Source organism: Paenibacillus pectinilyticus, from assembly GCF_001700435.1.
Lineage (GTDB): Bacteria > Bacillota > Bacilli > Paenibacillales > NBRC-103111 > Paenibacillus_E > Paenibacillus_E pectinilyticus.
The window spans coordinates 115,343-230,685 of sequence record NZ_LYPC01000014.1; the positions used below are offsets into that span (position 1 = coordinate 115,343).

Sequence of the window (115,343 nt, forward strand, 5' to 3'; positions counted from 1 at the left end):
TGTCAAGCGACTATGATAAAATAGTTTTACAGAAGTGTATGTAGCAAGTGCTCATGCAAGAACTCGGAGGAGATGATTAAGATGGAAGGCTATCAACTATGTCCCAAATTCGAGAATGCATTTGAACTTCTTGGAAAGCGTTGGACAGGTCTTATCATTCACGTGCTGTTAAGCGGACCTAAGCGGTTCAAAGATATTTCCGTACTTATCCCTAGTATGAGCGATCGCATGCTTTCGGAACGGTTCAAGGAACTGGAGGCAGCGGAGATCATTGTTAGACATGTCTACCCGGAGACGCCAGTCCGTATCGAGTACGATTTAACGCCGAAGGGCAAAGGACTGCAAGCGGTTATGGATGAAGTTCAGAAATGGGCCGACTCCCATTAATGAAATAGATTACCTGGATCGGCAAAAATGGAGGACTATCTCTTGACTTTGCCTCTTCCAATGTTTACAATAGCCATATTGTAATTGGATATGTTTGTGATCCATTGAAGGGACACAGTAATTCGCGCCCACATGTACAGAGAAGGAAGCCTAGGCTGCAAGCTTCCCATGATGAGCGAATGAACAGACCTCCCCGAGGACCGACTGGGAACCGTACATGCGAGGCATGTACCAAGTAGTAGTTGTGCGAATAGCGGGCGTTAACCGCAAAGAGATGAACGCTGTTAACTTGCTTCTGCAAGGTAGCGCGGTGTTCTTCTGAATGTGGGTGGTACCACGGGTGAATTTGTTGATCAAATCTCTCGTCCCTGACGGAAGTCGGGGGCGGGGGATTTTTTGCATTTTATAAAGACGAGATTAAGGGAGGTTACTTAGATGAGTATTCAGAAGCCAAAAGGGACACAGGACCTACTTCCTGGCGAGGTAGAGAAGTGGCAGTACCTCGAAAGCAAGGCAAGAGACTTGTGCCAACGCTTTAATTACAAAGAAATTCGTTCGCCAATTTTCGAGAGTACTGAGCTATTTTCTCGCGGAGTTGGGGAAACGACAGATATCGTCGAAAAAGAAATGTACACCTTTCTTGATAAAGGTGATCGCAGCATGACGCTGCGTCCGGAAGGAACAGCGGGTGTTGTTAGAGCCTATGTCGAAAATAAGCTGTACGGCATCCCCGATTTGACGAAGTTGTTCTATGTCGGTCCTATGTTTCGCTATGAACAGCCGCAAGCCGGGAGATATCGTCAATTTCATCAGTTCGGGATCGAAGCCTTTGGATCCGTAGATCCGAGTATTGATGCAGAAGTGATTGCGCTTGGCTACACCTTTTACAAAGAAATTGGCTTGAAAGAAGTCACTGTGGAAGTTAATTCCGTCGGTACCCCTTCGGTTAGAACGGCTTACCGCGAGCAGCTGCAGGTGTTTTTTGCCCCAGTGAAGGATCAGCTCTGTAAGGATTGCCAGTCCCGATATGATCGAAATCCGATGCGTATTCTCGATTGCAAAATCGACCATAAGCATGGTGCAGGCGCGCCTGATATCCTGGAATTCTTGGATGAAGAATGTCGTACGCATTTTGCGCAGGTACAAGAGCACTTGACGGCGATGGAGATTCCGTACCGTATCAATCCTCGTCTCGTACGCGGTTTGGATTACTACACGCACACTGCGTTTGAATATAAAGCTGCTGGCATTGGCGCGATCGATACGATCGGCGGAGGCGGGCGCTACAATGGTCTCGTCGAGCAAATTGGTGGACATGGGACAGATCAACCAGGTGTTGGTTTGGGTCTTGGCCTAGAGCGCATTCTGCTTGTTCTGCAAGCACAAGGCGTTGAGATTCCGAAGCCAGAGCCGCTGGATGTGTATTTGATCGGTCTTGGCGAAGCCGCAGAGAAGGAAGTAACGAAGCTTCTGCACCAGCTAAGAATCCAAGGCTTAAAGGCTGAGAAGGACTACCAGGGCCGTAAGATGAAGGCGCAGATGAAATCAGCAGATCGTTTTCAAGCAACCTATGTAGCGATTCTGGGTGATGATGAGTTAGCACGCGGCGAAATTACGCTGAAGAAGATGGAAACAGGCAATCAAATTACGCTAAGTTTAGTGGATCTAGCCTCAAACGCTGCAAAGACACTATTCGAATAGATAGCTACACCATTATGAACACTATGAGGAGGCAACAACAATTATGATGCTCAAGACACATCATTGCGGGCAGCTTACGAAAGCCCATGTAGGCGAAACAGTTATTCTTAACGGGTGGGTGCAAGTAAGACGCGACTTTGGCGGCCTTCTATTTATCGATCTGCGTGATCGCAGCGGCCTAATACAGACCGTATTTAATCCGGATTTCTCAGGGGATGCTTTAGCTATTGCTGACCGTGCTCGTAATGAGTATGTATTAGCGATTAAAGGAAAAGTTGTAGAACGTGATGCAGAGACAGTAAACAAAAACATCCCGACAGGTGAAATTGAAGTTCAAGTAACCGAAATCGAAATCATGAATGCGGCGAAAACACCTCCGTTCTTCATCGAAGACGGCGTTGAAGTAGATGAAGCGGTTCGTTTGAAATATCGTTACCTTGACTTGCGTCGTCCCGAAATGCAACGTACGTTGATGCTTCGTTCCAAAGCGTCCAACGTGTTCCGTAATTTCCTAGACTCACAAGGATTTATTGACGTAGAAACGCCGATCCTGACGAAAAGCACACCAGAAGGCGCACGTGATTACTTGGTACCAAGCCGCGTGCATCCAGGCGAGTTCTTTGCCCTTCCACAATCACCGCAAATCTTCAAGCAATTGTTGATGGTTAGTGGTCTTGAGCGTTACTACCAAATCGCTCGCTGTTTCCGCGACGAGGATCTTCGCGCAGATCGCCAGCCTGAATTTACACAAGTCGACATCGAAACTTCGTTCCTTTCGCAGGATCAGCTTCTTGATATCCTAGAAGAGCTTGTTGTTAAACTGATGCAAGAAACCGCAAACGTGGAAATTGCCCGTCCGTTCCAACGGATTACTCATGCGGATGCAATGGCGAGATACGGCTCCGATAAGCCGGACCTTCGTTTCGATCTTGAGCTAAAGGATGTTTCCGACATCGTGTCAACGTCCGGCGTTCAAGTATTCGCTAACGTGGTTAATGGCGGGGGCCAAGTTAAAGCTCTTAATGCCAAAGGCTGTGGCACTTGGAGCCGTAAAGAAATCGACGATCTTCTTCCATTTGCAGCACGTTATGGTGCCAAAGGTCTTGCTTGGATTCAAGTAAAAGACGGCGAGTTCAAAGGGCCAATCGTGAAATTCTTCAACGAAGCTGAAATCGCTTTGTTGACAGAGCGTCTGGGTGCTGAAGAGGGAGATCTACTTCTATTCTCTGCGGATAAAAAGAAAGTCGTTGCTGATGTACTCGGTAACCTCCGTTTGAAAATCGGTCGCCAACTTGGTCTTATTGATGACTCGGTATTCAAATATGCATGGGTTGTGGACTTCCCATTACTTGGGTATGACGAAGAAGCGAAACGTTATGTAGCGGAACACCATCCGTTCACACGTCCGAACGAAGATGATATTCATTTCTTCGATACAGACCCAGGTCAAATTCGCGCACAAGCGTATGATCTTGTCTTGAACGGTTACGAAGTTGGCGGCGGTTCGATGAGGATTTACCAACGTGAAGTGCAAGAGAAAATGTTCGCAGCACTTGGCTTCTCCAAAGAAGAAGCGAATGAGAAATTTGGCTTCTTGCTAGAAGCATTTGAATATGGTACGCCTCCACACGGTGGCTTTGCATTCGGCTTTGACCGTCTGGTGATGCTCATCACAGGTCGTACGAACCTGAGAGAAACGATTGCATTCCCGAAAACAGCTAGCGCAACAGACTTGTTGACGGACGCTCCGGGTACAGTGGATGATAAACAACTAGAACAACTATCGATTCGCTTAGCGCTTAAGCAGCCTGCTGCGAAAGCCTAAGAACTTTGAAGAGGAAGTGTTCCCATGCTTCACCAATTTTCACGGACAGAATTAGCCATTGGCCCTGAGGGTCTTGATATTCTCAAAAATAGTACCGTTGTCGTACTAGGCATCGGCGGCGTGGGTTCCATCGCCGCTGAAGCCCTAGCACGTTCAGGGGTCGGGCGTTTGATTCTGATCGACAAGGATGTTGTCGATATCACGAATATCAATCGTCAGATTCATGCACTTACCACCACAGTAGGTCAGCCTAAGGCTGACCTGATGCGGGATCGCATCCTTTTAATCAATCCAGAGTGTGATGTCATTTCCCTGCGGATGTTCTACACAGAAGAGACGTATGAGCAAGTATTCGCGTATCCAATTGACTATGTGTTGGATGCAAGCGATACGATTGAGTATAAGATCCATTTGATCAAACAATGTTTGGCACGTAAAATCCCGATGATTTCTTGTATGGGTGCTGCGAATAAAATGGATCCGACGCAATTTAGAATTACGGATATCTCCAAAACGAGCATGGACCCTATCGCACGTGTGATTCGTCAACGTTTGCGCAAGGAAGGAATCAAGAAGGGCGTGAAGGTCGTCTTCTCGATGGAAGAACCGATGAAGCCACGGGAAGATGTTACCGAGCAAATCGTGCCAGCGGATGCACCTGACAGACGTAAGGCGCAGCAGCCGCCTGCGAGTAACTCCTTTGTGCCTCCTGTAGCGGGACTTATCATGGTGAGTGCAGCCGTGAAGGATTTGCTGGAGATTGGCACCAACAAAAATTAAGCCATATGAATTAAGGGATGCCTATGAAAATGGGTGTCCCTTTTTTTACATAAAATTTATATGTATCAGTCAAGTATATGTTGACTCGATATATATGATCTGATAAATTGAAGTTAAGCAGAAAGCCAAATTTGTAATGGAGGATCTACAACATGACCAGTCAAGATGTTATTTTGGGCTTATTAATGCATCACAGCTTATCGGGGTATGACATGAAGCATAAGATGGAGACGATTTTGTCTTATTTTAATAACGCAAGCTTTGGCACGATTTATCCTACCCTAAGCAAAATGGAGAAGGAAGAATTGATCACCAAGCAAAGTGTTATTCAAGAAGGCAGGCCCAATAAGAATGTCTATTCCATCACGGAGAAAGGCCGGGAGCAATTTAAAACGTACATGTATAGTCCCGTGGAAGACAATGAGTTCAAGTCCGATGCAATGACACGTCTGTTCTTTGGCGAATTCGTGGAGAAGGATGTGATTGTGGGTGTCTTAGAAGAGTATCTTCAACGGACAAAAGGCCATATGGAGCGATTAAGTAAGCTGTATGTAGAATGCCAGCCAGAGATGTCGCATAGCCAGGAAATTTGCATTCAAATCGGGATTAACAATTCAGAAAGTCAGATTCGTACACTGACACAAGGGATTGTACGTTTAAAAAATTTAGCTGAGAAGTGAGGTAGAACAGAGAATGGCGAACAAAAAAACGGGTTTAATTATATTGGCGATGGCCCTCGGATTACTTATGTCCGCGCTAGATAACACAGTGACGTCTGCGGCGATTTCGCACATCATTAGTGATATTAATGGTTTTGATAAAATAAGCTGGGTATTCACCGCGTATATGCTTGCCTCAACAAGCACGATGCTCGTATTCGGGAAGTTGTCGGATATGTTTGGCAGAAAGTTGTTTTATATGATTGGGATTTCGATCTTTTTAATTGGGTCAGCGCTATGTGGCATGGCGCAAGACATGACGCAGCTCATCATATTCAGGGCGATACAGGGTATTGGGTCTGGAGCGATATTCCCCATCTCTTTCACAATTATCTATACGATCTTTGCTGATCCGAAGCAAGCGGCGAAGCTGTCAGGCGTGTTCGCAGGGATATTCGGTCTATCTTCTGTAGCCGGTCCGCAAATTGGGACACTACTGGCTGAAACATGGGGCTGGCGCTGGTGCTTCTATGTGAATTTGCCGCTTGGTGTGTTGTCTTTCATTGTGTTGTTTTTTGCACTGAAAGAGTCACGCTCGGATCGTCGCCCGAAAATCGACTATCTGGGAACGCTTTTTCTCATCGTCACTACAGTTTCACTGATGCTTGCGCTTGAATTTGGCGGTAAGGACTATGCTTGGGGTTCTTGGCAAATCATAGGCTTGCTAGCTGTTGCGGTCGTTGTTGGCTTCTTGTTTATCCAGGTTGAGCGAAGAGCAAGTGAACCCATTCTTCCCCTTCCTTTATTCAAAAATAGAATGGTGCTTGCGACAGTCTTAGCCTGTCTCTGTCAAGGGGCCATCATGTTCTCGGCTATTGCCTATTTACCTATTTTTTCGACAGCGGTACTTGGACGTGCGAATTCAAACGGGCTTCTGACCCCAATGATGTTCTCCTTAATGGTCGGCGCAGTGGGCTTTGGGTTCTTACAGCGCTTCTTTAGTTTCCGTGCGGTATTCGCATTCAGTATGACGGCGGGCATCGTCGTGAGCTATCTGCTAAGTATTGTCAGTCATGATGCAAGCAAGATCTACATGATTATGCTGATGGTTATTCTTGGCGTTGGGGCCATTGGCCCGCTGATGAGTGTAGCTCAAAATGCCGTTGCCCAAAGTGTAGACCGTAAGTATATCGGTGTCAGTTCTTCGATCGTTGGCTTCTGGCGGAATATTGGCGGCGTTCTCGGCGCGTCCATTATGGCGACAATCGTGAACAACAACTACAGCAGTCTTATACAAGATGGTGCGGCTGCACACAATATGCCGCTTGATAAGCTAGCTACTTTAGCTAATCCCGATCAATTGATTAGAGCTGGAGCAGCTCTTCCTCCCGAAACGGCGAGTTTCTTGCGTGAATCCTTAGGGACGGCGATTAATCATGGATTTATTTTGAGCATTGCCTTCGGTGTGGTTGGGTTAGGCGCCGCATTTATTGCTGGCCCTCTACGGTTCGCTGCGCCTGCTCCGCAACAGGATACGAAATTGGAGTCTAGCGTCCCTCATTCGGTCTAAAAATATTGATATCTGTTGAAACTCCTCCATGTGCGTTCTTAACGCGAGTGGGGGAGTTTTTGCATGGAGAGACATGACATGCCTATCAGAGCAAGGTATAATGGACATTACTACGCTCAACACCCAGCAAAGGAAACTAATCATGGATTTGTTTACATATGCAGCATCCCAGGATCCGGTAGGTAAGCTTCTGGCTGACCGGATGCGGCCAACAACGCTAGATGAATACATTGGTCAAGAGCAAATTGTGGGCAAAGGCAAGCTGCTTCGCCGCGCGATCGAAGCCGATCAAGTGACCTCAATTCTTCTGTATGGACCTCCAGGTACAGGGAAGACAACCCTTGCGAACATTATCGCGAATCGCACACAAGGCGAGTTCATGAAGCTCAACGCGGTAGATGCTTCGGTGAAGGACGTCCGCGAAATTATTGAGCTGGCCAAAAGCACCAAAGCGATGTACGGTCGCAAAACGACCCTGTTCCTAGATGAGGTCCATCGCTTCAACACGTCGCGGCAGGATGCCTTGCTGCCTGCGGTGGAGCAGGGCATCCTCATCTTCATCGGGGCGACCACGGAGAACCCCTTTCACCATGTGAACGGGGCCCTCTTGTCGCGCTCGACGCTGTTTCAGCTTGAGCCCCTCACGGCGGAGCATGCGCTCATCGCCATGCGCAGAGCTATTGCCGATCCCGTCAAGGGGCTCGGCTTCATGCGACTCAATGTGGACGAGGAGGCGTTGGTTCACATCGCGCAGATGGCCAATGGGGACATCCGCCGGTCTTTGAACGCGCTGGAACTCGCAGCGCTCACGACTTCACCTGAACCGGATGGCACGGTTCATATCACGCGTGAGGTGGCGGAAGAGTCCATCCGCCGCCCGATTGTGAAAGCGGACGAGTCGACGCAGTATGACGTATTGTCCGCCTTTCACAAGAGCGTGCGCGGCTCAAGCGACGCAGCGCTGTTCTGGTTCCTCTATGCCGTCGAAAAGCTTGGCATGGATCCTATGACCTTCCTGCGACGTCTAATCGTCGCTTGCAGCGAAGACATCGGCCTCGCCAATCCGCAGGCTATGGTGCAATCTGTGACGGCGATGGACGCCTATCATAAGATTGGCTGGCCGGAGTCCAAGTACATCATTTCCCAGGCAATTTTATTCGCTGTGGAGAGTCCGAAATCGAATTCCATTCCGCTTGCTATCATGCGTGCACAGGAGCTAATGGAGCGTGTGAAGTCCGCCGAAGTTCCCCTGCATTTGCGTGATACGCACTACAAGGGTGCGGAGAAGCTTGGCCATAAGGGATATATGTATCCACATAATTATCCGGGTCATTTCGTGCGTCAGCAGTATTTGCCGGATGAGATCCAGCATGAGGTGATATTTGCAGCCACTACGCAGGGGACTGAAGAGAAGATGAAGCTGAATCAGCATAAAAGAAGAGGGACGCCTACAGATTCATAGAATCCGTAGTGTCCCTCTATATGTTTCTGGTTCCATGAGGATCGTGAATACTTTCTCTGTCACAGGATCGTAGCGAATGGAGACGATGAGTGGAAACTCCGTACCATTCTTTTTGACCCAGAAGCGAAATTGTTGCTGCATAACACCTGATGCGACTTTGGAACGCCCCATATACTTATAATCCAGCAGGGTGTACACTTTACCAGCTTCATGGAAAGCAAGGCGACTCCACTTGGCATAGGAAGGGTCGGGTTCAGGAACTTTTGATGTAATACCGCCTTTGCTTGGTTGCACTGTCTCTGCGAAAGCTTCCGAAGATCCGACCCAACCCAGTCCGATCAGGAGTAAAACGGCTATGATTTTGCTCAGCATCACTCACACCTTTCGTGCTTAGCGTGTGCGACGGAGGGAGCGGGCATACGAATTAGGGAGCGGTAAATAAGTGCAAAAGCGAACTAAGAAGAAGACAGAGTCTAGATAGTGGGGGGATGCGGGTTTAGGCTCGGAGTTCAAACCTATCGCGAGAGGGGCCAGTGTTTAAGCTCGGAACCCGAGGTTACCGCGAGTGGGATGCGGGTTAAGCTCGGAACCCGAGCCTACCGCGAGTGGGATGCGGGTTTAGGCTCGGAGTTCGAGCCTACCGCGAGAGGTACCGGTGTTTATGCTCGGAACCCGAGCCAATCGCGAAAGGTACCCGCTCTTAAACTCGTAATCAGAGGATCACCCAGTCTCACCCCCAGCCCCAAGCCAACAAAAAAAGGAGCACCCCAGTGCTCCTTCCCACATCACAGCTTGAAAATCTTCGTCAAATATTTGCCAGCAGCCTCGCTGTATTTTTCCTTCAGCAGCGCACGTAGCTGAGCTTTCGCCTCCGGCGTGGGAAGCTCATTCTTAGCAATCCCATGAAGCTCCAACCAATGTGAAGCTGTCATATAGCAGGTGCCGTTCCAGCCATTCTTAGTGCCGTTGGCGTTCAGACGTTCCGTAATCCCGGCAATGACGATGTCGGCCTTGCTCTGCAAGTCGATCAAGGCGCGATCGAACTCGGCTTTCGACTCTTTGGATTTCAAATCTGTCGCTGAACGCAAGGCTTTCACATCAATGCCTTCATTCCCGGCAATAGCGTGATACACATCGACGGCTGCTTTCGATAATTCGCCATCCGAGTATCGCTCGTCCACGGTATAGGGATCTTCCAACAGGTTTTTAATAAGCGGAAATAACTCTGAATCTATCAGCAGCGGCTTTTTAGCAAAGAAACGTCCATAAGCAGCAAGCCCATCGCCTGGAAGGCGATCACGCCATAGCCAAGGATCTGTCTCCAGTCCTGTATGCCATTGCTCATGAACCGTCAAGGACTCAAGTGAAGGATGCTCAGGAATGAAGGAAGAGAGGGGGAGAATCCCGATCTCTATAACAAGCCTCTTCACATCTTCATACGTATCAGCTTTCATCGTTATCTCGTTCATCCCCAACATCAATTCCCTTCACCCTAGTATTTAGGAGCTTGTCCCGCAATCTTGGTTATCTCCACTTAAATCTTATGAACCTTATCAATCACGCCGCCACCCAAACAAATATCGCCATCATAAAAGACAACAGATTGGCCTGGTGTCACCGCTTTTTGCGGTTTGTCGAAGACAACTTCACATGTCCCATCGGGTTGGAATGTAAGATTAACCCCTTGATCCGCTTGGCGATACCGGAATTTAGCGGTACATGCATATGCACCATCTGGTTTTTTCGACGATATCCAGTTTACATCCGTTGCAGTCAATCCTTTGGAATACAGCCCCGGATGCTGCTCGCCTTGCACGACTAGCAATTCATTGGTCTCTAAGTTCTTATCTACGACGAACCATGGCTCTCCTGAACCAGAACCGCCAATGCCTAGTCCTTGCCGCTGACCTAACGTATAGTACATGAGTCCATCATGACGTCCTTTGATCTCACCATTGCGAATATCGACCATATTGCCTGGACGAGCAGGGAGGTATTGGCTGAGGAACGTTTTGAAATCGCGCTCACCGATAAAACAAATCCCTGTGCTGTCTTTTTTCTTCGCTGTAGCAAGTCCTGCGGCTTCCGCGATTTCACGTACTTGAGATTTCGGCAGGTGCCCGATCGGGAACATGGCCTTGGCTAACTGCCCCTGATTAAGAACGTTTAGGAAGTAAGTCTGATCCTTATTCGAATCATTTCCTCTTTTTAAAACGTACTCACCATCTTGCTCCAAAACTTGCGCATAGTGACCAGTGGCGATATAGTCGCCGCCTAAATCAATGACTTTCTGCAGCAACTCTCCGAACTTGATTTCGCGATTGCACATCACGTCCGGATTCGGCGTGCGTCCTTTGGTGTACTCGTCCAAGAAGTAAGCAAATACTTTGTCGTAATACTGCTTCTCGAAATTTACTGTATAGAAAGGAATATCGAGCTGGTCACAGACCCGTCTGACATCCTCTGCGTCTTCTTCTGCGGTACAATGACCGAATTCGTCGGTATCGTCCCAATTTTTCATGAAAATGCCAATAACCTCGTACCCCTGCTCCTTGAGCAAAAGTGCGGCAACCGAAGAATCGACGCCTCCGGACATCCCGAGGATGACACGTGTTTTTGTTTGCATAGCATAAACCTCTTTTCCATCAGGCACGACTTTTGACGTATAACGACACAGTCGTTTATTTAGATCACCTACCATTATACATGCGAATTGGTCAAAATTAAAATATTTCATGAGAATGTCATGGATTTTCCCACACGGGGCAAGGGTTTTGTGATAACATAGATACGATATACGGATGTTTTGGAATGTTTTTGCGAAAAATGGAAACGCTGTTTACCTAGATAGGGACGACCCTGATGCTAGAAACATGGGTAGCAAGTTTGGTAAGCATCTCAAGTTTTAGCGATATATACAGACTCCTTGATGGCAGATCATGTTGAATGAGGTGTTAATTTTGAAAATTTCCACAAAAGGTCGTTATGGTCTAACGATCATGATGGAACTGGCCAACCGAGTGGGTGAAGGTCCGACTTCACTGAAAAGTATTGCCGAAAGACATCAGCTTTCTGAACATTATTTGGAACAACTTGTAGCTCCATTACGTAATGCGGGTTTAGTCAAAAGTATTCGTGGAGCTTACGGTGGCTATATTCTTTCGAAATCTGCTGAACAGGTGACGGCAGGTGAGGTTATTCGTGTCCTTGAAGGACCGATTAGTCCTGTTGATTTTACAGAAGAAGATGATCCTGCCAAACGGGATCTATGGATTCGCATTCGCGACAGTATTGCAGATGTGCTTGATTCCACAACGTTGTCGAATTTGATTTCTTTCGAAGATAAAGGCAAAAACGATAATTACATGTTTTACATTTAAGGTGACTATGGAACCTATTTATCTGGATCATGCTGCAACAACGCCCGTACATGCTGAAGTCTGGGAGGCTATGCTGCCATTTTATACTACAAATTATGGTAATCCTTCCAGTACCCATAGCTTTGGTCGGGCATCACGAACGGCATTGAACCGCTTCCGCGATGGTATGGCGAGATCCTTAGGGTGCTTGCCTGCCGAGCTGATTTTTACCAGCGGCGGAACGGAAAGCAATAACATGGCGATCTTTGGAATCATGCAGGCAGAGCCGAATGGGAAGAAGCACATCGTGACAACCGCAATTGAACATCATGCTGTGTTGCATCCCTGTGAACGATTAGAGAGTCTTGGTTTCGAAGTGACTTATCTCCCAGTTGGTCCGGAGGGACTTATTCAAATAGAAGATGTAGAAGCTGCAATTCGTCCCGATACAGCCCTGATCTCTATGATGTATGTGAATAATGAAATAGGCTCGATCCAACCCATTGAGCAGGTAGGACAGCTAGCGCGCCAACACGGCATTCCTTTTCATGTCGATGCGGTGCAAGCCCTCGGTAAGTTACCTCTGAATTTAGCGGAGCTGCCAGTTGATCTGATGAGCTTGTCCGCCCACAAAATATATGGCCCCAAAGGTGCCGGTGCCCTCTATGTTTCGAAACATACCAAGCTGCTGCCGCACGTTTTTGGTGGTTCACAGGAACGCAAGCGACGTGCAGGAACTGAGAATGTACCCGCTATTGCTGGTTTCGCTAAAGCGATTGAACGCATTCTTCCTCTCCGAGAACAGAACTACACACAAGCTAGTGAGCTTAGAGAACTGATGATTGCCATATTGGAGCAGCAATTGGGCTGTGAGCGTTTTGTCATTAATGGGTCTAAGGAACAGAGTGTCCCCCATATTTTAAACATCTCCTTTCCCGGTATCTCAACAGAAACATTATTAATGAACCTGGATTTAGACCATGTGGCTGCTGCTAGCGGCTCTGCATGCACTTCTGGTTCGCTAGAAGTGTCTCATGTCTTGCAAGCGATGAAACTTCCAGAAAATGTGACACTCTCCGCGGTGCGATTTAGCTTTGGAATGGGGAATTCTAAAGAACAAATCGAAACGGCTGCCCAGAAAGTTGCAACCATTGTCAAACGGTTGCGTAATAAGTAGTACTGGGTGGTTCTAGGAGGCGTTACGCTTTGCGCAGAGCGCATGAACTAATAGGACTTCCCGTGTTGACCGTTGAGTCAGGTAAGCAAGTAGGCGAAGTGAAAGATGTATTGATCGACCCAACGTGGAACATAAGCGGCATTGTGCTCGAAGCGAAGTCATGGTTCTCATCCTTACGATACATATCGTGGGAAGGAATCGTCGCAGCTGGAGAAGATGCTATAACCATACCGAACGAAAGTGTCATTTGCGAATTTGGACAGAAGAATGAGTGCCATACTTTTCTTGATGGAAGCGACAAGATTAAAGGACTTCCTGTCATAACGGCGGGAGGGCATGAATTAGGCGTGGTAGAAGATGTTTATTTAGACCAGAATTGGGGAAAACAAATAGTAGGTTATGAATTGTCCGAAGGGTTTATTTCTGATTTAAAAGAAGGGCGAAAGTGGCTTCCTATGCCAGAAACGGCAACCATAGGGGAAGATGCGATCATCGTGCCTGGACATTGCGCTCAGGAAGTAGAAGAACTCTTCGTATCCAAAGAAGAATAGGGTGAGCATGATGCGTTGTCCAAACTGTAATTCCAAAGATATTGGAAAGATCGGTTCCCATCAATTTTACTGCTGGGGTTGCTTTATTGAACTCAGCGTAAACGGAGATAAAATGTCCGTCTACCAGGTTGAAGAAGATGGAACGTTAAGTTCTCTGGATGATTTGTTTTTTGAGGAAGAAGTTTCTCATATCCACGAGCACGTGAACTAATAATCCGACAGGATCGAACGTTACTTTCTGAGCGAAGCTTTCGCTTAGGAGGTAACGTTTTTTTGTTTATTGACGCCAGATAAGGGTTAATTTGGGCGCGTTGTACACATACTGAGTGAACACAAAGTCGAAACCGAACGATAGAGGTGAAGGCAGTATGGAACGTTTTTGGCGTAATAAATGGTTTATAGGACTTGTATATGCTTTGCTTATTCTGATCGGTTTGTATTTACTCTTACTGATCAAACCGATATTAGTTCATGTATTTACGTTCTTAGAAGCGATTGTGATGCCGTTTTTTATTGCGGTGATCATTTCCTATATTTTAAATCCAATCGTCACGATATTGAATAAACGGAAAGTGCCGAGAACGGTCGCGGTGCTTTTGATCTATAGTGTGTTTATTACCACCGTCACGGTTACGATTATGAATATGACGCCGATGTTTATTCAGCAAGCTGCTGAACTGAACGAGCATATGCCGGAGATGACGATGCGTGCGCAATCCTTGGTCGACGGCTTTAATCAAAATGAGCTGTTGCCGGACAGCGTCCGAATTGGATTTAATCACTCGTTAAGCAAGCTGGAATCGAAGATTTCCATGGCGGTTGCGAATTATATGAATCAAATCGGGGCAACGATCAATATGCTGTTTATCGCCTTCATCGTGCCATTTCTGGCGTTCTATATTTTGAAGGATTTTCAAATTATTGAGAAGACCGCATTGGCCATCGTGCCGCGGAAGCATCGCAAAAAAACCGTCTCTCTCCTTATGGACATCGACACGGCACTTGGAAATTATATACGAGGACAAATCCTCGTATGTGTGATTATTGGCGGGCTCGCTTATTTAGGCTATTGGCTCATTGGCATGCCTTATCCGCTGCTGCTAGCAAGCGTTGTTGCCATCTTCAACATCATCCCGTATATGGGGCCATTCTTCGGCGCGGCACCTGCCATTCTGATGGCGTCTACCGTTTCTATGAAAATGGTACTGTTCGTCGCAATCGTCAATTTGGCGGTACAAATATTGGAAGGCAACGTGATCTCTCCTCAAGTCGTGGGGAAGACCTTGCATATGCATCCATTGTTTATCATCTTCGCTTTGCTTGTCGGAGGGGAAGTGGCAGGGGTAGTCGGCTTAATATTGGCCGTTCCCTTCTTTGCGGTTATGAAAGTGATTATACAACATGTGTTCATCCACTTTGTTCATAAGGAGCCAACAACATAGGGGAGTGACTCAGAAGACGCACAAAACCCCTTGGACCATGACTTGCGGGATCATGGTTCAAGGGGTTTTGCACGAGGGTTGAGGAGGTTGACAAGGTGTGGCCCAAACGTAAACCATGGAATGGACTACGGAATTAGTGAGTAATCAACTTGCTGTTATGTGTGTTCGATAATGAAAATCATTATCAATAAACCTAGTATACTTGTATTGAGAATCATTGTCAACTGCGATTTTTAAGTTTTTTTTGAGAGTGGTCTAGCTGTTTATTTTAATTGTTTATCCTTATCATCGCCTTGGCTGTCGTCCTCTTCTTTTGTTTCTTTCTGTTCTTGAAATTCAACCCGTGTCTGTCCTGTCACATAGTCAAAGGGATTGTAGCGACTGTCTGGAATTTCCTTCTTAATCAATGTTTTCGCCATGATATAAATGATCAAGACGAAAATAGGGAAGATAAGACCCAGCAGTGTGAGTGTTGATAAATCCATGTGAAGCACCTCCAATAGGTATTTACTCTATTATAATGCCCTCATATTGACAGGCAACCCCCAGATAGTTATAATTTGCCTATCTATATTTGAAACAAAGCGTTGATGAAACCCAGTAAGCCATAGCCCATCGTCAGAGAGAAGGTTCCACTTGGCAGCGTAATGCTGCGAAGAACGGCTGGAAGAACCTTTCGGTGTTAGGATGGCCCAAAGCTCGTTTCGGAGCGTGGAAGAACTCCACCGGTTGGACCCGTTACAAATCCGCACAAGGAGATTGAATTCCCAGGCTTGCGTCTTGCAAGGATGGTGAAGGCAATAACCAGGGTGGTACCGCGATGATTCGTCCCTGTTAGCTAACAGGGGCGTTTTTTGTTTGTTTGTAAACCTAAATGAAATATGGAGGCTCACAGAGATGAAAGCAAGTGAAATTCGTTCGAAATGGTTGCAGTTTTTTGCAAGCAAAGGTCATAAAATTGAGCCGAGTTCCTCATTAGTCCCTCATAATGATCCATCCCTTTTGTGGATTAATGCAGGTATCGCGCCTTTGAAACCTTATTTGGATGGACGGGAAATTCCTGAGAACCCACGTATTACGAATGCGCAGAAATGTATCCGTACGAATGACATCGAGAACGTGGGTAAGACTCGTCGTCACCATACTTTCTTTGAAATGCTGGGTAACTTCTCCATCGGCGATTATTTCAAAAAAGAAGTTATTCCATGGGCGTGGGAGTTCCTGACGGATCCACAATGGATCGGCTTTGATCCGAATCGGATTTCAGTTACAGTTCATGAGGATGATGAGGAAGCTTTCGAGATTTGGAATAAGCAAATCGGCATCCCTGAGGAACGCATTTATAAGCTCAAAGAAGATAATTTCTGGGATATCGGCGAAGGTCCTTGTGGTCCTTGTACAGAGATCTTCTACGATCGCGGCGATAAATACGGCGACTTGTCGGATCCAGAGTGCTGGCCTGGCGGCGAGAATGAGCGCTTCCTTGAAGTGTGGAACTTGGTCTTCACGCAATTCAACCACAATTCAGATGGCAGCTATACACCGCTTCCGAATAAGAACATTGATACTGGCGCAGGTTTGGAGCGGTTTGCTTCCATTCTGCAAGATGTGGACTCTAACTTCGATACCGATTTATTCTTGCCGATTATTGATAAAACGTGTGAGCTGACGGGTGTTACCTATCATGCGAATGAAGAAACCGATGTCGCGCTTAAAGTAATCGCCGATCATATCCGTACGGTCGCTTTCTCTGTAGGTGATGGCGTACTTCCTTCCAATGAAGGACGTGGCTACGTGATCCGTCGTTTGCTTCGCCGTGCTGTGCGTTACGGGAAAGTGCTTGGTTTAGACAAACCGTTCCTGTTCAAGCTAGTGCCTACGGTTGGCGATATCATGGGTGTTTATTATCCTGAGGTTGTTGATAAGCGGGAGTTCATCGAAAAGGTGATCCGTACGGAAGAAGAGCGTTTCCACGAAACGCTAAGCGACGGCTTGGTTATTCTTGGGGAAATGGTTCAGAAAACGCAGCAAGCGGGCTCGAATCAGATTAGCGGACCTGACGCTTTCAAATTGTATGACACGTATGGTTTCCCATTTGATTTGACAGAGGATTTTGCGTCAGAGAAGGGGCTAACCGTTGATCGTGCTGGCTTTGATGCTTCCATGCAAGAACAGCGTGATCGTGCTCGTGCAGCGAGCCACAAAGAAGGCGGCATGAAGGTGCAAGGCGGGCCGCTGTCCGAATTAACGATTAAAAGCGAATTTGTTGGATATAATGAATTGGTAGTTACTGCTAATATCGAAGCCATTGTTCATGAGAATGAACTCGTTGATCTTGTCGGTGTTGGTGAGACATGTCAGGTCGTGCTGGATCGTACGCCTTTCTATGCAGAGAGCGGCGGTCAAGTGAGCGATCACGGGACTATTCGTAACGATCAAGTGACGCTGCAGGTTGTCGATGTGATGAAAGCGCCGCATGGTCAGCACGTTCACAAGGTCATTGTGGAGTCCGGTGTGCTTCGCAAAGGGGACACGGTAGAGGCGATTGTAGCTTCTGCACCACGCACGGATATCATTAAGAACCATACGGCGACACATTTGCTGCACAAAGCGCTCAAAGAAGTGCTAGGCACGCATGTGAATCAAGCGGGCTCCCTTGTCGAGCCGGATCGCCTCCGTTTTGACTTCTCTCATTTCGGAAGTATTACAAGCGAAGAGCTTGCAGATGTTGAGCAGCGTGTTAACCAACAAATTTGGAATAGCACGAACGTTGATATTTCCCTCAAAGCGATCGCAGATGCGAAAGCAATGGGCGCTATGGCTTTGTTCGGTGAGAAGTACGGTGATATCGTACGTGTTGTTAGGGTAGGAGATTACTCCTTAGAATTATGCGGCGGTTGTCACGTGCAAAATACCGGCCAAATTGGTTTATTTAAAATTGTCAGCGAATCAGGAATTGGCTCAGGTGTACGTCGTATTGAGGCTGTTTCAGGCCGCAGTGCGTATGAATATTTGGATGGTCAATTACAATTGTTGAAAGAAGCGGCTGGTCTGCTCAAATCAAATATCACGGATGTGCCGAAACGCGTAGATGCAACCTTGCAACAGTTGAAAGAGTTGTCACGTGAGAATGAATCCTTACGCGGCAAGCTAGGGCGCATTGAAGCAGGTTCATTGACAGATCAAGTGAAGCAAGTTTCGGGCGTTTCCGTGCTGGCTGCACAGGTGAATGCGGCGGATATGGATTCCCTGCGTAATATCGTCGATGAAATGAAAGGCAAGCTAGGCTCCGCTGTCATCGTTCTTGGCGCTGCTACAGAGGATAAAGTGAATCTGGTTGCCGCTGTGACGCCTGATCTTGTTTCTAAGGGTTTCCATGCGGGTAAAATTATTAAAGAAGTCGCACAGGCTGTTGGCGGCAGCGGCGGCGGTCGTCCAGATATGGCTCAAGCGGGCGGTAAGGATGCGTCCAAGCTGCAAGGGGCTTTAGCTAGTGTCGAAGGGCTTCTCTCCCAATTCGTATAATTATTTTTCTGTGGGACAGGAATTTTTAAAACCATAGAGAATATATCACAAGTATAGACGGAACATTTTTCAAATATTTTACAAAGGTCACAAGGAAGTGGGGTGCTCCTGATGAGTTCCATGGACAAAACGATGAAGTTCAATGTGAAGGCGGAAGAAATCGAAACATCGCCTAAGGATGTATTGCTGGCGGTATATGATGCTCTTCAGGAAAAAGGGTATAATCCGATTAACCAGATTGTTGGCTACTTGCTATCTGGAGATCCTGCCTACATTCCGCGTCACAATAATGCGCGAAGCCTCATTCGTAAACGGGAACGGGATGAACTGATTGAAGAATTAGTTCGTGCTTATCTGGGTCAACACAAATAGCAGAAAAGAGAACCAGCATGAGATGGATGGGCTTAGATTATGGGGATAAAACAATCGGCGTCGCTTTAAGCGATGAGCTAGGATGGACCGCTCAAGGGCTTGAAGTGATTCGCCGTAATAAGCCGGGAGAAGACATTGAACGGCTTATCCAGATTGTGAATGAATATGGCGTATCGCAAGTAGTCGTCGGCTTGCCTAAGAATATGAACAATACGATTGGGCCACGCGGTGAGATTGCGATTGCTTTTTCAGAAGAATTGAAACAAAAACTAAGTGTACCAGTAAACCTATGGGATGAGCGCTTAACAACCGTGGCTGCCACGCGAACGCTTCTAGAAGCTGATGTGAGTCGGAAGAAACGGAAGCTGGTTATTGATAAAATGGCCGCTCAGCTAATCCTGCAAGGGTACATGGATGCTAATATGAAGAGGTGAATGAACGTGTCCAAAGAAGAATTGCGTGAAGAAGAACCAGAAATCATTTACATTCCGGACGATGAAGGCAACGAAGAAGAGTTCGAGGTTATCATGAAATTCGAAGTGGACGGTTCTGACAAGAAATATATGATGGTTGTGCCTACAGATGGCGGAGACGAAGAATCCGATGAGGTATACGCGTTCCGTTATGAAGAAGACGACGATGGCGAAGATTTGAAGCTTTTCACGATCGACGATGAAGAAGAATGGAATATTGTTGAAGAAACATTCAATACGTTGATGGCGGAGTTCGATGAGGAAGAAGAAGCATGAGTACAACGCCTTCTGATGTATTGCGCAAAGCTTACGGGGATGATATTCTGTTGTCTGACGATCAAAGTGAGTCGACGGTGTATCAACTTCTGAAAGAATTCGTTTATGAGAACCAAACGTACGCAGTTATGCAATCGGATGAGCTGAAAAAGGAAGACGAAGTTGCCCTTTTCCGAGTGATTACGAATGATGACGGTGAATACGAAATGGTGACCATCGATGATGACGATGAGTGGGAAACGGTTTCGGAGCTGTATGATGAAATGGTTTTTCCTGAACAGGACGACTTGTGATAAAATGATAACCGAGCGGAGTCTATCCGCTCGGTTTTGTTATGCATATGGTTAATGCGACTAAGGTAACCTAGCCAAAGGCTGGTCTCGAGTGACATTCATAGGGGGAATAGAAGCGTTGTGAATATGGTACATGAGGAAGAAGAACTGCTAGAGCCTAAGCGCAGTAAACTGAAATTGATTTTGCTTATCGTGAGCATCATTGTGCTGCTTGTTCTGGGCACCGCAGGTGGGATTGGATTGTTTATTGCAAATGCCCTACAGCCAGTAGAAGCTTCTGATCAAGAGGTGAGAGTGTCGATTCCACAAGGCTCTAGCTCGACACAAATCGCAGACGAGTTGAAAAACAAGGGACTCATTAAGAATTCATCCATTTTCATGTACTATCTGAAATATAAAAAAGAGGGTTCCAAATTCCAAGCTGGCGAGTATGCGATGAAGCCAGGAATGACATTTGTGGACATGATCGATAAGCTCAATAAGGGAGATGTCGTTAAGGAAGACATGATGCGCATTACCATTCCTGAGGGCTATACGATCGAACAGATTGCTGCCAAAATGAGCGAGCAGACTACGTGGAAGAAAGAGACGTTTCTGGGGCTCGTCGATGATCCTGCGGGTTTTAAAGATGACACAACCGCTTCGATTCCAGATAGCAAAAATTTAAGGCACCGCTTAGAAGGCTATATTTTCCCAGAAACCTATGAATTTAAGAAAGGCTCAACAGAGAAAGAATTTATTGAGCGTTCGTTGGATCAACTCGATAAGAAGCTTGCAACGCTTCCGCCGGATTGGAAGGACAAGCTGAAGGCACGCAATCTCACCATTCACCAAATGCTGACGATAGCCTCGTTGATTGAACGTGAGGTTGTTGTTGATGACGAGCGGGCGCTTGTCTCAGGCGTTATTGTTAATCGTTTGAAAATGAACATGCCTCTGCAGATTGATGCGACGGTGCAATATTTATTCGATAAGTCGAAGGATCGTCTTTTGGAGAAAGATCTTCAAATTCAAAGCCCGTATAATACGTATTTGAATACGGGGTTACCGCCAGGGCCGATTGCAAGTCCAAGTCTAGCTTCGATTAAAGCAGCCATTTATCCAGAAGAAACGAAATATGTATACTATGTAACCAAGAAAGATGGTTCCAAAGGTCATTTATTTGCGGAAACGTATGAAGAGCATAAGAAAAATATTGCGAATAGTAAGAAGACGTCCAATTAAGAACAGGCGTCGCTAGAATGAAGCTGACAGAAGGTAGGTAAGGCTGAAGTGAATAAACCAGAACTAGTCATAAGCTGTGGTTCCATTGATGAGATGAAACAACTGATTACAGCAGGTGCTGACGCAGTTATTATAGGGGAAGAGCGCTACGGGTTGCGATTGCCAGGAGAAGTGAAGCTGGAGGAAATCCGTGAAGCGGTGGCTTGGGCACATGAACAGCATGCGAAATTATATGTGGCCGTGAATAATATTTTGGATAATGAAACACTAGAAGGCTTACAGACGTATTTAGCAACGCTGCAGTCCTATGGTGTAGATGCGATCATTTTTGGTGATCCAGCAGTGGTGATGACGGTTCGTCAGTTAGCTGAGCCGCTGCCTATGCATTGGAACGCGGAGATGACATCGACGAATTATGCAACGGCGAACTATTGGGCGAAACAGGGCGCAGTTCGCGTTGTTTTGGCACGCGAGTTGAATATGGAGCAGGTCATCGCATTTAAAGAAAAGTCAGTGATCCCTGTGGAGGTTCAGGTACATGGGATTACGAACATCTATCACTCCAAACGTGAGCTGGTCAAAAATTATATGGAACATCAGGGGCATAAGGCAGAAGCAGATCGCTCGAAGGAGCGTGGGCTGTTCCTGATTGAACACGAGCGCCGCGATCAACGGTATCCGGTGTATGAGGACAGTAACGGGACGCACATTATGAGTTCGGAAGATTTCTGCATGTTGGAAAATTTGCCTGAGCTTATCGATGGCGATATTGATAGTTTGAAGATTGAAGGCTTGCTTAAATCCGCGCAGTATAATGAAACGGTCGTGAGAAGTTACCGCGCAGCGATTGATGCCTATTTGGCTGATCCGGAAGGATATGAGTTTAAACAAGAATGGTTAGATGCGATTATAGAGCTGCAAGACCCAGAACGTGAGCTAAGTTACGGATTTTTCTATAAGGAACAAGTGTATTGATCGAAGAAAGAACAGAAAGAAGGTGCTATCCCAGATGACAACAGCTGTAGAATCGCGAGCTAGGGGTAAGCGTGTAAGGCTGGATAAGCCGGAGCTCTTAGCTCCTGCGGGGAATTTAGAGAAATTGAAATTTGCGATCCATTATGGCGCAGATGCTGTTTATATCGGTGGTCAGAAGTATGGTTTACGCTCTAACGCAGATAATTTCTCAAAAGAGGAAATGCGGGAAGGTGTCGAGTTTGCGAAACAATATGGAGCCAAAGTATTCGTTGCCACGAATATTTACGCGCATAATGAAGATATCGAAGGTTTGGATGAGTACCTGCGAGGGCTGCAAGAGGTTGGAATCTCTGCCATTATTGCAGCTGACCCGATCATCATGGAAACGTGTAGACGTGTTGCTCCCGATCTTGAGGTCCATGTGAGTACGCAGCAGTCGGTTATGAATTGGCAAACGGTACAGTTTTGGAAAGATCAGGGTATCGAGCGTGTCGTATTGGCGCGGGAAGTCAGCATGCAAGAAATTGATCAAATTAAGGCGCATGTGGAAGTCGAAATTGAAGCCTTTATTCATGGCGCTATGTGCAGTTCCTATTCAGGACGTTGTGTATTGTCAAATCACTTTACCGATCGTGACTCGAATCGCGGCGGATGTTCCCAATCGTGTCGCTGGAAATACGATCTGTTTACGAAGGATCAGCCTCTGGATGCTCCACTGGCTACGGACTTCCCTATGTTTGCTGAGGATGATGATGCTTTTACGATGGGATCAAAGGATTTGAGCATGATTGATCACATTGCAGATATGATTGAATCCGGCGTGGATAGCTTCAAAATCGAAGGCCGGATGAAGAGTATTCATTATGTGGCTACGGTCGTGAATGCGTATCGGCAAGCGATTGATGCCTATTTCGAGGATCCGGAACATTTCGAGCTAAATCCGCTTTGGCAGGATGAAATTCATAAAGCGGCGAATCGCCCTTTGAACGATGGTTTCTTCTATGAAGCACCTGGTCATGAAGATCACATCTTTGAACCAGAGGAAAAGGTTGTTGGCTTCGATTTCGTGGGATTGGTTATGGATTACAATGCTGAAACAGGCGTAGCGCTAATTCAGCAAAGGAATCATTTCAAGCCAGGTCAAGAGATTGAGTTTTTCGGTCCTGACGGCACGCAATTCAAGCAAACGGTAGGCGTTATTCGCGATGAGGCGGGTCAAGAATTGACCGCAGCTAGGCATCCGTTACAGCTTATTCAACTACAAACAGAGAAACCTGTAAAAAAATGGGATATGATGCGGAAAAAAACAGGAAAATAGTACCATGGAAGCTTTCTCCAGTGTAAGTTATATTGGATAAGGCTTCTTTTTTTTACTTTTCCTTTACTTTTAGATCGGATTATAGAGGATATTGGAAATGAATGTCGAAATTGATCTATAACAAGGTATGTAAACCTTTTCATTTTAGTTGGAAAGCTAGAAATAAAGGTAATTAGAAACTAATGGTGGTGAACGAAATGACAAAAAAACTCCAAGGTATCCGCGCAATTGTAAACAAAGTAGTTCAAGCAACTGGTCAAGTTCGAAGGGGTCGAAATATTGACAAGTCAGGTCATGCAGCTTCATCAGGTGGTACATATGCATTCAAGGGCACAACTAACATCAGGCTTGAAAATCCAGTGAAATCCGTTGGTATGAAGTTATTTTTGATGTTCTTTATAAGCATTTTGTTCTTCGTTCTTACGGTTGGTATGATTTCGTACTCCGTTTCGAAGAATGTTATCAAGAACAAGGTATCTGATTCCAGTTTACAGACGGTCAAGCAAGCAGGTCAGAAGTTAGATTTTCTCTATCAAACGTTTGATGATATCTCTCTTCAAATCATGTTGAACAAAGAACTGCAGGATTTGTTGGATAAAGTTCCGAAATTGGAAGCTTCCTCCTATGAAGCACTTGATGTTACGCGTCAATTAACTGAGAAATTAAATGTGGTAACTTTTTCTAACAAATCAATTAAAACGCTTCATTTATACCGGCCAGATGGTAAACTGATTGTTATTACTGGCGTAGGTGGCGCTACCTTAACGGATAATTCAGCAGACACAGACTGGTTTAAACGTACCGTTGAAAATGGCGGGAAAGTGACATGGTTACCTAGTCAGGCTAAAGGATACTCGAGTAATTCGAATAATACGTTTGCGGTTAGCCGTCTGATGCGCAACACACTAACGAATTCGTCTACAGCGATTCTCGTCTTAGAACTAAGTACAGATACGTTGACGAAAGAGCTTAGCGGTATGTCATTAGGTGATGACAGTAATGTCATTATAACGACAGAAGATAATAAATATATTGCAGCGAAAGACATGAGTGTGGTTGGCAAGGAATCTCCGATTCAGTTGACGAAGGAACAGCAGGACGATAATAATGGATCCTTCATTACGAAGGATGATCACATGGTTGCTTTTTATAAATCAACCGTTTCGGGCTGGAACCTAGTTGGTGATATTCCTGTTAGTGCACTAGTCAAAGATGCGAAGAAAATTTTCAATTACACGCTTCTTATCGCGTTGTTTGCGGCCATAGCCGCAGTCATCATCGGGATTATCGTCGCTAGAATGATCGGAAGCCCGCTTATTAATCTGCGTAATCTGATGCAGCAAGGTGCCAAAGGTAAACTGACGGTTCGTGCCAATTACAAATCGCAAGATGAGATTGGCCAACTGGGCGCAAGCTTTGACGTGATGATGCAGCAAATTACGACGTTAGTGCAACAAACGAGTACATCGGCACAAGCTGTTTTTGAAACAGCACAGGAATTGACGAACTCCTCGCAGGTCACTGCAACAGCGGCAAGGGAAATCGCGGTTGCAACGGACGAGATCTCCAATGGGGCTGGCGGATTGGCCACGGAATCGGAGAAGGGGAACGAGTTAACTCATCACATTGGCATTCAAATGAAGCAAGTTATTGAAGCCAACTTGGAGATGGGAACTGCCGCAGCAGATGTACAAACGTCCAGTGAGCTTGGAACAAAGTACATGTCAGAACTTATCTCCAAAACGAATCTGACGGAAGAAATGATTCGTTCTATGGTAGACAAAGTAAATCGTTTGAAAGATAGCACGCGTTCGATTCGTAAAATTCTAGATGTATTGAACAATATGACCAAGCAAACGAATATCTTATCTTTGAATGCGACGATCGAAGCCGCACGTGCAGGCGCAGCCGGCAAAGGCTTCATGGTTGTTGCCGATGAAATTCGTAAATTGGCGGATCAGTCCAAACAATCGATTGAGGTTGTAGGTCAGATTACCGAAACGATTCAGCGCGAAATCGATGAAACGGTGAAGGTGCTTTCGACAGCAACACCAATCTTCCAAGAACAAATCTCGGCAGTTAAGGAAGCAGATACGATTTTCAAACAAGTGACGAGTCATATGGGCGGCTTCATTGAGCAATTGAGCACAGTCAGCGATTCCATCTCGACGCTTGAGCAATCGCAAGTCGTGCTTTCAGATGCGATGACGAATGTGAGCGCGGTTGCGGAGGAATCCCTTGCGACATCTGAGGAAGTTGCTTCACTGAGCTCTGAGCAATTGAGTATCAGCGATGGCTTAGTGAAATTATCGGACAAGCTAGATCTATTGTCCAAGTCACTGACAGATACATTATCTAAATTTGAAGTCTAATAGCTCTCTAGTATCCACTCTCCATTGGAGGGTGGATTTTTTTGTCTATGCTAAGGCTGGAGCGGTTTGCCGTGATACTAGATTGCCGATACTGGAAGGAGAGAGTTCATGTAAGAGATAAAGGGGTTCGTATAAATGAGAGAGAATCAATTATCTTCCGTAGAAAAACGCCGCATTTTTTTAATGCTTTTTTTGATTCTGCTCGCATTTCTAGGTATCGTGGGCAAATTGTTCTGGATACAAATCGCAGCAACGGAAAGTTATTCTTCCCGAGGAATTAATCTGGTGAAAAATTCCGTTATTCAGCGTCAGCGCGCGCTTGTCCTTGAGAGTGGGCGCGGCGAAATTGTCGACCGCAATCTAGCACCGATGACAGGGAAGATCGTGAATGCCTTGGTAGCTTTCCCGATTAATCGCGATTATGCGATGAATCAGCAGGATGCTAGCCAGTTAGTACACCTTTTGCAAACGAGTAAGGAGCAGTGGGCGTCATTTGCCAAAAATCTGAAGGAACCGCAGGTGTGGGGGACGCAAGATGGCGGGAAGCCGGTTCAACTGAACGATCAGCAGGTCAACGGGATTAATGGACTCGGTTTGTCGAATGTGAAGGTAGTCCAAATCGAGGATCGATATCCGATAGGGATGACAGCAAGGCAATTGATCGGTTTCATTGGGCAAAATCCAGACCGTGTGATGCAAATGTACAGCTCGGATTTGGAAAAAGGCAAAATGGAACTCACATCGAAGATCGGTGGAGCTGGATTAGAGAAGTCTTTCGATGCGTGGCTGCGCGGCGTTGGTGAAACGTCCATTTCCTATTTCACGGATGCTGGGAAAAGGCCATTAGCAGGCTTAGATGCCCGCATGATCGCCCCAGATAACTCGTTCTATCCAGTCAAGCTAGTTACTACGTTGGATAGTAGTGTTCAACAGCAAATTGAAGCGCTAATGGATAAATTAGGGATAGCCGAAGGCGCGGCGGTTGTGCAGGAGGCCGGAGACGGCGATGTGGTCGCGATGGCAAGCAGGCCGAATTACAATCCTTTACAAGTGGATCTGGCAAGCAACAGCTGGAGTAATTATGCTGTGAAAGCGACTGCTCCGGGATCTATCTTCAAAACCGTCGTAGCGGCTGCCGCACTTGATGAGAAAGTTGTGAGTCCGACAGAAACCTTTGACTGTAAAGGTGCACTTGGCAAATATGGATTTACGTGCTGGCTTAAATCAGGACATGGCCCATTAACCATGGAGGAAGGCTACGCACAATCATGTAATATCGTATTTGCTAATGTCATGCAACGCTTAACAGCCGCGCAATTAGAGACGTATGCGAACAAACTGGGTGTACTGAACGAAGTGGGATGGTCCGGGAAAACAGATATGAAAACAGTACTTCAACAATTTGACTCCGAAGAGACGGGGCAGCTCTTTGCGGCCCATACACCGGAGAATGATGAGGGAGTTCTGATGCAAACGGCAATTGGTCAAAGGGATGTCCGGATGACACCATTGCAAGCGTCCAATATGGTCGTGACGTTATTAAACGATGGTAAAGTCTACTCACCAAGGGTGGTCAAAGAAATTCGCTATCAAACGGGGCGTGAGATGGAGCAATTCCCGGTGAAAACCTTGTCCTCCGAAGCGGGCAAAATATCTGCAAAGACAAGCCAGACACTTCTTAACTGGATGAGGGAAGTTGTTACCGAAGGCACTGGGCAAAGCCTGAAAGGCGCAAAGTGGGCACTTGCGGGCAAATCAGGAACAGCGCAAATCCAAAATGGGAAGCAAGAGAAAGTAAATCAATGGTTTATTGGCTATGGTCCTGTGGAGTCCCCTCAATATGCGGTGTCTGTTGTTATCAAAAATAGGGGTCCTGCGGACAGTAACAAGGCTATTCCACTGTTTAAAGGGATCATGGATATTCTGGCAAGCCAGGGGTCAAAGGGGAGTAAATAAAATTTGTTGATGTATTTTCAGCGGTTTTCGCTTACAATGCTTTTGATAAATACTACATGTACACTCAGGAGACCTTGTAATGGCAACCCAACTTCCTACAACTTTAAGAATTCTGGATCGTTCTAGTGAAACAGAATCGAAACCTATTTTATATGCTTTTGCTCTAGAAGAATTGTTATGCCGTGCTATTGGGAAAACAGTGCCTCCGATTCTCCATATTTGGAGACATCCGAGAGCTTTCGTGATGGGGCTTAGAGACAGCAGACTTCCGCATGCGGCTATGGCGAATGAATGGCTGCAAAGTCAGGGATACGATACCGCGGTGCGTAATTCAGGAGGAGCGGCCGTTCCTCTCGATTTGGGCGTGGTTAACATATCCTTACTGCTGCCAAAAGAAGCAGGGGATATGGAACATCGCAAGGATTTCAATCTCATGGTCAGCCTCATCCGAGATGTCATGGCTCAGGTCACGGATCGGATTGATCAGGGAGAAATCCTAGGATCATTTTGCCCTGGGGAGTTTGACCTTAGTATCGGAGGACGCAAATTTTGCGGTATTGCACAGCGTAGACAACAGCATGCGATATCTGTTCAGGCTTTCCTCATTGTGGAAGGCCGTGGTGAGGAGAAGGCTGCGCTAGCCCGCGGCTTTTATGAACGAGCTGCACAGTCTGCCCCGGGGCACGATTATCCGGAAGTGGTTCAAGAAAGCATGTCTAGCTTATCCGAATGCTTGCAGCTTCCTTTAACAGCTGAACAGTTTGTAAATCAATTGCATGAAGTGATGCGCGGCAGAGGGATTGAGCTGGGGAGGGCAGCAGATATTGCTGGCTACCCCGAGGAATCGCAAATTCAGGATATGGTCGATCTTATGAAGTCACGGTACGGCCTATCCTAGCGTGTTAGCTTAGAAAATAATGAAGGGCGGCTGGCAGTTCCACTTGCCAAAAGCCCCATATATGTTTACCGGGTTTCTCTATATAGTGAAGCGCGGTATTTTTGTCTTGCAGAAATGTTTGTGTCAGCTGGTTTTCTCGCACAAAATCAAAGGTACCCCGCTCTGTTGTGACATCTGTTTCATCTAAACCGATTAGCATATAGATCTCTAACCAAGATAAGTCGTCTACTTGTTTAATCCGTTCGCGTGTGATGTCGAAAAATGCGCCAGACAAGGATATAACTCGGCAAAAAAGGCTAGGATAATCTAAGGCGAGATGCAAGGAAACCGTTCCCCCAAGTGAATCGCCTGCAAGGATGCGTTCCGTTCTGTCTGCGCGAATGGGGTAGCGGCTCTCTACATAAGGGAGAAGCTCCTCAGCAAAGAACTGACAGTAGCGATCATGACGTTCACCTTCAGGTGCGTATTCGGATGTCCGGTTTACGTTATTCACATCAACTCCGACAACAATGGCCGGTTCCAAATCTTCATCAAGGATTAAACGTGTAAGTGTAGTAGCAATACGGCCGAAATTAAAGAACTGTTCGCCATCTTGGCAATAAATGACGGGATAGGATAACAATTCATTATAACCGGGGGGGAGATAGATCCGAAGGGAGCGATTTTCTCCAAGCAGATCTGAGGTTACTTCATCTTTTACAATAGTACGCTGATACAAACGAGAGTCATCTGACATCGTAGATCTCCTTCATCTGAGGGGTAGGTGTATTATAGCAGTTGTTAATTCTTTGTAAACTGTATTATATATTATTGGGAACTGTACTATTCACTAACGACAAAAAGGGTGAGATTGCCCGTCGTTGCTGGTGTACAATTCACCAAAACAGGATTATAATAATACTATAACAGAAGTCCAGATAGTAGGCACCAAAATCATATAAGAGGTGAAATGGTATGAGTAAGCCACTTGTCAGCCAAACAAATTATGAAGTGACCACAGAAAAGGTTGAGCCATTACAGGTTCTTGCTCCAGACGGCACGGTTGTTAATCCCGATAAAATGCCTAAGCTTAGCGATGAACAATTAAAAGAATTAATGAGAAGAATGGTTTTCACACGCGTATGGGATGAAAGAGCAGTCAATCTAGGACGTCAAGGACGCCTTGGTTTCTATGCACCGGTTTCCGGTCAAGAAGCTTCCATGATTGGTAGCGAATTTGCCTTAAATAAAGATGATTTCATCTGCCCAGGTTACCGCGATATGCCACAATTGGTATGGCACGGTCTTCCGTTGTACCAAGCATTCTTGTACTCCCGCGGTCATCAACATGGCGGACAAATTCCGCAAGATGTCCACGTTCTTATGCCGCAAATCATTATCGGCGCACAAATTCTTCACGCAACAGGCGTTGCGATGGCTTTCAAGAAACGTAATCAACCGCGTGTAGCTATTACGTACACAGGTGACGGTGGTTCTTCCGAAGGCGATTTCTATGAAGGTATGAACTTTGCAGGCGCATTTAAGCTGCCTGTGATTTATTTCGTACAAAACAATGGTTACGCGATTACGACACCATATTCCAAACAAACAGGCGCACTTTCTGTTGCACATAAATCCGTTGCTGCCGGTATCAAAGGCGTGCAAGTAGACGGCATGGACGTACTAGCTGTCGTTCAAGCGGTAACTGAAGCTGCTGAAAGAGGACGCAGAGGCGAAGGCGCTACGTTGATCGAAGCGTTGACGTACCGTTTCCGTCCGCATTCCTTGGCCGATGATACAACGAAATATCGTACCAAAGATGAAGAGTCCGATTGGGAGCCAAGAGATCCATTAACGCGTATGCGTTTGTTCTTGACCAAAAAAGGCCTTTGGAGCGAAGAAGAAGAAGCTCAAGTGAAGGAAGAAGCGAAAGCTACTGTTGCTGAGCACATTAAGAAAGCAGAAGAAACAGAGAAAATGACAGTCGCTGGATTGATCGACTCCATGTTCGAAGTGACGCCTGCTCATTTAGAAGAACAAAAAGAATCGTTTAAATAGAGTTAGCTGACGAAACAAGTTTTTACAAAAGATTATGCTTACGGAGCGAGTTTTCTTTCGAAAACATTTAGGAGGCACAGAATAGTCATGGCACAAATGACAATGATTCAAGCGATAAAAGATGCAATGCGTGTAGAACTAGAACGAGATCCTAATGTTATTTTGTTCGGCGAAGACGTTGGTAATGTTGGTGGCGTGTTCCGTGCGACAGAAGGTTTGCAAAAAGAATTCGGCGAAGAGCGCGTATTCGATACGCCTCTTGCTGAGTCCGCTATCGGTGGACTTGCGGTTGGACTAGGCGTACAAGGCTTCCGCCCAATCGCTGAAATCCAATTCGTTGGATTCATCTACGAAGCGCTTGACCAAATTTGCGTGCAAGCAGCTCGTATGCGTTACCGTTCCGGCGGTCGTTATAACTCCCCAATCGTATTCCGTACGCCTTTTGGCGGCGGTGTTAAAGCGGCTGAGCTTCATACGGATGCGCTTGAAGGTTTACTTGTTCAAACACCAGGGATCAAAGTTGTTGTTCCTTCCAATCCTTACGATGCAAAAGGACTTCTCATTGCAGCGATTCGTGATAATGACCCTGTCTTCTTCATGGAGCATTTGAACTTATACCGTGCATTCCGCGGCGAAGTACCAGAAGGTGAATACACGGTTGAGCTAGGCAAAGCAAATGTTGTTAAAGAAGGTTCTGACGTTACGATTATTACTTACGGCGCTATGGTACACACTTCCATGAAAGCTGCTGAAGAGATCGAAAAAACAGAAGGTGTGAAAGTCGAAGTTATCGACCTTCGTACACTTCTTCCACTTGATATTGATACGATTGTGACATCGATTAAGAAAACAAACCGCGCGATTATCGTACAAGAAGCACAAAAAACATCCGGTGTAGCTGCAGAGGTTATTGCTCAAATTAATGAAAAAGCAATTCTTCATTTGGAAGCGCCAGTTCTGCGTATTACACCACCGGATACCGTATATCCATTCGCACAAATCGAAGATGCTTGGTTGCCAAGTCCAGCAAGTGTTATTGCCGGAATTAAGAAAGTACTCGAATTCTAATTCACACACAGTCGAAGGTAACAGGAGGTCGTACACGTGGCATTGTTTGAATACAAGTTCCCAGAGCTTGGTGAAGGCATACATGAAGGCGAGATCGTGAAAATGTTAGTTAAAGCGGGTGACACCGTAACTGACGAAACGATTCTTATGGAAGTACAGAACGATAAAGCGGTTGTTGAGGTTCCTTGTCCAGTAGAAGGCAAGATCGTCAGCGTTGCCGTAAAAGATGGACAAGTGTGCACAATTGGCGAGCTTGTGATGACGATTGAAGTGACAGGCGAGATGCCTGCGGCTTCGATGCATCAAGGTTCCAGCCACGCGGCTCCAGCCGTGGCTGTAGCAACACCACCTGCTGCTGCTCCTGCAGCAGTAGCAGCACCGGTAGCAGCGCCTGCGGCCGCTGTTGCAGCGGTAGCCGCGCCAACGGGAAGCGCGGGCCGTGAAGTGCTTGCAACGCCAAGCGTGCGCAAGCTGGCAAGAGAGAAAGGCATCACACTCGCAGAGGTGACGCCTACAGGGAAGCACGGCCGCGTAACACGCGAGGACGTGCTTGGCTTTACGGGAGCTGGCGTAGCCGCTCCAGCAGCAGACGCAGCGTCATCAGTAGCGTCTGAAACAACAACGGCACCTGCAGCAGCGTCGTCAGTGCAGGTCGTCACAGGCGATCGCGTCGAAGAACGCATTCCGTTCAAAGGCATTCGCAAAATCATTGCGAACGCCATGGTTAAATCCGTGTACACGGCTCCGCACGTGACATTGATGGATGAGATCGACGTGTCGGCACTTGTCGCTCTTCGCGAGCGTACGAAGCCGCTCGCAGAGAAAAAAGGCGTGAAATTGACGTACCTTCCTTTCATCGTGAAAGCATTGGTAGCGGCTTGTCGTCAATTCCCGGTCATGAACGCGATGATCGACGAAGAGAAGCAAGAAATCGTCTACAAAAAGTACTACAACATCGGAATTGCAACAGATACAGAAAACGGCTTGCTCGTTCCTGTTATCCATGATGCTGATCGTAAAAACGTATGGTCGATCGCTTCTTCGATCAAAGATTTGGCGCTTCGCGGACGCGATGGCAAATTGGCAGCGAATGAGTTGAAAGGCAGCACGATCTCCATCACGAACATTGGTTCCGTTGGCGGTATGTTCTTCACACCAGTTATCAACTTCCCTGAAGTTGCGATCCTAGGTGCAGGCCGTATCACTGAGAAGCCAGTTGTGAAAAACGGACAAATCGTTGCCGCACACGTTATGGCACTTTCCTTAAGCTTCGATCACCGTATCGTTGATGGTGCAACAGCACAAAGCTTCTTGAACTACATCAAACAGCTTCTGGCTGATCCAGAGCTTCTCGTCTTGGAGGTGTAACAGCATGGTAGTAGGAGATGCTTCTTTAGATATCGATTTGTTGGTTATCGGTGCAGGCCCTGGCGGTTACGTAGCTGCCATTCGTGCTGCTCAACTTGGCCAAAGCGTTCTTATTGTTGATAAAGACGCTTGGGGCGGCGTGTGTTTGAACCGCGGCTGTATCCCATCCAAAGCTTTGATTTCCGCTGCACACACGTATGAGCACGCTCAACATGCAGACAGCATCGGAATTTCCGTAGAGAACGTGAAAGTGGACTTTGCGAAAGTACAAGCTTGGAAAAACAGCATTGTTGCCAAACAAACAGGCGGCGTAAGCGGATTGCTCAAAGGCAACAAGATCCAAACGTTCCAAGGTGAAGCGATGTTCATTAACGAGCACGAAGCTCGTGTATTCAATGATGCGGAAGCACCGCGTTACCGCTTCAAGAACTGTATTATCGCAACAGGCTCCCGTCCAATCGAGTTGAAAGCTTTCCCTTATGGCGGAAGAATCATCTCTTCGACAGAAGCGTTGAACCTGCCAGAAATTCCGAAAAGCATGATCGTTATTGGCGGCGGCTATATCGGAATCGAGCTTGGTCAAACGTATGCGAAATTCGGTACGAAAGTGACTGTGTTGGAAGGCTCAGATTACGTGCTTCCAGGCTTCGAAAAAGAATTCACGAAGCTGGTTGCTAAGAATCTAGAGAAAGTTGGCGTTGAGGTTCATACCGAAGCGTTAGCGCAGTCCTGCACGAAAACAGACAACGATGTTACCGTTACTTTCACAGTTAAAGGCGAAGAAAAACAAGTCACGGCAGATTATGTTCTTGTAACTGTAGGTCGTCGTCCGAACACAGACGGTGAGCTTGGTCTTGATCTAATTAACTTGAAAATGACAGATCGCGGTCTGATCGAAGTCGATAACCAAGGTAGAACGAGCATTCCTCACATTTTCGCAATTGGTGATGTTGTTCCTGGTCTTTCCTTGGCACACAAAGCTTCTTATGAAGCTAAGGTGGCGGCTGAAGCGATTGCTGGTCATGCAAGCATCGTTGATTACAAAGCAATGCCTGCTGTTGTATTCTCCGATCCGGAGATTGCTGGCGTAGGACTAAGCGAAACAGAAGCAAAAGCGCAAGGAATTAACGTAACTATTGGTAAATTCCCTTACGCGGCTAACGGTCGTGCGAACTCTTTGAACGCTGCACAAGGCTTCGTGAAGCTTGTTGGTGACAAAGAAACAGGCCAATTGCTTGGCGGTCAAATCGTGGGCCCAGAAGCTTCTAACTTGATCGGTGAGCTTGCGCTTGCGGTTGAGATGGGTGCTAACTTGGAGGACATCGCATTAACGATTCATGCTCATCCAACTTTGACAGAAATGATCATGGATGCCGCTGAAGGCGCGCTTGGACACCCGATTCACCAATTGGGTAAATAATTTCCTTTCTTCATTAACGGTTAGTTACTACTACCTTTAGATAAAAGTCCCGAGAGTATGGCTGCAAAGCCGCTCTACGGGACTCTTTTCATTTTATGGGACGAGGTGAGGTTGAACGAAAATTGACGACTCGGAAGAGGTGCTCGTATAATTTGATGTGAGGGCATGCTACTATGTTGGGAGTGTTGAACTATGCATAAACCGATGGTAATTGGTCATCGCGGCGCGGCGGGAGAGGCACCAGAGAATACGATGGCGTCCTTCGCATTAGCTTTAAGGCAGGGAGCGCAAGCTATTGAACTAGATGTACATATAACGAAGGATGGCGAAATTGTCGTCTGTCATGATGGCACGTTAAACCGGACAACGAATGGCTCAGGACACATTTGCGAGCATAATTGGCAGGCCTTACAGCAGCTAGACGCAGGAAGTTGGTTCTCAGAGGAGTTCACTGGAGAGCGCATTCCTCTTTTAAGCGAAGTATTTGATCTTGTGCCTCGCGGTATGCTCATCAACGTGGAAGTTAAACATGCGTATAAGGGACGAATGGAACAGGCATTAATCGCTTTTTTAAGGGCGGCAAATCGGTATGAAGATGTGGTTGTTTCTTCTTTTGATCATAAAGTCATTAAACGGTTAAAAAAGGCAGAGCCCAAGATTCAAGTAGGCCTATTATACAATGCGAATCTAATCGACCACCCCGGTTATGCGAAGAAAATGGGAGTAGACATCTGTTCCTTACATCCCCATCATCAATGTATGGAGCCTAGGGATATTGCTGCCGCAGTAGCCGCAGGTCTTCAAGTTTATCCATACACGGTGAATGAGTTAATCGATTATCAACGCTTGATTGAAGCGGGAGTTTCTGGCATTATTACTGATTTTCCAGGCCGATTGAGCACGTATCTAAATAAATAGCTTTAATGAAGTAGACCGATGCATCTAACATGCTGAGGTCTCTTTCTCATGCCTAAGATAGGGGCAAATTTCCAGTTAAATGCACTCGTCCTCTGTGGACGGCGTAGCCGTTTCTTTTATTATGCATACAATGTACTAGTAAATGAGATGCCTATAGGGGGAATTCCCGTGATCAAATGGATGTTCGTTACGCTAGTAAAGCTTTTACTTCCGTGCTTGCGTCTATTTGTGCTCGCTGCTTTCAAGGTGAGAGTGACAGGCTTGGATAAGCTGAATGTCATGGGAAAAACGGTGCTGATTCCGAATCACGTCTCCTTATTGGATGCGATGCTGCTTGCTTTTATTTTGCCAAAAGATGCGGCATTTGTTGTTAACACGGACATCGCAAAGCGGTTTGCATGGGCACTAATATTCCGCGCGCATATCGCAGTAGATCCAACGAATCCCTACGCTGTTCGTAAAATGCTGAAGGCGATACAACAGGGAACGCCGCTTGTTATTTTTCCAGAGGGACGAATTACGACGACTGGCGGCATGATGAAAATATACGGCGGCATCGGCTATCTTGCCCTGAGAGCTCAGGCGCGAATCGTGCCTGTTGCTATTCAAGGACTGGAACATTCGAAGTTCTCGTATCTCAAGGGTAAAATCAAACAAAGGTGGTTCCCACCTGTGAAGATCGCTTTTGGGGATGCTTTTCAAGTGCCGGCGGGGAAAGAACAGTTCTCTAAGCGGGTGCAAAAAGAGCAGGCCACGCATGCGATCCGTACGCAGCTGCTCCGACATCTGCTGGAAAGCCGGCTACAGCCTGAGATGAACTTATTCAATGAGTTACTCGGGGCAGCTCGAAAGCACGGTCTCTCGACGGTCATTTGTGAAGATGTGATGAGCCAGTCTTCCTATACGTATCGGAAACTGCTGCAATCTAGCTATACGATGACTATCCGGCTGCAGGAGCTTCTGCAAGGCCATAGGCGAGTAGCTGTATTGTTGCCTAACGCGGTTGGACATGTGATTACGTTATTTGCCCTGTATCGTTTAGGGGTGACACCGGCAATTTTGAACTATTCGGCGGGTAGACAGGCAATGCTGGATGCTTGTGAAACAGCGGAAGTAAAATCGGTGATTACGTCTCGGATGTTTATTGAGAAGGCGGGGCTTTCGGATTTTATCAGTGGAGTAAGTGGGTTAATTACAGTCCTCTATTTGGAAGATGTGAAGGAATCGCTATCTGTTGCCTATAAAGTGAAGGGCTTGATTCATTTCTGGCTGAAAAAGAAAGGACCTGTGGGTCCGGGGCTGAATGAGATTGTCCTATTTACCTCGGGAAGTGAGAGTAAGCCCAAAGGCGTCGTTCTGACGCACCGAAATGTTAGTGCTAATATCATGCAAGCGAAGCTAGCGATTGCTTTTAATAGCTCGGATCGTGTGTTGGGCAGTATGCCGATGTTTCATTCGTTTGGATTGACGGCAGGGACGATGCTTCCGATTTTGACAGGCATGAAGTTGGTGCTGTATCCGAATCCGCTGCATTATAAAGTTATTCCAGAGCTTGTTTATGATCGGAACATCACCATTTTGTTCGGGACATCGACTTTTTTGGCAGCGTATGGGAGATCAGCTCATCCTTATGATTTTGCCCATTCGTTGAAATATGTGGTTGCAGGTGCAGAACGTCTGAAGGACGAAGTCCGGCAATTGTGGCTGGATAAGTTTGGGATTCGAATTTTGGAAGGGTACGGGACGACAGAAACGTCGCCTGTTATTTCGTTGAATACACCGATGTATGCCAAAAAAGGTTCCGTGGGCCAACTGCTGCCAGGCATCGATGCGATTGTGGAAGAGGTGGAAGGCATTTCGACAGGCGGACATTTGCTTGTACGGGGGGCGAATGTGATGAGCGGCTATTTGATTCATAGTCAGGGATTCATGCCTTCACCCGAATGGTATCCCACAGGGGATATCGTTAACTTGGATGAGCAGGGATATTTGTTTATTCAAGCGCGATTGCAGTCTTTTGCCAAAATAGGAGGAGAAAAAGTATCCCTTACGATGGTGGAAGGACTTGTAGCGCCTATCTTGATTGCGCCAGCGGTATGTGCAGCGGTTCAAATACCGGATCGCCGTAAAGGTGAGCGAATCATCGTATTTCATACCAGTAAGACCAGTTCTATGGAAGCGCTTCGCGATGTGATGCGAAAAGAAGGGCAACCCGCAATCTACTTGCCTTCCGAGCTTCGGTATGTGGAGAAATTGCCGATCCTGGGAAGCGGGAAGATTGATTATGTGACACTCAAACAATGGGCGCTGCAGGAGAAAAATGAGGATGGAGAAACACCCCCAGCTTAGACTGTGGGTGTTTGGTATGAATGATTGCGTTTGCAATTATGTCGAGCGAATTACGGATAAAGCGGCGGGGATAAGCTCGATGTGAAGAGGTGTGGAACCAGCATACTCGCCATCCGCTTGAACGAGCAAGGGCTTTTCTGTTCGGATCGAAATGTTCTTGCCTTTATAAAAGGAGACGGCAGGATGCTTCGTATGTTTACCTTGATAGACGGTGAAAAGAACAGGTAATAGTCGAAAGCGGCCTTTACTTTGAATAACGACAACGTCTGCCAAGCCATCATGGGGACTAGCTGTAGGGCAAATTTGAATAGATCCCCCATAGAAAGGAATATTGGCCACGGCCGCTAACCACATATGTGGAAGTTCATAGGTGGTACCGTCCACTTCTAACCATGCTGTGGAAGGTTGATAGGTTACGAACACACGGAGAATGGAAATGAAATAGGAAAGTCCTCCAAGTCCAAAGCGGTTTAGAAACTTTTTGTAGGAGGCTTCGTTAGTGATTTTGGCAACCATGCCGTCAAATCCAGCGCCGATGCTATTCACAGCGACTTGATTATGTATCGCATGCAAAAGATCAATTTGCACGGTGGTTGTAGCAGCTAGCGCAATTTGAAGCGCTTTGATGGGCTGCGTTGGGATGCCATAGGCTTTGGCAAAATCGTTGCCTGTCCCTGCGGGAATAACCGCAAGTGCGCAGGTGACCCCTTCGGTATGAAGTTGCCAAATGCCGCCGGCTGCTTCATGAATGGTACCGTCGCCGCCAATGACAAGGATGCGTTTGACATGATGCTCTTGGATAAGTGTGATTGCGTGCTGTGCAGCCTCTCCGGCTTTTGTTGTTATTTTAGCTAGATAAGCGATATGGTGAGTATGCAGGTATTCCTTGATTTCCATCCAGATGTTAGATCCTCTGCCATTGCCTGAAAGTGGGTTCACAATTATTCCGAATATTTCCATAGTGGATGTCACTTGCCTTTTCTGTTGAATTGGACGTTTGTAGTAGGTGAAATGATAGATGGTAAAAGGCATGTGACGATTTTTATCTTTACATCAGAGGCACTGTTTTGTAAAATAAACCATAGGTAAATTAATTTACCCGATGTTAGTTTTTGTTACATAAGAAATGGTTCGTGATGTAGACTCGGGGGGAGAATGGGAAACTTTGAAATTCAAAGCGAAATTGAATATGAGCAGCAAGCGTACGATGGCACTACCGAATGTCAATCTGTCCATCCTTCGGAATCTTAAGTTGCGTTTTAAATTATTGTTGATGAATGCGATTGCAATCCTGTTCTTATTGATTGTTGGGATTACTGGCTATCATTATATGGACAAGATGTCTAGTAACTCTACTAGAATGTACGAGGAAAGTCTGCTTTCTGTCAAATGGATTAATCAATTAAAAACCAATTTCACGGAAGTAGAATCGAATTTGCTCGAAATGATGTTGTCTACGGATGTGAAATATAAGACAAAGCTTAAAGCGAACTTAGAGCAAGCTAAGACACTTAATCAAGATTTGGTTGGAAAAATCTCGAGTATTGCATTAACACAAGAAGAATCAGAAGATTTCAAAAGCTTTGAGGATCTCAATGTGAAATATCGCGAAGTAGTTGATAAAGCGATTGAATCTGCGACGCAAAATAATCAAGTGGCCTATCAAGTATATAACAATGAGGTATCTCCACAAGGGGATAAAACGATAGAGGCTTTGGACAAGCTCGTTGCGCTCAAAGAATCTGCTGCTGAGCAATTCCAGCAATCGAGCAGCTCCGATTCCAAGACTTCACATGTGGTTATTATTCTAACCATTCTGATTGCGATCATTGTGATGACGATCAGTGCGTTAGCCTTGAATATGATTATAACGACACCTATTCGTAAATTACAGGAGCATATGGAGAAGGCGGCTGGCGGGGATTTGGCCGTAAAAGGGGACTATCCTTTCGATGATGAGGTCGGCAAATTAACGAGTTCCTTTAATGTGATGACCGAGAGTTTAAGGAATTTAGTGTTGCAAATTGCGGATAATGCAGTGACGTTATCAGCGAGTTCCGAAGAGCTGCTAGCAAGCTCTGAGCAAAGCTCCATGGCTGCTAGACAGGTTGCTTCTTCAAGCCAACAGCTTTCGGAAGATTTTGATAAACAATTTGCTGGCGTGAACCAAGCGAATGAGGCTGTAGGTCTGATGTTGACGAGTACAAGACAGATTGATGCGTCAGCGCAACATGTAGCTGAACTTGTGAATCAAGCCACGCAAGCTGCGCAGAATGGGAAGCAATCTGTCGTATCCATCGCAGGGCAAATGTCCGAAATCTCAGATGCGGTTCATGATGCTCATGGTGTGATCGAAGATTTGGGTAAAAATGCACATAAAATCGGACAAATCGTCAATGTCATTAACGAGATTTCGACTCAGACGAATCTCCTATCGTTGAACGCTGCGATTGAAGCGGCACGTGCAGGTGAAGCGGGCCGCGGCTTTGCGGTCGTCGCGGGCGAAGTGCGTAAGCTTGCGGAACAGTCGTCCACGTCCGCGCGGAACATCACGGATCTGGTGTCCACGATCCAAAGGCAGATCAACGAAGCTGTAAGCTCCATGCACACAGGTGCAGGAAAAGTAAAAGCTGGCTTGACCATATCCGCGGAAGCGCAAGAATCGTTCGTTCACATCGAGACGTCTGTCGAGAAAGTGAACGCCAAGGTGGAAGATGTGAATCAGAATATTCACCATCTGGTGGATGCGAACTTGCGCATCGAGCAAGTGATGCGGATTGTGAGCTCGGTCTCGGAGACGGGCATTTCCGTTAGTCAGGAGACATCTGCTGCGAGTCAGCAGCAAATGTCGACGACGGAGGAAATCGAGAATTCGGCCAAGGCGTTGGCCGGACTTGCGGAAGAACTGCAAATTTCCTTGCAGAAATTTAAGGTGTAGAAGAGGACCCGCGGGCATGTGCCTGCGGGTTTTTGGTTTTTGTGGGCTGGTAGAGCTGTCGTATCTGCTCGAAGGAAGGTCGAGTTCTGAAGCTGGAGAAGTTTCAAACACACAAACTCCCAATCCCAATCCTAATCCCGAACCCCGAACCCCGAACCCCGAACCCCGAACCCCGAACCCCGAACCCCGAACCCCGAACCCCGAACCCCGAACCCCGAACCCCGAACCCCGAACCCCGAACCCCGAACCCCGAACCCCGAACCCCGAACCCCGAACCCCGAACCCCGAACCCCGAACCCCGAACCCCGAACCCCGAACCCCGAACCCCGAACCCCGAACCCCGAACCCCGAACCCCGAACCCCGAACCCCGAACCCCGAACCCCGAACCCCGAACCCCGAACCCCGAACCCCGAACCCCGAACCCCGAACCCCGAACCCCGAACCCCGAACCCCGAACCCCGAACCCCGAACCCCGAACCCCGAACCCCGAACCCCGAACCCCGAACCCCGAACCCCGAACCCCGAACCCCGAACCCCGAACCCCGAACCCCGAACCCCGAACCCCGAACCCCGAACCCCGAACCCCGAACCCCGAACCCCGAACCCCGAACCCCGAACCCCGAACCCCGAACCCCGAACCCCGAACCCCGAACCCCGAACCCCGAACCCCGAACCCCGAACCCCGAACCCCGAACCCCGAACCCCGAACCCCGAACCCCGAACCCCGAACCCCGAACCCCGAACCCCGAACCCCGAACCCCGAACCCCGAACCCCGAACCCCGAACCCCGAACCCCGAACCCCGAACCCCGAACCCCGAACCCCGAACCCCGAACCCCGAACCCCGAACCCCGAACCCCGAACCCCGAACCCCGAACCCCGAACCCCGAACCCCGAACCCCGAACCCCGAACCCCGAACCCCGAACCCCGAACCCCGAACCCCGAACCCCGAACCCCGAACCCCGAACCCCGAACCCCGAACCCCGAACCCCGAACCCGAATCCCCAAAACTCGAACACTTCAAAACATCGATCACTGGCATGTAGACCTTCAGTCCGTGGTCTTTCCGTGCACCACTGGCTTGTACACCGTCCCGCATAACACCCGGCTCCCAGTCATCGATGACTAATTCTGGTTTAGTCTGATATCTCCGAATTAAATGGGTGATTCCATCTCAAAAAAGGCGAATAGTCAGCTTCTGTCGAACTAATTCCTCATATTTCGTAGCTGTTAGCTAGTTTGGTCAGTTTAGTTCGGCATTTTAGGACTAATCAAACAATACTGCTGCTACAGTGAAATTAGTTCGGTGTTTTCGGACTAGTAAGTGGCCCGGTCGGGTGGGCTCGGAAACCGAGGCTAAGGTGAATGCCTCAGTCGGGTAGGCTCGGAAACCGAGGCTAAGGTGAATGCCTCGGTCGGGTAGGCTCGGAAACCGAGGCTAAGGTGAATGCCTCGGTCGGGTAGGCTCGGAAACCGAGGCTAAGGTGAATGCCTCGGTCGGGTAGGCTCGGAATCCGAGGCTAAGATGAGTGGCTCTGACGGATAGGCTCGGAATCCGAGGCTAAGTTGAATGGCCCGGTCGGTTAGGCACGGAAACCAAACCTAAGTTGAATGCCCCCGTCGAGTAAACTCGGAAACCGAGCTTAGAGTGAAGAAACTATGGAATATGCCTCGTATATCACTCGCGTATTGACATATATCTACTATGGTTATATAATATACAGATTGATTGAAATGAAAACATATAAACACTTCATATTTAGCCTCATTTACCCCACACGAACGATTAGCGAGAAGAAAGTAACCCCCTCTCCTTGTTTGTTTTTCTCCCAATGCGCAGTCCATCAGCTCATTTATGGTAAACCCGAGGCAACGTAAGTGTTTCGGCAGTAAGTGTTTGTAACGCAATTCGCACTGGCGCGGTCATTGGAGCCGCAAGGATGGAAGAGAGGTAGGGCTTTCATTGTTTTGATTCCAACACATGAATTACGCAATTTCATAGAGATCAATTGAATTCAAATCGTTTTCGTGCAGTCAAGTGCGAGAACGATTTTTTGCTATGCAGTCATGTCTTGTCTTTGCTATGCAGTCATGTCTTGTCTTTGCTATACAAGTTATGCCTTACCTTCGCATGTCTTTATGCATCACGTCGTTCTTTTGCAACATTGTGACAGAAATCGTCAATTCACTGGTGAAACCAGTCTACATCCTTTACAATAAAAACAAATCAACCAAAGGTTTGTTAAATACAATTAAGCTCCCTATAGTTCGTCCGATTAAGCTCCCTATTGATCGTACCATTAAGCTCCCTAAGTGGAGCTACTACCTATCGAAATGAGGCTCAACCCGATGAGCGAACATCGCTTCGAACTCCGTGCATCCTGGTCTGGCGGCTTAGATGGCACGGGCCATATTCAAGCTGGTAACCTAACAACACCCATTTCAGTTCCGCGTGAATTGAATGGTCCTGGTACCGGATCCAATCCAGAAGAAATGCTGCTAGGCGCCGCGGCAACCTGCTATATCATCACACTCGGCACGCTGCTCCAGAGAGCCGAAATTATTTCACTCGAGCTGCATTCCCACATCTACGTCGAAGACAAGCCAACGATGAAAGTAAACGCCATTACGCATCACCCCCTCATCATCATGCCGCCTCATACTTCCCAAGACCAATTGGATAAAATAAGCAAAGCCGCCCATCGTGCGGAGCAGACTTGCATGATTAGCAAAGCATTACGAGGTAATGTGAATGTGAGCGTTGAACCCGATATTCGAGTCTTAGGTACTTAGATAATTCCAAGGAAGAAGGAGAGCGGCACAGCGATGAATCTGAACAAAAAAGTATTTATCGGCTTTTTAATATTCATCATCATCCCCTTATTTGTCCTAGGGTCAGCGGTGTACACGGTCTCGCAGCAGCTGATTGAGAAAAAGTATGGGGACCTGACGGAAGTTACCCTGCAGGCTATTTCACGGAACATCTACTACATGTTCAAGGAAGCCAACTATTTCTCCGATTTCTGGATGGTGAAGGATAGCATTCAAGGTATATATCGCACGATTGATACGGTGAAACCAAGCGACGAATCCCTGTCCTCTTACGATCTGAATACGTTCGATACGCTGCTGCGCGGCTCGATTCTGACGTATTCACCTGTGCAAACGGTCGTTATTTACAACAATGCGGGTAAGTCGTTTAGCGCTGGAAGAACAAGCGGGAACGCCATTCCATGGACGACGCTTCAGCAAAGCTTGGCCTTCAAACACATTCAGGAATTGAATGGGAGCCCGCTCTGGATTGGACCGTCTGAGTTTAAGGAATTTGGCTCAGGCCGGGGGGAGTTTTATCAAGCGAGAATGGTCAAAGATTTCTGGACGATGGACAACCTAGGCTACATGCTGTTGAAATTTAAATTTAATGAGCTGGATCAGATTTTCAAATCGTTCAATACGAACGAGCAAAGTTCCAAACGCTATTTACTAGTGAACAAAAGCGGACTCATTTTCTACGATAATAAGCAAAATTTAGAAGGCGCCAACGTCCTACAGCTCCTGCCGAATAAGTTGGATTTGGGTCTTACTAATTACAGCTTCCAAGCCAATTTTCAAAATGAAAAAAGTTTAGTTTCCTTATATCATTTGAATATTAATCAGATGGGTGTACAGGATTGGAGTGTTGTTTCAATCACTTCTTGGAAGTATGTTGCGGGTGAAATCGAGACGATCATGAAGCTCGTGGCGGGTATTACGTTTATCTGTTTGTTTTTTGCCTTGGTGTATAATCTCGTCTTCGTCCGAAGAATTATTCAACTGATTCTGCGCATGCTGTCCTCGATGAAGAAAGTGGAGCGGGGCGATCTTACCACACGTATGGAAGAAAGCGGGAAGGATGAAACCTCGGCATTGGCAAGAGGATTTAATTCCTTGGTCGTTCGTGTGGAGGATCTGCTTGAGGAAGTGAAGCGACAGCAGGACCGTAAAAACAAGGCGGAGCTCATGCTGCTGCAAGCGCAGATTAAGCCTCACTTTCTTTTTAATACACTCGAATCCATTAATGTACTGGCGATCCAGAACCAAGGAAAGAAAGTCAGTCAAATGGTCGTGCGGCTAGGTAACTTACTGCGGATCGGTATGGAAAACAGGGAAGAGATTTCGCTGAAGCAGGAGCTTGAGCATTTGCGCAGCTATTTGGAAATTCAGGAATTCCGCTTTGAGGATCAGTTTCAGTATGTGATTGAGGCGCCGCCAGATGTACTCCAAGAGACTATATTAAAATTAACACTTCAACCTTTGGTTGAGAACAGCTTACAGCATGGTTTTGAACCCATCGATTATATGGGGCACATTACGATTAAAGTCGTCGATGAAGGAGAGCGTATCGGGCTATATGTCACGGATAACGGTGTTGGGATTAGCAATGAGAAATTAGCGAAATTCCATTACAAAACAGAGCTGGAGACGCCTTTTCATGAAATTTTAGAGTCCAATGAAGAACGCAGAGGGCTTGGCGTAAGTAACGTGGCCGATCGGATTCGGATTCAATATGGTGAGCACTTCGGGATGTTTATTTGCTCACAAGAAGGTCATGGAACAACGATGAAGGTTGTAATACCGAAAAGGAAGAGGGATATCTAGTGAGGTTAAAAGCCATTTTAGCGGATGATGAGCCTAACATTTTGCGCAATTTGCAAGCGGTCATTCCTTGGGAAGAACTCGATATCGATATTGTGGGCAAAGCCAGGAATGGGCTTGAGGCGTTAGAGCTTTGCGAACAGCATGTCCCAGACTTGGTGATGAGTGATATCCGGATGCCGCAGATGGATGGTATTACGTTTATACATAAATTAAGAGAGATCAATGAAGAGTGCACGGTGCTGATGGTGACGGGATACCAGGATTTTGAGTATGTACGCTCGCTATTAAGGGTTGGCGTGAGTGATTACATTCTTAAACCGATCAATTATGAGGAGCTTGAGAACTCGATCCGAAAGTTAGCTGGTGAAATTCGAGCCCGAAAGATGATTCAACAGGAAGAACTCCAAAAATGGGGTAAAATCAGAGTCTTGGCTTATGAAAAAATTCTGCAAGATATTATGATGAATTACACGGATATCACGCCAACTACGCTGTTGCCGATTGATCATGGCGATTTGGAAACATTGAGATTTGTATGTGTAAGCATTGATGTGGATGATTATTCACAGAAATCGTTACATTGGTCAGAACAGGAGCGTAAGTTATGGAACTTCGCAGTTCGGAATGTGATGCAGGATACGTTAGCGCAAGAGAATTCACAGTTCACTGTCCTCCAAATGCGGGAAGGCGAATGGTCTCTTCTTATGGCGTGGGAGGATGAGGCCGGTGGCTCTGTAGATGGAAAGTTGAATGACCTAGCGCAAAAACTGCAGCACAATGTTAGTCAATCGGTCAAATTGAACATAAGTATCGGCTATTTTCCAGTGCCCGTTGGCTTGCAGCAACTCTCGGATACATACAGAAAGCTGCAACGATTCATGCAATTGAATTTGGGTAAACGTCAATCTGTGCTGTCCTACAAAGAAACCAAAGAGTCATCTGACGCGAATAGCTCCTTATGGTATCTCGTAGAGGAAATTGTAACAGGCATGAAGCAGCTGAACCGGCTCAAAACCGAGGATGCCCTGGACCGCTTGAAAGATTTGCTGGAAAGTCTGTCGGAAGGTTCATTCGCTCGAGCGTATCAGATGCTGCATTTTCTCATTCTGCATGTCCTGAGAGAGCTGCGGGAGATGAATGCGCTGGACCCACAAGAGGAGGAACAGATTTGGCGCGAGCTGGATAAAAGTGAAAGTATCCCGCATTTGCTGCAGGTGATGGTACAACTCGTATCCATCGGACTAGAGGGCACGAACAAGAAGAAAAACAGCGAGCTGCTCATGGCTTCGGCCAAAGAATATATTCGTGCGAATTATTCAACCGATTTTGGCATTGAAGACATTGCCGGCAGCATCGGAATCTCCTCCAGCTATTTCAGCTTGTTATTCAAACAGCATTTCGGCGAAACGTTCGTGGAGTATGTGACGAAGCATCGGATGGAGCTTGCGAAGTCGATGTTATTGCATAGTGATAAAAACATTACAGATATCGGGAAATCCTGTGGCTACATGGAACGGCGCTATTTTACCAAAGTATTTCAGAAGTTTACAGGCGAAATTCCTTCCGAGTATCGGGATAAGCGAAAAGAAGGGAACTAGAGGATTTTGCCCCTAGATAAGGAATTTATCTGTCTTTAGTCCACGGAACGGTTCAATTATACTTAAATGGTAAGCTTAAAGGAGAACCAGCTGAATGAGAAAACGAACGTTTATTTTAAGCACTGGTGCCATAGCGATAACTTGCATGATGTCTGGATGTTCGATTCTTTCTGGCAAAACCGATCCACAAGGTGGGACGGCGAATAACGGACAAGGGTCGCCGAACAACCCTATTATGCTGACCATTCGGCATACTCAGGTGAAGGATACGCAGAAGAAACGACTTGCGATGCTGCAGGAGGTTGTCAAAGCAACCGAAGCGAAAGTACCAGGCTTAACAATTACGCTGGATGGTGTGGAGGATAAGGTCAATCGATTCGAGAAGTTGAGAGCCGAAATGGCTGCGGGGAACCCGCCTGAGATTTTTGATCTGTTCGGCGGTACGGATACGAAGGACTATGTGAAGGCGAATCGATTACTCGATCTGACCCCCATTCTACAAGAGCTAGGGTTAACGGATAAGTTTTACAGCTTTGATGAATTTACGGTGAATGGCAAAATCTATGGTATCCCTATGGCTGGCTATGTCGAAGGGCTGTACTATAATAAGAAAATTTTGGCCGCTCAGGGGATCAAACCTCCTCAAACCTGGGACGAGCTGCTAGCGGCTTCAGCCAAGTTGAAGGCTGCCAAGATTACTCCTTTTGCCATGGCCGCGAAGGATTCCTGGGTGATTAATATGATGATTAATACGATGTGGGTAAGGACGGCGGGAACGGATTCGATTGAAGGATTTCTGAATGGGAGCAAGCATTGGACGGATCCTGAGGTGTTGAAAGCTTTTGAACAATATCAAACACTCATTCAAAAAGATTACTTCCAAGATGGCAGCCTTGCCCTGGCTTATGCCGAGCAGCAAAATACGTTCAGCAGCGGCGGCGCTGCGTTCATGTTCGATGGGAGCTGGGCCAATACACCGCTGTTAGATCCGGATAAGTCTTCCATTGTGAACGATGTTGGCTTCATGAACTTTCCATCGATGGGTGGTCCCGGGGATGGTTATATCAATGGGGGTTGGTCCAATGCCTACGGATTCTCACAGAAGGTTACGCCTGATCAGTTGATGGCGATCAAAGAATTTATTAAACAAATGTACAATGAATCGATGCAAAAAAGGCAACTCGTTGAGGAAGGCATGCCTCCTGCCATGAAGCTACAAGACACGAGCCATGTCAATCCGCTGGTTACCGAAATCATGAACGTATTTACGTCTAGTAAGGGATCGTTTCCTGCTTTCGATTCACGCATTCAAACCAAAGTCCGGGAAAGATTAGAGCGCGGAATGCAAGAGCTGCTTGGCGGGCGAACCGATCCAGCGTCACTTATGACGGACTTAGAGAAGCAGCAGGAGGCTTCGAATAAAGAAGAGACCCATACGACGAAATAGTAGGTTGACATATGAACAAAATGGGAAGAAATGCTTGGGCGTACATGTTCTTTACTTTGCCGACGCTGCTGATATTCGCGATATTTTTCTTATATCCGATGTTGATGTCGCTGCGCTATGGTTTTACGGAGTGGAATGGCATTTCCTCAGCCCAATTCAACGGACTAGACAATTTCGTTACGGCATTCCACGACCCTTATTTCTGGGTGGCTGTGCGAAATAATCTGTTCTTCATCGGTTTCTCTGTGGGGATTCAAATACCCATCATTCTCGTTCTCGCCCTTTTGGTGAGCAAAATAAAGCGTTGGATTGGGTTTTACAAATCCCTCATTTTCCTTCCGACCATTCTATCCACTGCGGTGGTTGGCGTGCTCTGGGAATTCATTTATCACCCGCAGGCTGGTTTGTTGAATCAAGTATTGAATGCAATCGGGCTATCGAAATGGCAGCATGCTTGGTTAGCTGAGGGAGCGACAGCGATGCTCGCTGTTCTGGTCACAAATGCGTGGCAGTGGATGGGATTCTATGTGGTACTTGTCGTTTCCGCTATCTATGCCATCCCGAAGCATCTAGTAGAAGCGGCTCAAATGGATGGTGCCGGCAGCATCAGACAAGCATGGTCTGTCATTTTACCACTGTTAAGGCCAGTGATCCTCGTGATGATCCTCTTGTCCATAACAGGTGGGATGAAAGCGATGGACATTGTCGTCGTGATGACAGGCGGCAATCCCTATGGCATTACTGAGGTTATGGCCTCCTATATGATAAAGAAAGCTTATCGTATCGGTGAATACGGTTATGCCAATAGCATCGCGGTGTTGATCCTCGTGTTTACAGCTCTGTTAACGTCGATTTTCGGCTGGTTAACGCGAAAACCGGAGGAGGTGCGATTATGAAAGGGAGCTCCCTGCGCCGCCTCTTCCCACATGCCGTTCTTCTCATCTACATCGGGATCATTCTATTCCCGCTTGTTTGGACACTGAACTCGTCTTTTAAAACGAATAAAGAGATTATAGCAGCACCGTGGTCCTTTCCCGCGAAGCTTTCGTTTACGAATTATTGGAATGCGTGGAGCGGGGCGCATGTGGGGCACTATTTTATGAATAGTGTGATCAATTCGACGGTTTCCTCGCTTGCTGCACTCGTCTTGGGTACGGCAACGGCCTATGCGCTAACACGGATGTCATTCCCTCGATTAAGCTTGGTGCTCAAACGAATATTGATCCTTGCCTTGCTCGTTCCTGCGGCTTCCTTGTTAGTTCCTCTCTATGTGCTGCTGAGGAATTTGCATCTGTATAACACATCGCTGGCGCTCATATTGCCCTATGTAACGTTGGGATTGCCGTGGACCGTTTTCATGGTAAGTGCTTTCCTGACGTCGATTCCAAGTGAGCTGGAAGAGGCGGGAATCATGGATGGTCTGTCCATCTACGGCCTTTTGTGGCGTATTATTGTGCCCATTTCGGTGCCTTCTCTGTTCACCGTATTTATGCTCAACTTCCTAACCAGTTGGAACGAATTTATTATGGCTAATTTGTTCCTGACCAAAGAGAAGCTCCGTACGCTCCCAGTGAGCATGGTGGCCTTCTATGACCAATTGAATATGAACTATGGCTCGCTGTGCGCGGCGATCATGATCAGCCTAATTCCTGTCGTTGTCATGTATCTCATGTTGCAAAAGCGCATCATAGAAAACATAAAAGCATAACCACCACTCAAGGAGCGTGTACAGATGTCATCATCCGTAGGAACAACCACTTATAAGCCTCTCAGTCTTCGTCAAAAGGTGGGTCAACTTTTCATTTGCGGTTTCCAAACGCTGGAGCCGAATGCGGCTATCACACAATTGATTGAGGACTATGGACTTGGTGGTGTCATTTATTTCCGTCGCAATGTGGAAGAGGCCCATCAGCTTGCGAGACTGTCTTCTGATTTACAGGAAATAAGTCTGAAGAGCGGTGGTCAGCCACTATTCATCGCGGTGGACCAAGAAGGCGGGATGGTTTCACGTATTGAAAAAGGGGCAACCTTACTGCCGGGGAATATGGCACTTGGGGCAGCCTTTGCACCCGCTGGCGTGTATGCCAGCTCGAAGGTAATGGGGAAAGAGCTTCGCCAAATGGGCGTGAACATGAACTTTGCTCCTTGTTTAGATATTAACAATAATCGACTGAACCCGGTGATTGGTGTTCGTTCTTATGGTGAAACAGCTGCACTAGTTGGCGATTTGGGTACGCATGCGGTGAAAGGCTTGCAAGACATGGGCGTTATTGCTACCGTGAAGCATTTCCCTGGACATGGCGATACATCTGCGGATTCTCATCATGACTTACCTGTTGTGCCGCATAGCATGGAACGCTTGATGGAATTAGAGCTAGCGCCGTTCGTTAAAGCGATTGAAGGCGGCGTTGACGCCATTATGACGGCGCACGTTGTGTTTGAAGCTTTAGAAGCAAGCGATGTGCCATCGACGCTGTCTTACCGGATTTTGACCGAACTGTTGCGTAAGCAGCTTGGCTTTAAAGGTCTTATCGTGACTGATTGCTTGGAGATGAAAGCTATTTCGGAAGGGCTTGGCGTCGCGGAAGGTGCGGTTCGAGCGATTGAAGCGGGATCGGACATTATTCTGGTTAGCCATGAATTGGAGCGCCAAGTTGCTGCTATCGAGGCTGTTATTGCCGCCGTTGAAAGTGGACGTATTCCGGAATCACGGATTGACGAGTCGGTTATGAGAATCATTGGCTACAAATGTAAAAGAGGAATTAGCTACGATACGCTTGCTCCGATCCCGGACGGGCCGATTTCGACGCCTGAGCATCAGCTTCTTGCCAAGGAACTCAGCCGCAAAAGCATCACGAAAGTGAAGGATGAAGTCGGTGAGTTGCTTCAAGTCAATGACAAGCTACTCGTGATTTGGACGGAAGTTCAATCGGGTACCGAGATCGACGAGGTTGTCGACCGTGAGGGAACGCTGGGCAGTGCGCTGTCAGAGTTATCCGGGCACACCGTTCGCGAGTTATATGTAGGCCTCTACCCGACAGATGCGGAGATTGCAGATTTGGTGGAAAAGTGTGAGGGCTTAGAGCAAGTGGTGGTAGTCACCTACAATGCGACGTTCTCAACCGGTCAAACCAAGTTGGTTAAAGCCTTAGCCGGCCAAGAAGATTTGCATTTGATCGTTGCCGCAGGGCGTAATCCATATGATTTGCTTGAATTCCCTGAAGTGAAAACATATTATGCCTGTTACGAAAATCGCCCGTTAGCGATGGTGTCCCTTGCCAATGTGCTGCTTGGGCATGAAGCAGCCGTAGGACGACTGCCTGTCACTTTGTCGGAACAGTATCCGATTGGATGGAGACAAGATTAGGAAAAATTGACTATATGGATTGTTTATCTAGTATCTGGTAACATCTCTTTGTAAAATCAGTTTGACTTGTGAAACTTTTTGCTTCCAATTACGTAGGAAGTATGCGCACATTTCTCGCATTTCACGAGTGATCTATTTTATAAAGGGGTGTTTTTTTTCTAATGAGTCAAGCAAACGCTCAACCTGATCTGACGATGAAATCTTTTTTTGCCAGTCGATTCGTTCAAACCATCATGCTTTCGGGCCTTTTACTCCAAGTCGGAATATGGATACGTAACTTTGCGATTCTACTCTATGTGACAGATATGACGAATAATGATCCGTATTCGGTATCTTTAATTTCCGTAGCGGAGTTTGCGCCAATCTTTATTTTTTCCTTTATTGGCGGTGCATTCGCTGATCGGTGGCGGCCTAAGCTGACCATGGTGTGGTGCGACATTTTAAGTGCAGTCTCTGTTTTTGTCATTTTGATAACGCTGTATATGGGATCTTGGAAAGCGATCTTCTTTGCCACCTTGGTGTCATCGATCCTATCTCAATTCTCGCAGCCTTCAGGGATGAAGCTATTTAAAGTACACGTACACGAATCGCAAATGCAAATGGGGATGTCCATGTTCCAATCGATGATGGCGATTTTTATGATTTTGGGGCCTATCCTAGGATCATTCGTTTATTATCATTTTGGAATCGAAATCGCTGTCGCCATTATGGGTGTATGCTTCCTATTATCGGCTCTCGTACTTACGTTTCTTCCTGCGGATCGCAAAGAAGAGAAGTTAGAGACACGAACTACACATATTTTTGCAGAAATGGGTCAAGGCTTTCGCTATGTAAGAAGGAACAAAATGCTGGTCATCCTGGGTGCCTGTTTCGCTGTGGCAGGTCTGGCGATGGGCTTAATCAGTCCTCTTGGGATATTTCTAGTAACGGAGCATTTGGGTATGGCTAAGGAGAACCTGCAGTGGTTTATGGTGGCCAATGGGACTGCAATGATTGTAGGAGGGGGAGTTACCATGGCTTTCTCCAAAAAAATATCGCCACAAGCGATGCTTACGATCGGAATGGCTGTTAGTGCAATCACCTTTGCCGTGATAGGAATGACGCATTTATTTTGGCTAGCGCTTGCCATGCAGTTCGTTTCAGGTCTTGTTATGCCAGCTATCCAGATCGGGATAAGTACGTTAATTCTGGGGAATACGGAGGAATCCTTCGTCGGCCGTGTGAATGGTATTCTGACTCCGCTCTTTATGGGGGCGATGGTCATCATGATGAGTTTGGCAGGGACGATTAAAGCTTCCTTCTCACTCGAATCCATTTATCTGACATCTGCGTTCTTATTCGTGATTGGTGTAGGGATTATGGTGCCTTCTTTGAAAATGAAATCAGGACATGTCGCTCAGCCGAGCAACGAACTATCATAGAAAAACGGGATATCTTGGCCATGAATGGCTTGAGATATCCCGTTTTGTTTGTTGAGCAGGGGTTATAGAAAAGGCGCCCCAGCTTCTTTAAAAGCTTGCTTCATTTCCGGTGTGATGGCGGAGTCGCTTAGAATACCCACGGCTTCTTGCACCTCGCCGATTACGAAAAGCGAGCTTCTGCTGAATTTGGAATGATCAGCAACCAAATACGTTTCCATCGATTGCTTCATCATGCGACGATTCGTCTCGGCTTCCAGCTCATTGTAGATCATCATGCCGCGTGAGAGGGAAATCCCGTCACAGCCCATGAATGTCTTGCGAATGCTCAAATTGTCGAGCGTTGCATTAGCAAGCGGGCCTGATAATTCAAAGGTTTGTGTGCGAATCACACCGCCTGTTAGAATCAACTGCAACCCTGGCGTGCCAATGAGCTCGTAGGCAATATTCACGGCATTTGTAATGACGGTTAGATTCTTGAATTGGTTAAGCTTTTTGGCGATAAAAGTGGTTGTCGTACCGCCAGTTAACCCAATAATATCGCCGTCTTCGATATAACGAAGTGCTTTGTCGGCGATTTCTTTCTTTTCTTCGGTATAGAGGTCCATTTTATTAAAAAAGGGGACTTCAACTTTCAAGCTTTCCAGCACAGCTCCGCCAAAAGTGCGGATACAACGCTTTTCTTGCTCGAGAATTTCAAGGTCTCGTCTTGCCGTTGCTTCAGATACATTGAATTGCTTCACAATATCCGTCAAGGCAATGGAGCCCTTATCTTTGATCGCATGCATGATGGCGTCTCGGCGAACATCGGTCTTTCCCATGGTTCCTCCTAACAGCTCCCTGTCCGGCAAGCTAAGTAACGATCGTATGTAAATAGGCTTATTATGCTAAAAGAAACGTTACTTTCTATCTTATCATGCGGAACAAGGGTCGTCCATTGGATCATGTCTGTATCCGCCAAATATGACCTTATTTTTGCTTGTTTTATGCATTTTATCGGAGAGGCGGGACGAGAATCAAAGAAGCTTATAAAATCAAAGACTAGGCGGCTGATCGGCTATAGGAGCAAGTTGGGCAAGCCGAGCTTTCAGGAGGAAGTTGAGCGTTCAGAGTCAATTTGAGATACTCATTTCATCGTTGCGAGCCAATTGGCTAATACTTCAATTTCCTCCGGTTTCAATGTGTCCTTGAAAGGTGGCATTTCCACCTTGCCGTTCATGATTTGCGTGACGATTTGATCTTTGGTCTTCCGCGAACCAACTTTCGTTAGGTTCGGACCGTAATCTCCAGCCAGGCCTACGCCATGACAGACGAGGCAGTTGTTCTTGTACAGCAGCTCGGCTTTCTCGTTCGCGCTGGTGGTGGGACTTACCGTCGCCACGGGGGTGACGGATGGTGATGGCGTTGGTGTAGAGGAGACAGCGGCCAGCGTAGGTGTTGGCGTCGCCGCTGTCGAAGCAGCGGCAGTTGAAGTAGAAGCCGAAGCCGTCGCTTGTGGCTTCGGCGTAGAGTTGGCTACGGCTGCTGGGCTTGCCGAGGCAGCGAGTGCCGGTGTCGCCTGAGGCGACGGCGAAGGAGTAACGGCAGCAGCTGGTGTTGGCGCCGTCGTTACGGTTGCGGTGGCTGTCGCAGTCGCTGACGTGCTTGCCACTGGCGCTGCTTCTTTCGCGCCGCAGCCTGTAGCCGAGAGCAGGATCATCCCACAAAGGCTTGCATATATCCATTTGTTCAAAGCTATCCAACTCCTTACTTTGTAGTCTAAGTAACTAATTAAGGTAACGGAGAATAAAGGATTTAGGTTTGTTAGCTGCTGAAAGTAGTGCCTTTCTTTCTGTAAAACCAAGGATGAATGTCAGTTATGCAACTAGACCTAATAGTGGACATGATGTAATGGGGAGTGGGGAGTTAGGCCGGCGGATAGATGGATTTTATGTAGGTAATTTTTGAGTTTTACTTTGAAAGAGTGAATAGATGGATTTCATGTAGTTAAATATCAGGTATTAGGTGATTTAGCCGAAATGGGAAGAGATTAGCTGTAGTTTTTCCAGTTAGATTTCCTTTTTACGGAAACTGAGGGGAAATAGCTGTAGGTAATCCAGTTAGATTGTCTTGTTGCGGAGACGGAGGAGGGTAGCTGTGGGATATCGAGTTAGGTTGACTCTTTGTGGAAACTGAGGGGATTAGCTATAGGTTTTCAAGTAGTTAGTCTTGTTGCGGAGACGGAGGAGTGTAGCTGTGGGTTATCGAGTTAGGTTGACTCTTTGTGGAAACTGAGGGGATTAGCTATAGGTTTTCAAGTAGTTAGTCTTGTCATGGGGACTGAGGGGATTAGCTGTGGGTTTACCCAGTTGGTTTGGCTTGTTATGGAAACTGAGGAGAGTAGCTATAGATTTTCAAGTAATTAGTCTTGTTACGGACATGGAGGAGAATAGCTGTGGGTTATCAGTTAGATTATCTTGTTATGGTAATTGAGAAGATTAGCTCTAGGTTATCCGTTTAGGTATACGAAGGAAGCGTGGAAATAGAGAGGAGTCTGGTGTACTGCTAGGCGTGGAATGAGCGAAGCTAATGTGCACATGAGATTGCTACCGAGCGATGATCATCGAGGAAATGTCACTATTACGGCGTAAAAAAAGCCCAATAACGCCCTTATTACAGAGGGCGTTATTGAGCTTGCTTAGCACACGAGAGCTACACGGTAGCTCCAGTCAAATCAAGCCAGGCTAGCTCCTGCGCCGACAGCACAAGCTCTGCGCCATCGCGGCAGGACACCATCTCCGCCTCGGTGCGCGGACCGATCAACGCGCACGCCGGGAACGGCTGGCTTAGCACATAAGCGAGCGCAATTTGGATCGCGCTGACGCCTTTCTCCTCAGCGAGCTGCTGCGCACGCTGCAGCCGCGTCCAGTTCTCGTCGCTGTAGAACACGCGGACGATGTCGGCGTTATCGCGGATCTCCGGTGAGAACCGACCGGAGAAAAAGCCGCGAGCCTGCGATGACCACGACAGCAGTGGAAACTGCTGAGCTTCGTACCAACGCAACGCCTCTGCATCGGCGGACACACAGCCTGCCCAGAAAGGTTCGTTGGGCTTAGCGAGACTTAGGTTCGGCGAGCTAAAGCTGAAGCCAACTAGCCCATGTTGAGAGGCATAATCGTTCGCTTCTTGCAGGCGCTGATGCGTCCAGTTGGACCCGCCAAATGCGCGTATGCGGCCTGCTTCCAGATGCTCATTCAGGGCTTCGACAATGACACCGACAGGGATGGCGGGATCATCGCGATGGAGGCCATATAAATCGATATAGTCCGTACGCATCCGCTCCAAGCTAGTCAGCAGGTCATGGCGAATCGCATCGGGATTAACACGAGGGCCATTATCATCGTGATGGGCACCTTTGGTGAAGAGTACCATTTTATCACGATTGCCTGTTTCGTCGAGCCAAACACCAATGGCCTGTTCACTTTGACCTCTAGAGTAGTTATGAGCGGAATCAATCGTATTCCCCCCGATAGCCAAGTAATGGTGGAGGATTTCACTAACCTCTTGCCCATTGGATAAGTTGAAAAAATCAGACCCCATGACCAATTTAGATACAGGTTTATCTAATCCTTTAATTTGAATATGCTGCATATCGCAATCCCTGCCCTTCTTATAGGTTTTATCAAAGCACAACACGTGAGCGTTCTGTAGCTGATTGTAGACAAGCATCAATAAGTTTCAAATTAGAAACAGCGTCGGACGGAGCAAAACGCTGCGCTTTCTCACCCCATGCCGCATAGGCCAAATCGTCCACTTGCAAGGCGTATTGATTAAGGAAAGGGACCTTCTCTTCACGCTGTTCGTTGCCGACATAGACTTGGAAGTGGCCGGACTCTTCGGTTGGTGTTACAAAAGCGGAAGGAATTACGATGCGGCCTTTGGAACCCAAAATTTCCAGCGTGTTCCGGAAAGCAGCCCACATCCCGCAATCAAAGGTCAGAGCCACGTTGCCGCTGAATTCGACCAAACCGGACATCATCATATCCACATTATCATGTTCGGGAGAGAAGAATGCATGGGTAGTCACAGCTTCTGGCTCTCTTTCCAAAAGAAATCTAGCCGCACTCAGCGGATAACACCCTACATCATAGACCGAGCCGCCGCCCCATTCGCGGACGTAACGAACATTTTTGCTATCATCCGGATTGCTGAATGTAAAAGCACCATGAATACCGCGAATATCGCCGATTTCGCCAGATTGCATAATTTCTTTCACGCGCTCGTAACGAGGGTGATGGCGATACATGAACGCCTCAGCAAATAACACGCCAGCCTCTTCGCATGCAGTAATCATGTCCTGGACCTCAGTTGATGTCAGTGCAGCGGGCTTTTCACACAACACATGTTTACCAGCCTGCGCTGCTCGGATCGTCCATTCTTTGTGCAGATGGTTAGGAAGGGGAATGTAAATCGCATCGATGTTCGGATCCGCGATTAATTCCTCATAGCTGCCATAAGCGGTAGGGATATCAAGGCGAGCCGCTACCTCCTGTGATTTCTCCAAGTTACGACTTGCGATTGCGCTTACAACGCCAGTTTGAGATTGCTGAATACCAGGGATACAAGCGCGAATCGCGATATTGGCACAGCCTAGAATACCCCAACGAAGTTTAGTCATGACGGCAGTTCTCCTTTGCTTAGTGGAATATGTAACGTTATATTGCTATTATAAAAGGAGTTAATTAAAATGAATATAGTAATATATTGAATCGGATAGCGTAATATTGTCATTAGAGACGAGGGGTTATTCTATGCATCGACAAGTCATGCTGCCTACCTTGCAGCAGTCGAATTATTTCATTTTTCCCGAATCTGTCGGGTGGTACAGTAAGCAGCCTCATCACGATGTTGAACGACTAGAGGGCATGTGGACGACGTATAGTTTGCATTTTATTATCTCAGGCAAAGGATATGTGGAAATGGAGGGGCAACAGTACACGCTTCAGAAGGGCGATGCCTTCTTGTTTATTCCCTATCAATATCAGCGTTATTACAGCTCCAAAGAGGATCCTTGGGATGTGCGTTGGGTTCACTTTTATGGGGATCACATCAAGGAGTTTCTTTTGGAGAAGGGATTTTTGCGCAACCTGTGGACGTTAAAAAGAAGTGCAGAGCTCGAGAAAGCTTATCATGAGCTGTTACTCGAAGCGGAAACCCATCAAATTCTTAGGACAACATTGCTGAGCACACTGACTTATCAGATTTTGAGCGAATTTATGAGCTATGCGACACCGTTAACCGTCAATCGTGGAACGGAATCGGTCGATCGAATTCTGACCTTGCTCCCCGCTATGCAGAGTAAAGCCTGCGAGCCGTTTAATCTGGAGGAATGGGCGGAGCTTGCGGGCGTCAGTACGTATTATTTTTGCAAAATATTCCGTAAAGCCACGTCGATGACGCCGTTGTCGTTCATCACTCTGTGCCGCATTCAATTTGCGAAGCAGCGTTTAATCGAGAAAGAAAACTGGCCGATCAAAGACATTGCGTGTGAGGCTGGCTATACCTCTGCAAGTTATTTCAATCAGAAGTTCCATGAGCATGAAGGCATGACACCGAGTGAGTTCCGAAGCTTGTATGTGAAAGGTGTGTATAGTTAGTAAGCGGTTCAAAGTGTGGTACTAGTAAAAGTTAGTACTTTTGGCAAATGCCGTTGCACGGTACTCTGAGTCTGTAGAGACGACAAAGGGGGCTGTGCACATGCAAGCGAAACAGAATACGGCTAGAACCATGAATGCGAGAAGGAAACCTTTGAAAGAAAACCGGGTTTTGCAGGGGATCATCTTAATCTGGCTTGTTTTGTGGGGATGGCTGGCGATTTCACCGTATAGTCGAGGAGATTGGATACTTGAAAATTTATTAATCTGGGCAGCATTGGCGGGATTAGTGAGTACGTATCGTGTATTTGCTTTTACGAATGGTACCTATGGGTTGTTGGCTGTTTTTCTGCTGCTGCATAGCATCGGAGCGCATTACTCGTACAATGGAACAGAAATTGACCGTTGGTTAGGAGTGGTATTTAGCTCCAAACGCGATAATTATGATCGTCTTGTTCACTTCAGTTTTGGCCTATTGTGCGCCTATCCGATTCGCGAAGGCTTACAGGCATGGACACGACTTGGAAGAGGTTGGCTTTCTACGATGACGTGTGTTATCGTTTTGGCTATGGGTGCTTTTTATGAGCTCATTGAAATGTGGGTAGCGTTAATTGTAGCACCTGATATTGGCACACTGTTCGTAGGGGCACAAGGTGATCCTTGGGATGCCCAGCACGATATGGAGCTGGCGCTTTACGGGGCGATTGTGGCCATGTGCGTCACGGCGTTGTGGAAGCGAAAGCTATGGAAGATCACATTATATAGGTAAAATAGGAGGAAACGACGCAAATGGCAAATGGGGAAAACGGTATTTCATATGTTTATATAGGTTCCTATACGGATGAACAGCATCCGGTTGGCATTTCATTATATGCCTTCAATGGGCAAACAGGCGAGCTGACGCTGATTGAAACGTATAGCGATTTGCCGAATGCTTCGTTTTTGGCGGTGAATAACGATAAAACCGTTTTATATGCCGTGAGTGAAACGGAAACCTATGAAGGACGTTATGGCGGCTCGGCGGCTGCCTATGCGATTGAAGCGGGTACAGGTCGGTTGAGCAAAATCAATCAACAGCCAGCAGACGGTTCAGCGCCTTGCTATATCAGTGTAGATGCGACGAATCGCAACGTGTATGTTGCGAATTATTTGAGCGGCAATGTGACGGTTTATCCGATCGAAGCGGGTGGCGCTCTGGGGGCTCATACGCAATTGGTGCAACACGAAGGCGAGCTTGGACCGCAAGCGGATCGCCAGGAAGCGCCGCATGCGCACTCGATTGTTCCGACACCGGACAATCGGTATGCCGTTGCGGCCGATCTTGGCCTTGATCGGCTGGTCATTAGCCGCATTGACGCGGAACGCGGCGAGCTGCTGCCGCACGGCTCAGCAGCGATGAAGCCGGGCGCGGGCCCGCGGCATTTGGTGTTCAGCGCGGACAGTACGTACGTGTACGCGATCAATGAGTTGGACAGCACGATCACCGTGCTGTCTTATGAGGCGGACGCGGGCAGTATGACCGCGGTCCAGACGGTTTCGACGCTGCCGGAGGGCTTCAGCGGCGTGAATTCCTGTGCGGACATTCACCTCTCGGGTGATGGCCGCTTCTTGTATGCATCGAACCGCGGACACGATAGTGTCGCGGTTTATGGGGTCGACCGAGACAGCGGCACGCTGTCGGTCGTGGGTTGGCAGTCGACGCGGGGGCGGACGCCGCGGAACTTTGCGCTTTCGCCGCAGGACGAGTTCCTGCTCGCGGCGAACCAGGAGTCGAACAGCATCGTCGTCTTCCGCAGGAATGTGGAGACGGGGATGCTGGAAGAAACAGAGCAAACGGCAGCGGTATCGCGGCCGGTTTGCGTGAGATTTCTTTCGTAGACGCTGAGAGTAAGATGTTGGGCTTTATTTCTAGAATGAAGGGGCAGGTATCTACTTGCCCCTTCATTTTTTTGTCGTGATAGGGCTGAATTTCTAACCCTATTTGGCGAACATGCGGGCTAACCAATTTCTTGTAAAAAACCGTTGCATCTGCAACGGTTTCCGCGTACACTAAATTAGTGGCAAGTGCAACGATTCGGATTTTTTACACAAAGGAGGAATTCCCATGATTGAATCGCGAAATTCGATTCCCAGGTGGGTCTCGTTGATTTACCGGTACGGCCAGATGTATATTGGTGATCATTTGAAGCATTTTGAGATCGGCAGAGGCCAGCATATTTTCCTAAATGCCCTCTACAAAGAAGATGGGTTGACGCAAGAAGAACTGGCTGACTATCTCAAGATCGATAAGGGGACGACGGCGAAGGCGTTGAAGAAGCTAGAAGAGCAGGGTTACATTTTGCGGAACGTCAGTGAACGGGATAAGCGATGTAATGAAGTCTTTTTGACGGAAAAAGCTCGGGGAATTAAAGAGGATGTGCGCAAGGTACTCACGGATTGGCGGGAACGATTAACGTTCGGTATGTCCGATGAGGAGAAGGACATGGCGCTGGTCATTCTAGAAAAAATGGGTCATAATGCGGCTCACTTCGCAGAAGAAGAGGTGGACCTATGAATATGCGGGCTGCAGGGTCTGTCTTTATTGATCGCCATTTCCATGCGCTTACACACAAAAATTATCGGTATATGTGGTTTGGTCAGTGTGTATCCCTGATCGGTACTTGGATGCAAAACATCGGGCAATCTTGGCTCGTTCTAACGATTACGGGGTCGTCACTTAAACTGGGTGTTGTAGCTGCGTGCCAGTTCCTACCGATTCTCCTATTCTCCTTATTTGCTGGTATTATCGTAGATAAATATCCGAAGAAGAAGATTCTGATTTTGACCCAAACGGTCTCGATGATTCTCGCCTTCACCTTGGCTGCGTTGGTCTTGACCAATACGGTGCGATATGAATATATCCTTGTACTGGCACTGCTTCTTGGACTGAATAATACGCTAGATATGCCAACCAGGCAGGCATTCAATGTAGAAATCGTGGGTAAAGAGGATCTTATGAACGCGATCGCTTTGAACTCGACGACGTTTAATATGGCAAGAATCGTAGGTCCTTCTATTGGGGCTGTTATGATGGCGTGGCTAGGTGCCGGGTGGTGTTTTCTGTTAAATGGGTTCAGTTTTATTGCTGTGCTCTATGGCTTGATTCATATTCAGGCTGCTCCTTATGTGCGTAAGAAGACGTCGAAGGATGGTATTTTGAAGGAAATTAAGGACGGAATTATTTACATTGCCAGAGATCCAATTCTGTCACCGACTGTCTTGCTCGTAACTGTCATCGGGACGCTTGCTTTTAATTTTAACATTCTGATTCCTGTGTTTACGAAAAACGTGCTGCACATGGGCGAAACAACATACGGTACCTTGATGTCATGCTTGGGCGTGGGCTCGTTGGCAGGCGCATTGACAATGTCCTTTCGAAGCAAACAGGGGCCGAAGCTCAAGGTCAGTATGCTAGCTAGTTGTATGGTGGCAATTTGTTTGATTCTCAATGGGCTTAGCGGTTCGGTGTGGGTTTGTGGGACGCTGCTGGCGTTCACGGGTTTCTTTAATATTTTATTCGCGACGAACAGTAACTCTGCGCTTCAAATGTACGCCAAAGACGAGTATCGTGCGCGTGTCATGAGTGTGTATGCCCTTGTATTCGCAGGTTCAACCCCGATTGGAAGCTTGTTCTCAGGTTACATTGCGGATCGGTTCGGGGCAAATGGGGCGTTCGTTGCCTGCGGGGTGTTAACGGGACTTCTGTGCCTGTTCATATCTTGGAAATACAAAGCATCGCTCACGCTCAAGGGGCAAACAGGGGAAATAACACTATGAAAATGTGTGAAAACTCGTGAAAACTAGGCTACTCTATCAAGAAAAACCATTATTTAGGTTGTCAATTTACGAGGTATCCGATACAATATGAGAATAAGTTCAAGTGTTGAGGAGGAGTCTTGTGCTGGGGATATTGAAGAGATGGATGCATAAGCCAATGCAGGAACCGATGAACACTGTGGATTATAAAACGATGGAAATCGACGTTGTCATTAAGTGTTTTGTTTCGGATAAGGAGAAGCCGTTTCGCGTTATTTTTAAAGTAGAGAAACAGGGTTCATTCTTTTCGAAAGACATTTTCGTGAAAAATGTGGATTCGAAAACATCCTATGAGCTCGTTCATAACTTCTCCACGCTTGGCATGGACAATGAAGAGTTGAGCAAGTATGAAAGCACAGATTATGCTGAATACAGCTTCGCTACATTGGAAGAAGCCAAAAAGGTCAAAGATACAACGGTCGAATACATTCGCTTTTTGATCCGCGAGCACAAGCACGAAACACTCGCCAAAATTTCTTAACAGCTAGATGAAGAAAGGAGCTTGCGAATTCATTCGCAAGCTCCTTTCTCTATGTCTTCTAGTTAGCAACAGATGTGTCTATCAGTCTTCTGTTTTACGCTGCTGTACGATTTCTTTCAGTCGGTGTTGGCGAAGTTTCGTAATGGTGGTGAACTTGGAATCCGAGATTCTGGCTTCGAAATATACTTTGCCATCTTGAATATGTTGTATTTTTTTTGTATTCACATAGCAATCAGTGTTCACTTTGAAAAAGACACTATCTGAGGTCATGTTCTGGATTTGCTCCGTATTCAAACGCTTCTTGACGTGGTAGTTCTTCCCGTGGAAAGAGACAAGCCCATGTTCACCGATGCGGAAATACATGATATCCTTTTCTAAAATAAAATCCTCATACGTGTTATAAACTTCGAGCGCTACATTCATTTTATTTTGCCCCCTTTTTAAAATGATAACGCTTACATACTGTGAGACGGTTTTATCTTACCATAATCTGAGGGGAATGAAAAGGCTTTCTCAACTAAAAAAAACCAACAAAGTTCGCCGATGAAGAACGAAAATGTTGGTTTTTTAGTCGTTTTTGACGAACTGACAACTATTTCCTCGGAAATAATTATAGTGAAATATTACGAGCGACCCAGACACCTGCTGCGCCAGCTTGAGCTAATCCGCGCGTAATTCCAGCGCCGTCACCGCCGCAGTAAAGGCCTTTGATTTCTGTTTCGAAGCTCTCACTCAGCTTCGGACGAGCGGAATAAAATTTCGCTTCAACGCCGTAGAAGAGCGTATGCTCAGACGCGATACCAGGCGTAACTTTCTCCAGCGCATGGATCATTTCTATCAAGCTTTTCATCGTGTTGTATGGCAGAACAAGCCCGAGATCTCCTGGTACTGCTTCGGACAAAGTAGGCTCAAGGAAGCCTTCGCGAATACGATCTGCAGTAGATCTGCGGCCGCGCATAATATCGCCAAATTTCTGAACGATGACACCGCCGCTGGAGAGGTCATTGGCGTGTTTACAGATTTCTCTCGCATATTCATTCGGCTTATCGAATGGTTCAGTGAATTTGTGAGACACGAGCAAGGCGAAGTTCGTGTTCGTGGAACCGAGTGCAGGATCTTTATAAGAGTGACCGTTAGCTGCCATGATCCCGCTGTGATTCTCAACGACAACATGTCCGGATGGGTTACTGCAGAAGGTCCGTACGCGCGTGCCGACCGATGTGTTATAAACGAATTTCCCCTCATACAAATGTTCGTTGATTTCACGCATAACGACATCGGACGTTTCAACACGAACGCCGACATCGACTTGATTGTTGGACATTTTGAGGCGGCGTTTCTTAAGTACCTGCGTTAACCAAGCGGAGCCGTCACGTCCTGGGGCTAGCATCACATTGCTGCTCATGAGCTCTGTGCCATCCTTCAAGCGGATTCCTTGAATAACGTGTTTATCTTCTTTTTTCGTTGTAATAATATCATCGACTTCTGTTTTGAACTGCATATCAATGCGTGTTTTCAAATATTCGTAGATCGATTTCAGAATCATGAGGTTCTGTTCGGTTCCCAAATGGCGAACTTGTGCGCGAAGCAGCTTTAAGCCAGCTGCGTAGGAGCGCTGTTCAATGCCTTTGACCGCTTCAGTTGTAGGGTCTGTTATATTTTCAGTGGCACCATGTTGCAGATTGATGCTATCCACGTAACGGATTAATTCCATGACTTTGCTTGGAGCCAGGTAATCTGTCATCCAGCCACCGAATTCTGTCGTGATATTGAATTTACCATCACTATAAGCACCTGCTCCGCCAAAACCGGAGGTAATGGAGCACGCAGGCAAACAGCCAGAGAAGTCTTTCTTTCCGGCTGGAGGTGGGCAAAGCTTGATTTTATTTTCAAGAATCGGACAACTGCGCTTGTAGATATCGTGGCCTTTGTCAACGAGTACAATATTCGCGTTAGGATGTAGCAATGTCATTTCATAACAAGCAAAGATTCCGGCAGGACCCGCACCAACAACGATAAAATCATAAGCTTTCATAGCAGCAATCTCCTCTAGAACAGTCATTTTTGGGCGCAAAAAAACCTAGCCACACGGGTATGCGAAAAAGAGCACCCGTCGTAGCTAGGAAGTTATGGCTTCCTCTAGAGACCCTCAAGCCAATTCTCAAGGATATACGAACGATTCATGGTTATGTGGCCGTTTGTTATCGCCTTGACTATCATAATACGAACGTTATTCGTTGTCAATGAGATAATGTTCGTGAAATTGATCGGGATTCTCTTGGAGTTTTGGAGCATGCAGGTTAGTGGAAATAAGGTGTGGAAAGCGATGGGATTTTATAAATTAAGTATGATATTTATATTAAATAGAACTTCAATTTGGTTGTTAATAATGAGTAGATTTCATTTTACTTGATGATTGGTACGTGTATTTCCATGATTAATATAAATAATTGTTGACTTTAGTCTCTTTTCTATATAAATTAAATATAATTAAGTCGACCTATTTACTTGGTATTATAAGTATACTAAATCATTTATTCTAGGGGAGTGTACGATGATGAAGAAAATAAGTTTAACTGGTATTGCTCTAACGGGACTACTGCTGCTATCCGCATGCGGAACATCTTCAACGAGTGTGAGCGTAAGCCCATCGAGCGCAGCGAAGGAAACAGTAAATACGACGCAAAAGCCCGAGGATGTCGCGGGGGAAATTTCATTCTGGTCATGGTCGCCAGAGGATAATGTATGGCAGCAGTTAATAAAAGCATTTAATGAGAAATATCCGAAAATTAAAGTCAACTATGTGCGGACGCCTTCTGCAGACTATGAGAAGAAAATTCAGGTGGCGATTCAAGGCGGTGAAATTCCGGATGTTATGGCATTTCAGAACGGTCCAATGATCAAAAACTATTCACCGATTCTGGAGCCGCTCGCACCATTGGCCGAGAAATCGCTCGGGAAGGATTGGGAGAAAAAGTTCAAAACGACACCGTTGGCATCTTCGAAGAAGAATGGTTTCCGAACCATTCCGACCGGCGTCGCCGTAACCCCATTTTTATCCTATGATGTGGATTTATTTAAAAAAGTAGGCGCTGAGCCACCGAAAACGTACGATGAACTTAAGCAAGTCGTGAAGAAATTTGAAGATGCCAAATTACCAGGGATTGTGCCGCGTTTAGGTTTCGCTGGCGGTAAAAGTGCTACGGTAACCGATTTATTCTATACACTTGTTAATCAGATTGCGCCAGGTAAGCTCTATGATGCCGACGCTGGCAAAGTGAAATTCACAGACCCGTCCTTCATTCAAGCGACGAATGCATTCAAACAATTTTATACCGATAAGCTGTTCCAAGATGGCAATCTAACGACCAAGTATGATCCAGATCTCAGAGATATGTATGAGCAAAAAAGACAGCTTCCGATGATTCTTGTTGGGGCTTGGATCATGAACGATGTTGCGAATAAAGATGGTTTGAAAATAGGCGACCGTACCTTTGGACTTGTGCCGATGCCGACCATTGAGGGTGGGAAATCGAGTGTTCTGATCAACGGCGACGTTCCACTGGGGATCAGCAAGGATTCCAAGAATAAAGATGCAGCCTGGAGATTCGTAGAATTCATGGCAACTGGCGAGTATCAAACGATACTGAGTAAAGCTTTGCAATTCCTACCGGTCAAAGATGGTTTGTCCATGGACACCTCCAATCTGAAAACCGATATCGAAAAGCAATCTGTGGATGTGATTCTGAATGCAATGACCAAAGATGTAGGCGGAATTCGATTCTTGGATAACGCGACGATTGAACAAGCGCTTTTCGTTAATTTGCAAAAGGTAGCCACGGGGGCCTCGACGCCGGAGCAAGCGATGGCTGAAGTGCAGAAGGCATCGGATACTGTGAAACGATAACCTATTGAAGCAGCTCCCCTCGTGAGAGGAAAGGAGCTGCTTTTTTTCCTGAGGGGACGAAAAACAAGAAGGATTGACTGTTAAGTAAGCTGGAGTTACATTCTTTTGTTATTACTGCTATGGTATAATATTAATAAAATGCAGACTGGATGGTGAGAAGGAATGAATCGTACCCAACAATTGCATAAATTAATTAAACTAACAGGCGATAGGGCAAAGTTAGATGCCAAAGCAAATGATACCTATATTGTTTATAAAAATGGTAACGGTCAGATTGTGAAGGAATATGTAGACGGTAGGATCATTCCTTTAAATGGCAGGGAGTAGCTAATAAATGAAGCAAATGCTACAATGTATGTCTTTGCAGGAAATAACGGAAGTGGCAAAAGTACCATTCGAAATCTGATTGTTGATCAGATTGGGATAAGTGTAAACATAGATCCCAATGCTTTAGCTCGTTAGTGGGCAGAAGATATCCTATCCATATGAGAACAGCCAAAACATTTATGTGCAGCCAAATTGGTTGAATATAAATGTTTTTTTATTCGTAAGACATTGTTGAATGCTAGGAGTTTTATTATAGTAGAAGTACCTGGTTGAAAATGGAAATTTTTTGAGGCTGCAAGACATACATAAAACAGAGAAAAGGAGACATTCCTTGAAAACGTATATGTGGGCCGCGGTATTCTTCCTCATTTTTATAGTATCTATCTGGGATGATCATGCTAAAATGCCGGTCGCCAGCATACAGCCTCTATCCGTGCCCAAAATGACATTTTCGGAGGAACGTGCTTTGGAAAAGACCATTCGTGAATTAGGACTGCCTAATGTAGAGAATAATACGGTGAGGGAACGAAATGTTAATTTTTGTGGGAAGGATCGCTACGCAGTTGAATTTGGCGTAAAGATTCAACCATTAGAAGCCGAGAATTACTTAGTTTTGATTTCTGAAAAGTGGAGAAACGATGCGGATCATCAGGAGAAATTGAACCGAATTCGATTCTATTATGTGTCTCCTGAGAGGTTCGAACTGCAGTACCAAGATGGCTCTATTGCGGCTACGATCGGTGAGTGCAGTGATGATGTATATGGTTTGAAATCATTCCAACCCGTGTCACCAGGTGTTTTCATTCCACAAAAGGATCTTGATCAGATTTCCAACTTAGGTGCGAAGAAAGAAGCGATTCTTGCCTTTGTGCAAGCATGGGCGTCCCGAAATCGCGGGGAGTTCGCCCAATGGATGGAATCGAATGCGATGACGAACGAAATGATAGATACGTTGCTCGATGTTCGATACTCCTATGCGTTTACAGGGATCGATGGTTCCGTTATGCAGAATAATGGGGGCGAATACTGTATGGGTATCGACTATCAAAGGAGTGATTCGGTCGAAAAAGAAGAGCGGGAATTTAAGAGCGCGGTCTGTGTTCGACCAGACGATAGAGGCAAATGGCACGTGTATATGATCGATTAACATAATTAATCAGTTGAACTGCGTGAAACAACTATAGTATATTTTAAGAATCATACGAAGGTCGTTGGTACCTTTCGGTGTTAAGGGAGGTACGTGCAACATGGAGAAACATACATTCATTCAAATATTGAAAAGTGAACTCGTTGTCGCGCTTGGCTGTACGGAACCGGTTGCAATCGCTTTAGCAGCTGCAAAGGCAAGAACATATGTGTCTGGACCTATTGAGAAAATTACGGTAAAAGCGAGTGCTGGCATTATCAAAAATGCACTTGCCGTTGGCATACCTGGTACGCATTTGACCGGGATTGATTTTGTCGCTGCCCTAGGGGCCATTGCTGGCAATGCGGAGAAACAACTCGAAGTCCTTGCTGATATCCAGCCAGATGATATTGCAATGGCGCAGTCTATGGTGGAGCAAGGGAAAGCTGTGTTCGAACTCGCGGATACGACCAAGAAACTATATATTGAAGTCTTAGTTGAAACCGAACAAAGCTATGCCAAAGTTATTATTACAGATAATCATACGAATATAACGTTGATCGAAGTGGATGGAAAGGTCGTTGATGCAGGCGGCTGCGCAAACGCGACTTTTAAGAGTTCCAAAGAAGATCGAAGTGAGCTTACGATAGACGGCATTGTGGATTTTGTGAATTCCGTTGATCTCCTAGAACTCGATTTGGTCAAACAAAGTATTGAATTGAATCGTAAAGCAGGATTAGACGGGTTGGCGAACGCATATGGTCTTGAAGTTGGGAAGACGATCAAGGAGAATGTGGCAAAAGGTATTTTGTCCGATGATTTAACTTCACATGCGATGGCTTTGGCAGCCGCTGGTTCGGATGCGCGTATGGCTGGATCTACGATGCCAGTGATGGCGAATTCAGGCAGCGGCAACCAGGGGATTGCAGCAACGAATCCTGTTGTCGCGGCGGCAGAGAAGCTCGGCGCAACGGAGGAACAGCTGATTCGTGCTGTCGCTTTAAGCCATTTCGTCACGATTCATATCAAATCGAAGTTTGGCCGATTATCCGCATTATGCGGAGTTACGGTATCAGGCACGGGGGCGAGCTGCGGCATTACCTATTTGCTGGGCGGTGGGAAAACAGAAATTAAATCCGCTATTCAGAACATGCTCGGGAATGTGACAGGCATGATGTGCGATGGCGCAAAAGGCGGCTGCGCGATGAAAGTAGCCACCTGTACGAGTGCAGCGGTGCAATCTGCGCTTCTTGCCTCCAAAGGCATGTCCATTTCCTCAACGAATGGATTTATCGAAGAAGATGCGGAGAAAACAATCGATAATTTCTGCCGTATTGGCAATGAAGCAACATCGGAGGTTGATAAATTGATTCTCGACATGATGCTGCATAAAGATATGTAAAAGATAAAAGAAATATCCCCTCTACATAGCACTCCCTTGCATGTCATCTGAGGATGAGAGCATAGAGTGAATATTTGGAGGGGATATTTGTGTCTTTACGATCGATACTTTTGCGGATGTATGCCCGTATATTTCTTGAAAACGGTACTGAAATAGTGTGGGTTTTCATAGCCAACTTTCTCAGCGATTTCCAGAATTTTTAAATTAGTGGATTTCAACAGATTTTTGGCATCTTCCATACGAAGACTGGTAATATATTCGGTGATCGTTACCCCCGTTTCTTGCTTGAAGATCAAGCTGATATAGTTAGGCGTTAGATAGATTTCTTCAGAAATTTTCATGACACTGATGTCCTCTTTATACCTCAGCTTGATGATATCCATCATTTTTTGGATTACTTTGGTGTTCTTTTGATTATATTTATTAGAAAAATATTGCGCCATAAGATTGAACAGGTTGGATATATAGTTGTTTAAATCCTGAGCATTTTCTTTTTTATAAATGGATTCAAAGATACTGGATCGTTTGCCAACAATATGATCGAGATCCTCGCTTAGATCCTGTGCAGTTCTGGATGCGATGCAAACCATTTCCAAGCATATGCTTTGTATGTAATCTACAGGCATGTTTCTGAGCTGATCGAACATGCTGCGAAGGATGTTTGAAACGCCGCTGCTATCTCCAAGCTTGATGGCGTTCATAAGTAGGTTCTCCTTGTCGTAGAAATTGGACCTATCGACCGTATTGGCAGAGATATCATTGATGCTATAAATATCGCTTATATGGAGGATTGAATTTTTTCCAGTATGAAATTTGTACTTTAATGCCATACAGGCATCCTTATAGGAGGAATGAATGGCTAGTATGTTATTCACGGGGCGTCCGATTCCAATGGAAATGGAAATCTTCAAATACTTCCTCAGGCACGCGAGTATTTCCTCGCATATTTCGGTATGTCGGTTCGTTCCCTCCATATTCGAATTGAAAATGAGCACGAATTCATTTTCGTTGGCACAGAAGCTTACGCCAGAGTGAGTACTGCTGATAATCTCCTCAACAATATTTGAGACGCTAAAGCTAAGGATTTGTTTATCCTCTTCTGATTTATTTTCCGTTATTGTATCGTAGTCATCAATTTGCAGGACAGACACAAGATGGCTTTCCTCCGCACGCAAAGGTAATTGATAAAAGCTTAATTTCGCATGTATTTCTTTCTCTGTTGAACTTACGCCCCAAATTAAATTGCGGAGAAATTTCTCGCGAATCAATGGAAAGTGCTCGTGCAGCTGCTGCTTTAAATGCGTCATTTCGGAGTGCAGATTGCGTTCCATCTTGATGCGATGCACCACTTTAGTCACCATCTCGACGAGCACGTTGATTCTAACTGGCTTCAGAATATAGCCTTCCACATGGATGTCGAGGGCTGTTTTGGCATAGTTGAAATCCTGGATGCCACTGATAATAATGACTCTGATGTCGCTTTCCCATTCCTTCAGCTTCATTGCAACCTCAAGTCCATCGACAAGCGGCATGCGAATATCAGTGAGCAGGATATCTGGCTTAAGCTCTTGACACAGCTCCAGGGCTTCCTGCCCATCGACGGCTTCGGCAATAACCTTGACCCCTAGCTCCTCCCAATTCACACTGTTGCTGAGCCCATCCCTGACAATAAACTCATCATCTGCTATGATCATCGTTAACATCGTAACCCTCCATTGTTGTAACGGCTGGAAATCTCAAGCGGACTGTAACGCCGGATTCTTCATTGTTATAAAATTGAATACCATATTCATTCCCGAAAAAATGCTTGATACGTTCATTCACATTTTGGATTGCAAAGGACTTTAAGCTGTTTGGGTCATTTAAGATGGCATTTAGTTCCTTCACATCCGCCCCAACACCATTGTCGCTGATAGTGATTTCAATCAGAGAGTCCAATCGCTCACCTTTGATGATAATGGTTCCAATTCCCCTTCTTTTCTCAATACCATGGATAATTGAATTCTCTACAATCGGCTGTAAAATCAATTTAACCGTTAAGTAGCCAAGGATCTCCTGGGGAAAATCGATCGAATAATCTAATTTATCTTTAAAACGAATTTTTTGGATTCTCAAATAGCTTTCTACTTGTTTTTTCTCATCTAACAGCGGAATGATCGTATTGCCCTTACTCAAGCTATATCTAAAAGTATCCGAAAGCGAAGTCACCATGGTAGAGATATCCGGTACTTTATGCTTAATGGCCATCCAATTCACAGAATCTAGGGTGTTATATAGAAAATGAGGGTTGATCTGAGCCTGCAAGGCTTTTAGTTCTGCTTCGCGTTTGACCTTCTCGCTTATAAAAAGCTTATCGATCAAACTTTTCAGCTCAATCAGCATTTTATTATAGGTTTTAAAAAGGTAAGAAAATTCATCGTTTCGTTTGTAGTCCAGTGAGATTTCGAAGTTGCCGTTTTGAACAATCTTCATGGATTTAACAAGCTTGCGGATGGGATATGAAATGTTATCGGCAAGCAATAAGGCCATTAGCAGGGCAAGTATAGAGCATAAGATAATGACGATATAGATGAATTTATTAAAGGCGTTCAGCTCACCGTTTAATTCGTTCATAGGCGTTAATGAAACGATTGTCCAATTTAAATCGGTCATGTGCTGATAAGAAACAAAGATATCGCCATGGCTGTGTTTTTCAATGAATGATCCGTTTGCCTCCAGGTTGTTTGTAATCGAAGCACTCATTTCCATTTCTTGACTCGCCGCTTTTCCGAGTAAAGAGGTATTGGGGCTAATAATAATAGAGTTTCGCTTATCCATAATGAAGGTTGAAGTACCAGCGGTAGGCTTCGACTTATTCAGAATATTATTAAAGTAATCAATGTCGACATCGATGGTGAGCAGTCCATTATAGGGAATTAACATATCATCCAATCCGAATAATCGTTTGGCTATTTTAATGGTCGGATGGGTTGTGGAGGAAATGACGACCTTATCCAGTCCCACAACGGTATATTCGGCTTTTGGGGGAAGGTCCAAATACCAAGGTTCTTGCTCAATCAGGCTGATATCGGAAACCTTATCCGAAAAGCTATACATCAAATATTCAGGTCTGTTGATTAAATAGAGCCTTGGTATGAGCAACGTCTGTGTCACATTGGGTACGGAATAACTCTCTAAAAGCTTATCCAGCAAGGACATCTCACTCACCAGCGCTGTTTTATCGAAAGGATGCTGGGAGGATAACACACGAATTAGGTCCCGATTTAAGTAGATTTCAGCCGAAATATCATTGATGGCCTCCAATTTTTGATTAATATTAATCGCAATCATAGCGAGCTTTTCTTCTAAGGAGGCATTGATTTTTTGCGTAATGATGCTGGTAGATTTAGCGTATATCGTGTACGAAATAATTGAAGTTGGCAAGAGAATCAAGCTGATAAAATACAAAAGCAATCGACTGCGAATGCTGGTTGTAAAAAGAAAACGCTTTAGAATAATACGTTTAATTGTTCTCGAAAGCATCAGGATTCTCCTTATCAAAAATATTACTTTGATGAAAACTTATCACAATAATCTGAAAAATTATATAATAATTATTAGTAGAATGAAATAACTAGATTGGCAAGGGGTGGTAAGTATCCGAATCAAATACCGAAAAATAACAGTAACGCTAAGTATCGCAAGCGTTCTAGCTTGTTTCATTGCTTATGGCTGTACGAACCGTTTTTCGAATAAACAAGTGGGGATGGGGCAGGGAAATGAAGCTGTCACAGATCACGGGCAATCGGCAAAGATCCATATTCAGTACGCTCAAATGTCAGTCACTTCTGTCAAATTTGTTGAAGAGGCCATTCATCGATTCAATGAGACAAATCAAGATAATATCTATATCGATTTATTGAAGATACCTCGTGATCGCTACACCGAAACCTTGAATATGTTGAATGCTTCAGGAAAAGGTCCCGATGTCTATGAAGTAAGCAAGGAGTGGCTGACAAGCTATATTTATAAAGGCTGGGTAGAAGATCTTTCAGCTTACGTAGATGAGTCTTTTTTTAAGCCTTTTCCGAAATGGGCTGTTGAATTCGCTAAAAATTCGCGTAATAAAGATAAATTCTATACGATACCTTCGAACCAAATTACATATCGACTCATTTACAATAAAGATTTATTTCGTAAAGCGGGTTTAAATCCCGAGTCTCCGCCAACCACGTTAGACCAGGTCAAAAAATATGCCACTATCATCAGTGAGGCTGAAAAGGGAGCAAGAAAGTATGGCTTTGCACTGCCGATAGGAGAAGAATGGGGAGGCTTGGTACAGCCGATGGAGGCTACCAGTGCCTATAGCGGTGTTTACTTTTATAATTTCCAAAGGGGTACCTATGATTTAGCTGGATTTAAGCCATGGTTAACGACATATAAGTCGATGGAAGAAAACGGGGCACTGTTTCCAGGCATGGGCGCAATGAAGGATGATCTTGCGACTGCACAATTTGCTGAAGGGAATATTGGCATGATGTATGCAGCAAGCTGGAAACCTACCCTATTTGCAGAGCAATATCCTCCGAAAAATGAATGGGGTGTAGCTATGCCGCCTGCAACTAGCGAAACCACGATCGGTCAGGGGGCGGTAGCTATCCATGCAGCGGGGTTGAATGTAGTCAAATCGGGTACGGCGCACTTGCAGGAGGCGGTCAAGGTATGGAAATATCTATATTCTGTCGATTATATCGGGAAGTTATATCAGGGCGGCAGTTTAATTCCGGTCATGGATGGGATGTTAGATAACCCGCTTTACAAGCCGACTATCGCTCACTTTAGTGAATTTTTACCAGGAAGCAAGGATTCAATTTACCCCAATACCCCGTTGAACATGGATGAGTGGGCTCGCTCGAAAGCCTATATTTCCGCTATCGTGGATGGGAAATCGATAGACGAGGCCTTGGAGGCTGAAAACAACAGACTTAATACATTATTAAACGGTTTCTTCACAACATTTGGCGTGAATAAAAGCGATTATACGAATTCGTATTTTGACCCTCAGCATCCATTAGGAAAATAACAAGCATAAACGATTTATAAAAGTGTAGAGAATTTTAGACTCTATTATAGTTTTGTTTATTTTGCTTCTTTTTCGTTTCGTTTATAGTGAACCTGTAAGCGATAACAAGAAAGGAGGAAACGCAATCAACAGCCAATCTTACGCAACAAGCAAGCCGAACAGACCGAATAGATTCAAGAGCATTGTCAAGGAAATGAAGAAAAACAAAGTATTATTGTCCATGCTCGTCCCAGGGCTGATTATTCTGCTGATCAACAATTATTTACCGATGTTTGGCATATTGCTGGCTTTTAAAGATTTTAAGTTTACATCAGACAATTTTTTTACAAGTCTTCTTGCAAGCGATTGGGTAGGATTTAAGAATTTCGAGTTTTTCACTAAATCCATTTATGCTTACACGATCACCCGCAATACCTTGCTTTATAATGGTGCTTTTATCATTCTTACGCTAGTTACGGCTATCCCTGCTGCTATCCTCATGAATGAACTAAGAAATAGTATGCTGGCTAAGTTCTATCAATCGGCAATGCTGCTGCCGCAATTCTTATCTTGGGTTGTTGTCGGTATTCTCGCATTTTCATTCTTGAGTATGGATATGGGCTTTATTAATAAGAATGTATTGGCTCCACTAGGCATCGATCCTATTCTTTGGTATAACGAACCGCGTTATTGGCCGTATATACTTCCATTGGTGCATATTTGGAAGACATTGGGGTATTACAGCATCATTTTCTTGGCGGGAATTACTGGCATTGATTCGGAAATCTACGAAGCCGCTGTTATTGATGGCGCTAGTAAAACAAAGCAGATCTTCTACATCACGATCCCACTGCTTTTTCCACTGATGATTATTCTCACACTGCTGCAGATTGGAAGAGTCTTTTATGCAGATTTCGGTCTGTTCTACCAGACCACACAAAACTCAGGCATCTTATACTCGGCGACCAATGTTATTGATGTGTATGTGTATAACGCATTAAGAGTGACTGGGGATGCCAGTATGGCAGCAGCGGTCGGATTATATCAAGCAACTGCAGGCTTTATTCTGGTTATTACGAGTAATTGGATTGTCAAAAGAATAAATAAAGATTCTGCTTTGTTCTAGGAGACGAATGCAATGGGGTTTACATCGCACAAAAAAAGAGAACTAAACACGATTTCGAACACCTCAAATTTTATCGTAAATGTTGTTTTTATGTTTTATGTTATCCTGTGTATTAGTCCATTAGTGCTTGTTTTTATGGTATCTATTACAGACGAACAATCGATTGTGAACAACGGGTTCAGCTTCTTCCCTGAGAAGTTTAGTTGGATGGCTTACACCTATATTTTCAATGATTCAAGTCAAATCATCCGTTCGTATGGCATCTCTATCTTCATTACGGTTGTAGGTACACTAGTCAGTCTGTTAGTGACAGCCCTGTATGCCTATCCCATTTCAAGACCGGATTTAAAGTCGAGAAATATTTTCGCATTCCTTATATTTTTCACGTTGCTCTTTAGCGGAGGACTTGTACCTTATTATATGGTTTACAGCAATGTGCTGCATTTGAAGGATACGTTGATTGTTCTTATCCTGCCTTTGTTACTTACACCATTTTATGTCCTGATCATGCGAACTTTTTTTGCGACCAATGTACCGGATGCGATTTTGGAATCAGCAAAAATAGATGGTGCAGGCGAGTACCGCATATTTTTCAGTATTGTGCTCAATCTTTCCAGACCCGTACTAGCTACAATCGGTTTGTTCAACACAATTACGTATTGGAATGACTGGTTTACAGCGTTATTGTTCATTACGAATCCCAAACTGATGCCGCTGCAGTTGCTCCTGCATAATATTCAAAGCTCGATTCAAATCATACTCGACTTAGCAGACAAGAACCAAGGCAGCATTTCCGTGGATACCTTACCTAGTCAAAGTGCACGTATGGGAATGGTCATTATTGCGATTGGGCCCATTATCTTAGCCTATCCGTTCCTACAAAAATATTTTATTAAGGGATTAACGGTAGGTGCTATTAAAGGCTAGACTCGACCAAATGTTGCTTGGGTGGGATACTTGGTTGCTTTAGTATAGAATTGTCAATTTGAAAGGGGAAAACTATGTTTAAAACAAAAAGATACGTAGGATTTACGCTTGTACCGGCTATTATGCTAACAACGGCACTAACCGGCTGTACCAAAGAGTCAGCAACCGAGAAGGCATCCACTAAGCCAGTAACTACGGCAGCAGCCACACAAGTCGCTAAAGAATCACTCCCCCCTGTTGAGCTAAATTGGGCTATGCCTGTTGCTGGTACAGGTGCTCCTAAAGATGTAGCACTCGTGGAAGCGGAAATCAATAAGTATCTGAAAGATAAAATTAACGCAACGGTCAAAATGAATATGATACCGTTTGGAACTTGGGCGGATAAATCAAATGTCATCATCTCTTCAGGTGAAAGCGTAGACATTTTGTTTACAGCCGGATGGTCCAACTATAGACAGAACGTGATTAAAGGCGCCTTCATTGATATGACGGATTTAATTGACAAGTATGCGCCAAAAACAAAAGCAGCGCTAGACCCCGCATTCTTAGCCGGCTCGAAAGTCAATGGCAAGAATTATGCTTTACCGACGCAGAAGGAATTGGCTCATCAATATGGTTTCTTATACCGTGCGGATATTGCTGAGAAATATAATATGGACCTTTCCAAGGTTAAAACATTAGATGATTTGGAACCATTCCTGAAAATTATTAAAGAGAAAGAACCGAACATGTATCCGATTCTGGCGGGTCAGGTTCAGAACAACAGCTTAACGCTAAATTTGGATTATGATCCAATTGGAGACGCTACCATTCCGGGCAAGCTGGTTCCAGGCGGCAATACGACGGTCATTAATGATCTGGCTACACCAGAAACAAAAGCCATCTTCACCTTATGGCATAAGTATTATACGGCAGGATACATGCGTAAAGATGCAGCAACTGTAACGGATATAACTTCTGACAGAAAAGCAGGGAAATTTTTCTTAACGATCGGTACCCTAAAACCATTAGCTAATGAAGAAATTTCCGCAGCCAACGGAGGATTCCCTTACAAACAAATCTACTTGCGTCCTGCTTCCATTAACGGCAATGATACACAAGGTTCGATGCAGGCCATCTCTCGTACTTCGAAAAATCCAGAAAGAGCGATGATGTTCCTGGAATTGCTTAATACGGATAAATACCTTAACAACTTGGTCAACAATGGGATTGAAGGAAAACACTTTGTAAAAGTATCGGACAATGTCATTGATTTTGCTCAAGGTGTAGATGCTCAAAATTCAGGTTATTATCCTGGCGTTTACTGGGTATTCGGCAATCAATATTTGAACTACTTCTATAAAGGACAGAACACAACGAAATGGGATCAATTCAAATCATTCAACGCTTCTGCCATATCAAGTAAGTTAATGGGCTTTAATTTCGACCAAGAGCCTGTCAAAACAGAAGTAGCTGCGATAGCTAACGTAAATGCAGAATTTAATGCTGGATTAAGTACGGGGACATTAGATCCTGAGGTCTATCTGCCTAAGTATCTTGACAAGCTTAAGCAAGCAGGTGTGGATAAGGTTATCGCAGAGAAGCAAAAGCAGGTTGATGCCTGGTTGGCTGCTGGCGGAAATAAATAACTAATTTTCAACTGAGTTGGCGTAGATGCTTATTGCGCCAACTCGATTTATATCTAGAAGGAGGCTGTGTTACTAGTAAGAGAAGAGGCTCCCTGTTACGTATATCAAAATATAAGTGGAGGTTATATGATGGGTAACCCAGTTGATTTCAAAGGGAAGTTTAAGAAGATTTCACTATTTTGTTTAGTTGTTGCGCTTATCGTTCAAACGTTCGTTTTATTGCCAACGACGACAAGAGCAGCTGTAGCCTCATTACCAAGTCCTGGATCTCCACTACTGGTTGATGATTTTATTGGAGGCGGAAGCTTCGGGAAAAGTGGAAGCCCCTGGGCGAATTGGTACAATCAGTCGGGTGGTACAGGTACTTATGCAAGAACAACGGTAGATGCGCTTACGGTTGGAAAGTTTACGCAAACACCGGCTTCGAGCTCCTCACAAGCCAAGTTCGAACCGCAGCACTTTAATGCGAACCTTGAAGGCTATCGCTACCTCAATTTATCCATGAAAAATCCAGGATACGCTGGAAGTCGCATCAATATTTCGATTGAGGATGGCGCTCATTCCTACAGCTTGACGAATGGATTCGTAAGCGTACCAACTAGCTGGACTCCTTATGCATTTGATTTGAATCTCTTTCCGGGATTGGTTAAATCGAGTGCTCATATTGTCGTCTGGCTTAATCAAGCTACGGGTGTTTATGGTGAGATGCTACTTGATAATATTCAAGCGACGGATACTTACAGCGGTACAGCTCCGACATTGACTGCGACGGGTATGACGTCAAATTCAGGTGCAATTAACAATGAAAACACGTTATATACGTTTGCGGCTAGGTATACAGATGTGGATAACAATAAACCCTTTGCCGTACAGCTAGTCATTGATAATGACACGGTTTATGATATGACGGCTGTTAACATGGCAGATATAACATACACAGACGGGAAAGATTATTACTACATCTTGAAGCTGCCTGTGGGAAGCCATTCGTATTACTTCCGAACAACAGATAACAACTCCGATGTAGTGACAACGTTACCTGTATCAGGTCCTACAGTTGTAAGCGCTACACAAATAATTGACATTAATGATAATACGGTAGGAACAGGCAATAACCAAATGACTTATGCAGGGACTGGTTGGTCCTATTCGGCTGCCCCAGTAGGAAATTATCAGGGGGATAATCATGTATCCGGCACTGCTGATGATTCGCTCACTTTTCGATTCATCGGAACCAAGGCACGTTTATACGGTGTGACGGCAGCTACATATGGGATCGCCGCAGTATCCATTGACGGTGGTGCGGACATTAATGTCGATACCTACTCTGCCAGTCGCGTGGAATCGGCATTGCTGTACACAACTCCGAATCTTACGAATCAGCTGCATACGGTTAAGGTCAGGGTTACGGGACAAAAGAATGCAAGTTCAAGCGGGTATACGATTGCTATCGATAAAATTAATGCAGAAACATATACAGGCAGTTTGGTCAATGATGTCGTCATTAGCCAAGCAGGTTATAGCGCAAATGCTTTCAAAAATGCCAAAGTAACGGCCTATGATGAACTCAGCGATACATCTTATCAGGTATTAAACGGTTCAACGGTAGTTGCTTCAGGCAATATGACCGATGAGGGTGTTACCTGGAATAAACATGTGTACTCGATTGATTTCTCAGGGGTTACCACAGTAGGCACCAACTATACAATTAAAACGAATAACATTTCCTCCTATCCTTTCCAAATTCAATCCAACATTTGGAACCAATATAAGGATGAAATGACGGCATTCTATCGATTGCAGCGTTCGGCTGTGGATACTCGCGTTTCATATCCAGTTGGCTACAGCAGTGATACAGCTCCTTCAGAGAAGGTTTTCCATCCTGCAGGACATTTGGATGATGGCTTATCTCCAGATGGCACAGCGCATTATGATTTGTCGGGCTCCTGGTATGATGCTGGAGATTACGGTAAGTATGGAGGGAACCAGTGGGTTGCTGGTGAAATTGCCTTAGCTTATCTGCGTCATGCATCGAACGCGAATGTCAGATACGATAATGATAACAACGGTGTTCCCGATTTGATTGATGAAGCCAGATTCGGCAGCGAGTATTTGGTCAAATTTGCAAATGCGTTCGGTGGAGCCATGTATAACCTGCCGAATAATGCCGGATTCATCCATCCAGAAAAAGAAACGGACAATATTATTAATACACCAGATGATCGGAAATATGGTGCTATTGGAATTGGCGGCTCGGCCAAAGCAGCTGGTGCTCTTGCAGCTACAGCGCGTGCCATTCAAAGCGCACTTGCAGGGGGATATATTCCAACGAGTAAAGTTGCGGAATTCACAACGTTTGCTGCCTCATGTCAAACGGCTGCGATAACGTTCTATAACTTTGTCGTTGCTAACCCGAATCTTGCACAGGGGAGTTATGAAACAATCGGCGGTGTACCGAACACGCTGCTGTGGGCCGAAGTGGAGTTATATCTATTAACGAACGATACTGCTTATAAAAATTCAGCAACCGCGCGTATTAGCACACTAACATTTAAAGATATTAAATCAACGAATTATTGGGATATGCGGCCTATGTCTATGGCTGAGTTTTATCCTGTTGCAGATACTGCAACACAGACGATTATTCATAAGCTTCTGAAACAACAAGCCGATTATTTCTTGTCATCAACAGATGATACCCCGTATGGCGTTCTGAATGAATTTGGACCGTTTGGTGTGAATGAGCCACACGCTGGTTTTTTGGGTGATATGGTGCGGTATTATGAATTGTTCGGAGATCCCGCGGTTCTTCGTGCTGTGACCAAGGGTGCTTATTGGATATTTGGTGAAAACCCGTGGAACATAAGCTGGGTCTCGGGAATCGGTACAGATTATGTAGATTTCTTGCATACACGTCTAGACGAGAACTCTTATAATACGGCAAACACAGGCGTTGTAATACCTGGTGAAATGGTCAGTGGACCGAATATGAAAGATACCAAAGATAAAACAAGTGTAAGCCCATGGTATGAAGACAGAGGACTCTTTGCGGATGATGGCAACCAATGGAGATACAACGAATCCAGCATCTCCATTCAAGTAGGGCTTCTGTATACCATTATGGGTCTAACGGATCTCAATGTTGAAAGCACTTCAGGCGGCGTAGTTCCCGCTAAATTGCCCATTACTTCGCCTATTATAGGCGATTATGTTCGTGGAAATGTCACTTTGTTTGTACAACCTACGACAGTATTGAGCTCCGTATATTCGACAGTTAGTGATCTTGTTTATGGTGCCAGCTATAGTCCTATGACGGCGGGTGGAGGAGTTTACAGCACTACAGTAGATGTCAGTTCATTGGCTCCTTATACGAGTAAACGTGTGAACGTAAGAGGGACGGATTCACTGGGGAATGACACCTATAGTTCTACGCATTACACAGTTGCACCACCGCTCCCTGATCCATCACATCCACTGCTTTATGACGATTTTAGTAAAAATGGGATGTTTGGGGCTCAGAAGCTAGACTGGGTTAACTGGTGGAATCAATCTGGAGGTACAGGTAAATTTAATAGGGTGAATATTAACAACACCTACGATGTTGCACAATTCAGCCAGACTCCTGCGACAAGCGCCTCACAGGCCAAGTTTGAACCTTGGCATGATACGGTTGATTTGTCAGGATATCGCTATCTGACTTATACAATGAAGAATCCAGGTTACGCCAATAGTCAAATCAATCTTACGATTGAAGATGGTGCAAGCAGCTTCAGCCTGACAAGCGGCTTCGTATCTGTGCCAACCACTTGGACGACAAAAAGCTACGACTTGAATGCATTCCCGACACTCAATAAGAAAACGGCTCATCTAGTTGTATGGCTTAAACAAGCAACTGGCTTGTATGGTGAAATGCTTCTGGACGATATTCAGGCTACGAACGTCGCGAGTGGATCGGCACCGGCCTTGACTTCAACGAATGTGACGCCAGCCTTGGGTGATTCCACAACACCCTTTACTTTTACGGCCACCTACACAGATGCAGATAACCAGAAACCTTTTGCAATGGAAGTGATTGTGGATGGCGTGGTTCATAAAATGCAGGAAACGACGCCAAGTGATGTGACTTACACAGATGGTAAAACCTATAGTTTCACCACAAAGCTGCCTCCAGGCACGCATTCTTATTATTTTAATACAACCGATACGACTTCTGATGCGGTCAGCACAACACTGAATTCTGGACCTACTGTCATAACCAAATTGTTCTCCGATGATTTCTCCAGTGGTCTAGCAGATAACTGGACACCTACAAGCGGAACATGGTCTGTCGTAAATTCAGAATACAATGGGACAGCCGGCTATGGCACAAGTATATCCACTGCAGGCAGCTTAGCTTGGACGAATTATACCTTGCAGGCCAAGGTAAAAGTCATGACGAATTCGGGCGGTAATAATGACGCTGGTTTGGTGTTCAGGTATACGGATCCCAATAACTATTACGTGTTGGCGATTCGAAATAACAATCATCCCTCAGGCAGAAAAATGGAACTCTACAAAATTGTTGGTGGCGTACAAACCCCGTTGGGTTATGCCGGGCCGAGCACAGTCGCTAATACAGACTACACGTACAAAGTTGTAGTTAATGGAAGCTCTATTCAAGCCTATCAAGACGGAGTCCTACAGCTGAATATATCAGACAACGCATTAAGCAGCGGCAAGATTGGTGCGCGTGTCTATGCCACATCGAAGATGATACTCGATGATGTCACGGTAAGCCAATGAGATAAGAATAATGAAGTCTTTGTATTTGGAGGGTTTTGGAGCATGAAAGTAACGATTTGGAATGAAGGCAGACATGAGCAGATCAATGAAATTGTCGCGAATCTATATCCGAGGGGAATCCATGGTGCGATTGCGGAGGGGTTGAGCGAGCATGGCATCGATGCGCGAACAGCCACTCTAGAAGAACCAGAGCATGGATTAACGCAAGCTATTCTGGATGACACCGATGTATTGATCTGGTGGGGACATATGGCCCATAACGAAGTTCAGGACGAAATTGTGAACCGTGTACAGCAGCGAGTGCTTACTGGCATGGGACTCATCGTACTGCATTCAGGTCATTTTTCCAAAATATTTAAAAGGCTGATGGGAACCACCTGCGACTTGCTGTGGCGAGTGGCAAACGAGAAGGAGAGGCTCTGGGTTGTGAACCCAGGGCATCCCATCGCACAAGGTCTCCCCCGCTATTTTGAATTGGAAAAGGAAGAGATGTACGGAGAATACTTTGATATACCAGAGCCGGATGAGCTCATATTTCTCAGCTGGTTTCAAGGTGGTGAAGTATTCAGAAGCGGGTGCACGTTCCGGCGCGGACTTGGGAAAATCTTTTATTTTCGGCCGGGGCATGAAACGTTTCCGACTTATTATCAGCCAGCTATACGCCAAGTCATCGCGAATAGCGTTCGCTGGGCTGCACCAGAGTCTGGGCTTGTGCCTTTTACACCTCAAAATGGACAGTTTCCAGCACGCGAAGCAACACCAGGCAAAGACGTTTAAAGAAAAGGAGCTATCGCTATCATGACATCGTTGAAAGTAGCCGTTATCGGCACGGGAGGCATTTTTAAAGCTTTTTATTGGCCGCTTATCCAGGAAAACAAAGAAATAAAGCTACAGGCTCTCTGTGATATTAATCCTTCCAAGGCGCAAGCCTACGCAGATGAAGCTGAGGTGCCTGTTTATGGTGATTTTTACGAGCTTCTTGAGCAGCAGAAGGAAATTGATGCCATCTTCATATGCACACCGAATCTGTATCACTCGGAATATGCAATTGCAGCGCTAAATGCAGGGATCCATGTCTTCTCTGAAAAGCCCGATGCTGTTAGCGTGGCGGAAGCGTTAAAGATGAAGGAAGCAGCAGAGCGAAATGGCCGCCATTTAATGGTCATGAGAAATAATCGTTATCGGCCTGAGGCCAAATGGTTGAAGCAGGTCTCGCAAAGCGGGTATTTCGGGGAGCTGTATGCAGGTCGCTGCGGATGGATTCGAAGAAGAGGCATTCCCGGCAAGGGTGGCTGGTTTACCACGAAGGAATTATCAGGCGGCGGGCCACTCATAGATCTTGGCGTCCATATGATTGACCTTGCAGTCTGGATCATGGGCAATCCGAAGCCCGTTACGGTCAGTGGAGCCACCTACTGTAAGTTTGCCAATTCCGAGTTGGCGGATTCGGTTCATAGCCAATTTGGCGAGAGCCAATCTGAGGGTCATTTTGACGTAGAGGATCTGGCAAATGGCTATATTCGGTTCGATAACGGAGCGACCCTGCAGATCGAATTCAGCTGGGCGTCGAATATTGAGCAGGAACGCAGCTTCGTGGAGCTCCGAGGAACACAGGCGGGCTTTAGCTTAGATGGAAATGAACTAAAGGTATTTTCTGAGCTGCAAGGCGCGCTTACTAATACGCAGCCGTTGTTACCCCCAGGAAAAGGTGGGCATCCAGCGAATCTGGAGCATTTTATCGATGTCCTGCTGCGCGAAACAGCGCCTGATTTCACACCCTCTCAAGGCGTGGACATGATAAAAATACTGGAAGCGATTTATGAGTCGGCACGCCTTGGACGCGAGGTTACTTTGTAAGGATTAGATAATTTCCATAAATTGGGTGTCTTCTGATCTTTGTTTCACTACCTCTCCTAAAGGGTAATACATACAAACAAGCATGATATCCTTCAGGAGGTGTTCCACGATGGAAGCAAACAACACGTTTCACGAAGCTGAGGAGGAAATTGTTCTACAAAAGCAAGGCAACGGCTTCATCCTCAGCACGTTGTCAGGTACGGTCGGCGAGATTACTTACAAGCTGGTCGCGGCCGATACCTGGGTGATTGATCATACTTACGTGGACCCGCGCTACCGTGGTCGTCAACTGGGTAAACAACTGCTGGACATGGTGGTCGGCGAAGCCCGCGACAAAGGGCGCAAGATTATTCCTTCCTGCTCCTTCGCGTTGGAGGAGTTCAAGAAAAACGCTGCGTATGCCGATGTTTGGGAAAATAGTAAATCGGCGAGCGAGTTCTCCGACCCGTATAGCTCAGGCAGCGCCATGATGGGGCGTTAGGGATCCGTTACAAGCAGGCTAGTGTCCGACAGGATGCTGGCCTGCTTGTATGTGATATGGCCTCAGGATGACTTCGAGTAAATCTTCATAATTGCTGAGCTTTGCGGTCACATACCGAGACCTCTTAGGGTCTTATTAGGTTGCAGATGCTTAATTCGAAGGCAGATGCTTATTTGGCATGTGGTCTGACAACTCCCCCGCCAGGCACCACAGGCAGCATGCCCAGATCAAAAAGCCGCCGACCTATCCAATTAGGATAAGCAGGCAGCTTTCAGATCTTTGATGCTTTGCGGATTTCTTGCTGTTGAAAGTGAGCATGATCATGTCACACCAATGGTTTTAAAAGTTATTACGATAGCGGTCGTTGGCGCCGTATGTACTGTTTATGTACCCGTAGTCCGGGCTGTACGTATCGGCATTAAGCGACTTGTGGTCGCGGAAAATTCGATACGCCAGATTGGCGCGGTCGACGCCGCTGTCTACGAGAACGAGCACTTTGCCGTTTTGAACATATTCGTCATAATACATGGCTTCCTTCTCGGGAATACCGAGTCCGACCAAGCCGCCGACCAGTCCACCTGCACTTGCCCCAACCGCTGCGCCTGTTAAGATCGCCACGATTGGGCCAGCCGCAATGATGGGACCCAGTCCGGGAATCGCCAAAGCGCCGATGCTCACGAGCAGCCCCGTCACCCCACCCAGTACGCCGCCTGTCGCTGCGCCTGTTGCAAGACCTTCTTCTGCTTTGGTCGCGGTTGCCACTTCAATGTGATCGAGATCTTCGCGGTTGCGGCCGATTACCGAGAGTTCCTCCGAGTGAAATCCCTCTGCCTTCAATTGGTTGATGACGCGAATCGCTTCTTCTTCCGTGTTGAATATGCCGATAATATGTTTGCTCATGGTAATCCCTCCTGGCAAGTTGAGTGCTAGCAAGCCGCCTCGGGCGACTGTGTCATAGGGTTAATTACCCCAAATAGCCTGATTTAAACCAATTTTAATGGAGTCGTTAAAATAGGAATGATTACTTCAGTGTGAATTTGCTCTCAGGCAAAAGTTTTGCACTAGTTGAAAGGTGGAACTTTGCGTATAGCCTGTTCTGGTGTCACCATTCATTCGCGCAGCCATGCGTTCGCCAGCAAAAGCGCCCCGCGGCACGCCGCGGTATCCGCCAAAGCATGAAGCATCACGAAATCATGGATGATGCCCTGGAAACGCACGGCAGTCACGTGTACGCCGGCTTCTCGCAGCTTATTCGCGTAGGCTTCACCCTCATCGCGCAGCACGTCCGCCTCGCCCGTGATGATCAGCGCGGGCGGCAGCCCGCTCAGCTGCTCGATCGTGGCGCGCAACGGCGATGCCGTGACCTCTTCGCACTGGCGCGGATCGGCCGTATACTGCTCCCAAAACCACTGCATCGCGTCGCGTCGTAGGAAATAGCCTTCAGCAAACTGCTGATACGATTCCGTCTCAAATGAGGCATCCGTGACGGGGTAAAACAGCAGTTGCTTGTGAATGGCGGGACCGCTGCGTGCTTTCGCGGCCAGTGTGATCGCGGCAGCCATATTTCCACCGACGCTGTCGCCCGCGACGGTCAGACGGTTGGCGTCGAGGCCATGAGGGCGCCCACTGGAGGAGATCCACTCCAGCACCGCGTAAATCTCCTCCAGCGCGAACGGGTACTTCACCTCAGGCGAGCGCGTGTAATTCACGAACAAGACTGCCGACTGCGAGCCGACGGCTAGTTCACGTATGAGCCGGTCGTGCGTGTGCGAGTTGCCGAACACCCAGCCAGCGCCATGAATGTAGAGGATGACAGGCAGCTGCTCCGGCGCGTTCTTTGGCTTCAGGATACGAATCGATACCTCGTCCTTCGGACCTCCTTGAATAGTCAAATCCTGGATATCTACGGGCTCTTTGTGCACAGGCTCGGACTGCACCTTATCGACAGTCTCACGGCCCTTCTCAGGACCCAGCTCGTGCAGAAACGGCGGGGCACTGTTTTGTTCAGCGACTTGTTTTGCAGCTTGTTCCAACTCGATTTTGTTGCGCATACGGATTACGCCTCCTTTGGAAATGACTACTATTGTGGTCCTCAGGCTACTAGTGCCCATGAAGCAGGTATACCCAATCATTACACGTCGTGTTGGGAGTTGAATCATAATATTCTTTGGCGCCTGCCATTAAAAATAATTTGTGCAAAAAAGAAGAGCAGGCTATCTTATCGATAGCCTGCTCTTTTACTTCATTTATGGAAGACGGAGGAACAAGGAGCATTGTCTAGTCAGCCTAAAGAAAAGCAAGATGGCTTACGCACGAGATTTATCGAAGTAGTCGAGCACAAACTCGTGAAATTTCTGGGCTGCAAATGACAAATAGTGATTCCTAGACCAGGCTAAGCCTAACGTCATGTTTTCATCAAGATCCGTTATTCTGAGTTTGTTTTGTTTTAAGTTCATTCTAGACCGCCAAGCCAAATCGGGGGCAAATGTAATGCCGTGCCCTTTTTTTAACAACAATAGAATGGCATCCACTTCATCGACTTCTATATTCGTATGAGGTGTGAATCCTGCAATTTTCATACACAACTTATCCGTCATATTCCGGAACCAAAAGTCCGATCGTAATCCAATAAATGATTCATGTTGTAACTCCTTTAATGAGACACTCTCACGTGCGGATAAAGGATGTTGATCTGGAACGAGCAAATGTAACTCTTCTGTTCGTAACGCTTTCCACTCGATATCAGGACCCTCTATTTGCGCATATGTGATACACATATCGATATCCCCGTTTTCTAGCATCTGCTTCATAACTGATGTTGGTTCAACGACTTGGCGAAGATGTACACTCGGATAATGTTCCAAAAAATCCCCGAGAATTTCAGGTAATAAGTTGGTTAGTGAGACCGCAAGTTTGATGATTCCGTGATGTAATCCCGCCATATCTTGGATCTCCCGTTGCGCTTCTTCAAGCTCTTGGAAGATATGTTCTACCCGCTTAAGGAGCACTTTGCCATATGCGTTCAAACGAATATTGCGGCCTAGCCGGTCAAAGAGGGGAACGCCAATATCCTCTTCCAGTCTAGCAATAGTTTTGCTAAGTGAAGGTTGAGTGATGTTAAGCTCATTCGCAGCTTTCGTAATTTGTTCTAGTTTAGCTGTCGTTTGAAAGTATTGCAATTGAAGTAGCTCCAACGTGTTTCCCCTCCAATAGATAGACTGAAATCTATATATGATAACTTTTAGTGTATTTTACATTATTAACCTTCACAATTATAATTAAACTCAAAATTATTACTAATGTAGTGAAAAAGCCCTATAGAATTTAGCTAGGTAACCTTTTTTCTGGGTTTTTATTATCGATTCTTTGCTATTTGCAAATTATAGAGGCGTCTAAGGAGCACAGGAATGACAGAGCAGGAAATGAATGACCCTCTAATGGGAATGAGACTGTGATCTTAGACTGTGAGAAGTTCAACGGGTACTCGTTAGAAGCGATCAACCAAATCTTTCGAATCTGTAGCCAAAGAAGCAGGCGGGCAGGCGATCGGGATTATTTTGACAGGAATGGGGTATGACGGAGCGAAGGGTTTGCTCGCCATGAGGCGAAGAGGTGCAAGGACCATCGGTCAGGATGAAAAATCTTCGATTGTATACGGTATGCCTAGGGTCGCTTTCGAGACCGGAGGGGTTGAGAAGCAAGCGTCTCTTGGTGAGATTCATCAAGTGCTATTCTCTATGCTATAAGTAGGAAAAGGGAGATATTCCCTCATAATTTCTAAAATTAAGTACTAAGAAGGAAATTAACTATGAGAATCAATCCTAGGCATCGAAATCAGCATAGAAGAAGGAGTCTCAATTGTACACCGAAACCATCTTTGCTTCACAGGAGTGAACACCGTTATCGACGCATGGTTGAGATTTCTCCCGAACCCATAATCGTACATAGCGAGGAAATTCTTATTTTCTTAAATAGAGCAGCTATTAAACTGATTGGTGCGGATTCTCAAGAGGAAATGATCGGAAGATCCATTTTTGACTTTATTCATCATGATTACCATGCCATAGTAAAACGTCGTCTTCTCGCAGTAGGAGATAAAGATAAAGATAACTACCTAGAATTTGTTCCGATTGAATTAATTCGTATCGATGGAGAAAACATTGCAACTGAAATTTCTAGTGTAGAGGCGTTTAATTTCTTGGGGCGGGCAGTTATACAAAGTGTAATAAGGGATACCTCTGCAAGGAAAAGAAACGAAGAATTATTAGAAAGAACCGAAAAACTTTCGACGATTGGACAATTAGCTGCAGGCGTTGCCCATGAAATACGTAATCCATTAACTGCTCTTAAAGGATTTACACAATTACTAAAAAGTAAGTATAGTGACCCCTATTTTACAATCATGTTGGAGGAACTGAATCGCATAAACTTAATTGTCAACGAGTTCATGTTGTTATCAAAACCCTCGATTTCAGATATGAAGCCCAATCATATAAAAATACTAATAGATAACGTAATCATTCTTTTACAAGCACAAGCAATTAGTAATAGTGTACTTATCGTTAATGAATTTACAGAAAATATGCCGCCAATTAGCTGTGACCCAAATCAACTAAAACAGGTGTTTATTAATATTATTAGAAATGCCATCGAAGCAATGCCTAATGGAGGGAATTTAACTATTCATAGTGAAGAAACTCCTGAAAAACTATTCATCCGTTTCATCGATCAGGGGAATGGTATTCCCAAAGAACAGTTGGCTAAACTTGGTCAACCTTTCTTTACTACGAAGGAGAAGGGGACAGGCTTGGGATTAATGGTGTGTTACAACATTATAGAAGCGCACAAAGGTACCATGTTTATAGAAAGTGAGCAAGGGCGGGGTACAACCGTTAACACGATTTTTCCCATCCAAATTTCATGAATGCAAGTTGGGTAGAGGAAGAACAAGTTCAAAATGACCTCTTCAAGTAAGTTATTACGTACAGGCACTTCTAGGCTCCCACCTACATAGACTAATACTAAGCTCAAAGCGGAGACTTCCGAACAGCTAAGATCCGCTAACACTGAAGGGGGTGGCTGGAATGCCTGGATTGTTTAGCGCAATAGCCGTATTAATTAAGCAGCTAACCTTGCTTGTATCCTATGTCAAAAATAATGCGTTTCCTCAACCACTTACCGAGGCAGAAGAAGAATTACATCTGAGACTTATGGCAGAAGGTAATGATCACTCTAGGAATAAGTTGATTGAGCACAATTTGAGATTGGTCGCGCATATAGTAAAAAAATTCGATAACACTGGAGAAGATTTGGAAGATTTGATCTCCATCGGAACGATTGGCCTGATCAAAGCTATCGAATCTTTCTCGCCGAATAAGGGCACGAAGTTGGCGACTTTTGCAGCACGTTGCATTGAGAACGAGATCTTGATGCATCTGCGCTCCTTGAAGAAAACGCGGAAAGATGTATCCTTGCATGACCCTATTGGAACGGACAAAGAGGGGAACGAGATTACGCTCATCGATATCCTCGGCAGTGAGGCGGACGATGTGGTGGATGCGGTACAGTTAAAGATCGAGAAGTCGAAGATATATAAAAATTTAGAGATTTTGGACGACCGCGAGAAGGAAGTTGTTGTCGGTCGGTTTGGTTTGGAGCTTGGCGGCGAGGAACGGACGCAGCGGGAGATCGCGAAGGAGCTGGGGATTTCGCGTAGCTATGTGTCGCGTATTGAGAAGCGGGCGCTCATGAAGCTCTATCATGAATTTTATAAGGCGAAGCGGTAAAAGAGTGGAATTCATTTGAATGGCATCGCATTCTTCATTCATTTGGCATCAAATAATGGAGGCGAAGACAATGACAGCCTTAATTCAAATTGAGCACCTGAGCAAATTTTATCACATGGGCGGCGAGACCATTCGAGCGCTGGATGACATTTCGATGGACATCGCGCTAGGCGAATTTGTCGCTATTATGGGCCCTTCGGGCTCAGGAAAGTCCACGCTGATGAACATCATCGGATGTTTGGACGTTTCAGATGAAGGTCTGTATGTGCTCGATGGGAAGCAGATTCACTCGCTGAAGGATTCACAATTGGCTGAAATTCGGAACACGAAGATTGGATTTGTTTTTCAGAATTTTAACCTGTTGCCGAGATTGAATGCTTATGAAAATGTGGAATTGCCATTGATTTATCGCGGGCTTACGAGGAAACAGCGGGAGCCGCTGGTTTTGGAAGCGCTAGAAGGTGTTGATCTGTTGGATCGTCGAAAGCATTTTCCGTCGGAGCTTTCTGGTGGGCAGCAGCAACGTGTGGCGATAGCTAGGACGCTGGCGGGAGATCCGCCAATCATCTTGGCGGATGAGCCTACGGGAGCATTAGATTCGAAAACAGGCGTCGAGATCATGGATATATTTAGACGGCTGAACGAGCAGGGGCGGACGATTATATTGATCACGCATGATCGGCAGGTTGCGGAGCAGGCGAAGCGTGTTGTGCGGTTTCGGGATGGACGGTTGGTTCATTAAATATATTAAAGGTTAGTTGCCCTACGGGAAATCGTAGGGTTTTATGAATTTACATTAGTAGTTAATTAGAAATATGAAGTTGATGTTCACTAACGGATTGAGAGAGAACCATATTAGTAACGGAAGGTGTTGATTTTGCTTCATATGTTGCTGTCATCATCTTCATCATGATCAAGGAAAATAAAGATCGTTAGTGGAAAATAAAGTGTGTTAGTGGAAAATAGAGTTAGTTAGTCGAATTTACAATAGTAAACATCAAGGAATATGACGTCATCACCACCAGGCACATGGGATAAAACAAGGTGTTAAAAATTACCAAACAGACCAACAAACAGGACAGGTGCTCTTTAGAAGAGCACCTGTCCTGTTTGTTTATGAATTGTAATGGGCATTAAGGGCAGTTTACTTCCAGTATGTGTTAGTATGGTGATGTGCACTGGCTTTGCAGCGCGATAGGAATTTTTAATATTAGCTAAGAACTTGATCCTATTCTAAGGTGGGGAAACTTATGACAGTTCAGAAGGCCATACAGTTTGTTGAACATGAACTTTCGAAAGTCTTGATTGACTACTATACATGGTTCGAATCAGAACCCGAACTGCTTAATTTTAAACCTGAAGTAGGTTGGAGCATTGAAGAAATATTAGAACATGTGACACTGACTAGTCACTTCTTGTTAATATTGATTAGTAAAGGTACGAAAAAGGCCAAGGATTTAGCAAGTAAGGTAAACCTGGATCAGGCTGTTTCTACCTATGAGTACAATTTAGAGGAGCTCGACCAAATTGATAAACATAGATCATTTGACTGGATACGGCCTGAACATATGGAACCGGCGGGAGATAAAAAAATATCCGAAATTAAAAGAATCATGGAAGAACAAATAAATGAGTGCAAAGAAATACTTAGAGAAATACCAAACGGGGAAGGCATTCTATATAAAACGATGATGACTGTAAACAATCTCGGAAAGATTGATGTTTACCAATATATTTATTTCTTGTGTCAGCATGCCAAGCGTCATATTACTCAAATGAAGATCGTAAGAGAACAGTATAGTAGAAACAAGATTGACTAGACTTACATCATTCGCTAGCCAAGATCGTTACTTCAGTAAGGACAGAGGCAGTCTAAGACTTTATTTTTCAGGTCTTGGTCCGCCGCTGTTTCATTTTTTTGGTCAGTCTAATATCGTATTCTCTCTTAACCTACCGGTTAACTATGTTGAGATTGCATCTCCTTAATGATTTCTAGAAACTGATTGACATCCTCGGAAGGATGTAAGGGATATAGCAAACCATAAGGTATTGTGAAGTCCAAATCGCTTGGAATTGTCACTAAGGATGGATGAATATCTGCCCATACATCCAATGTTAGTAAGACAACACCACTTTCCTCACATCGATTGAATACATCAATATCATAAAGGCGCGGAATATCTTTAATTCGGATTTTAGGGTGGTTCCTTATCAAAAAATCACGAATTTCATCAATTACATCACTTCCTCCACCGTTTACTACAGCCAATTGCTCTCCATACAAATCTTTGACAGACATTGTTTTTTTAGAAGCCAGCCGATGGTTGCGAGATAAAGCAAAGCAAAAGCGATAACTTCCCAACTCAAAAACTCGGAAATATTCCTTCCAGTTCTCTGTAATGGTTGGCCCTACAATGAAATCAAAGTGTTTGCCAATAGTACGATAAGTGGTTGGGAGTGTATGTGAATCATCCTCAAAATGCACGATATTGATTTTGAACTGCGGAAATTGGTCGCTGACTTCATTCCACATATCCAACAAAACCTTGCAGGGATTAAGCATAGAGGTTCCCACGCGAATTACAAGCTGATTTGACTGTGCGGATTGACGCATACGTAACAGAGCTTCTTGGAAATACTGCACCATAAATACCGCATCCTTGCTAAAGGATTTTCCAGCTTTGGTGAGTTCAATTCCATGGTTAGTACGGATCAAAAGAGGCATAGCTACATGTTTTTCCAATAGATTCATTTGCTTCATCACAGCGGTTGGAGAAACAAATAATTTCTCAGCTGCCTTTGAGAAGCTACCGGACTGTACGACCTGAATAAAAGTGTTCAATTGTTCGTTCATTCAAAGAACCTCCTGTTGCATAAACCAATGGTTGATACCATGCTAACTTATTTGAACTTCCGTATCAAGTTCTCCAACTGTAACATTAGAGATGAAAAGAGCAGAGCAATTTGAATCTTGCTTATTTTTTAGGACTGCTGGACCGCTTCTTCACAGAACCGGTTTGGCTAATCTCCTCCAAGAAAGGAACAGTTATTATGGAAATTCGTGACAAGGTCGTTCTTATTACTGGAGCATCCGCTGGTATCGGCTTAGCCACAGTACGATGCTTTGCCACTGTAGGTGCTAAATTAGCACTGGTAGCTCGATCTGCCGATGCACTAAATCATCTCGCCAAGGAATTGCATAGCCAGGGTATTGACGCTGTCGCTATGCCGGCTGACGTGAGTGATCCTAAGCAAGTAGAAGGAGTCATTGAGGAAACGGTTCGCCGCTTTGGCTGCCTAGATGTGCTCATCAATAACGTAGGACAAGCTGTAGTTGGCAAGGTCGCTGACCTAAATCCTGATGACTTCCGCAAGATCCTCGACCTTAATGTGTTAGGGCCGTTAGCAGCTATGCAATCTGCGATCCCTGTCATGAGAGGGCAAGGGGGAGGGCTGATCATCAATATAAGTTCGGTGGTTTCCAAGATGCATATTGCTGGCTTGGGCGCCTATGCTGCAACCAAAGCTGCTTTGAACATGATTTCAGATACAGCTCGAGATGAATTAGCCTCAGATCAAATCCGTGTAGTTACCGTCTATCCGCGCTCAACGGCAACGGATTTTGGTAAAAACGCTCTAGGAGCTCGCGAGCAACAGCGACAAGGATCTTCTTCTCCAACAGACACTCCTGAAATGGTCGCAGAGAAAATCTTGGCTGCAGCTTTACATGAGCCAGACGAGCAATATATGGATTAATGAGCTTATACTTTCATAAGGGATGCGCGGAACATTTTATTTGAAGCTCATAGTGCTCAAAGATATTAGTAACGATCATTACGCTATCGGGTAACGTTAGTTAAATAACAACAAAATGAGGCTGCCGCAGAATGCGTATTGGGATGCCTTTTATATTATTTATGGCCCTATAAGTGATCGCGGTTTGCAATGTGGATTCCGAACTGAGTAAGCAGCTGTCGAGAATCAACTGTGACTGCTGCTTTTTCCCAACTAAATCTATATCAAGAATCTATTTCGTTTTTGGAAAAATCATTCCCAGATTTCACGGATACTCGAAGCTTCTTGTATAGCTTGCTCGTATCCGGCTTTTACCGATGATGGTGCATAGCTTGGATCATAACGATTTTTCCCCATGGCTACAATGCTGTTTCCGTCCGGTATAATTAGAGAGGCCTTTGCACTTTTTTGCAATTCCGCTACATCATTCTTAACACCTGGAACAAACCCGTGTCTCTTAGGCATGGGTGATAACACAATGACTTTATTAAAACCGCTTGCTAAATGAGCGTTCGTGCTTGATACCATCCCACCGTCAATCCAGTCTTGTCCGCCAAAGCTTATAAACGGCCATATTCCTGGAACAGCACCACTTGCAGATACGGCCTCCAACAGAGAAATTCCCGAATCCTTATTCAATATATGAAGGTCACCTGTCGCCGCATTGATTGCAGTCACATTTAAATTGGACGGCCATTCGGTTGTCACAAGCCTTGATTTTACAACGGATTGACGTATTTCTTGTGTAACTTTAGAGGGGTGTTTTTTAGCAATATCTCCAAACATTTTTCCTATCTTTTTAGGATTGCTCCCACCCAAGAGAACCGCCCTAATCCATAGAAACTTAGTTAAAATGTCAGTTGAAACATTGACTTCAGCGGTATTTGGCACTAACTGAGATTCATAAAGTTTAGTTAGATCATATTGACATGCCAGTGCAGCGCCAACAAATGAACCAGCAGATGTTCCAATAATCGCGTCAGCATCTGCTAAATTGATCCCTGCATGGAGCAAGCCTGTTAACATCCCGATCTCCCAGGCTATTCCGGTAACTCCTCCCCCGCCCAATACAACTGCCCGTGTTTCGTGCTTCTCATTGTACATTGTAGCTACCACCAATCTTCTTATTTTAGTATTGACTCCTATGCTATTTGCTAGCATCATAAACTATGAAGTAATGTTTAAGGTCAAGACAAAATTTTGAGGTGCCCTCATGAAAATTAGTGAAGTTTCCAAGGTAACTGGATTAGCCGTGTCAACAATCAGGTTTTACGAGAAACAAGGTCTGCTTTCTGAAAAATATATAGACAGAGATGATAACAATTATAGAAATTATTCATCCGATGTTATCGAGCATCTGTTAATGATCAAAACAGTTCATTCTGTAGGCTTCTCCTTAAAGGAGATCAACGAGATTCAACCCAGTAATGGTGATGATATTTCGATCGATAAGAAAATTGAGCTGTTATATAGTAAGCTAGCCGAAATCGAAAAACAAAAAGAAGATTTAAATCATACAGAAATGATATTAAGAAAAATGCTAACCAACAAAATAAACTTAAAAAATCAGCCATGAAGAAATTCCTGATGTCACGATTTACCCCTTATGATTATAATGGAGGTCCCATAGAGAGGACGCCTCTGCTAGGCAAACATACCAAAAAGCTCTGATTCCTAAGAAATCAGAGCTTTTATTTCACGCCTATTGATTAACCCAAATAAGGAATATAAGAATTAAAACAAGGTCGCTCTTTCGATAAAATCAATTCCACCACAGAAGTTGATTTGAAAGTCGACTTCACCTTGCTTACAATAATCAATGCCCATACTGTCGCATCTCATTATTTAATTTGAATCACAATATTAAGCACTTCACATGTGTGGAATTCGTAATATTGCGATAAGTTATCTAAGGACACAAATATGCCTACATTCTCTTCTCTAAATTATATCAAAGATTTCATGGGAAGAACTCATATCAAATTAAAGAAAAACAACTGGCTCAGGAGCGAATCATTAATTCGAATTTACCTTTGCAGAATTTATCCTCTTCGTCGACTCTGGTGCATATTATTTCAAGTTTATAAATAGAGCCTACAACAAAAGCAGCTTCCTGATATCCATCTATTGTCTGCTCGATTATTTTCTTTTTTGAGCCCAGCTTTATGAAAGCTTTCATTTGGAAATTTGAGTCGTTTTCGATTTTTAAGACACTTGTAGATGGGCGATGAATACCTAAAGATCGAAAGTAAACACGGGCTTTCCCATCACATTTTTGAAATATACGACCGCATATTTTTTCACATATATCAAATCCTCTTTTCTTTTTGCACTTTCTTTTTTTGAATCCAACGGCAGCCCCATTTAAGCTAAAAGGCAGGATTGTGAAGTTACTCTGTGGAATAGGGGAGGATTTATAGAGCATCCCGAATAATGAATTATCCCTTGAGGAAGTAGGTTTGTATGTGAAGAGTGATCATTTAATAAAGCTCCTGCAGGAGAAGGAATTACATACTGACCGTCCATTTGATGGGTGTATCGAAGCAGAGATAAAGCTACTGGAGCAAGAAATGGGAATCAAGTTACCCGAGTCTTATCGCTAATACTTACTTGCTGTCGGCCATTATTCAGGAAGATTATTTCAAGGTACAGATACTAATTTCTCTCAACTAAAGGAACTTCAGGATGAGGCAAAAGAATTACTTCGAGAAAATAATAACCCGGTAGTATTGCCCGATAGCACTTTTGTATTCTCAATGCATCAGGGTTATGAAATTAGATTTTTCAAATTAAATGAAGGTGATAATCCTCCTGTCATGGAATGGTACGAGGGGAGTACGAAGGGGATAATAAAGCTCTATGATACATTTGAAGAGTTTCTTTTAGATTCAATATATCAGCATACAACCCTAAGATGGCTGGATTAATCTAAAGGGAAATATTCAACTAACAAGTGAATTGGTATATTGGTTATATCGGGGGTGGTATTGATGAAGGACAAGCAATATGTAAAGTTTTTTGGAATTATTATGCTTCTTACGCTATTGATAACTACAGGGTGTGGAAACGATAAAGTACTGGTTTTCGATAAGGAAAAATGGATTGAAGCAAAGGCTAATGAATCTTGGAGTCTTCGCCAAAAAATGGCACAATATCTTATAGGCGAGCAAACACTTATTGGAAAAGATAAGATGGAAATAATCGAGTTACTTGGAAAACCTGAAGAATATTCGAATGTATCAAAGGACGAAATGTACTATACAATTTCTCTTCAGCTTTATTCAACTAAACATTCCTGTATAGCCTAAGAAATGGGCTTTGTCAAAAAAGGAGCGCCTCGGTATGATGGGTTTGTCGACGGGTAGATACCCAACACCATCAAGGAGGCGCTCTTATTATGAAGTTTAAGCAATCAGACGGACAAAATCAACGTATTGAACGAATTACCACTTCACATCTTGTTGTGGGTATAGATATGGCAAAGGAAACTCAAGTAGCTCAAGCTACAAATTTTAGAGGTATTGTCCTTACAAACCAGCACCTTTCCTTCAAAAACACACTCCTAGGATTTGAAAAGTTACTTCGTTGGATGGAAGGCTTGCAACAAAAACATCGATTAAAGAGCATCATAATTGGCATGGAGCCGACGGGACACTACTGGTACAGTTTGGCTAACTGGCTTGTGGAAAAAGGCCTAAACGTTGTTCTAGTCAATCCTGCAATGACGAAACGAAACAAAGAAAACCGAGATAATTGCCCTTCCAAGAGTGATCCGAAGGATGCCCTTGTTATTGCAGATGTTGTTAGCCGTGGCTATTACTATGAATACATCCGACAAGCAACTCATTTTCAGAGGTTACGGACCCTAATGAATGATCGGGAATTTTGGGTCACAAATAGTGTTCGGATGCAAAATCGGATCGTTCGCTGGTTGGATATACGCTTCCCTGAGTATACTTCGGTGTTTAAAGATTGGACATGTCCACGATCCCTAGCAACACTCAAAGAGTTCCCATCCCCGCTGGATTTAAAAGGTCAATCTACTTCAGAAGTTATTACAGGTTGGAGAAAATATATGAAGCGAGCTGGAGGCTCCACGGGTATTCAGAAAGCAGCTGAACTACTCTCTAAAGCAGTTCAGAGCGTGGGGGAAACTGTAGCGCTGAATGAGGCCAAACAGGATCTACATCGCTTATTAGAAGAATACGAGCGCATCGAAAGCATTTTGAACCAAATAGAACAAGAAATCGCAGCTTTGCTTGGTGAGATCCCAATTTCTAAACAGTTTCGCTCCGTTAAAGGTCTAGGCACAATCTATATCGCAGCAATTCTGGCAGGTGCGGGTGATCTGAAGCAGTATGCTCACGGGCGTCAGTTGCTACGGAAAGCTGGTTTGAACCTGGCAGAGAGCATGTCTGGAAAGCACAAGGGCCAAATCGTACTCTCCAAACGAGGAGATTCCACACTTCGAAAATATTTGTATCTGGCTACCTTAACATTAGTGGGAACAAACCCTGTATTTAAGCAATTACATGAGAATAATGTGCAAGTTAAACATATAAGTAAACAGAAGTCCATATTTAAATTGCTTGGAAAACTGGCACGAATCTTAGTCGGCATGGTGCATTCCGAGGAGTCATTTACTCCTGAAAAAACGGTCGTTCAGTATACTCAGGCTGCCTAACATCTTCGAACTAACGTAAATTGATTCATTCGCAGGACTTCAAACAAAGAAAGCACGGAGGACCGAGTTCGTTATCCATAAGGGCACAGACCCATCCGCTAAACGCTATCGGTCTCCACACCTTGGAAAGGTGTAACGAAGGAATGTTAGGGTGTCGACCCGTAGAGCCTTGGGATGGTCAATCTCCAGGGGATTGTGGAGAATACGTGCAGTAGAGTATGATGTGGGGAAATATTCCATCTGTTCCTCTGTTCCCGTATGCCTAAAAAGAGTAACTAACGGTCGTGATAACTTAATATCCTTACGGCCGCTATATTCCAAAGTGATGAAATCCTGCGAATGAATGAGTATTCGTTAGATAAAACCTTAATACTGAGGGACGGATAACTATAGCTCAATTGACATCAAGAGAAGGCGGCCGTCAACAATAGAACGGCAGCCTTCTCAGCTAACAGCAATTTTGTAATACATGTAAGCAGGATACTAGAAGAAAATGGTACTAATTAATTATCCCCAATTACTGTATAGTTCTGATGTAAGAAAGAATTAAAACAGGAATAAATTTACTGGGGAGCAAAGTTATTGAATAATAAGGAGCGCAGACTCTGCCGAGATTTGAGGCGATAGTCATGTCATACGTGAACTGTCACTATAAATGTAAGCGGATACAAATTACTCTTTAATAGTAAACAGCTGCTGGGTCTGGTTGGTCAGGAACAATTTGATTAATTAGTTCTTCTTTATAATAATACATACAATCACTCGTTTCTTTTGATATTCTTCTAAATTGTTTTTGTTTTGTCATCTAATGTTTTTTCCTATATGTAAATCTTTTATACGAATGATATAGAATCCAAAAGGTTCACCGAGTATCAGGTTTCTATTGCTGTCTTGAACATCGACATAGTATACTTTTTTGGAAGATAGGAAGGGAGTGTTTACCATTTATAATTTGCTTATTGTCGACGATGAGAAAGAAATTCGGGAAGGTTTATCAACAGTAGAGTGGAATGAGTTAGGTATTCGCGCAATTGGAAGCGCTTCACATGGGTTAGAGGCGCTGCAATTCATATCCGAAAATTCTATCGACATTGTACTGACAGATATTCGCATGCCATTTATGGATGGCATTGAACTGATGAATTTGTTAGTGGAGAGGTATCCTTTTATTAAAATTGTTATTTTATCAGGCTATAGCGATTTCAGTTACGCCCAAAAAGCAGTAGCAATGGGGGCAGTTGATTATTTGTTAAAGCCGACACAATTAGAGTCCTTGTTCCAAACGTTTGAACGTCTAGTTAGCAAAATGGATGCCGTCAAACAAGAGGAACTTAGAAAAGCAGTATTGCTCAGGAAAGAAATGATATTAACAAAATTTTTGAGAGAAGAATTTATTGTACAGCTCCTTAACAATCAAATATCTTTGGATGAAATGGAACAACGGGCGTCGGAAGGAGAAGTGATCTTAGATAGTTCTGATTATGTAGTAGCTGTCATTCGACTAGATCGTATCTCTTTACAAAAAGAAAAATATAGTGAAAAAAATATGAAGTTAATTACGTTCTCGCTTGATAACATTTTGAATGATGTGTGGGATAAGAAGGAGCACGGCTATCATGTAGTAAATCCAGAAAACGCGGAGTGTTATTTACTCGCTAAGAAAGAAATCCCTGAGTCTGAATGGGTTCAAGTTAAACGAGAAATTCGCAAAGTTACAGGATTATTGCGCTCGACGATTTCAATTGCAGTCGGCACTGGAGCACAGGAAGTTGTCAATATTCATTGTTCATACGATTCGGCATCACGTCTCCTAGTTCAAACGCTGGAAGAGGATACGATTGTTCATCATAAGGGAAATGTGGATACGGAAGAATCAGCTTCTCGTAGTCATATCAATATTCCTAATTATGTTTTTGTAGATAAGAAAGAAGATTCCGTGATTATTCAAAAATGTAAACAATACATTAATAACAACTTCCAACGCAGTATTACATTAAAAGAAGTTGCTGCTCATGTGTTTGTTACCCCTAGTCATCTAAGTATGCTTTTTCGAGTATCGGGGGAATCGTATATCCAATATTTAACCAAACAACGCATGAATAAAGCAGTTGAACTTTTGAAAGATGCTAAATACAAAGTCTACGAAATTGTTGAAATGACCGGCTACTCGGACCAGACGTATTTTACAGAAATATTTAAGAAATATACAGGGAAAACGCCATTAGAGTATCGGAGCAAACCAGATTAAGAAGAACGCTAAGGTTGGGTGATGAAATGGCTTTTCTTATTCAATTTAGTAAACTTAGCCCTACCCGCAAACGAATTATTATGATTTGCGTTTTGTTATCCATTGTTGTTCAATTGGTACTCGTCTTTACAGGGTTAGCTTATTTAAATAATATGAATGACATTATTCAGGAAAAAAATAAAAACAATGTTATTAATCAATTTTATAAGAATACGTTGACCCAGCTAGGGGCCATTAATGATTTATTTCAGTTAATGCAAACACCTGATTTTAGCAGCTTTTTCCGGGCTTCGATGAATGTAAGGGATGAAAGGACGGTAACGATAAAAAAAGAAGAGCTGCTAAGTAAAATGAATGCGCTACTACTTTCTCCACAGATGGTTCAAAGAATCTACTTCATTGGTAGTGACTCGAACCAAGTATCCTATTACAAAGATACAACGAATAACCAATTCAATGAGATGCGGGATATTCGAATGGATATGTTGCAAGCGATTAAGTTAAGTCCATTATTTCTACAAGATAACAATCGATTAACCAAATATTTGCCTAAAGAACTGCAGGTTGATCAGATAGATAAGCTAAATATAGTAAATAAAGAAACGGCTGCGGAGATTGATACTTTTAAGCAAGATATTGCGAATAAATTAATTTTATCTAATGGCAATATTAACGGTGTCTTAATCATTATCGTATTAAATCCTGATTTCATTGGTAATGGGCTGCCCCAAAATCAATCCATGGGGAATCAATTTTCTATAGTCAATGGTAAACAGCAAGAGATTTGGACGTATCCCTCAAAGGATGGAATGCAAACTTGCGAGGGTTGTGAGCAAATAACTAAAAAATTAACGCCATATCCATATTCCGTTGTGTTTACTAGGCATACAAGCTCATTAGAGATGAGAAATACACCGTTATTGGACATGTTTATCATTATGTTCATATTCATTATTATTTTGACCCTTATCATTAGTATTTACTATTCTAAGAAGCTGTTTAATCCCTATTATGCGCTTTCCAGCAAAATGAAGGAACAGACCCGAACGAATGAACTTGTTCTTAAGTCAATAGCAGTAGACTGGCTTAAAAAAGGATTTCATACGATTTCTCTGCGAAATAATCTTATCATTTTATTTTCATTTGTTGTGATCCTGCCAACGATCTCTGGCGGCGTATTATATTCTTATTATTATAACAAAACCGTTCAAAACCAAATCGACTCATCACTAAGTGAAATAGGTAAGTACACGGCGCTCACTTTTCAAAATCAAGTGAATTATCTACAAAATTTAATTAATCAACTATCCGTAAGTGAGCAATTGCAGCAATATTTAACGACTAGACAAGTGTTGGAATCTTTCACAAGTTATACAGCGGCAACACCTGATTCCATCAGTATTTCCATGTTCCCTGGGCTAAACGAAGTGAATTATTTTGTTCTATTTGAGCCTACAGGGAAAAGTATGTATTCTTCCATTTTATCTAATAATCTTGATATATTTAAAATTGATCCTGAAATGTTGAAAAATCAACAACGCCCTTATTGGATTTCCGATTATACAGATATTTACGGACAAACGACGATGGCGCTTCTCAAAAAAGTTCAGTTCGTTCACAATGGACTGTTAACTGAAAGTTATTTATTACTTGTTCCGAAGACGTCTATTTTTGATGAAATTAGCCCGATTGACTCCAAATTAATAATTGATGATGGGAATATGAAGTCGATATTTACCTTCGATCATCTTTCAACTGAACGAATGGATCATACGGTGACATGGTCAAATGCGATACCTGATACCGAATGGACATTACATTTGCAATTCTCGAATGAAGAAATTATTTATAAAAACAGACAGTATTACTATAGCTTTTTATTTACTATTCTTTTAATTCTCATTTTATCGATCATAATTGCCTACGTCATTAGTTCGTTCCTAATCAAGCCTATTGAGCAATTAAAACGTACGATGGTGTTAGTAGGAGAAGGAGATATTAGTCATCGCGTCAATTATCAAGGAAAAAATGAGATTGGAGAAATTATTCAAAGCTATAATTTTATGATAGAACAGCTCAATCAAGTGATCCAAGAGAATGTAAACAATAAAGTGAGAGAAAATAAATTGCTTGCTCTGAAAACGGAAGCAGAGTTAAGAATGTTGCAAGCGCAAATTAATCCTCATTTTCTCTATAATACACTTGAGGCGATTAATATGCGCAGTCTAAGAGACGGGAAAAATGAAATCAGCCGAATCGTGGGTGCACTATCCGACTTATTTCGATACAGCATTAGTGAAGGGACGGGTATGGAATCGTTAGAAAAAGAATTAAATCACGTCCATAATTATATATCGATTCAAAAAATAAGGTTTGGCGAGCAATTTACATTTGAGGTGAATGTACCGGATCATCTAACAAAGTATCTAGTAGTGAAATTAATTTTACAGCCGATCGTTGAAAATTGTTTGAAACATGGCTTGTCAGGCTTTGAAGAAGGCGGATTTGTCGGGATTCGAATTACTGAGCTAGAGGGAACAATGTGTATTGAAGTGACAGATAATGGAATTGGTATGGATAAAGAGACAGTCGTACAAGTTAATCATGAGATCCAAAGAAGCTTGGAAGATCAATTAGATCATGGGGAAGTAAAAGGCGGAATCGGTCTAAGAAATGTATACCAACGGCTTCAAATGTTTTATCAAGATGATGCTTCTATGGACATTTCAAGCTCACCTATGAAAGGAACCAAGGTTACCATGAAAATTCCACTAAAGACGAATGTAAATAGGACATCGTAATAAAACCATAAAAATCGTATTTTTACCCGATTGTTGGGAGATATAAGCAATTAGTATACTCTTCATAAGGGAGTAAGCGTACCCCACTATAGATTATGGAGGTCAAATATGATTAAAAAATTATCGGTGCTTGTTGTTCTTAGTCTTTCCACTGTATTGACATTATCAGCGTGCGGGTCCAAAGCAGTTGATTCTAAAGCCAGCGAAACACCAGCTTCGGCGACTGCAAAGGCTGCTGATCCTAAAGCTTCTCCCGCTAGTAGTGGTCAAGTGACTGTTAATTTCAACATGAATGACGGAGAAATTACGAAAGATCAAATTAAAGATTTTGAAACGGCCAATCCGAATATCAAAATTCAACGGGTCGATACCGATTCGACGAAGCTTGCAGCTCAGCTTGCAACTGGAGAAGCGCCAGATATTATCCGTATCAGTGGTGTAAATGATATTCCCTCATATGTCATTCGTGGGGTTGCCATGGATCTAACACCGTTCATCGAGAAAAGCACCATTATTAAAAAAGATGATTTAGTTTCCACTGTTGATGTGTTTAGATTTGATGGGAAAACGCAAGGTAAGGGTCCTATTTATGGATTACCGAAAGATTTTTCTCCGGATTTTTCCATCTGGTACAACAAAAAAATGTTTAAAGCCGCGAACATTCCATTCCCAAGTGATACAGAACCGATGACATGGAGTCAGATGTTCGAAATAGCTAAAAAGTTGACCATAACAAAAGGGGATACCATTTCACAGTATGGTTTAGCTACCTTAGTGAAAACGGAAGCAGACATGCCATCTCTCATGACTTATCTTCTTGGTAAAGGTGTTTCCTTATCGTCGGATAACTTCAATAAAATTGATTTTAACAAGCCTGAGGTTAAACAATCTTTGGAAGAATGGGTGAATGCGGTAAAAGGAAATTACGGTCCAAACCAAATCAATCAAGACAAAGCAGGCTGGGGCGGCGAGGTCTTCTTAGCCGAGAAAGCAGCAATGTTCCAAGCAGGATATTGGTTCTCTGGCATGTTGCGCGGTGATGAGAAAGCAAAAACACATTTAGATGATTTTGCGATGATTCCTGCGCCAATTGCAGATGGTGGAAAGCGAGTTTCCCCGACCGGAACGGCAACAGGGGCTATTATTAACAAAGCTTCCAAACATCCGAATGAAACATGGACTGTTTACGAATGGTTCTTTGGGGGCAAGCCAGCCGAAGAACGTGCAAAAAGCGGATATGGTGTTCCTGCGCTGAAGCATTTGCTCCCTTTACTGCCTCAAGCGACTGCATTTGATAAGCAAGCGTTTAATGTCCTTCAAGACGAGTTGAAATACAGTGATAAATTTATTGAAATCAACCCTTATTTACTAAATGGGAATGCACTTCTCCAGAAGCAATTGACCCCAGTTTATTTTGGAAAAGCGAAGATCGATGATGTTCTTGTTTCTCTAACGAAAGACGCGAACAAGATGATTGAAGAAGGCAAGAATGCAGCAGGTAATAAATAAGCTCAGCTAAATAAAGTCTGAAGGGAGAGTGCAATATGAACTCTCCCTTCAGACTAAAAAGGAGAGTAAACCATTCTATGAATTTATCTGCCATTGCTGCCCCATTTAGACTTAAAGCGAAAACGAATACAAACGCTAGCGAAAGAACACGTCGTATAACTGCTTTCTATATAATGATATCACCTTGGTTTATCGTATTTCTACTTTTTGGACTATATCCGTTGCTATATGGGCTTTATTTAAGTTTCACCAATTATGTAGGGTTTAACTTTGCACATTTAAAATTGGTTGGGTTTGATAACTATAAGAATGTATTTACAGATTCTGATGCCATGTACGCTTTAGGTCGAACATTATTCATTTCTATTATTTATGTGCCGCTTTCCACGGTAATAGGGCTCATGCTTTCCTTACTTTTGAATCGTAAGGTACGCGGATTAGGGATTTTTCGAACCTTATTTTATTTACCATCCATTGTTCCGGTTGTATCTATAGGTTTAATTTTTCGCTTTATGTTTGCTAAGCAAGACGGGATTATTAATAATATTCTCATGTTTATGCATCTGCCTAAAGTAGATTGGTTGGGCTATGATCATGCGACATTGTCTCTTTTTATCATGATGCTGTGGGGAGCTGGAGGCGGAATATTAATTAATCTAGCAGGGTTAAAAGGAATCTCGAAAGAGCTTTACGAAGCTTCATCCATTGATGGCGCTACTGCTTATAAACGCTTCATGAACATTACATTGCCACTCATGACGCCTGTCATCTTTTTTAATATCGTGATGGGATTAATTGGCTCGTTACAAATGTATATTCAACCGATTCTTTTGACAGGAAGCAAATTACTAGATGCACCGATTCGACCTAACTATTTCTTAGCCGTGCATGCGTTTCAACAAATTTTTTCCTTTCAACGATTCGCCTATGGGATGGCCTTACTCTGGGTCATGTTTATCGTTATTCTATTGATTACACTTGTTATCTTTACTACGAGTAAATATTGGGTCTATTACGAAACGGATCAGGAGGGATAATCATGGAAAATGCTGGAGCGAAACTGCAAGATAAGTTTATTGTATACGGGCTACTACTGTTTCTATCACTCGTGTTTTTTGTGCCATTCTATTTAACCATTTCGAATTCACTCAATCCTTGGTTTGCAATCCCTGGTTTCTTTCCGAATGGATTTCATTTAGAAAATTATAAGTTTGCCGTCACGATGATCGAATTCTGGAAATATTTCAAAAACTCCCTTATCTTATGTGCCATTTCGCTTTTCACAACAACCTTCAGCAGTGGGTTAGTGGGTTACGCATTTTCAAGAATTCAAGCGCCAGGGAAACGAATCTTGTTTATGGTTGTGTTATCCACAATGATGCTTCCTGGTATTGTAACGCAAATTCCAACTTATATTCTATTCCATAAATTCGGCATGCTAAATACGTATATTCCGTTTATTGCCTGGGGGTTAGGCGGCTCTTCCTTCTTTATCTTTTTGTACCGACAGTTTTTTTCAACGATCCCCAAAGAACTTGAAGAGGCAGCACGAATAGATGGATGTTCTATCTTTCGTACCTATTGGAACATATTTCTCCCATTGTCATTCCCAATTATGGCTACTGTCGCAATCCTAGGTTTTCAGGGTACTTGGAGCGATTTTATTAATCCGTTTATGTTTCTAAGTGAGTCAAAATATCCCTTAGCTTCGGCTTTAGTAACCGTTGGTTATACGCAACCGGCGAATGTCAATATTATCATTCAGCAAGTTGCTGCTGCTGCTTCCATTATTTTCATGGTTCCTGTATTACTTACTTTTTTCACGGGTCAGCGTTTTCTGGTAGAAGGCGTTGTGACGACAGGACTTAAAGGATAGCTCAATTCCAATATTGAGAGGAAAATGACAATGAAGTTATATGCCTATTTGAAACGGCTGAGTGATGGCAGCATTCGAAGAATGCTCAGTGTACTCATAATTGCCATGATAATAATGTCTTTATATCCGAAAATGATCGTTAATGCCAATGCAGTTTCAGCACTCCCAATTCCTTCGCAGGGATTGAATTTATGGTTAAAAGCCGACGAAGGTGTAACGGCTGACGCAGTAACTCACAAGGTTTCTGCTTGGGCCGACCAATCAGGCAATGGTAACGATGTCACGCAGGATGATCCAGCGTTACAGCCTGTGGTTGTTACAGATGCCGTATATACCACGAATAACAAGCCAGCCATTAAGTTCGAAGCGGGTGTGGGGAACACGCCATTCCTTAGGAAAACACTAGATTCCCCTTATACAGGCGATAGCTCAATTGTCGCTGTTGTCAAACAGAACGAGTTGACTCCTGGAGGAGGAAAAGGGTTCTTTGCGACGGATGCTTTCCATGGTCAAGATATGAACAATGGATCATTTGCGCTAATCCAAGACTGGGATCAAGGAGGACTGTTCCTTGGTGGTGAAGGCAAGAATGCAAGAGTATCAAATGCTTCAACCGAATATGCAATTATTAGTGTTACGGTAGATACCGCTGCGGGAACGGTAAAATCCTATGTAAATGGACAATTAGTAAGCAATGCAACGGATGTCAAATATAAAGAATTAAACACCTACATTAGTTACCTACTCGGAAGAAGCTATTGGTATAACAGCGTGAATGCAGACCTTACTGAAATTGCAGTTTACCGAAATGTACTTTCAGATTCTGACCGAGCGTTAATTGAACATTATTTGAACAATAAATATGCCATTTATGGGGTCACACCACCACCGCAAATAACAATTCCAACTGATGGGTTAAATTTATGGTTAAGGGCAGATGCTGGAGTTATTGCTAATGCAGAAACACATAAAGTGTCTGCATGGGAAGATCAATCGGGGAACGGTAATCATGTGACACAGGATGACCCAGCTCTTCAACCTATGGTAGTTACAGATGCGGAATACACCGCAAACAACAAACCAGCGATTAAGTTCGAGGCAGGTTTTGGAAACACCCCTTATTTGATGAAAACGTTAGATACCCCTTATACGGGGAGCAGTTCCATCGTTGCCGTCGTGAAACAAAATGAATTGACTCCAGGTCATGGTCAAGGCTTCTTTGGAACAGACTATTGGCATGATCAATCCATGAACAATGGAGCTTTTGGATTAACGCAGGACTGGGGTCAAGGAGGGTTGCTTGTAAGCGGAGAGCAAGGCAATGCGAGGATATCGCAAGCCTCGACGAGTTATGCCACCTTAATTGTGACAATTGACTCGACTTTGGGAACAGTCAAATCTTACATCAATGGTGAACTGGTGGGAGATAACACATCAGAAGCCAACAAATCATTAAAGATGTATGCAGCTTACGCAATTGGAAGAAGCTATTGGTACAATACGCTGAATGCGGATATCTCGGAGATCGCTGTATATCGACACGTACTTTCCGATGCTGATCGAGGAACAATTCAGCACTATTTAGATGACAAATATCAGATTTCGAACGAGGTCCAGGTACCTCCAGTTGAGGTAATACCAAGACCGGCCCCGACTTCCTTACCTGCAACTACGGAGCATTCTGCAAGTGGATCTTTCACTTCTGTCCAGGGAACAGATGGTTGGTTCAGTATGAAGAAAGCCGGTACAACGTATTCGCTTTTATCACAGTACATTGAATCAGATTCACCAAAATGGACGGAGCCAGCAGGGTTCCCATTTGTGAACGCCACATCATTTCAACCAGATAACACGATCGATGCTGTAAAGAAATGGGTTGCTCCACGGTCGGGGAATATTCAGATTTCGGGAGTAATTCACAAGCTAGATACAAGTGGAAATGGTGTCGAGGCACAAATATATAAGAATACTATGAAGCTTTGGAGCTCGGAAGTAACTTCAGAAGATGTTATACCAAGTGTGAGATCGAATATTCATGTGGATGCCGGTGATGTCATTTATTTCGTTATCGGTGCCAATGGGGATCGAAGTCATGATGAAACGAATTGGGCACCTGAGATCATTATGGAAACGGAATTAAACTTAGATGCAGAAAGCTATTCTTCAATCTCAGGGGCGGTTCGGATTGCCTCTAGGGATGCAGATGGGGGAGACGATGTCAGTCTTACTCGAGTAGGCGATTACGTGCAATATCATCAAATTAATCTAAGCGGAGGCTTTAAAACACTGGAAACTAGACTTTCCACTATGTCCACTGGCGGTAAATTCGAGGTTCACATGGACACATTAGATGGGCCTATCATCAGTACATTCATCGTAGCTAATACAGATGGCTGGGATCAATATGAAACGCAAGTTTGGCCGGTAAATGCCAATGCTGTTGGTGTTCACGATATTTATGTGAAGGCTGTCTCTGGCACAGATATTGCTAGGATCCATTGGATGAAGTTTACCAACAATGAAACGCGAGGCGCAACAATGCCTTTTAAGACTTATGAAGCGGAGAGTGCTGATCTTGGCGGTGGTGCCACGTTAAATGAAGATCTTTCTATCAAGAATGTATCTTCTGGGAAAAGCTATGTTCACTTAAATGCGATTGGTGAGTATGTGCAATGGAGAAATGTAAGGGACTCCAATACGTTTTTACTCAGATACAGTATTCCTCAAAATGAAAGCGGTACCTTAAACCTTTATATTAATGGGATCAAAAAACAAGCTATAAATTTGAATTCCACATATAACTATGATTCGATGAATGCAAATTATGGTAGACGATATGATGAGAAGGACATCAAGGTTGAGATTCAAGCAGGGGATACAATTAAGCTACAGAAAGATTCAGATAATCTATTGGCTTGGTATGCCATTGACTTGATTGATCTTGAAACGGCTCCTGCGCCACTCGAGATGCCAGCGAACTTCTTATCCGTGAAAGATGCTCCCTTCTATGCGATTGGAGATGGTATTGCTGATGATACAGCAGCTATTCAAAGTGCTGTAAACGCGGCTGCTGTTGCCCACAAGCACGTATGGATTCCTGAAGGCACTTATAATCAGTCTGATAGAATTCTAGTCCCATCGGAAGTGGATGTTAAAGGTGCGGGGATTTGGTATACTCACCTTCATTCTACAGTTTCATTTGGAGCTGCAGCAGTTTGGAAAGGGAAAGTTGGGTTTACTTTAAATAATAATTCCGTTATTTCGGATATGAGAATTAGCGGGATTGAAACTTGCCGAGACTGTGAATCTGCAATGGCGATTACGACGGTTCCGGGGCATGGTCAATACAATTATATGCAGAATTTGTGGGTAGAGCATATAGGGGCTTTCGTGGGTTGGACAGAGCTTCATCATTCTGTCGTTCAAAATGTGCGCTTAAGGGATCTCTACTTTGACGGCGTTCATTGGGGAGATATGGGGAACACCTTCAATATCGCTCAAAATAATTCCATGCGTGGTTTAGGAGATGACGGTGTTGCACAGGTAAATTTAAATAGTTTCGATACCAAATCCATGCATAACTTGGCTCAATTTAATAGCATATCTGCAAATTATTGGGGCAGAGGAATGGCGGATGTTGGCGGCAATAGTTTAACAATGCGGGATAACGTACTTGATAGTACGATTGTTGCGGGGATGATCATTACAACTGAGCCCGTTGCGCCGGGAGCTGATTCCTTTGCAATTGAAGGATTAAAATTTCAGCGAAACTCTATCCTTCGTGCAGGTCATGAAGGTCATAATCATGCTGGTCTTCATTTCTGGTTATATGTAAGTCCAATGAAGGATGTTAGGATTGAATTGAACACAATCCAATATGGAGAGACTGAAGGTGTTCATATTGATGATACTTCTTTTGGCGACGAAGAAGGAAGAACCCAGTTTAATTATAATACAATTACTAATAATTTGGAGACAAATTTCAATAACGCCAATTCACGCGTAGTACCAAGTATGACAGGAAATATTTTGAAGACAACAATACCTGACATTAATGAACCGCTTTTTGTGAAAGCAACAACAGAACTAACAATTTTCGATGAGAAAACGTTGCAAACAGCGTTGGAAACTGTAAAGGAAGATAATGGAAAAACAAAAATAATTTCCTTTAAGATTCCAGGAGTAGAAGGGCAGAAATCTTATTCTGTACAGCTTCCTGTCAGTTCTCTGAATAAAGACAAAATGATGGCGAAGATGGCGTTTGTAACCAATATGGGTACCATTATGGTTCCAACCAATATGCTAAGTTCATCTCATGTTGGCTCAGATCAGATTGTTTTAACCATCACAGCTGTAGACAAGTCTAAGTTAACGCAAGCTACTCAGGCTCTTATAGGAAATAAACCAGTTATCGACCTCAGTTTGAAGGTAGACGGTCAAACAGTGCCATGGAATAATCCAGCGGCCCCAGTTAACATATCTATTCCGTATATTCCTACAAAGGACGAGTTGAACAGCGCAAATAACTTGACTGTCTGGTATATGGATGGCAATGGTACCATTCAAGCTGTTCCTAGTGGTAAATTCGATGCCACAACAGGCATGATTACATTCTCAACCACACATTTCAGTCAATATGCAGTTGCCTTCGTTAAGAAATCATTCCTTGATTTGGATACCTTTCCATGGGCGCAAGAAGCAATTAATGTCATGGCCTCTAAAGGGATCATTAACGGAACATCAGAAGGAATCTACCACCCAGAAATGTCGATTACAAGAGCAGATGCGCTGTTGCTTCTCGTGAAATCACTAAGTTTAACTGCGGATGTTGGGCGTGAGCAACCATTCACAGATGTAGGAAAGACAGATTATTATACTGAAGCTGTTGCGATTGCAAAGGAACTTGGCATCATTCAAGGCATGGGGAACGACTTGTTTAAACCTCAAGAAACGATTAGTAGACAGGATTTCATAGTTATGCTGGATCGTGCGATTGTGGCTAGCCGCCTTATGATGACAAGTCAGACTAACAGTAATATGAATGATTATGCGGATAAAGACAGATTTGCATCGTACGCAGTAGAAAGTATGAGAAAACTAGTGAGATTAGGAATTATTACTGGTGATGGACAACTGCTAAATCCAACGGCGAAAATGACTAGAGCTGAAATAGCCGTAATCTTATATCGGGTCTATTTGCTTAGCTAATGGATTAAGATTAGTAATCTTTTATCATGCAACTCAATTAAGAGTTGCATGATAAAAGTGCTGAATAGGAGGGATGTAAGAACTGAGTTATGAAGTGAATTATGAAAGTTTAAATGTAAACGCAATTATTTAAGGGAATGAGGAGGAATGTAAATGTTAAAAGTACAAAAAAGGTATTTATTATTTCTTATTTTCACCTTGATCTCGAGTTTTTTCTATTCGGTAATGGGTGGAGGTTCTAAGGTTTCGGCTTCGGTAACAACGTATACGGCTTCTGTAGGATTTAGCTCAACACAAGGGCAAAATCAGTGGTACTACCAGAAGCTATCCAATGGTGTATACACAAATCTTGCAACCTACGATAGTTCAGCAGCCATCTGGAAGGAATCTTCTGGTTATCCATTTATCCGTGCAGGCGCCCAACATCCAGATGCCAATTACGATGTGGTTAGGAAATGGGTTGCGCCTTCTGCTGGTCAAGTTGATATCACTGGCGGTGTTAGCAAAGGTAGCACTAATGGCGATGGGACTGTAGCTAGAATTTATCTAAACAATAGTCAATTATGGTCAGGATTAATTACGACGACGACTCCTGTAAATCCAACAGGCGTGTCTGGAATTTCAATGAATGCTGGAGATGCGCTTTATTTTATTGTTAGTCGAAATATTGATATGACGTTTGATGAAACGAATTGGGATCCTACGATAACCTTAACATCACCTGGAACGCCGCCTCCACCACCGGCACCTGGTACTGTATTCAAAGCATCAACAGACTTTAGTTCAACTCAGGGGCAAAATCAATGGTATTACCAAAAATTGTCCGCAGGCACATACAGTAATCTGGCGATGTACGATGCTCCTTCCGCTACTTGGAAAGAATCCTCAGGCTATCCGTGGATTAGTTATGGCACACAACACCCAGAAACGACGTATGATTCCGTTAGGAAATGGGTAGCGGCAACAAGCGGCACTATCAACATAACGGGAGGCGTCAGCAAAGGTGATACGAATGCGGATGGCGTTGTCACGACCATTAAAAAAAATGGAACGCAATTATGGAGTGCCACAATCACTTCACCGACCGTCGTAACTCCGACTGGGGTCACTGGCATTAGTGTAGTTGCTGGGGATGCCATTTATTTTATTGTAGGTAAAAATGGGAATATGAACTTTGATCAAACGTACTGGGATCCTACCATTACGTATACCTCAATGCCGACACCAACACCGACACCAACACCAACACCAACACCAACACCGACACCAACACCAACACCAACACCAACACCAACACCTGGTGCTCCAGTGACTATTCAAGCGGAGAGCTATAGTTCAATGTCCGGTGTAACGTTAAGTACTTCAACGGATACGGGTGGGGGGCAGGATGTAAGCAGCTTTGATGCTAATGATTATCTGGTTTATAACAATGTTAATTTAGGCGGAGGCTATAAAACATTAGAGGCAAGATTATCTTCGCTTGCCACTGGCGGTAAATTTGAGGTGAGGCTAGACAGTCTGACAGGCACGTTGATCAATTCATTTATCGTTGCTAATACGGACAGCTTGAGCAATTACGAGACACAGGTTTGGGCCTTAACTGGAGCAAGCGGGACCCATAATATTTATGTAAAGGGTATATCGGGTTCAGGCATAGCGAATCTGAATTGGTTCAGGTTTACAAATAACGAAACACGTGGT

General features: G+C 44.7%; 92 protein-coding genes, 2 pseudogenes and 1 riboswitch (1 of these 95 cut by a window edge). Of the genes and pseudogenes, 73 read left to right on the top strand and 21 right to left on the bottom strand.

Annotated elements, in window-relative coordinates; all coding sequences use genetic code 11:
- The first annotated feature begins 81 nt into the window (after positions 1–81).
- The 7 genes from A8709_RS08170 (at position 82) to A8709_RS08200 (ending at position 8,384) form a co-directional block, all read left to right on the top strand.
- Entirely contained in the window at positions 82–387 is a 306-nt protein-coding gene (locus A8709_RS08170; protein WP_065851848.1) for a winged helix-turn-helix transcriptional regulator, read from the top strand.
- Positions 388–822: 435 nt separating this feature from the next.
- Positions 823–2,088, top strand: a complete 1,266-nt coding sequence (hisS, locus tag A8709_RS08175; protein WP_065851850.1) for a histidine--tRNA ligase — start codon at positions 823–825, stop codon at positions 2,086–2,088.
- A gap of 43 nt (positions 2,089–2,131) precedes the next feature.
- On the top strand, positions 2,132–3,913 hold the full coding sequence (gene aspS, locus A8709_RS08180) for an aspartate--tRNA ligase (protein WP_065851851.1): 1,782 nt from the start codon (positions 2,132–2,134) through the stop codon (positions 3,911–3,913).
- A 24-nt stretch (positions 3,914–3,937) separates the two neighbouring features.
- Entirely contained in the window at positions 3,938–4,693 is a 756-nt protein-coding gene (locus A8709_RS08185; RefSeq protein WP_065851853.1) for a tRNA threonylcarbamoyladenosine dehydratase, read from the top strand.
- 152 nt (positions 4,694–4,845) lie between these two features.
- Positions 4,846–5,373: a PadR family transcriptional regulator gene (locus A8709_RS08190; protein ID WP_065851855.1), complete on the top strand. Its 528-nt coding sequence runs from the start codon at positions 4,846–4,848 to the stop codon at positions 5,371–5,373.
- A 13-nt stretch (positions 5,374–5,386) separates the two neighbouring features.
- Complete coding sequence (locus A8709_RS08195; protein WP_065851857.1) at positions 5,387–6,922, top strand: MFS transporter; 1,536 nt, start codon at positions 5,387–5,389, stop codon at positions 6,920–6,922.
- A 142-nt stretch (positions 6,923–7,064) separates the two neighbouring features.
- Positions 7,065–8,384: a replication-associated recombination protein A gene (locus A8709_RS08200; RefSeq protein WP_065851860.1), complete on the top strand. Its 1,320-nt coding sequence runs from the start codon at positions 7,065–7,067 to the stop codon at positions 8,382–8,384.
- Here A8709_RS08200 and A8709_RS08205 read toward each other — a convergent pair.
- The 3 genes from A8709_RS08205 to mnmA all read right to left on the bottom strand — a co-directional run bounded on the left by A8709_RS08205 (position 8,379) and on the right by mnmA (position 11,010).
- A complete protein-coding gene (locus tag A8709_RS08205) occupies positions 8,379–8,756 on the bottom strand; it encodes a DUF3889 domain-containing protein (protein WP_084224750.1) in 378 nt (125 codons plus the stop codon). The two genes, A8709_RS08200 and A8709_RS08205, sit on opposite strands and share 6 nt — an antisense overlap.
- Positions 8,757–9,169: 413 nt before the next feature.
- Positions 9,170–9,853 carry an AlkZ-related protein gene (locus A8709_RS08210; protein WP_065852603.1) on the bottom strand — a complete coding sequence of 228 codons (684 nt, stop codon included), beginning with the start codon at positions 9,851–9,853 and terminating at the stop codon, positions 9,170–9,172.
- A gap of 65 nt (positions 9,854–9,918) precedes the next feature.
- Entirely contained in the window at positions 9,919–11,010 is a 1,092-nt protein-coding gene (gene mnmA / locus A8709_RS08215) for a tRNA 2-thiouridine(34) synthase MnmA (protein ID WP_065851862.1), read from the bottom strand.
- A 334-nt stretch (positions 11,011–11,344) separates the two neighbouring features.
- On the opposite strand from mnmA, the gene cymR reads away from it, so the two are divergent.
- From cymR to A8709_RS08240, 5 genes are all read left to right on the top strand, one after another.
- Positions 11,345–11,764 (top strand): cysteine metabolism transcriptional regulator CymR, encoded by a 420-nt coding sequence (gene cymR / locus A8709_RS08220; protein WP_065851863.1) that lies wholly within the window; start codon positions 11,345–11,347, stop codon positions 11,762–11,764.
- Between the two features lie 7 nt (positions 11,765–11,771).
- A complete protein-coding gene (locus A8709_RS08225) occupies positions 11,772–12,920 on the top strand; it encodes a cysteine desulfurase family protein (RefSeq protein WP_065851865.1) in 1,149 nt (382 codons plus the stop codon).
- A 29-nt stretch (positions 12,921–12,949) separates the two neighbouring features.
- Positions 12,950–13,471, top strand: a complete 522-nt coding sequence (locus tag A8709_RS08230; protein WP_065851867.1) for a PRC-barrel domain-containing protein — start codon at positions 12,950–12,952, stop codon at positions 13,469–13,471.
- A gap of 7 nt (positions 13,472–13,478) precedes the next feature.
- Positions 13,479–13,682: a hypothetical protein gene (locus A8709_RS08235; protein ID WP_028555750.1), complete on the top strand. Its 204-nt coding sequence runs from the start codon at positions 13,479–13,481 to the stop codon at positions 13,680–13,682.
- Positions 13,683–13,839: 157 nt separating this feature from the next.
- Complete coding sequence (locus tag A8709_RS08240) at positions 13,840–14,913, top strand: AI-2E family transporter (protein ID WP_065851869.1); 1,074 nt, start codon at positions 13,840–13,842, stop codon at positions 14,911–14,913.
- A gap of 263 nt (positions 14,914–15,176) precedes the next feature.
- Here A8709_RS08240 and A8709_RS08245 read toward each other — a convergent pair whose 3' ends face one another.
- Positions 15,177–15,398, bottom strand: coding sequence for a DUF3951 domain-containing protein (locus tag A8709_RS08245; RefSeq protein WP_065851871.1), 222 nt, complete (start codon positions 15,396–15,398; stop codon positions 15,177–15,179).
- A gap of 412 nt (positions 15,399–15,810) precedes the next feature.
- Here A8709_RS08245 and alaS point away from each other — a divergent pair, with 412 nt between their 5' ends.
- The 11 genes from alaS to A8709_RS08300 all read left to right on the top strand — a co-directional run bounded on the left by alaS (position 15,811) and on the right by A8709_RS08300 (position 28,595).
- Positions 15,811–18,438 (top strand): alanine--tRNA ligase, encoded by a 2,628-nt coding sequence (gene alaS / locus A8709_RS08250; RefSeq protein WP_065851873.1) that lies wholly within the window; start codon positions 15,811–15,813, stop codon positions 18,436–18,438.
- Positions 18,439–18,549: 111 nt separating this feature from the next.
- Positions 18,550–18,810: an IreB family regulatory phosphoprotein gene (locus A8709_RS08255; RefSeq protein WP_028555746.1), complete on the top strand. Its 261-nt coding sequence runs from the start codon at positions 18,550–18,552 to the stop codon at positions 18,808–18,810.
- Between the two features lie 17 nt (positions 18,811–18,827).
- A complete protein-coding gene (gene ruvX / locus A8709_RS08260) occupies positions 18,828–19,244 on the top strand; it encodes a Holliday junction resolvase RuvX (RefSeq protein ID WP_065851874.1) in 417 nt (138 codons plus the stop codon).
- A complete protein-coding gene (locus A8709_RS08265; protein ID WP_082927584.1) occupies positions 19,245–19,559 on the top strand; it encodes a DUF1292 domain-containing protein in 315 nt (104 codons plus the stop codon).
- Positions 19,556–19,852: a DUF1292 domain-containing protein gene (locus tag A8709_RS08270; protein ID WP_065851876.1), complete on the top strand. Its 297-nt coding sequence runs from the start codon at positions 19,556–19,558 to the stop codon at positions 19,850–19,852. The genes A8709_RS08265 and A8709_RS08270 overlap by 4 nt, the downstream gene beginning before the upstream one ends.
- Positions 19,853–19,978: 126 nt before the next feature.
- Positions 19,979–21,076, top strand: a complete 1,098-nt coding sequence (mltG, locus tag A8709_RS08275; RefSeq protein ID WP_065852604.1) for an endolytic transglycosylase MltG — start codon at positions 19,979–19,981, stop codon at positions 21,074–21,076.
- Positions 21,077–21,124: 48 nt separating this feature from the next.
- Positions 21,125–22,051, top strand: coding sequence for a peptidase U32 family protein (locus tag A8709_RS08280; protein ID WP_244163134.1), 927 nt, complete (start codon positions 21,125–21,127; stop codon positions 22,049–22,051).
- Positions 22,052–22,085: 34 nt separating this feature from the next.
- Complete coding sequence (locus A8709_RS08285; RefSeq protein ID WP_065851878.1) at positions 22,086–23,369, top strand: peptidase U32 family protein; 1,284 nt, start codon at positions 22,086–22,088, stop codon at positions 23,367–23,369.
- A gap of 197 nt (positions 23,370–23,566) precedes the next feature.
- Complete coding sequence (locus A8709_RS08290; RefSeq protein ID WP_141692464.1) at positions 23,567–25,741, top strand: methyl-accepting chemotaxis protein; 2,175 nt, start codon at positions 23,567–23,569, stop codon at positions 25,739–25,741.
- A gap of 135 nt (positions 25,742–25,876) precedes the next feature.
- A complete protein-coding gene (locus A8709_RS08295; protein ID WP_065851880.1) occupies positions 25,877–27,697 on the top strand; it encodes a peptidoglycan D,D-transpeptidase FtsI family protein in 1,821 nt (606 codons plus the stop codon).
- A gap of 79 nt (positions 27,698–27,776) precedes the next feature.
- Complete coding sequence (locus A8709_RS08300) at positions 27,777–28,595, top strand: lipoate--protein ligase family protein (RefSeq protein WP_065851882.1); 819 nt, start codon at positions 27,777–27,779, stop codon at positions 28,593–28,595.
- Between the two features lie 4 nt (positions 28,596–28,599).
- On the opposite strand, the gene A8709_RS08305 is transcribed toward A8709_RS08300, so the two are convergent.
- Complete coding sequence (locus A8709_RS08305; protein ID WP_065851883.1) at positions 28,600–29,331, bottom strand: alpha/beta hydrolase; 732 nt, start codon at positions 29,329–29,331, stop codon at positions 28,600–28,602.
- A 218-nt stretch (positions 29,332–29,549) separates the two neighbouring features.
- Between A8709_RS08305 and pdhA the strand changes: the two genes are divergently transcribed.
- The 6 genes from pdhA (at position 29,550) to A8709_RS08335 (ending at position 37,755) form a co-directional block, all read left to right on the top strand.
- On the top strand, positions 29,550–30,632 hold the full coding sequence (gene pdhA, locus A8709_RS08310; RefSeq protein ID WP_065851885.1) for a pyruvate dehydrogenase (acetyl-transferring) E1 component subunit alpha: 1,083 nt from the start codon (positions 29,550–29,552) through the stop codon (positions 30,630–30,632).
- Positions 30,633–30,719: 87 nt separating this feature from the next.
- On the top strand, positions 30,720–31,700 hold the full coding sequence (locus tag A8709_RS08315) for an alpha-ketoacid dehydrogenase subunit beta (RefSeq protein ID WP_028555735.1): 981 nt from the start codon (positions 30,720–30,722) through the stop codon (positions 31,698–31,700).
- A gap of 36 nt (positions 31,701–31,736) precedes the next feature.
- Entirely contained in the window at positions 31,737–33,068 is a 1,332-nt protein-coding gene (locus A8709_RS08320) for a dihydrolipoamide acetyltransferase family protein (RefSeq protein ID WP_065851886.1), read from the top strand.
- 4 nt (positions 33,069–33,072) lie between these two features.
- Entirely contained in the window at positions 33,073–34,488 is a 1,416-nt protein-coding gene (lpdA, locus tag A8709_RS08325; RefSeq protein ID WP_065851888.1) for a dihydrolipoyl dehydrogenase, read from the top strand.
- 192 nt (positions 34,489–34,680) lie between these two features.
- Positions 34,681–35,406, top strand: coding sequence for a glycerophosphodiester phosphodiesterase (locus A8709_RS08330; protein WP_065851890.1), 726 nt, complete (start codon positions 34,681–34,683; stop codon positions 35,404–35,406).
- Positions 35,407–35,586: 180 nt separating this feature from the next.
- A complete protein-coding gene (locus A8709_RS08335; RefSeq protein ID WP_065852607.1) occupies positions 35,587–37,755 on the top strand; it encodes an AMP-binding protein in 2,169 nt (722 codons plus the stop codon).
- Positions 37,756–37,791: 36 nt separating this feature from the next.
- Here the strand turns inward: A8709_RS08335 and A8709_RS08340 are convergent, their stop codons facing one another.
- Positions 37,792–38,787 carry a diacylglycerol/lipid kinase family protein gene (locus A8709_RS08340; protein WP_084224752.1) on the bottom strand — a complete coding sequence of 332 codons (996 nt, stop codon included), beginning with the start codon at positions 38,785–38,787 and terminating at the stop codon, positions 37,792–37,794.
- 157 nt (positions 38,788–38,944) lie between these two features.
- Here A8709_RS08340 and A8709_RS08345 point away from each other — a divergent pair, with 157 nt between their 5' ends.
- The 9 genes from A8709_RS08345 (at position 38,945) to A8709_RS08390 (ending at position 53,165) form a co-directional block, all read left to right on the top strand.
- Positions 38,945–40,693 carry a methyl-accepting chemotaxis protein gene (locus A8709_RS08345; protein WP_208607658.1) on the top strand — a complete coding sequence of 583 codons (1,749 nt, stop codon included), beginning with the start codon at positions 38,945–38,947 and terminating at the stop codon, positions 40,691–40,693.
- Between the two features lie 2,350 nt (positions 40,694–43,043).
- A complete protein-coding gene (locus A8709_RS08355; protein ID WP_065851894.1) occupies positions 43,044–43,487 on the top strand; it encodes an OsmC family protein in 444 nt (147 codons plus the stop codon).
- A gap of 33 nt (positions 43,488–43,520) precedes the next feature.
- Positions 43,521–45,332, top strand: coding sequence for a sensor histidine kinase (locus A8709_RS08360; protein ID WP_065851895.1), 1,812 nt, complete (start codon positions 43,521–43,523; stop codon positions 45,330–45,332).
- On the top strand, positions 45,332–46,930 hold the full coding sequence (locus tag A8709_RS08365) for a response regulator (protein WP_065851897.1): 1,599 nt from the start codon (positions 45,332–45,334) through the stop codon (positions 46,928–46,930). Before A8709_RS08360 ends, A8709_RS08365 begins: the two co-directional genes overlap by 1 nt.
- A gap of 94 nt (positions 46,931–47,024) precedes the next feature.
- Complete coding sequence (locus tag A8709_RS08370) at positions 47,025–48,377, top strand: extracellular solute-binding protein (RefSeq protein WP_065851898.1); 1,353 nt, start codon at positions 47,025–47,027, stop codon at positions 48,375–48,377.
- An 11-nt stretch (positions 48,378–48,388) separates the two neighbouring features.
- Positions 48,389–49,273, top strand: coding sequence for a carbohydrate ABC transporter permease (locus A8709_RS08375; RefSeq protein ID WP_065851900.1), 885 nt, complete (start codon positions 48,389–48,391; stop codon positions 49,271–49,273).
- A complete protein-coding gene (locus A8709_RS08380; protein WP_065851902.1) occupies positions 49,270–50,085 on the top strand; it encodes a carbohydrate ABC transporter permease in 816 nt (271 codons plus the stop codon). Before A8709_RS08375 ends, A8709_RS08380 begins: the two co-directional genes overlap by 4 nt.
- A 24-nt stretch (positions 50,086–50,109) precedes the next feature.
- On the top strand, positions 50,110–51,744 hold the full coding sequence (nagZ, locus tag A8709_RS08385) for a beta-N-acetylhexosaminidase (protein WP_065851904.1): 1,635 nt from the start codon (positions 50,110–50,112) through the stop codon (positions 51,742–51,744).
- Between the two features lie 161 nt (positions 51,745–51,905).
- The gene (locus A8709_RS08390) at positions 51,906–53,165 is read left to right on the top strand and encodes an MFS transporter (protein ID WP_065851906.1); all 1,260 of its coding nucleotides are present in this window, start codon (positions 51,906–51,908) and stop codon (positions 53,163–53,165) included.
- A 62-nt stretch (positions 53,166–53,227) separates the two neighbouring features.
- Here the strand turns inward: A8709_RS08390 and A8709_RS08395 are convergent, their stop codons facing one another.
- The 4 genes from A8709_RS08395 to A8709_RS08410 all read right to left on the bottom strand — a co-directional run bounded on the left by A8709_RS08395 (position 53,228) and on the right by A8709_RS08410 (position 57,819).
- On the bottom strand, positions 53,228–53,983 hold the full coding sequence (locus tag A8709_RS08395) for a DeoR/GlpR family DNA-binding transcription regulator (RefSeq protein WP_065851908.1): 756 nt from the start codon (positions 53,981–53,983) through the stop codon (positions 53,228–53,230).
- A 305-nt stretch (positions 53,984–54,288) separates the two neighbouring features.
- Positions 54,289–54,894 (bottom strand): c-type cytochrome, encoded by a 606-nt coding sequence (locus A8709_RS08400; protein ID WP_065851909.1) that lies wholly within the window; start codon positions 54,892–54,894, stop codon positions 54,289–54,291.
- A gap of 959 nt (positions 54,895–55,853) precedes the next feature.
- Positions 55,854–56,792 carry an aldo/keto reductase gene (locus A8709_RS08405; protein ID WP_065851911.1) on the bottom strand — a complete coding sequence of 313 codons (939 nt, stop codon included), beginning with the start codon at positions 56,790–56,792 and terminating at the stop codon, positions 55,854–55,856.
- Between the two features lie 31 nt (positions 56,793–56,823).
- Positions 56,824–57,819 carry a Gfo/Idh/MocA family protein gene (locus tag A8709_RS08410; RefSeq protein ID WP_065851912.1) on the bottom strand — a complete coding sequence of 332 codons (996 nt, stop codon included), beginning with the start codon at positions 57,817–57,819 and terminating at the stop codon, positions 56,824–56,826.
- 133 nt (positions 57,820–57,952) lie between these two features.
- Between A8709_RS08410 and A8709_RS08415 the strand changes: the two genes are divergently transcribed.
- From A8709_RS08415 to A8709_RS08440, 6 genes are all read left to right on the top strand, one after another.
- Positions 57,953–58,798: a helix-turn-helix transcriptional regulator gene (locus tag A8709_RS08415; RefSeq protein WP_065851913.1), complete on the top strand. Its 846-nt coding sequence runs from the start codon at positions 57,953–57,955 to the stop codon at positions 58,796–58,798.
- A gap of 100 nt (positions 58,799–58,898) precedes the next feature.
- Positions 58,899–59,564 carry a DUF2238 domain-containing protein gene (locus tag A8709_RS08420; RefSeq protein WP_084224755.1) on the top strand — a complete coding sequence of 222 codons (666 nt, stop codon included), beginning with the start codon at positions 58,899–58,901 and terminating at the stop codon, positions 59,562–59,564.
- A 20-nt stretch (positions 59,565–59,584) separates the two neighbouring features.
- Positions 59,585–60,673, top strand: a complete 1,089-nt coding sequence (locus A8709_RS08425; protein ID WP_065851914.1) for a lactonase family protein — start codon at positions 59,585–59,587, stop codon at positions 60,671–60,673.
- A 226-nt stretch (positions 60,674–60,899) separates the two neighbouring features.
- Positions 60,900–61,349 carry a MarR family winged helix-turn-helix transcriptional regulator gene (locus tag A8709_RS08430; RefSeq protein WP_065851915.1) on the top strand — a complete coding sequence of 150 codons (450 nt, stop codon included), beginning with the start codon at positions 60,900–60,902 and terminating at the stop codon, positions 61,347–61,349.
- Positions 61,346–62,611, top strand: a complete 1,266-nt coding sequence (locus A8709_RS08435; protein WP_065851916.1) for an MFS transporter — start codon at positions 61,346–61,348, stop codon at positions 62,609–62,611. Before A8709_RS08430 ends, A8709_RS08435 begins: the two co-directional genes overlap by 4 nt.
- A 169-nt stretch (positions 62,612–62,780) precedes the next feature.
- Positions 62,781–63,131 carry a hypothetical protein gene (locus A8709_RS08440; protein ID WP_208607659.1) on the top strand — a complete coding sequence of 117 codons (351 nt, stop codon included), beginning with the start codon at positions 62,781–62,783 and terminating at the stop codon, positions 63,129–63,131.
- An 81-nt stretch (positions 63,132–63,212) separates the two neighbouring features.
- Here the strand turns inward: A8709_RS08440 and A8709_RS08445 are convergent, their stop codons facing one another.
- Both A8709_RS08445 and A8709_RS08450 read right to left on the bottom strand, forming a co-directional pair.
- Positions 63,213–63,554, bottom strand: a complete 342-nt coding sequence (locus tag A8709_RS08445) for a LytTR family transcriptional regulator DNA-binding domain-containing protein (RefSeq protein ID WP_065851919.1) — start codon at positions 63,552–63,554, stop codon at positions 63,213–63,215.
- A gap of 187 nt (positions 63,555–63,741) precedes the next feature.
- A complete protein-coding gene (locus tag A8709_RS08450) occupies positions 63,742–65,166 on the bottom strand; it encodes an NAD(P)/FAD-dependent oxidoreductase (protein ID WP_065851921.1) in 1,425 nt (474 codons plus the stop codon).
- Between the two features lie 61 nt (positions 65,167–65,227).
- Positions 65,228–65,326, bottom strand: a riboswitch (purine riboswitch).
- A gap of 362 nt (positions 65,327–65,688) precedes the next feature.
- On the opposite strand from A8709_RS08450, the gene A8709_RS08460 reads away from it, so the two are divergent.
- From A8709_RS08460 to A8709_RS08470, 4 genes are all read left to right on the top strand, one after another.
- On the top strand, positions 65,689–67,038 hold the full coding sequence (locus A8709_RS08460; protein WP_167357032.1) for an ABC transporter substrate-binding protein: 1,350 nt from the start codon (positions 65,689–65,691) through the stop codon (positions 67,036–67,038).
- A 162-nt stretch (positions 67,039–67,200) separates the two neighbouring features.
- Positions 67,201–67,365: a hypothetical protein gene (locus A8709_RS34460; protein ID WP_167357033.1), complete on the top strand. Its 165-nt coding sequence runs from the start codon at positions 67,201–67,203 to the stop codon at positions 67,363–67,365.
- A gap of 331 nt (positions 67,366–67,696) precedes the next feature.
- Positions 67,697–68,512 (top strand): hypothetical protein, encoded by an 816-nt coding sequence (locus A8709_RS08465; protein ID WP_065851926.1) that lies wholly within the window; start codon positions 67,697–67,699, stop codon positions 68,510–68,512.
- Positions 68,513–68,612: 100 nt separating this feature from the next.
- On the top strand, positions 68,613–69,893 hold the full coding sequence (locus tag A8709_RS08470; protein WP_065851927.1) for an L-cysteine desulfidase family protein: 1,281 nt from the start codon (positions 68,613–68,615) through the stop codon (positions 69,891–69,893).
- 95 nt (positions 69,894–69,988) lie between these two features.
- On the opposite strand, the gene A8709_RS08475 is transcribed toward A8709_RS08470, so the two are convergent.
- Together A8709_RS08475 and A8709_RS08480 are read right to left on the bottom strand one after the other, a co-directional pair.
- Positions 69,989–71,596 carry a response regulator gene (locus A8709_RS08475; protein ID WP_065851929.1) on the bottom strand — a complete coding sequence of 536 codons (1,608 nt, stop codon included), beginning with the start codon at positions 71,594–71,596 and terminating at the stop codon, positions 69,989–69,991.
- Entirely contained in the window at positions 71,571–73,415 is a 1,845-nt protein-coding gene (locus tag A8709_RS08480) for a cache domain-containing sensor histidine kinase (RefSeq protein ID WP_065851931.1), read from the bottom strand. The genes A8709_RS08475 and A8709_RS08480 overlap by 26 nt, the downstream gene beginning before the upstream one ends.
- A 106-nt stretch (positions 73,416–73,521) precedes the next feature.
- Between A8709_RS08480 and A8709_RS08485 the strand changes: the two genes are divergently transcribed.
- From A8709_RS08485 to A8709_RS08520, 8 genes are all read left to right on the top strand, one after another.
- Positions 73,522–74,955, top strand: a complete 1,434-nt coding sequence (locus A8709_RS08485) for an ABC transporter substrate-binding protein (protein WP_141692465.1) — start codon at positions 73,522–73,524, stop codon at positions 74,953–74,955.
- A gap of 193 nt (positions 74,956–75,148) precedes the next feature.
- Complete coding sequence (locus A8709_RS08490; RefSeq protein WP_065852610.1) at positions 75,149–76,060, top strand: ABC transporter permease; 912 nt, start codon at positions 75,149–75,151, stop codon at positions 76,058–76,060.
- Between the two features lie 12 nt (positions 76,061–76,072).
- Positions 76,073–76,987, top strand: coding sequence for a carbohydrate ABC transporter permease (locus A8709_RS08495; RefSeq protein ID WP_065851936.1), 915 nt, complete (start codon positions 76,073–76,075; stop codon positions 76,985–76,987).
- 74 nt (positions 76,988–77,061) lie between these two features.
- Positions 77,062–78,615 carry an ABC transporter substrate-binding protein gene (locus A8709_RS08500; protein ID WP_065851938.1) on the top strand — a complete coding sequence of 518 codons (1,554 nt, stop codon included), beginning with the start codon at positions 77,062–77,064 and terminating at the stop codon, positions 78,613–78,615.
- A 129-nt stretch (positions 78,616–78,744) separates the two neighbouring features.
- Positions 78,745–83,397, top strand: coding sequence for a glycoside hydrolase family 9 protein (locus A8709_RS08505; RefSeq protein ID WP_065851940.1), 4,653 nt, complete (start codon positions 78,745–78,747; stop codon positions 83,395–83,397).
- A gap of 42 nt (positions 83,398–83,439) precedes the next feature.
- Positions 83,440–84,174, top strand: a complete 735-nt coding sequence (locus A8709_RS08510; protein ID WP_065851941.1) for a ThuA domain-containing protein — start codon at positions 83,440–83,442, stop codon at positions 84,172–84,174.
- 21 nt (positions 84,175–84,195) lie between these two features.
- Positions 84,196–85,254: a Gfo/Idh/MocA family protein gene (locus tag A8709_RS08515; RefSeq protein ID WP_065851942.1), complete on the top strand. Its 1,059-nt coding sequence runs from the start codon at positions 84,196–84,198 to the stop codon at positions 85,252–85,254.
- A gap of 109 nt (positions 85,255–85,363) precedes the next feature.
- On the top strand, positions 85,364–85,735 hold the full coding sequence (locus A8709_RS08520; protein WP_065851943.1) for a GNAT family N-acetyltransferase: 372 nt from the start codon (positions 85,364–85,366) through the stop codon (positions 85,733–85,735).
- Between the two features lie 339 nt (positions 85,736–86,074).
- Here A8709_RS08520 and A8709_RS08525 read toward each other — a convergent pair whose 3' ends face one another.
- The 3 genes from A8709_RS08525 to A8709_RS08535 all read right to left on the bottom strand — a co-directional run bounded on the left by A8709_RS08525 (position 86,075) and on the right by A8709_RS08535 (position 88,929).
- Complete coding sequence (locus tag A8709_RS08525) at positions 86,075–86,635, bottom strand: general stress protein (protein ID WP_065851944.1); 561 nt, start codon at positions 86,633–86,635, stop codon at positions 86,075–86,077.
- Between the two features lie 209 nt (positions 86,636–86,844).
- Entirely contained in the window at positions 86,845–87,786 is a 942-nt protein-coding gene (locus A8709_RS08530; RefSeq protein WP_065851945.1) for an alpha/beta hydrolase, read from the bottom strand.
- A gap of 255 nt (positions 87,787–88,041) precedes the next feature.
- Positions 88,042–88,929 (bottom strand): LysR family transcriptional regulator, encoded by an 888-nt coding sequence (locus tag A8709_RS08535; RefSeq protein WP_065851946.1) that lies wholly within the window; start codon positions 88,927–88,929, stop codon positions 88,042–88,044.
- Between the two features lie 327 nt (positions 88,930–89,256).
- Here A8709_RS08535 and A8709_RS08540 point away from each other — a divergent pair.
- The 5 genes and pseudogenes from A8709_RS08540 to A8709_RS08560 all read left to right on the top strand — a co-directional run.
- Positions 89,257–89,481 (top strand): annotated as a pseudogene (locus tag A8709_RS08540) (chemotaxis protein CheB); the annotation flags it as partial.
- Positions 89,482–89,543: 62 nt separating this feature from the next.
- Positions 89,544–90,659 carry an ATP-binding protein gene (locus A8709_RS08545; RefSeq protein ID WP_084224758.1) on the top strand — a complete coding sequence of 372 codons (1,116 nt, stop codon included), beginning with the start codon at positions 89,544–89,546 and terminating at the stop codon, positions 90,657–90,659.
- A gap of 160 nt (positions 90,660–90,819) precedes the next feature.
- Complete coding sequence (gene sigK, locus A8709_RS08550) at positions 90,820–91,521, top strand: RNA polymerase sporulation sigma factor SigK (protein ID WP_065851948.1); 702 nt, start codon at positions 90,820–90,822, stop codon at positions 91,519–91,521.
- Between the two features lie 70 nt (positions 91,522–91,591).
- On the top strand, positions 91,592–92,263 hold the full coding sequence (locus tag A8709_RS08555; RefSeq protein WP_065851949.1) for an ABC transporter ATP-binding protein: 672 nt from the start codon (positions 91,592–91,594) through the stop codon (positions 92,261–92,263).
- A gap of 508 nt (positions 92,264–92,771) precedes the next feature.
- A complete protein-coding gene (locus A8709_RS08560) occupies positions 92,772–93,341 on the top strand; it encodes a DinB family protein (RefSeq protein WP_065851950.1) in 570 nt (189 codons plus the stop codon).
- 137 nt (positions 93,342–93,478) lie between these two features.
- On the opposite strand, the gene A8709_RS08565 is transcribed toward A8709_RS08560, so the two are convergent.
- Complete coding sequence (locus tag A8709_RS08565) at positions 93,479–94,375, bottom strand: LysR family transcriptional regulator (protein ID WP_065851951.1); 897 nt, start codon at positions 94,373–94,375, stop codon at positions 93,479–93,481.
- Positions 94,376–94,485: 110 nt separating this feature from the next.
- Between A8709_RS08565 and A8709_RS08570 the strand changes: the two genes are divergently transcribed.
- Positions 94,486–95,277, top strand: a complete 792-nt coding sequence (locus tag A8709_RS08570; RefSeq protein ID WP_084224759.1) for an SDR family NAD(P)-dependent oxidoreductase — start codon at positions 94,486–94,488, stop codon at positions 95,275–95,277.
- Positions 95,278–95,568: 291 nt separating this feature from the next.
- Here A8709_RS08570 and A8709_RS08575 read toward each other — a convergent pair whose 3' ends face one another.
- Positions 95,569–96,420: a patatin-like phospholipase family protein gene (locus A8709_RS08575; RefSeq protein WP_065851952.1), complete on the bottom strand. Its 852-nt coding sequence runs from the start codon at positions 96,418–96,420 to the stop codon at positions 95,569–95,571.
- 109 nt (positions 96,421–96,529) lie between these two features.
- On the opposite strand from A8709_RS08575, the gene A8709_RS08580 reads away from it, so the two are divergent.
- Positions 96,530–96,892 (top strand): MerR family transcriptional regulator, encoded by a 363-nt coding sequence (locus A8709_RS08580; protein WP_065851953.1) that lies wholly within the window; start codon positions 96,530–96,532, stop codon positions 96,890–96,892.
- Between the two features lie 426 nt (positions 96,893–97,318).
- Here A8709_RS08580 and A8709_RS08585 read toward each other — a convergent pair whose 3' ends face one another.
- Positions 97,319–97,741, bottom strand: coding sequence for an S-Ena type endospore appendage (locus tag A8709_RS08585; protein WP_065851954.1), 423 nt, complete (start codon positions 97,739–97,741; stop codon positions 97,319–97,321).
- A 211-nt stretch (positions 97,742–97,952) separates the two neighbouring features.
- Between A8709_RS08585 and A8709_RS35635 the strand changes: the two are divergent.
- The 3 genes and pseudogenes from A8709_RS35635 to A8709_RS08595 form a co-directional block, all read left to right on the top strand.
- Positions 97,953–98,243 (top strand): annotated as a pseudogene (locus A8709_RS35635) (SMI1/KNR4 family protein); the annotation flags it as partial.
- A 63-nt stretch (positions 98,244–98,306) separates the two neighbouring features.
- Entirely contained in the window at positions 98,307–98,624 is a 318-nt protein-coding gene (locus A8709_RS08590; protein WP_065851955.1) for a hypothetical protein, read from the top strand.
- 89 nt (positions 98,625–98,713) lie between these two features.
- The gene (locus A8709_RS08595) at positions 98,714–100,000 is read left to right on the top strand and encodes an IS110 family RNA-guided transposase (protein ID WP_065851956.1); all 1,287 of its coding nucleotides are present in this window, start codon (positions 98,714–98,716) and stop codon (positions 99,998–100,000) included.
- A 679-nt stretch (positions 100,001–100,679) separates the two neighbouring features.
- On the opposite strand, the gene A8709_RS35420 is transcribed toward A8709_RS08595, so the two are convergent.
- Positions 100,680–100,805: a hypothetical protein gene (locus tag A8709_RS35420; protein ID WP_279615851.1), complete on the bottom strand. Its 126-nt coding sequence runs from the start codon at positions 100,803–100,805 to the stop codon at positions 100,680–100,682.
- A 147-nt stretch (positions 100,806–100,952) separates the two neighbouring features.
- Here A8709_RS35420 and A8709_RS08600 point away from each other — a divergent pair, with 147 nt between their 5' ends.
- From A8709_RS08600 to A8709_RS35425, 7 genes are all read left to right on the top strand, one after another.
- Entirely contained in the window at positions 100,953–102,248 is a 1,296-nt protein-coding gene (locus A8709_RS08600; protein WP_167357034.1) for a response regulator, read from the top strand.
- 14 nt (positions 102,249–102,262) lie between these two features.
- Positions 102,263–105,049: a sensor histidine kinase gene (locus tag A8709_RS08605; protein ID WP_065851958.1), complete on the top strand. Its 2,787-nt coding sequence runs from the start codon at positions 102,263–102,265 to the stop codon at positions 105,047–105,049.
- A gap of 108 nt (positions 105,050–105,157) precedes the next feature.
- On the top strand, positions 105,158–106,558 hold the full coding sequence (locus A8709_RS08610) for an ABC transporter substrate-binding protein (protein ID WP_065851959.1): 1,401 nt from the start codon (positions 105,158–105,160) through the stop codon (positions 106,556–106,558).
- A gap of 77 nt (positions 106,559–106,635) precedes the next feature.
- Entirely contained in the window at positions 106,636–107,595 is a 960-nt protein-coding gene (locus A8709_RS08615; RefSeq protein WP_208607660.1) for a carbohydrate ABC transporter permease, read from the top strand.
- A 2-nt stretch (positions 107,596–107,597) separates the two neighbouring features.
- A complete protein-coding gene (locus A8709_RS08620) occupies positions 107,598–108,434 on the top strand; it encodes a carbohydrate ABC transporter permease (protein WP_065851960.1) in 837 nt (278 codons plus the stop codon).
- Between the two features lie 24 nt (positions 108,435–108,458).
- Entirely contained in the window at positions 108,459–113,642 is a 5,184-nt protein-coding gene (locus tag A8709_RS08625) for an S-layer homology domain-containing protein (RefSeq protein ID WP_084224763.1), read from the top strand.
- Between the two features lie 153 nt (positions 113,643–113,795).
- Positions 113,796–115,343, top strand: partial view of a carbohydrate-binding protein gene (locus A8709_RS35425; RefSeq protein ID WP_065851962.1) — the 5' portion only. 1,503 nt of this gene lie beyond the right edge of the window; only the first 1,548 of its 3,051 coding nucleotides appear in the window; the start codon lies at positions 113,796–113,798; its stop codon lies off the right edge, out of view.

Coding starts and splice junctions, on each gene's coding strand:
- A8709_RS08355 (WP_065851894.1), top strand. CDS start 43,044: ATGAGCGAACATCGCTTCGAACTCCGTGCATCCTGGTCTGGCGGCTTA.
- A8709_RS08440 (WP_208607659.1), top strand. CDS start 62,781: ATGAACACTGTGGATTATAAAACGATGGAAATCGACGTTGTCATTAAG.
- A8709_RS08235 (WP_028555750.1), top strand. CDS start 13,479: ATGATGCGTTGTCCAAACTGTAATTCCAAAGATATTGGAAAGATCGGT.
- A8709_RS08345 (WP_208607658.1), top strand. CDS start 38,945: ATGAGCAGCAAGCGTACGATGGCACTACCGAATGTCAATCTGTCCATC.
- pdhA (WP_065851885.1), top strand. CDS start 29,550: ATGAGTAAGCCACTTGTCAGCCAAACAAATTATGAAGTGACCACAGAA.
- A8709_RS08475 (WP_065851929.1), bottom strand. CDS start 71,596: ATGTTAACGATGATCATAGCAGATGATGAGTTTATTGTCAGGGATGGG.
- A8709_RS08335 (WP_065852607.1), top strand. CDS start 35,587: ATGTTCGTTACGCTAGTAAAGCTTTTACTTCCGTGCTTGCGTCTATTT.
- A8709_RS08390 (WP_065851906.1), top strand. CDS start 51,906: ATGAGTCAAGCAAACGCTCAACCTGATCTGACGATGAAATCTTTTTTT.
- A8709_RS08615 (WP_208607660.1), top strand. CDS start 106,636: ATGAATTTATCTGCCATTGCTGCCCCATTTAGACTTAAAGCGAAAACG.
- hisS (WP_065851850.1), top strand. CDS start 823: ATGAGTATTCAGAAGCCAAAAGGGACACAGGACCTACTTCCTGGCGAG.
- mnmA (WP_065851862.1), bottom strand. CDS start 11,010: ATGCAAACAAAAACACGTGTCATCCTCGGGATGTCCGGAGGCGTCGAT.
- A8709_RS08330 (WP_065851890.1), top strand. CDS start 34,681: ATGCATAAACCGATGGTAATTGGTCATCGCGGCGCGGCGGGAGAGGCA.
- A8709_RS08265 (WP_082927584.1), top strand. CDS start 19,245: ATGAACGTGTCCAAAGAAGAATTGCGTGAAGAAGAACCAGAAATCATT.
- A8709_RS08545 (WP_084224758.1), top strand. CDS start 89,544: ATGAGAATCAATCCTAGGCATCGAAATCAGCATAGAAGAAGGAGTCTC.
- A8709_RS08580 (WP_065851953.1), top strand. CDS start 96,530: ATGAAAATTAGTGAAGTTTCCAAGGTAACTGGATTAGCCGTGTCAACA.
- A8709_RS08510 (WP_065851941.1), top strand. CDS start 83,440: ATGAAAGTAACGATTTGGAATGAAGGCAGACATGAGCAGATCAATGAA.
- A8709_RS08610 (WP_065851959.1), top strand. CDS start 105,158: ATGATTAAAAAATTATCGGTGCTTGTTGTTCTTAGTCTTTCCACTGTA.
- A8709_RS08205 (WP_084224750.1), bottom strand. CDS start 8,756: ATGCTGAGCAAAATCATAGCCGTTTTACTCCTGATCGGACTGGGTTGG.
- alaS (WP_065851873.1), top strand. CDS start 15,811: ATGAAAGCAAGTGAAATTCGTTCGAAATGGTTGCAGTTTTTTGCAAGC.
- A8709_RS08555 (WP_065851949.1), top strand. CDS start 91,592: ATGACAGCCTTAATTCAAATTGAGCACCTGAGCAAATTTTATCACATG.
- A8709_RS35420 (WP_279615851.1), bottom strand. CDS start 100,805: ATGACAAAACAAAAACAATTTAGAAGAATATCAAAAGAAACGAGTGAT.
- A8709_RS08430 (WP_065851915.1), top strand. CDS start 60,900: ATGATTGAATCGCGAAATTCGATTCCCAGGTGGGTCTCGTTGATTTAC.
- mltG (WP_065852604.1), top strand. CDS start 19,979: ATGGTACATGAGGAAGAAGAACTGCTAGAGCCTAAGCGCAGTAAACTG.
- sigK (WP_065851948.1), top strand. CDS start 90,820: ATGCCTGGATTGTTTAGCGCAATAGCCGTATTAATTAAGCAGCTAACC.
- A8709_RS08185 (WP_065851853.1), top strand. CDS start 3,938: ATGCTTCACCAATTTTCACGGACAGAATTAGCCATTGGCCCTGAGGGT.
- A8709_RS08450 (WP_065851921.1), bottom strand. CDS start 65,166: ATGAAAGCTTATGATTTTATCGTTGTTGGTGCGGGTCCTGCCGGAATC.
- A8709_RS08340 (WP_084224752.1), bottom strand. CDS start 38,787: ATGCCTTTTACCATCTATCATTTCACCTACTACAAACGTCCAATTCAA.
- A8709_RS08190 (WP_065851855.1), top strand. CDS start 4,846: ATGACCAGTCAAGATGTTATTTTGGGCTTATTAATGCATCACAGCTTA.
- A8709_RS08515 (WP_065851942.1), top strand. CDS start 84,196: ATGACATCGTTGAAAGTAGCCGTTATCGGCACGGGAGGCATTTTTAAA.
- A8709_RS34460 (WP_167357033.1), top strand. CDS start 67,201: ATGAATCGTACCCAACAATTGCATAAATTAATTAAACTAACAGGCGAT.
- A8709_RS08595 (WP_065851956.1), top strand. CDS start 98,714: ATGAAGTTTAAGCAATCAGACGGACAAAATCAACGTATTGAACGAATT.
- A8709_RS08470 (WP_065851927.1), top strand. CDS start 68,613: ATGGAGAAACATACATTCATTCAAATATTGAAAAGTGAACTCGTTGTC.
- A8709_RS08425 (WP_065851914.1), top strand. CDS start 59,585: ATGGCAAATGGGGAAAACGGTATTTCATATGTTTATATAGGTTCCTAT.
- A8709_RS08420 (WP_084224755.1), top strand. CDS start 58,899: ATGCAAGCGAAACAGAATACGGCTAGAACCATGAATGCGAGAAGGAAA.
- A8709_RS08210 (WP_065852603.1), bottom strand. CDS start 9,853: ATGAACGAGATAACGATGAAAGCTGATACGTATGAAGATGTGAAGAGG.
- A8709_RS08500 (WP_065851938.1), top strand. CDS start 77,062: ATGTTTAAAACAAAAAGATACGTAGGATTTACGCTTGTACCGGCTATT.
- A8709_RS08565 (WP_065851951.1), bottom strand. CDS start 94,375: ATGAACGAACAATTGAACACTTTTATTCAGGTCGTACAGTCCGGTAGC.
- A8709_RS08575 (WP_065851952.1), bottom strand. CDS start 96,420: ATGTACAATGAGAAGCACGAAACACGGGCAGTTGTATTGGGCGGGGGA.
- A8709_RS08195 (WP_065851857.1), top strand. CDS start 5,387: ATGGCGAACAAAAAAACGGGTTTAATTATATTGGCGATGGCCCTCGGA.
- A8709_RS08410 (WP_065851912.1), bottom strand. CDS start 57,819: ATGACTAAACTTCGTTGGGGTATTCTAGGCTGTGCCAATATCGCGATT.
- A8709_RS08460 (WP_167357032.1), top strand. CDS start 65,689: ATGAAGAAAATAAGTTTAACTGGTATTGCTCTAACGGGACTACTGCTG.
- nagZ (WP_065851904.1), top strand. CDS start 50,110: ATGTCATCATCCGTAGGAACAACCACTTATAAGCCTCTCAGTCTTCGT.
- A8709_RS08405 (WP_065851911.1), bottom strand. CDS start 56,792: ATGCAGCATATTCAAATTAAAGGATTAGATAAACCTGTATCTAAATTG.
- A8709_RS08200 (WP_065851860.1), top strand. CDS start 7,065: ATGGATTTGTTTACATATGCAGCATCCCAGGATCCGGTAGGTAAGCTT.
- A8709_RS08290 (WP_141692464.1), top strand. CDS start 23,567: ATGACAAAAAAACTCCAAGGTATCCGCGCAATTGTAAACAAAGTAGTT.
- A8709_RS08620 (WP_065851960.1), top strand. CDS start 107,598: ATGGAAAATGCTGGAGCGAAACTGCAAGATAAGTTTATTGTATACGGG.
- A8709_RS08530 (WP_065851945.1), bottom strand. CDS start 87,786: ATGCGCAACAAAATCGAGTTGGAACAAGCTGCAAAACAAGTCGCTGAA.
- A8709_RS08445 (WP_065851919.1), bottom strand. CDS start 63,554: ATGAATGTAGCGCTCGAAGTTTATAACACGTATGAGGATTTTATTTTA.
- A8709_RS08480 (WP_065851931.1), bottom strand. CDS start 73,415: ATGCTTTCGAGAACAATTAAACGTATTATTCTAAAGCGTTTTCTTTTT.
- lpdA (WP_065851888.1), top strand. CDS start 33,073: ATGGTAGTAGGAGATGCTTCTTTAGATATCGATTTGTTGGTTATCGGT.
- A8709_RS08255 (WP_028555746.1), top strand. CDS start 18,550: ATGAGTTCCATGGACAAAACGATGAAGTTCAATGTGAAGGCGGAAGAA.
- A8709_RS08360 (WP_065851895.1), top strand. CDS start 43,521: ATGAATCTGAACAAAAAAGTATTTATCGGCTTTTTAATATTCATCATC.
- A8709_RS08590 (WP_065851955.1), top strand. CDS start 98,307: ATGAAGGACAAGCAATATGTAAAGTTTTTTGGAATTATTATGCTTCTT.
- A8709_RS08285 (WP_065851878.1), top strand. CDS start 22,086: ATGACAACAGCTGTAGAATCGCGAGCTAGGGGTAAGCGTGTAAGGCTG.
- A8709_RS08270 (WP_065851876.1), top strand. CDS start 19,556: ATGAGTACAACGCCTTCTGATGTATTGCGCAAAGCTTACGGGGATGAT.
- A8709_RS08375 (WP_065851900.1), top strand. CDS start 48,389: ATGAACAAAATGGGAAGAAATGCTTGGGCGTACATGTTCTTTACTTTG.
- A8709_RS08225 (WP_065851865.1), top strand. CDS start 11,772: ATGGAACCTATTTATCTGGATCATGCTGCAACAACGCCCGTACATGCT.
- A8709_RS08305 (WP_065851883.1), bottom strand. CDS start 29,331: ATGTCAGATGACTCTCGTTTGTATCAGCGTACTATTGTAAAAGATGAA.
- ruvX (WP_065851874.1), top strand. CDS start 18,828: ATGAGATGGATGGGCTTAGATTATGGGGATAAAACAATCGGCGTCGCT.
- A8709_RS08520 (WP_065851943.1), top strand. CDS start 85,364: ATGGAAGCAAACAACACGTTTCACGAAGCTGAGGAGGAAATTGTTCTA.
- A8709_RS08295 (WP_065851880.1), top strand. CDS start 25,877: ATGAGAGAGAATCAATTATCTTCCGTAGAAAAACGCCGCATTTTTTTA.
- A8709_RS08435 (WP_065851916.1), top strand. CDS start 61,346: ATGAATATGCGGGCTGCAGGGTCTGTCTTTATTGATCGCCATTTCCAT.
- A8709_RS08315 (WP_028555735.1), top strand. CDS start 30,720: ATGGCACAAATGACAATGATTCAAGCGATAAAAGATGCAATGCGTGTA.
- A8709_RS08370 (WP_065851898.1), top strand. CDS start 47,025: ATGAGAAAACGAACGTTTATTTTAAGCACTGGTGCCATAGCGATAACT.
- A8709_RS08395 (WP_065851908.1), bottom strand. CDS start 53,983: ATGGGAAAGACCGATGTTCGCCGAGACGCCATCATGCATGCGATCAAA.
- A8709_RS08245 (WP_065851871.1), bottom strand. CDS start 15,398: ATGGATTTATCAACACTCACACTGCTGGGTCTTATCTTCCCTATTTTC.
- A8709_RS08585 (WP_065851954.1), bottom strand. CDS start 97,741: ATGCTCTATAAATCCTCCCCTATTCCACAGAGTAACTTCACAATCCTG.
- A8709_RS08380 (WP_065851902.1), top strand. CDS start 49,270: ATGAAAGGGAGCTCCCTGCGCCGCCTCTTCCCACATGCCGTTCTTCTC.
- A8709_RS08240 (WP_065851869.1), top strand. CDS start 13,840: ATGGAACGTTTTTGGCGTAATAAATGGTTTATAGGACTTGTATATGCT.
- A8709_RS08560 (WP_065851950.1), top strand. CDS start 92,772: ATGACAGTTCAGAAGGCCATACAGTTTGTTGAACATGAACTTTCGAAA.
- A8709_RS08490 (WP_065852610.1), top strand. CDS start 75,149: ATGAAGAAAAACAAAGTATTATTGTCCATGCTCGTCCCAGGGCTGATT.
- A8709_RS08625 (WP_084224763.1), top strand. CDS start 108,459: ATGACAATGAAGTTATATGCCTATTTGAAACGGCTGAGTGATGGCAGC.
- A8709_RS08525 (WP_065851944.1), bottom strand. CDS start 86,635: ATGAGCAAACATATTATCGGCATATTCAACACGGAAGAAGAAGCGATT.
- A8709_RS08495 (WP_065851936.1), top strand. CDS start 76,073: ATGGGGTTTACATCGCACAAAAAAAGAGAACTAAACACGATTTCGAAC.
- A8709_RS08415 (WP_065851913.1), top strand. CDS start 57,953: ATGCATCGACAAGTCATGCTGCCTACCTTGCAGCAGTCGAATTATTTC.
- A8709_RS08300 (WP_065851882.1), top strand. CDS start 27,777: ATGGCAACCCAACTTCCTACAACTTTAAGAATTCTGGATCGTTCTAGT.
- A8709_RS08505 (WP_065851940.1), top strand. CDS start 78,745: ATGGGTAACCCAGTTGATTTCAAAGGGAAGTTTAAGAAGATTTCACTA.
- aspS (WP_065851851.1), top strand. CDS start 2,132: ATGATGCTCAAGACACATCATTGCGGGCAGCTTACGAAAGCCCATGTA.
- A8709_RS08170 (WP_065851848.1), top strand. CDS start 82: ATGGAAGGCTATCAACTATGTCCCAAATTCGAGAATGCATTTGAACTT.